This is a genomic window from Arthrobacter sp. MMS18-M83 (assembly GCF_026683955.1).
Taxonomy (GTDB): Bacteria; Actinomycetota; Actinomycetes; order Actinomycetales; family Micrococcaceae; genus Arthrobacter.
Genome location: NZ_CP113343.1, coordinates 2986913 through 3099626 on the forward strand (window position 1 = coordinate 2986913; position 112714 = coordinate 3099626).

A 112714-nucleotide genomic window follows, 5' to 3' on the forward strand; every position below is an offset into this window, starting at 1 on the left:
GCAAAGCGGTGCAGCGTTTCGATCATTTCGGCGGGCGTGAAGCTGTGGACCCCGTTCAGGGACTGGATCGCGAGTCCATCGATCGTGGCCAGAAGCAGGGTGGCCACTTCGTCAATATCGATGGCTGGCTGGATCAATTTCTCGTCCACGGCCTCCTCGAGCGCCCGGACGAACAGGCCGCGCCATGAGGTCCAGACTGCTGCGACGCTGTCCCGGATCTCGGAGTTCTTGTGGGCTGCAGCGTAGATCTGCAACCAGAAACCCCAGGCTTCTTCGAAGGGGGTGTCGCTTTGGATGGAGAAGGTCAGGAGATCGTGCAGGCGTTCCACTGCGTTGGTGCCCTGATCGTAGATGCGCTGCCATTCGGCGAGGGATTCGTCGATGCGGTACTCCACCGCCGCGCCGATCAACCTCTCCCGGTGCCGGAAGTAGTGCTGGATCATGCCGATGCTGAAGCCCGAGGCCTCGGAGAGTTCGGCGAAGGAGCAACCCTCCACGCCTTGGCGGGCGATCACCTGCGAGGCATGGTGCAGGATGTTCTGCCGGCGTTCGGCCATGGCTTCGGCCGTGACGCTTCGTGTGCGGCGGCCCGGGTTTGTCTCGCTCATGCCGTTGCTCCTTCGTTTGACTGGTCGCGCTGATCCGGCGGGCGCCTTGTGGGTGCCCTTAGTCATCTCTCCATGATGTTGCCATGGTCCCTTGACACGCGTTGTTACTCATCTCACAATAAGTTGAACATATTGTTATTTCAACCCGACCCGAACCGGAGATCCACAAATGATGCGCAAAGGCGTGAAAAGCCCGCTCGTGGCAGCGGCAGCCATCAGTTTTTTGGCGTTGACGACGGCTTGCTCCAATACCGAAGGTGCGGCCGCTACCGCATCCGGCAATGCGTCGGCCAGCGGCCAAAGCAGCCAGAGCGGCCAGGAACTCGCGCAGGCCGTGAAGCCCGATTCCAAGGTTCAGGCGCTGCTTCCGGCCGCCATCAAGAGCAAGGGGTCGCTGACCCTCGTGACGGACCCCACCTACGCCCCCATCGACTTCACCGACGACCAGGGCAAGATCGTCGGACTTGAGCCGGACATGGCGCTGGCCGTCGCGAAGAAGATGGGCATCACCATCAACATCGAAAAGGCCGACTTCAATGGCATCCTGGCCGGCATCGAGGCCCGGCGGTACGACGCTTCCTGGGCAGCTTTCTCCATCACGGAGGAGCGCAAGGACAAGGTCAACATGGTCAGCTACATGCGCGGAGGAACGTCCGTCATGGTCAAAAAGGGCAATCCGCTGGGCATCAAATCGGAGCTGGACCTCTGCGGCAAGACCGTGGCTGCCCAGACCGGGACCACCCAGGCGCTGAGCTTGCTGCCGTCATTCGACAAGAAATGTGCGGACGCAGGTAAGGACAAGCCTGTTTCCTTGCTGCTGCCCCAGCAGGACAACGTCAACCAGGCTTTAGCCTCGGGCCGTGCCCAGGCACTAGTGGCGGACAACGCCCTCACCGGTTACTACGCCCAGCTGCAGCCGGACGCGTTTACCTCCGTGGACTCCATCCTCGTGGAACCGTCCCTGTCCGGCGTGGTGAGCCCCAAGGACGACGGCGGCCTGTCCAAAGCATTCCAGGCCGCGGTCCAGTCCCTCATGGACGATGGAACGTACGCCAAGATCATGGAGGCTTGGAACCTCAAGTCCGGCATTGTCACCAAGTCTGAGATCAACCCGCCGGCGGGGTCATGACCGTGTCTGACCGGCCCATCACCGCCGAGGCACGGCATGATTTCGCGGAGCTGGCCTCGCGGCCTGTCCTCAAGCGCAAGCGGCCAGGGCAACTGGTCGCGATGGTGTTGGTGGGACTGTTCGCGCTCATGGGCGCCTACGTCATCGTCACCAACCCCGGCTTCGGCTGGCCCACCGTGGCCAAGTACTTGTTCGATATCCGCATCCTCAACGGCCTTCTGACCACCATCGAACTCACGGTGATCGCCATGGTCCTCGGACTCGTGATCGGTCTGGTGATCGCGGTCATGAGGATGTCGGACAACGCGCTCCTCCGTGGCGTGGCGGGTGCCTATATCTGGTTCTTCCGTGGCACTCCGCTCTTGGTGCAGATGCTTTTCTGGGGCTTCGCTGCCGTACTGTTTCCCACCATCGGCGTCGGCATCCCCGGCGGTCCTATGTTGGTGGAATGGAACACGAACGACGTCCTGCCGCTGTTCGTGGCCGGCATCCTTGGCCTGGGCTTGAACGAGGGCGCCTATATGGCAGAAATCGTGCGGGCCGGCCTGATGGGTGTTCCCGCGGGACAGTCCGAGGCTTCCCACGCCATGGGCTTCAGCCGGATGGAAACCCTGCGCCACGTGGTCATCCCGCAAGCCATGAAAATCATCCTTCCGCCCGTGGGCAACGAGACCATCTCCATGCTCAAGACCACGTCGTTGGTGATCGTGATCGGCGTCGGGGACCTGCTCTACAACACCCAGCAGATCTACGCGCGCAACCTCCAGCAGATCCCGCTGCTGATCGTGGCGAGCCTCTGGTACATCCTGCTCACCACCATCCTCTCGCTCGTCCAGGCGCGCATTGAGAAGCGGTACTCCCGCGGCAACAACATCCAGGCACGAAAGGCTTAACAGCAATGTCTGAAGTCCAGTTCCTCAACGTGCACAAGGATTTCTCCGGCATGGAGGTCCTCAAAGGCATCAACTTCACGGTCGAATCGGGACAAGTGGCATGCTTGATCGGCCCCTCAGGCTCGGGCAAGTCCACCCTGCTCCGCTGCGTCAACCACCTCGAAACCACCAGTTCCGGAACCATCCTGGTGGGTGGCCGCATGATCGGCTACGAGGTCCACGGCGACAGGCTGATCGAGGCACACCAGAGGGACATCAACAAGCGCCGCTCCCGGATTGGCATGGTGTTCCAGTCCTTCAACCTCTTCGGCCACATGACGGCCCTCGAAAACGTGATGATGGGCCCGGTGAAGCTCCTCAAGATTCCCAAGGCCCAAGCCGAGGCCGAAGCCCGCGGGCTCCTGGCCAAAGTGGGCCTCGCCGACCGCACGGGGCACTACCCGGCCCAGCTCTCCGGCGGCCAACAACAGCGTGTGGCCATTGCCCGGGCCCTGTCCATGAAGCCCGACCTCATGCTTTTCGACGAGCCAACCTCAGCGCTTGATCCCGAACTTGTGGGCGAAGTCCTGGACGTCATGAAAGCGCTGGCTCGCGACGGCATGACCATGATCGTCGTGACGCACGAGATGGGCTTTGCCCGCGAAGTGGCCGACGTCGTGGCGTTCATGGACGGCGGCGTCATCGTCGAAGCCGGCGATCCCAACGAGATCATCACCCGCCCCCAGCACGAGCGAACAAAGGCGTTCCTCTCCAAAGTCCTCTAGGCCACAATCAAAGGATCCAACCTTGACCAGTTCCATCCCCACCAACAACGTCGGCCTCGCCGTCATGACCACGCTGCGGAACTATGGGATCGACGCCATCTTCGGGATTCCCGGCACCCACAACCTCGAGTTCTACCGGCACCTGGAGCCGCTCGGCATCCATCCCGTAACCACCCGCCACGAGCAAGGAGCCGGGTACGGCTCCGACGGATGGAGCCAGCTCAAGGGGCTTCCCGGCGTCGTGATCACCACTTCCGGACCCGGCCTGCTCAACGCGATGTCCGCTGCGGCCACTTCCTATTGCGAGTCCCGGCCGATGATCATCCTGTCCCCGGGCGCGCCACGAGGCAGTGAATTCTCGGACATCGGGCTGCTGCACGAAACCAAGGACCCCACCGGTGCGGTCCGCGCCCTGATCGGGCGCAGCACGCGTGTATCCAGCGGCAGCGAAGCCGTTGAGCTGATTCACGAAGCCTTCGCCTTCTTCACACACGGGCGGCCGCGTCCCGTCCACATCGAGATCCCGCTGGACGTGCTGGAGGGCGCGTCCGACGTCGACCCTTCCGCCCTGGAAGCCCGCCCCTTGGGTGCGCCGAAAGCGGCAGCCGACGACGCCGTTGCCGCCGCGGCGGACATCCTCCGCCGGGCGTCGAATCCGGTGATCCTGGCCGGGGGCGGTTCGCTCGGAACCGGCGGCGCGCTCCTCGAACTTGCAGAACTCCTGCAAGCACCCGTGGTGACCACAATCAATGGCAAGGGTGCTGTTCCGGAAGCCCATCCGTTGTCCCTTGGTTCGGAAATCCGGCTCGCAGCGGCACAGGATCTTTGCAATTCCTCGGACGCGCTGCTGGTGATCGGCTCGAAGGTGGGCGAGTCGGAGCTATGGGGCGGCAAGATTGTGCCGCAGGGGAGTTGCATCCGCATTGACATCGATCCGTCCCAATTGCAATGCAATCTTGCGCCGGACGTCGAGCTCCTGGGCAACGCGTCCGCCGTCGTACGCCAACTGCTCGCGGCGCTCGCAGGGCATGGGCCGGCCTCCGCTCCGGAACTGGACCCTTTGCGCCGCGAGCTGCAGGAAGAAGCCCGCTCCATGGCGCCCGTGCTCGCACAAATCAACCAGATCCTCGCGGCCGCGCTGCCGGCGGACACCGTCATTGCGGGTGATTCCTCGCAGATCACATACTTCGGGACCACGTCCTTCTTCCCCATGCAGCAGCCGCACCAGCTCCTGTACACGCCCGCATACGCAACGCTGGGTTATGGACTGCCGGCCGCGATCGGGGCCAAAATAGCGGCTCCGGACCGTCCGGTGGTGGGGCTGATCGGCGACGGGGCGCTCATGTTTGCCGTTCAGGAATTCATCACCGCCGTGGAACAGGGCGTGGACCTGCCCATCATCTGCATCAACAACGGAGGCTACGGCGAAATCCGGCAGAACATGGAGGACCGCGACCTGGCTCCGGTCGGCGTGAACCTCACGCAACCGGACTGGGTGCGCCTGGCCGAAGGCTTCGGGCTGACTGCGTTCAACGTTGAGTCCCTCGACGAGCTTGCCGGCGTTGTCACCAAGGCGCTTGCCGTCAAGGGACCGAGCCTCATCCACGTGAGCATCCAGTAACTGCCCCGCCCCCGATCCCTCCCCCGACTCTCGCTCACTTATGGCTGGTTTTTGGCCGTGCGGCTCGCTTGTGGCGGCCCTTCGGCCGACGCTCGCTCACTTGTGGCGGCCCTTCGGCTGTGCGGCTCACTTTCTAGGAGCAAGTGATGGAGCGTCCGACGAAAAGCCCCTATACGTGAGCGAGGGTCAGCCGGGCGAGGGCGGTGTGTCTGGGAACGGTTTTGGACTGTACGACTTTAGGAAGGAACACGATGAGCGGGACGATCAAAAACTTCGAATTGAAGGCCACGGCATGGGGGTGGGTGGACCAGCAGAAGGAGCAGCTTTCCGCCTGGCACACGAATATTTGGGAATTGGCCGAACCGGCCTGGCGCGAATACGAGTCCTGCGCTTGGTATGTGAGAACGCTTCGCGAATATGGCTTCACGGTCGAGGAGGGCAGTGGGGGCATGCCCACCGCGTTCGCCGCCGAGTGGACAAGTCCCGCCGGACCCGGCGCGAGGATCCTTGGCTACGCTGAATACGATGCAATCCCGGGAAATTGCCAAGCCGCATCAACTAAACGGGAGCCCCGTGCCGGTATGTCACGCTTCGCGCCGGGCCACACGGATCCGCATTCGGCTCTGGGCATCTCGACACTCGCGGGATTCCTCGCCGCTAAAGACACCATCGAACGCCACAACCTACCGGGCACCTTGGTCTATACGGGTGAGCCAGCCGAAAAAGTCCAGGGATCCAAGGTGGTCCACGGCCTGCGCGGCTACTACGACAACCTGGACGCGATCATCTCGTACCACCCGTTCTACATGATGCCCCTCTGCAACACCGCGCGTTGGGACACTCACTGCGGCTCGTACTACAGCAAGATCTACACCTTCACATGCGACAACCCCGAGGGCTGGAACAATACGTACGGCGATAGTCCCATCCCTTCGTCGCACTCCGCAGCCCGGGCACCGGGAGCTGACGCTGCGCTGTTCACGATGTTTTCGCTGACCAAAACCACGCAGGATTCCATGCTCCCGCAGGCGGGCGGATGGTCGCTGTCAGAAGCGATCCTCACCGCTGGGCAGGCGACGGCGGACAATCAGCCTGCGGGACTGGCCCAGATCCAGTACTCCTGGCGTTGTCCGAGCCTCGCCGAATCCGATTCAGTACTCGCCGTCCTCGATCGCAATGCGGAACTTGCGGCGGCCGCTTCGCATTGCAGCGTTAGTTCCCGCTGGGTGGCTCGCAACCGGCCGGGCATCGCCAACCACACAGTCGCGCAACTGGCGTGGGAGAACATCGCCGCTGTCGGCGCACCGGTTTTGGATGAGAAGGCCCGGGGGATCGGACGTGAAATCCAAGCCTCCTGCGGGGTGGAACCCATGGACAATCCGTTCCACCCGGCAACGGCGGAGCTTATCAGTCCGCAGGAAGCCGAGGCGGAGCTGCGCAGGCACATCCCGGCGACCCAGCAGAACTGGACCAGCGACGACTACGTAGAGATGACCTGGTACGCGCCCACTATCCGCTTCTACACGGCACGGCCTACGTTGGCGCCCGACGCGAAAGGCACCGCATACCCGGGCTGGGCCATGACCGCGATGGGTGGAATCCCGGAGACGATCGACCCCACCATCACAGCGACGGGCAAGATGATTGCCGGGATGGTGCTGGACCTGCTCACCTCGCCGGAGGTGCTGGCGGAGGCGAAGACAGAGTTCGAAGCCGAGAAGCGCCGCCGTGGCGCCGTGGCACCTCTGCTTCCTGCCGATTTCACTGCGCCGACGGATTTCCGCTGGCCCGAATATATCGGGGAAGGCAAAACACGCGAGTGGTGGATCCCCGTGTCCGAAGAGGCATGGAACACCGCTGGCGGTAACTAGCCCGGACGCTCGCTCACCTATGGGCAGAAAGTTCGGAATCCTCCTGCAGATCATCTGCAGGAGGATTCCGTCGTTTGGGCTTATATGTGAGGGGGCGTCGCGCGGGCGGGCCTTATATGTGAGGGAGCGTCGCGGCCCGGCGCTTACAGACCTGGGAAGCCTACAGCCCCAGTTCCGCCTTCAGCGCGGCTACGTGGCCCTGGGCCTTGACCTGGTATTGGGTCAGCTTGACCTTGCCTTCGCCGTCGAGCACTACGGTGGAGCGGACCAGGCCGTCCACCACTTCGCCGTTCACGAGCTTCTCGCCCCAGGCACCGTAAGCCAGCGCCACAGCGTGGTCTTCGTCGGAGAGGAGCGGGAAAGTCAGCGAGAAGTCGCCGACGAAGCGTGCGATCTTTTCCGGAGCGTCGGGGGAGATGCCCAGGACTTCGTAGCCCGAGGACTGCAGGCTGGACAGGCTGTCGCGGAAGTCGCAGGCCTCGGTGGTGCAGCCAGGGGTGGCGGCTTCGGGGTAGAAGTACACGATGACGTTGCGTCCGCGGTAATCGGACAGGGAGACCTTCTGGCCTTCGGAGTTAAGCAGCGCAAAATCGGGGGCCTGGGTTCCGGCGAGGAGTTTCTGGGTCATGTTTCGATCCTTGACTTGTCGGGCAACCGCCGTGGCCGGCGATCAATCTAAAGATGTAACGGGCTACCTAGATGCAGTATTCCGCGGGTCCGCGGACTGTGGAGCCTGGTCCGGGCACGAACTGGTAGCCGCCTCCACGCACTGTGGCGATGACATGGCGGGCTGAGCCCAGCTTGCGCCGGACGCGTCCAACATACACGTCGATCGACCGGAATGCCGCGCCGGGGCAGTCAAGTGACTCCAAAAAACGTTGCAATTCTTCACGTGGGATGGCTCGGGACAGGTTTTCCACGAGGTAGCGAAGAAGGCTGTGTTCCATCGCCGTGAAGCTGACCGGGACACCGTCCAGGAGAACGGTGTGCGCGGCCAGGTCCACTGCCACGCTGCTGCGCCGGCCAGCCAGGGAGACAGGCGACGGCGCGGCGGGGCGGGTTCCGGCGTCGGACGCTTCCGGCGGAGTGCCGCCGTCGGAAGCGCCGGAATCACCGGACGTTGCGGCTCCGGCGGCGGGCCAAAGGAGGACTTCCGCTCCCGGAGCAAGTTTGCGGGCTCGGGCCAGGACCGCTTCAGCGGCCCGGGCCCAAACCTCGGGATCGATCTCGCGGCCTTCGCCGGGCTGTACCCACAGGGCCAGGCCACGCGGGTGCAGGCCGGGCCGAAGCGCGGAAGGCCGGGCGGCCTGGTGCCGCGAGGCGTTGAGCCGTGCGGGCAGTTGCCCGTACGGGGCATGGACGTTGACGGCCATGGCCGTGGCCTTACACGCCGCCGCGGCGAATCAGCTTGCCGCTGGGCGTCCGGCCGTCGATCTCGTTCCCGCGCAGGTACGTTTTGCGTACGACGCCGGAGAGCGCCTTGCCGTCGTACGGCGTGATCGGGTTCTTGTGCTTGAGTTTCTTGACGTCGACGACGAACGCGTCGTCCGGCGCGAAGATGGAGAAATCGGCGTCGTAGCCGAGCGCCAGCTGGCCTTTGTTGTGCAGGCGGGCCAAGGCTGCAGGCTTCTCGGACATCCAGGACACCACCTGCTCCAGGGAGATTCCGCGGTGCCGTGCTTCAGTCCAGATCAACGAGAGCCCCAGCTGCAACGAGGAGACGCCGCCCCAGGCCACGGCGAAGTCGCCGTTTTCCAGGTCCTTCAGGTCAAGGGTAGAGGGGGAATGGTCCGAGACGATGCAGTCGATGGTGCCGTCCTGCAGGCCCTGCCAGAGCAGCTCGCGGTTGGAGGCCTCGCGGATGGGTGGGCAGCACTTGTACGCGGTGGCGCCGTCGGGGATCTCCTCGGCCATGAGCGTCAGGTAGTGCGGGCAGGTCTCCACGGTGAGGTGCACGCCGTCGCGCTTTGCCGTGGCGATCATGGGCAGCGCGTCCGACGACGAGAGGTGCAGGATGTGCGCACGCGCACCGGTCCAGCGGGCGCGTTCGATCACCTCGGCGATGGCTTTGTTCTCGGCGCCGCGTGGGCGGGAGGCAAGGAAAGTGGAGTAGTGTGCGCCGCCGGGGTGGGGTGCGTGGTCGATAGAGTGGGAGTCCTCGGCGTGGACGATCATGAGGGAGTCGAAGGACTTGAGCTCGGCCATGTCCTCTTCCATCTCGTCCGCGTCCAGGTGCGGGAACTCGTCCACGCCGGAGTGGAGGAGGAAGCACTTGAAGCCGAAGACGCCCTCGTCGTGCAGTGGACGGAGGTCCTTCTTGTTGCCCGGAATGGCACCGCCCCAAAATCCGACGTCCACGAACGCCTGGTCCTCGGCCACTTCGCGCTTGAGCTTGAGGCCGTCCACGTTGGTGGTGGGCGGAATGGAGTTCAACGGCATGTCGATGATGGTGGTGACGCCGCCGGCTGCTGCGGCGCGGGTGGCGGAGGCGAAGCCCTCCCATTCGGTGCGGCCGGGCTCGTTGACGTGCACGTGGGTGTCCACCAGGCCGGGAATGAGGGTTTCGTCGTCGGCGAGTTCAATGATCTCGGTGCCCTGCAGGCCGTTGCCCAAAGGTTCGATCGCGACGATCACGCCGTTGCGGACACCAACTTCGCGGGCGGTGATGCCTGCGGTGGTAAGGATGCGCTGGCCGCGGATGACCAGGTCAAACGGGCCGTGTGCTGTGGTGGTTTCTTCAGACATGGAGTTGCTCCTTGGTCTCGGTTCGCGCTGCATCTTGGGTGAGTGCCGATTTTTCGGATAGGCGCACGCCGATGTGCTTACCCAATTCTTCAAGCAGCGGCCCTGCTTCAGCTATACATTTCTCTACATTGGATTCGAGCCCGGTCAACGCATGGACCGACTCGAAACCGGACTCCGAAACTTGTTCCGGGCTCAGCGTACTGCGGCCGCAGACGGCAATCACAGGGATCCCGGAACGCGCCGCGGCCCGCGCCACGCCCATGGGCGTTTTGCCGAGCAGGCTCTGTTCGTCGAGGCTGCCTTCGCCGGTGATCACCAGGTCCGCGCCCGTCAGTCGCTGCTCGAGTTCGGTGAATTCGAGGACGACGTCGATGCCCGGCCTGCGTGCCGCGCCCAGCGCGGCGATGGCAATGTAGCCGACGCCGCCTGCCGCACCTGCGCCCGGAGCCTGTGCGGCGTCCTGGGCTTCGAGACCGATCTCGCTGGCGAGAACTTGCACGAAATGGGCCAAGGCCGCATCGAGCGAGGCGACATCGTCCGGCGTCGCGCCCTTCTGCGGTCCGAAGATCGCGGCGGCGCCGGTGCGGCCCAAAAGGGGATTGTCGACGTCGGACGCGAGGACGAACTCGGTGACCTCCAAGCGGACGTCCAGGTTCGAGAAGTCGATCCGGTCGAGCCGGGCGAGTGCTGCGCCGCCGCCGGGGAGTTCGTTGCCGTCGGCGTCGAGGAGGACCGCACCGAGGCCCTGCAGGACGCCGGCGCCGCCGTCGGTATTGGCGCTGCCGCCGACGCCGAGGATGATGTGCCGGCAGCCGAGGTCCAGGGCGGCGCGGATGAGTTCGCCCGTGCCCAGGCTCGTTGAGCTTTTGGCAGTTTCGGAGTTCGGGGCGCTGCCGTCGCCGAAGCCTGGCAGCATCGCGAGCCCGGAGGCCGCCGCCATTTCAATGACCGCTTCCTCGCCGCGGACCGCGAACTCTGCCCTGATCGGCTGGCCCATGGGGCCGGTGACCGTGGCGCAGCGGCGGGTGAAGCCGGAGCCGACGGCGGCGTCGAGAGTCCCTTCGCCGCCGTCGGCCACTGGAATCAGCGTGGTCTCAAAGTCCTCGCCCGGGCGGCTGGCCGCAAATCCAGCCCGCAGTCCGGTGCTCAAGCGGCTGGCGACCTCGGGGGCGGACAGCGATCCCTTGAACTTGTCCGGGGCTATGACCACACGCATTCCGTACCTCCTTCAGTACTTACTAGTCCAGCAGGGCGATGATCGACGTGGGGGCGTCCGCGCCGCGCTCGGCCAGCTCTTCGAACTCGTTCACGCCGTTGATTTCAACACCCATGGAGATGTTGGTGACCTTTTCCAGGATCACTTCAACCACCACGGGAACCTTGAACTCGCCCATGAGTGCCTTGGCCTTGTCGAAGGCGGCGGGCAGGTCGGACGGGTTTTCCACGCGGATGGCCTTGCAGCCCAGGCCTTCGGCCACCTTGACGTGGTCCACGCCGTAACCGTTGGTCTCCGGGGAGTTGATGTTCTCGAACGCCAGGGACACGTTCTGTTCCATGTTGAAACCGCGCTGGGACTGGCGGATCAAGCCCAGGTACGAGTTGTTCACCACCACGTGGATGTACGGCAGGTTGAACTGTGCGCCCACGGCCAGTTCTTCGATCATGAACTGGAAGTCGTAGTCACCGGACAGGGCAACAACGGTCTCGTCCGGCTTGCCGCGGACAACGCCCAGGGCGGCCGGTGCGGTCCAGCCCAAGGGGCCTGCCTGGCCGGCGTTGATCCACTTGCGCGGGCCGAAGACATGCAGCAGCTGTGCGCCGGCGATCTGCGACAGGCCGATGGTGGACACGTAAGTGGTGTCCTTGCCGAAGGCCTTGTTCATCTCCTCGTATACGCGCTGCGGCTTGATCGGCACGTTCTCGAAGTGGGTCTTGCGCTGCAGGGAACCCTTGCGGGCGATGCACTCGGCAACCCAAGCGGAGTAGTCCGGCAGGGACTTGGCTGCCTGGCGCTCGCGGGCCAGCTCGATCAGCCCGTCCAGCGCCGCACCGGCGTCGGACGCGATGCCGAAGTCCGGCGAGAACACACGGCCGATCTGCGTCGGCTCGATGTCGATGTGCACGAACTTACGGCCGGCCGTGTAGGTGTCCAGGCCGCCGGTGTGGCGGTTGGCCCAGCGGTTGCCGATGCCGATCACGAAGTCAGAGGCCAGCATGGTCTCGTTGCCGTAGCGGTGCGAGGTCTGCAGTCCCACCATGCCGGCCATCAGGGGGTGGTCGTCAGGGATGGTGCCCCAGCCCATCAGGGTGGGGATGACCGGAACGTTCAGCAGTTCGGCCAGCTCAACCAGCTGCGCGGAAGCGCCGGCGTTTATGATGCCGCCGCCTGCAACGATCAGCGGCCGCTCGGCCGCGGTGAGCATGTCCAGTGCCTTTTCCAGCTGCTTGCGGCTGGCCTTCGGCTTCTCGACGGCGATTGGCTCGTAAGCGTCGATGTCGAACTCGATCTCGGCCATCTGCACGTCGAACGGCAGGTCCAGCAGGACCGGGCCCGGACGGCCGGAGCGCATGAGCTGGAAGGCCTTCTGGAAGGCACCCGGAACCTGGCCCGGTTCCATGATGGTCATGGCCATCTTGGTGACCGGCTTGGCGATGGACTCGATGTCCACGGCCTGGAAGTCTTCCTTGTGCAGCTTGGCAACGGGAGCCTGGCCGGTGATGCAGAGCATGGGGATGGAATCTGCCCAAGCCGCGTACAGGCCGGTGATCATGTCCGTTCCTGCGGGGCCCGAGGTGCCGATGCAGATACCGATGTTTCCGTCCGCCGCTCGGGAGTAGCCGTCAGCCATGTGGCTGGCGCCTTCAACGTGGCGGGCCAGGGTGTGGCGGATTCCGCCATGGGCCCGCATCGCGGAATAGAAGGGGTTGATTGCCGCGCCTGGCAGGCCGAACGCCTCGATGGCGCCTTCCTTTGCCAAGATGGCGACGGCTGCGTCTACAGTGCGCATCTTCGTCATGGTGTGCTCCTTGAAAAGTCTGTTTTGCCCGCTGCGGGCGGTTTTTGGGTGTGTCTGGGGGAGCAGGCGCGTCGGAAGTGCCCGACGCCGGCTGCTGGTTTTGCTTGTTTCCGCCTTTTGGGGCGGGCGGCTTACTTGCGGCCGCTGAGCTGGAGGACCTGCTTGAAGAGGCCGGAGTGGTCGAGTCCGCCGTCGCCCTGGTTGACAGTGGCGGCGACGAGCTGTGCGACGACGGCGCCGAGCGGGATTGCGACGTTGGCTTCGCGGGCTGCGGAGGTGACGATACCGAGGTCCTTGTTGTGGAGGGCCAGGCGGAAGCCAGGGTCGAAGTTGCGGTCGAGCATCTTCTGGCCCTTCTGGTCGAGGACCTTGGAGCCGGCCAAGCCGCCGCCGAGGACCTTGAGGGCTGCGTCGGTGTCCACGCCGTAGGCCTCAAGGAAGGCGATGGCCTCGCCGAGGACTTCGATGTTGACGGCCACGATCAGCTGGTTGGCTGCCTTGACGGTCTGGCCGGAGCCGGAGGGGCCGACGTGGACGATCGTTTTGCCGACGGCGGTGAGGACCGGCTGGGCTGCCTCGAAGTCGGCTGCGTCGCCGCCAACCATGATCGAAAGGACGGCGTCGATGGCGCCCTGTTCGCCACCGGAAACCGGGGCGTCGAGCGGACGGATGCCGGCTGCGACGGCGTCTGCCGACAGGCGGGCTGCGACGTCCGGGCGGATGCTGCTCGCGTCGATCCAGAGGGTGCCCTTCTTCGCGTTGGCGAAGACACCGTCCGGACCGCTGACCACACCTTCGACGTCGGGGGAGTCCGGCACCATGGTGATGACGACGTCGGCGTCCTTGACGGCGTCGGCGATGTTCGTGGCACCCTTGCCGCCTTCGGAGACGAGCTTGTCGATCTTGTCCTGGCTGCGGTTGAAACCGGTGACAGTGTGGCCGGCCTTGACCAGGTTGATGGCCATGGGGAGGCCCATGATTCCGAGTCCGATAACTGCAACGTTGCTCATGATTTTCCTTACTGAAGTCTTTTTAGCTCAGGTGTGCTGATTGCTGGTTCGCTGGCCGCTCTGGTGAGTGCCGCCGTCGTGCGCTTGCCAACTGGGGGTTTGCTAGTGGGAGGTGACGCGCTGGCGGATGGCCCAGCTGAAGGCCGTTTCCCGCGGTTCCTTGTATTCGAGGCCGATGTAGCCGGCGTAGCCGAGTTCGCGGCTGCGGGCGATCCATTCGCCGAGGGGAAGCTCGCCGGTTCCGGGAGCCCCGCGGCCGGGGTTGTCGGCGATCTGGATGTGGCCGAAGTCCTTGGCGTGTTTCTCGATGACGGCTGCGACGTCGTCCCCGTTGACTGCCAGGTGGTAGAAGTCTGCGAGGAGCTTTACGTTTTCTGCGCCGGATTCTTCCTTGACGCGGGCGATCACCTTGAGGGCGTCGGCGGCCTTGAGGAGCGGGTACTTGGGGGCGCCGCTGACCGGTTCGAGGAGGACGGTGCCGCCGATGCGTGCGACGCCTTCTGCGGCGCTGGCCAGGTTTTCGGCGCCGATGGCGTCCTGCTTCTCAGCGGATTCGCCGTCCACGCGGTTGCCGTAGAGGGCGTTGAAGGCCTTGCAGCCGAGCCGCTCGCCGATGCCTGCGACAACGTCGATGTTGTCCAGGAATTCGGAGGAGCGGGCGGGCCAGGAAACCAGCCCCCGGTCGCCGCCGGGCATGTTGCCGGCGTTGAAGTTCAGGCCGGTGAGCTGAACGCCAGCGTCCTTGATGGCGTCCTCGAACTCGGTTATCTGGGCGTCCGACGGGACGGAGGTTTCAAAGGGCCACCAGAATTCGACGGCGTCAAAGCCGGCAGCCTTCGCGGCCGCGGGGCGCTCGAGCAGGGGCAGCTCCGTCAGGAGGATGGAGCAGTTCACTGTGTACGTCATCGTAGGTGTCCTTCCGGGGGAGGGCTTGGGATCTATGTTCCGCTTGGCTCTTGGTTGCTTACCTCGATCGCCTTGGCAAGTTTCCGCTTTGTGGAATTTAGATTCTGCTTTATGAAAAGTTTAGGGAAGGAGGGGGTGGGAGTCAAGGGGGTGTGGGGCGGAATGGGGTTTGGGATACCAAACACGTCCTGGAGGTCAAGCTGAGGAAGGCGCTCAATCCAAACGTGTGCACCGGGCTTGGGTAAGGCCCCTGCACCTAGACGCAACTCAGTGACCACCTATTTCGCCTCTGCTGACACCTAGATGAGGTGCGACGACCACCTATTTTGCCTGGACTCACCACCTAGACGAGCATGACAGGCCTTTGGATTGCTCACGGATCGGGTACATCCAGTCCCAGTCAACCCAGCTCCAAGGAGGAATGATGCGCCCCTCGAAGAAGGCGATGACTCTCGCAACCGCAGCCTTTTCTCTGGCTCTCTGAAACCTAGAAGAGGTCTGATATTGATTTACTCATCAACGGTCCGAACTATCGCAGCTGTCTCTGTGCTCGCGTGCATCGCGGGCAGCATCGTCGTCGGGCTCCATAGCGAACCGAAGACTCCTGTGCTTGCGTGGACATCCTTGGCCGCCGGTGCGGTCGCCCTGCTGGTAGTGCTCGCTACAAAACGAAGTCCGAAGCGCGATGCTGTCCTATTCATGATTTGCGGGATGTGTATCGGAACCGTGGCGATCGTCGTGGATGCCGAGTCGGCTCAAAGCAAATCCGTCAATCGTCTCTAGGCGTCGGCAATGGGAAGTTTGAGAGCGGCTTACAAATTCACGGGGGTGCGCCACTTGCTCCCAGGGAAACGCGGCCAGCACGATCGGATGAAAAACCCATCTAGGTGTAAACCGTCGATTTACACCTAGGCCCGCCTCCAGCCACACCTAGATTGGGCGATCCCACCCCTAATTCCGGTCTCCGGGCACCTAGTTTCACCCATCTCACCACCTAGGCCCGTTTTGGCGTCATAGTCTCCTCAACGAGGACGGACCCCGTCAGACCGAATGTCTGCGGGCCGCCCAGACGAACGCACGCAGCGGACAACTATTGGGGGTTGGGAATTGAAGCTGAGTCAGCAACAGACCATTGCAGCAGCTGTGGACCAGTGGATTACGGGCATTCCCGGGCGAATACCAGATCATGCCATCTTCGTTGAGAACCCCGGACATGAGTCGTTTGCAAAGGAACTTGCCGGCGAGCAGTCGATCGTCCTTGTGCTTGACGGCGGCGGGGAAGATGACGCGGTCATCCCAGTCTCCGGGTTCTTCAATGTCGCAGGTGAAGAACTCTTGGTTGGTGGAACCCTCAGTCTGGAGATCCAGGACTATGTGGCCATTCCGTTCGTCAATCTCATCGGCGTCACGGTAGTCAGGATTATCACGGCCGAAGACTGGCAGGCCTTCTTCGATGACGCAGAAGAATCCCGACGGTCGGGTTACTTCGTGCGACAGCTCACCGAAGTGAACGCCGTTCTTGCCGAGCGGGGCCTTTTGGACGGCAGCCCAGCTATCGGTTCCTCGCTGGCAAGGCTCCACATCACACGAGACGGAAGGGTACTCAGCGGACCCTACGGAACCCAGATCGGTTGGGCCGGAGACTCCTTGGCCGACATTCACAAGAGGTGCCTCGTGCTCCAACCGGAGTCTTCGCTCGCTTCTGTCTGTGACGTTGAGGTGATTCGTAAGTCCCTTGACGCCAGGCCTTGGATTCCCCGCTATTTGGCTGCATTGGATGCCTGGAAGTTCATTCCCCAGGGCAATCGCGCAGACACCACGCTGGTCGGTTTCGGTGCCAGTCTTTACGGCGCATCGCCCACTGATGATCTCCCGTCACCACGCGCACCCTTCATCATCCACAGGGCAGGAGAGCACACGCTCCTAGACACTGCGTCCGGACGCACTTTCAGACTCGGACCTGATGCCGCCGCGATCATCGAGGCACTCTCGAATCTGCGGGATGTCAAGGCCGCTGCGTCCGCCGTGGCAGCCCCGCTGGGCATTTCCGCAGCGGTTGCCGAGGAATCCGCACGAGTGATTCTCACACAGTTCGAACAGGCAGGCGTGGACGTTTTCGGCGCCAGCTGAATTCCGAACCTTCATTTTGCCGGCCACCCGTCGAACTCAAAGGACTAACAACCGATGACTGCAGCACCCGACCGTGCCACACCCAGCACCCAACTCCCGCTCTGGATTCCCCTGATTGCGCAGCACGATTTCCCTGTCGCGACCTACACCGCTGTCAGCGCCCGCGGCGTCCACGTAGCTTTTGAAGACGGTCGACGCCGCCTTTGCGCAAAGAGTGGACTGTGGAACGCCAACCTCGGTTACGGCAACCCACGTATCGCCGAGGCAATCGCTACGGAACTTGAAGCTGCATCCTACCTTCCGTTGTTCAGGACGGCGCATCGCAAAGCAATCGAGGCGGCCAACGCACTGCTCTCACTCCCTGCCCACCGCTTTCAACGGGTGGTCTTCTCCACCTCCGGGGGAGCTGCCAACGACGCCGGCATGAAGCTCGCGCGCCAATACTTCGTCCTGGACGGACAACCCGAGCGAAAAATCATCGTGGGCCTGACCGGCAGCTATCACGGGCTCACCTACGGGAGCCAGGCCCTCAGCGGTGACGACCTCGGTCAGGCTGTCTATGGTGTCGACCGGCGCAATATCCGACACATCAGATTCGATGACGGGGGCGCGGAACTGGCGCAATTGATGCTCAGGGAAGGGCGCAGGGTCGCCGCGGTCATCGTCGAACCGGTCCTCGGGTCCGGTGCTGACGTTGTGCCGGAAAGCTTCCTGGACTCATTGTTGAAACTCCGGGAGGAGCACGGCTTTCTGGTTGTCGCGGACGAGGTGGCCACCGGATTCGGGCGGGTGAACTCCTGGTTCGTTTCTGATGAGTGGCCGTCGGCTCCGGACGTCATCGTGACGTCGAAGGCGATGACGAACGGCACCAGCGCGTGCGCCGCACCTCTGGTCGGAGCGCGGGTAACGGAGAAGTTCGATTCCACGGAATCTGTCTTTGTCCATGGAGAGACGCAAGCAGGAACTCCGGCCACGTGCGCCGCCATTCTTTCGACCATCGACGAAATGAAAAGGCTGGATCATGGCAGCCTCACAGCGGCAGTCTCGGCCGGACTCGATGATCTCATCGGCCGACTCCAATGCATTCCCGGCGTCGGTACGGCCACCGGTCGGGGCTGCATGCGGGCCATCAAGCTGGAGATAGCGGACGGATTGCCATTGTCACCGAGCGGTGTCTTGGCCGTCGTCAGACGTATTCACGAGGCCGGAGCGATCGTGCAGCCCGGCCCAAGCAGGATCCAGCTCCTGCCGGCCTTGGTATTCACGAAGGAAAACTTTGAGGAACTCCACGCGGCCATCGCAGGGGGGCTCAGCGCAGCCCGCCGGGACGGGGTCTTCACGTGATCGCAGACCGGACCTGGAAGACCCGCTGCGTCGTTGTCGATGGGGAGCTGCCTGCCAATTACCTCGGCACACTGATTCGTGGACGGGCCGGACTCGTGGTGGACAGTGCGCTCACCGAGCACCGAGATCGGCTCTTGGACGGCGGCCTCAACGGAGCGCCCGTCTTGGAACTCGACGCCCGACCCGTGTCATTCGCGACCCTGGCGGTTGTTGCCGACTTCACTCGAGCACACGGTCTCGAGACCGTTGTGGCACTCGGCGGCGGCTCCGTCCTTGACGCGGTGAAACTCTCTGCCCTGTTCTTCGCCGATCCGTGCTTCGCTGAATTTGCGGCGCGCCATGCCAAGCGATCGGGCCTCGTCGTCATACCTTTCGGGACCGAACCAAACGAGCGCCCTAGAACCATCCTGATGCCGTCCACTGTGGGGACCGGCGCCGAAGTCAGCGCTGTAGCATGCCTGGACACCGACGTCGGACGCCACCTGATCGCCTCACCGCACCTGTCGGGTGACATAGCGGTGCTCGACGCCGCACATTTCGCGAGCCTCCCCGGGACCCTTGTGTTCGAAGGGCTGCTCGAAGCGTTTCTCCGGGTGGCCGGAACGATGATCGGCAGCAGCCGGAGCACTTTCGACGACGACGCGCTCTCACTTCTGGCGCGGATCGTGCGGCTGGGGCATCGCCTGCAGCACGAAGATTCCGCTGAGCTGCGGCTTGCTGCAGCCCGGCTCAGCATGGAAACCCACACCGGATGGTCGCTCATGGCTCGAAACCCTTACGGGGCGAAGCACTGGTATGTCGCGAACGAATTGGCATACCTGACAGGCGAGAGAAAGATGACCGCAACTGCCACCGTCATCGGGCCCATATGGGATGAGATCGAAAACGGCGCCCCGGCCTGGGGCAACCCTCATCGTTTGTCCGAACTATGGTCCGTGGTGGCAGAAATTGACCCTTCGCTCGGCCGCTCTGCCGCTTCCGGCATCAGGGAGTTGCTGCACCAATGGGGCGTCCAAGGGCTCGATGACCTGAGCGAACAAACTGCCGTGAAAACAGCCAAATCGGCGGTCGGCCGCTGGGGTGGAGTGCTGCCCATGCTGCGTGGCATTGACCACGCGCAAATCCAGCACATTCTCCTGAAATCAGTCAAGAAACAGCCAGTCTTGCCAGGCCCATTGGGCGACCAACGAGCGGCAAGGGAGAGGGGGTGAGCATATGAACAACACCGTCGCGCCAAGGCTTCTGGATCTCGAAATCCAGGAGCTGGAAAGCATCGAAGTTCCGGACGACTGGAGCGAACGTATCCACGGAATCACCGTAGGGCTTGCTTTGGTCGGAATCGCCGTCACCATCACGTGACGAGAAGCCGACCGAAAGACCAGTCGATCGACACAGGGGGAGGTGAAAGCGATGCAGGAACAGCTCAATATCTCAATCCAGGAAATTGAGTCCATGGATACACCGGACTTCAACAATTGGTTCATTGGCGTGTCCCAAGGGGTGGCTATCGGCATCATTGCCGTCAGCATCACCTAGGCGGAAGCCCGGCCGACTGTCCAAGAACAAGACGATCGAGAGGAGGGGCAATGATCGCAACATCAAACCTTCAGCTGACCATTGAAGAACTGGAGAACCTCGATACACCTGACGACACACCGTGGTACATCCGCGTTGGTGACGTCATCATTATCGCCGGCATCGTCGTCGGCATCGCTGCGACCTAGCAAGTGCGCGCGGGTGGGGAAGCGCTAGCGTTCGCCACCCGCGTGTACTCCCCTCCCCACGTCTGACTCCCGAGAGTACGAGTTGATGAGAACCGCAACTGACAAGACTGCTGCCGACATCCTGCGCGCCATTGGCCACGGGAGTCCTCCTGGGGATCTGTACGGCATTGAAGGGTCCCGCCTTTACGACAGGCTGACTTCTGACGATCTGTCCGAGCTTCCCGAGATTCTTGGCGCTGTTCGGAAAACAGCAGGACCCATCCTCGAATTAGCGGCGGGGTCCGGCAGGATTACCCGGGCGCTTCTGGCTCTGGGGCGTCCCCTGACAGCCGTTGACTCTTCGCCGGAAATGCTGGAAATGCTCAGGCAAAGGGCTGCGACCCGGTCCTTTAATCCTCGGGGAGTCGCAGTGGAACTCGTCGAGGCGGACATGTCCCAACTGCCTGTTGGCGGCAAGTACGGCTGCGTCGTACTGGGTGCCAGCTCAGTGACTCTTCTGACTCATGACCAGCGACGAGCGCTCTTCGGCCGGGTCCGCGATTCCCTGGCCCCTGAATCCCGCTTGGTGCTCACAGTCCTCGATGCCGACTTATCTGACCAGTCGCCGGACCATGACGAGGGCTCGATTACTGGATTCTCGGTGCTCGACGCCAACTCCATCCTCTTCAATATTGAGCGCCGGGATCCGGATGGCGGAGCGAGGCACGTGACCATGATCAAGATCGATTTCGATGAGGGAAAGTCATACCGGACGGCCGCCTATGTCAGCGATGTGGCTTACGTCCGGAACGAGGTTATTGAAGCCGAGCTCTCCGCTGAGGGCTTGCATGTTCTCGAAAGAGGAGCTGTCCGGATCGCCTCGCCGGTCCCTTCCCTTAACAAGGTTGAGATGTGGGTATGCGGCAAATAATGATCGACCCCGCACGGACCTTGGATCCCTCCCTCGGCCTGGTTTCTGATGCGCAGGTCTACGTCCCGAATGAGGTTGGTCTATGGCGCACGGTGGCGTATTTGGCCAACGCCCCGTGGGACGGGGAACATCCCAGGCTTTCTTCCGCTGTCGGAGCATTCGACGTCAACAGGCGATCCTCGGTGACCAGGGGATCCGGCGAGGCGGTAGAGCGCTTCGCGCTCGTTCCAGTGCCGGCCGATTCGGAACACCTCCTTGTGACCAACCCTTCCCACGAAAGGAGGATCGATTTCGTGGAAGCAGGACTAGGGCACCCCTCGGCCCTTGGCCTTGAGTTCCCGTGGTATCGGGCGACGGACCTGGTTTCCGGGACTGAGTCACATGTTCCAGCCGGTGTTGTGGACTACAACCCCGGCGAATTCCCGGAAGAAGGTCTTGCTGGTCAGTTCTTCGATCCATCTCCCAACGGAGCCGCCGCCGGACCCTCGGAACACTTCGCCATGACTTCCGCCGTGGCTGAAGTCATTTAGCGTGATGCCTTCTTGTGGGCTTGGCACAACAGGACACAGCTCAAGAAAATCATCATCGAAGACTTGCCAGCAGAACTGTCTGGTAATCCGGACACTCGTAGTCTCACGCGGCTCTTCAGAACCGCCCTCGACTCCGGTATCCACGCCAATCTTGCTTTTGTCCCCAACGACGACGGGCCATTGGAAATCGCGGTCAGCGTCATCATCGGTGACACGAAGCATGGACAGTTCGGTGCGGTCGGAATCAAGGCTTCCGCAGACCCCATTTCGGCATTGAAGGGCGCCCTCCAGGAAGGGCTTCAAATCCGTGAACTCCTCCTGTCCAGATCGCCGTCCCCGGTTACAAGCCACGAAGCGGTGACAAACGACGAGTCGAGAGCGGACTTCTGGATGACGCGCCCAGCAATCGATGAACTTAGCGCATGGGTGCAGTCGTTCTCGAAGGCGCCACTGCCTCGTGCCCACCCCCAACCCGACGTGGACGACTTGGTGCAGCATCTGGCTCGGAAAGGAATCACTTCGCACTGGGTAAGCCTCACCCACAGGCTTCCTGCGGCGATACAAGAGATCGGCTGGGAAGCGGGCAAGGCAATCTGTCCGGGTGCGTTCCCACTCACCATGGACGAATCCAAGCGACTGTCCTTGGTGCCGAACAGCTTTGACGGCCCGCCACGTCGGAACGCTTTCGCTTCAACACCACATCCGTTGATATGAGCCCCTACAGGAACGGCGAAACGGTGACAGGACCTTCCCACGCTCGAACTCCGATTCAATGGCCCGCACAGCTGGCTCCAACTGCGTCGATTGACGAGCCCCTACAGGCCGGCGGGCCATGGATCGTGGCTCTGAACGGTGTGCCAAAAGCCAGGGTCTCTGCGGACGTGGCCAATGTGCTCAAAGTTTTGGACGGCAAAAAGGAACCTGCCCAAGTGGCTCACCACCTTGGCAGTCCATGGACTGCGGAGGACGTCATGGGGGTCGCTCGCCAGTTAGTCCACACGGGTGTCTTCGATGTGACGGCAAACCAGGCGGAAACTCGGCGAGTCCAGTTCCGCGCGCCCCTCACCCTGCAGGTTACGTTGTTCAAGCCCGCGCCGCTCCTCAACTTCTTCCGCCCGGCGGTTGCCGCCATGGCCCGTCCCGGGTTCATCGCTGCGGCGGGTGTTCTCGTCGTCGGCGGCATCATCGGCGCTTTCATGGCGGGCCCAAACGTTTGGCGGGTATTGGCAACGCCACTTCCCTTGGAGGCCTATATTCACGTCGCCATCGCGATGTTCGCCTCCACTTTGCTGCACGAGCTCGGTCATGGAATGGCGCTCGCCTATTTCGGTGGCATGCCCAGACGTATCGGAATCATGATCTTTTATCTGGCCCCAGCGTTCTTTTGCGACGTGACGGACGGCTGGCGACTCAGTTCGCCCAAACAAAGGGTGCTGGTCGCGCTGGCCGGACCCTTCGTTCACCTCGGCCTTGGGAGCATTGCGCTTGTGGTTCAGGGCATTCTTCCGGCGACGTCCCTGAAAGACGCCGCCATCCTCTACGGAATCATTTGCTACGCAATAGCCGTCTTGAACCTCTTTCCGTTCATCAAGCTGGATGGCTACGTCGCGTTGATGTCAGCTGTGGATATTCCGCACCTACGTCGAAAATCCATCGCCGCATTGTCAGACGCGGTCAGCTCTAGGTTTCTTGGTTCACGTATCAACACGGGCAGCCAAGGTCTCCTAGCCTGGTTCGGCTTTGCAAGCTTCGTGTCAGGCATCGCTTTCATGGTCATTGGTTTCCAAAGATTTGCGCCCATCGTCCTGCAACTCGGCTTCGCGGGACACATAGTGGTCCTCGTTGTCCTTGGCCTTTTGCTTGTGTTGGCCCTCAAGGGAATCATCCAGTTTTTCCATTCGGCCTCAAAGAGCGGCAGCCCGACGTGGCGGCGGATTGGTTTCTTGCTACTCGGAACGGCTGTCGCGGCGGGACTCCTCATCGTGATTCCGATCAGGTCTGTCGTCGTGGCCGGTTACACCTACATCAACGGAGAACTAAAGATCGTGACCCCCATCGAATCGACCGCTCAAGCGATCGTCCCGGGAGACAGGGTGACTTTGAAGTCCCAAGGAATGGTGGTTCATGAAGAACTGGCACAAGCCACCATCGGCACAGAACCGCCGTCGAATTCGATTGCACCTGTGGAAACCATCGTCCCGGTGACGTTTCCGGGCACGAATGTCCCTGTGCGGGCGTACCCGGGACGCCTTGAAGGTTCGGTCTACCTCCCGGTCTCGGGACGAGCCGAGGTGACGAGCCACAGGGAGATGCGGCTGTGGGAGTGGCTCTGGGATGCCGCCTCGAATTCTCCGCTATGGCCAGGGAACTTCGGACAACCCACCAAAGTCTCGACGGAAGGGCAACAGTGAAAATCCATGCCAGCTTTGACGGGTTCAGCAAGAAACGAGGCACAAGTTTCGCCGTCGAAGACTTGACGTTCGATGTACCCGCCGGGCGAATCGTCGGACTGATAGGACCCAATGGCGCCGGAAAGAGCACGGCCCTGGCTGGCTTGACCGGCCTGTTGGAGGCGACGTCCGGGCGTGCCACGGTCTTTGGAACTGACTACCGGACCCTGCACAGGCCCGTCACCAAAGTAGGGGTAAACCTGGACGGAATGGACGTCGAGCCTGGGCTCACCGGCCGGCGTCACCTGCAGATCTGTCGGTTTGCTGCCGGGACCCCGCCCGAGAGCGTCGATCGTGTCCTGGAACTGGTCGATTTGACCGCCCAAGCGAACAAGAAGGTCCGGGACTACTCCCTCGGGATGAGGCAGCGTCTGGGCATCGCCTCGGCAATCATCGGTGGCCCCAAGCTCCTGGTCCTCGACGAACCGGCCAACGGGCTCGACCCGGATGGCATTCAATGGCTGCGATCGTTCCTCAGGGACTTCGCCAAGTCCGGGGGAAGCGTGCTGATCTCCAGCCATCAGCTGACGGAGCTGGAACAGATAGCCGACGACGTTGTCATCCTGAAGCGGCGGATGTTGTTCCGTGGGTCCGTTGAGGACGCCACTGCCGTTGGTGGCGGGAACCTGGAAGCTGCATATTTCAGGATTCTGGAGGGAGCCCGATGAACTACGAAGTCAATGCGGCTTTCGCCGGCGGGCTCCGGTCCGAGCTGCTGAGATACTTCAGCGGCTACTCCGTCCTCGGCATCCTGGCCTTCAGTGGACTGGTGCCTTGGTTCGTGGCGAATTTCCTGGGCTGGCCCGATCATGCGGACAAGCTCTCATCGGCCCAAAACGTCGAGACGTTTTGGGCCCTCGCCACGACGATCGCAATCGTTGCCACTTTCGCAGGAAGCTACCTCGTAACCCGGGAAGCCTACTTCGGGACTCTTCGACGAAGCGTTGCCATCTCCGGGATGAGTCAACTTGTGAAGACCAAATACGCAGCCTCGCTGGTTGTCGGTCTTTTCACGGCAACTTCAGGCCTGGCTCTCTGGAGCGGCAGTACCGCGCTCGCAGTGTCCCCGGAAGTGCGCACTGAACTTGTGGAAGGCGCCTCCTGGCAAGCTTTGCTCGGCGTCGTCGTCGCCTCAGTTGCCGGGTGCTTGTGGGGTTGTTCGCTCGGCTGGATCATCAGGCACTACTACGCAACCACGATCGCCACCATGCTGATTCCCCTCGCTTTGGAACTCCCCCTTATGGCGAACTTTCCTGAAATTGCCCGATGGCTGCCGTCGGGAGCCTTGGCAGGGATCGCAAACCTGCCGATTGAGGGCCTGTTCGGACCGCTCCACGCATGCCCGGTCTCTCTGGGATGGCTGATTGCCGGAGGAGCAGGCGCGATGTGGGTGCTGCGGAGAAGGGGGGTCTAGTTGGACAACTATGCACCTGCCTTCCTTTCGGACATGCAGCGCCCGTGGCTGTGGAAAGGATCAGCCGTCTGCGCCTTGCTTGTGGCTGGTCTGATCGGTGCACTTGTGGTGGCCGCGGCAATCAGTTCAAAAGAAGACGGCGGGCAGGCGATGACAGGCGTGGATCGAACTCTCTTGGAAGCCGGCTTGTCGCTGATGCTCACGGCAGCGGCCGTGGTGGGTTCCTTCTCATTCACGTCGGACTTTGACACGAGATCGTTTCATCGACGCATCTTGATGTTCCAGCGTGGAGCGGCATTCACCGGACGGGCGGCCTCCATCACAGTCGCTGCACTCGTGACGGGCGCAATCGTAGGGGTGCTTTTCGGGCTATCAGGGGAACTGGTGGCAAACCTGTGGCATGTCAGCGCCCCCGCCGTGCTGGCTTTCGCCGCGATGGCCGGAATCGGTTCGCTCTGGGGTTTCGCGATCGGTTCCCTCATCCGCAACCATTTTCTGAGCCTCTTTGTTGTACCGCTGAGCCTTGTTCTGCCGGCAGCTCTCGCCAGCCGGCTCGGACAAATTGCCGATCTTCTCTTCCCGAACATGGTCACGGATTGGGTGAACCAATGGGCGTTGGGAAGCGTGAAGCTCGATTCCTTTGCAGGGGCAGTTATCTGGCTTGCCTGCTCGCTCGGCGGGGCATATTGGGTGTTTTTAAAGCGCGACCTGACTTAACCATTTACCGTTCATTAGGGAATTTACTGTGAAGCGTAACCAGACCATTTGGCTTCTATTGACTCTTATTTTTGGTTTCTACTCCATCTACATCTTTTCCTCCGCAAGCGGGGACTCATTGTGGGCCATCGTTTCCGGAATGGTTCTCGTAGCCGCTTCACTGGCTTCGCTTTGGAAATTCCTGCGCGGTGTCAAGGCATCAAAGAACCACAGAAGCGGCGAGTGACGCCTGTGGTAGTCCGCCAGGGCGTACACACGCGAGAGCGACATCTCGGACCACCGTTCCTGCGGCAGCGGCGAGCGGCCCGGGACGGCGATGATTGGCCGGGTGCCCGATCGGTGTGCGACGGCGGCAGGCAGCTTTCCGGCGAGGGTGTGTTCATCGTCCGCGACGCTCGTGATCCGGCGCCCGCCGTCGGAACCTTCCACCGTGACCGGCCTCCGCCGTCGGGGGCTTCAGAACACCGGCCCTCCCGTTTCGCCCAATGGGTACTCGCGCTGGAGCTGGGCGACCTTGGGATCGTCCTCGTCAGCTCCGTAGTCCGAGTTTCGGGTGATGTCCTTTCCATCGGGGAGCTTCATCGCGCGGAAGACCAGGGACAGGACTGCAGCAACGATGAGGTTGATTGCGAACGCCACCACGGCGATGTAGACCTGCACATTGGTGCCCGGGATGGCCGCGATGGAGCCGCCGAAGTTGGCCTTCGTGACCGGGTTGACCACGTTGTATGCCGCGATGGTGCCGTAGATGATTCCGGCGGCCCAGCCTGCGAAGAGCGCCCAGCGGTGGAACCACCTGGTGTAGAGCCCGGCCACGATCGCCGGGAAGGTCTGCAGGATCCAGATACCACCGAGGAGCTGCATGTTGATGGCGGCCGACTGGTCCATCGCAATGACGAAGATCAGTGCCCCGAACTTCACCACGAGCGAGGCGATTTTGGAGACCTTCGCTTCCTGCCGCGGGTCGGCGTCGGGCCGGATCAGGTCCCGGTAGATGTTGCGGGTGAACAGGTTGGCGGCAGCGATTGACATGATGGCGGCCGGGACCAAGGCGCCGATGGCGATAGCCGCCAAAGCGATCCCTGCAAACCACGCGGGGAAGTTGTCAAGGAACAACTGCGGAACCACCAGTTGCGGGTTGACGGCACCGTTCAGGTCGATCGGCTTGGTTCCCGCGGAGATGGCCGCGTAGCCGAGGAGGGCAAGGAATCCAAGCATCAGCGAGTACAGCGGGAGCACCGCGGCATTCTTGCGGATCGTGTTCCTGCTCTTGGTCGCCAGGACCCCGGTGATCGAGTGCGGGTACATGAACAGGGCCAGCGCAGAGCCAAGAGCCAGTGTCCAGTAAGCCGAGTAGCTGGCCGCGCCCGGGATGAAGACGCCGGTTGGCTTGCCTGTGGCCGGGCTGATGGCGTCGAGTTTCGTCTGGGCTGCACCAAAGATGTTGTCCCAGCCTCCGAACTTGATAGGCAGGTAGATCACCGCAACGATGACCGCCAGATAGATCAGGAGATCCTTCACGACGGCGATCAGCGCCGGAGCGCGAAGGCCCGAAGTGTAGGTGTAGGCGGCCAGGACCACGAACGCGATGATCAGCGGCAAGTCAGTCAGCAACACATTCTCTGCGCTGCCGAGGCCCAGCACCGTGAGCACGGCTTTGATGCCAACCAATTGCAGCGCGATGTACGGCATGGTTGCCACGATGCCGGTGAGGGCCACGGCAACCGTCAGCGCCCTGCTGCCATAGCGCCCGCCAACGAAGTCCGCAGGAGTGACGAACCCATGCCTGTGCGAGACCGACCACAACCGGCTCATCAGCAGGAACACAATCGGGTACAGCACAATCGTGTACGGCACTGCGAAGAAGCCACTCACGGCTCCGGTGGCCCACATTGCCGCCGGGACGGCCACGAACGTGTAGGCCGTGTAGAGGTCCCCACCGAGAAGGAACCACGTCACCCAGGTTCCAAACCCGCGGCCACCGAGGCCCCACTCATCGAGGCTGTGCAAGCCGGTCTCTTTGCCCGCGCGCCAGCGTGCAGCGAAGAAGCCCAACACCGCCACCAGGATAAAGAGGACGACGACGACGGTGAGCGCGACGCCGTTGACGGGCCTGTCCGGTGTGGTCGCCAGCGGGACCGCGAGCCCGCTCATTGTTCCTGCTCCCCAGCGCGTGCGCCCCGAGCGTCCTCGCGGCGGCGGCGGTCCTCTTTGGCTACTATCCGGTAGGCGATGCCAATCATGCCTGCGGTGATCGGAACCCAGAGCATTTGGTACCAGTAGAAGAACGGCATACCGGCAAACCGCGGCTTGTCGATCGAGTACAGGGGGACGAAAAGCGGGACCAGTATGGAGATGGTTAGCAAGATTCCGGCAACAACATATGGACCGGGCCTTGCCGGCCCCCTGGTTGGCACATCGGGAGTTGACATGGACGCCTCCTCATCGAGACGGCCCCCGGAGCGGGAAGGGCTTCCCTGGACGTGCCGGTGGCCTGGGGGCCGCGAATATGACGGTCCACCAACAGAATAGATTCTGGATTAATTCTCCGACAGGGGAAGTGTGCCCCGTTTTTGCGGCGGGGCCAGCGCTAGAACAGCAGAGGGCGGCCACCGATGCCGGTGACCGCCCCTGCCAAACTGGATTTGGTTAGCCGTCAGTGTCCTTCGCAGTCGGCTGGCCGTTGGAGCCTGAGCCTGAACCGATCATGCTGTGCTGGGGTTCGGGCATGTTCGAGTCAGCACCGTTCACGGACTCCCAGATGGCCTTGTTGTAGAGCTGCTCATCGATCTTGTCTTCGGTAGCGGTGTCCTGGCTGGCTACCTGTGGGGCCATCGGAGCATTTGCCCCGTTGACGGTGGTCATGTCGTAGCTGGGCTTGACCGCGGTGTACGGCGTATTGTCCGGCTTGGCCGTGAACGACGCGTTCATGGAGGTGGCGAACGCATCGAACTGGGTCAGCGGGGCGATGCCGGCGATCAGTCCGATGGTGCGGACCATTGAAGCCGTGCTGTAGAAGGTTGAATCGACTTTCCCGGTCTGGGTGTAGGGGCTGATGGCCAGCGCCAAGGTGCGGTGCGCATCCACGTGATCCGGGCCATTCTGGGCGTCATCCTCGGTGATGAAGATGGCAGTGTCCTTCCAGGCGGAAGAGTGGGACACGGTGTCCACCAGCTTGCCGAGCGCGTAGTCGTTATCCGCGACGTATGCCTTCGGCGTGGGGGCGCCAACACGGGTGGCCTGGGTGTGGTCATTGGGCAGCCGGACGAACTGGACGGTCGGAACAGTTCCGGACGCCACGTGGGACTGGAAGTCCTTGGCCCATTCCTCAACACGCGGAGTACCGCAGGTAGGCTTCAGCGGTGCGAACGACCCCGCGGAATCAGGGCAGTTCAGGTCGTAGCCGTGGTAGTTGTGGTCGGTCTGCGCATCCAGGACGGGGTCTGCGGCGTTGAACGTGCCGGCGTTGTTGGAAACGTAGAAGCCGTAGTTGCGGAAGCTGACGCCTGCCTTGGCCAGCCGCTGCCAGACATACGTGTTGTCAGGCTGCTGGGCCGCGATTTCAGGGGCGTTTCCTTCGCTGGGATACGGTGCCTTGCGGCCCGAGTAGTTGGCCGGCCACATCTGCTCGGCGTAGGGGTTCGAGTTGGCCGAGGCCACCCAGTTCCAACCGTTGGCACTAACTTCAGCATCGGCGTAAAAGTTGTCAATCGTGGTGAACTTCTTGGACAGGGCCCTCATGTTCGGGGCAGACTCGTCGCCGAAGAGATTCAGCGAGGGATCGCCGTTGCCCTTGCCGAGGCTGCCGAGCACCTGGTCATAGGTGCGGTTTTCCTTGACCACATAGATCACGTGTTTGATGGGGCTCTCTTGACCGGGTTGGCGCGGGATGATGTTGCCCCCAGCGGTGTCCGGGCGGTTGTTGTTTTTGACCTGCTCGGTGGCCTTCTGCAGTTGCCCGCCTTCTGGAACGCTGAAGCTGCTCAAGGTGCCGGCGATCATGGATCCGCTGTACTGGTTTTCGGCAGTGGGGGCACTTGACTCAGGGTTCGGGTGGCCGGCGCCGTTGTTCGGCCCGGCGCCAAGGCCCTTCGCATTCGTGACGTGCAGGGTCCCACCGCTGAAAGCCAATGAACTTGGGTACCAGCCGACAGGCACCACGCCGGCAACCGCGTTGTGGGCAAGGTCGACGACGGCGACGTCGTTGTTACCGGAGTTGCTCACGAAGAGGCGGTGCCCGGCTTCGTCCAAGGCCAGCCCTGTGGGGTTGGTTCCCACCGGCGCGCCCTTCTCAGGCGCGACGCTGATACTCGAGCTTGTGCCGGCTGCGGTATCGACCACCGAGACGGTGTCGTCATCGCCATTGGTGACGTAAAGGGTACGTCCGTCCTTCGAGAGGACGGACTTGTTGGGGTGGAGACCCACGGTGACGGTGCGGGAAACCTTCGGTTCTGCGCCTGAGATGTCCACCGCGGAGAGGTCGGACGCGCCTTGGTTGGTGACATACGCCGTCGTGCCGTCTGGGGAAACGGCAACTGAAAGTGGCCGGTGACCGGCCGGCGTCGTCGAAACGGTGCCGGTGGCGAGGTCGACGACGGACACGGCGTCGGCCAGCTGGTCTGCAACTACCAGCCGCTTACCGTCGGGCGTGATCGCCAATCCGGCCGGGAAGAGGTTCAGTGCCTTGCCCGCGGGGGTCGTGGTGGGCAGCTGGATGGGTGCGCCTTCCGCCAGCTTGCCGCCGGAGTAGCTGTAGGTGCGGATTTTGGAGTTCGCAGCCGCGCTGGCGTAAAGCTTGGTGCCGTCCGGACTCCAGGCCAAGCCCATGTAGAGCGATTCGGGCGACTTGTAGGAGATGGTCTGGTCTACCTCGTGATCTGCGAGATCGACGAGTTGCAGGGACTGGGTACCTTGACCGTTGTTGGTGACGGCGAGCCTCTTGCCGTCGGGGGAGATGGCGGAGTTCAGCGGGAGGTCTCCGAGTGAGGTCTGCTGTCCAGTTGGCGTGACGCGCATGCCCACTGGCGTGACCGCTGTTCCGTCCTCGTGAGGGCCGGCGAACGTGGAAACCGCCGCAAAGGCAGCTCCGCCGACGAGCACACAAGACAATGTTCCGATGATGACCGGGATTGTTTTGAATTTCATGATCCCAAAGCTAGGAGCCTTGAAACACGGTGGCCCGACTCACAGGGAACCGTCAGCTAAATCGTCAGTGAACTGATGAAGTGGGCGGGACGGTACTGCTTGCTCCATGAACCACCCGGTTTGGTAGTTTCAACCCCAGCCGGGGTCTAGGCTCGGCCTCATGACAGCCGACAAATCGACGCCGCGGGATCCGATGCAGGACCCGGCGCCGAGGGGCCCGACGGCGCACGCCGAGCCCGGTGCCGGGCGGAGCTTCCGGACCGAGTTGAAACGCGGAGAGAACGTCATCGATCCGATGACTTTCGCCGGTTCGCTTCCGCAGGATCGCGGCATCGCCCCGCGTATCCGGGTCGGCAGCAGCAAGTGGTTCAATCTGCTCTGGTTGCTACCGATCGGCTTCGTGATCCTCATCGTTGCGGTCGCCGTTGCGAAGGGGATCCGGGGATTGCCTCCAGTCGAGTCGTTCCTGAAGACCTATCCGGGAACCTCAAAGCTGCCGGTGGGCGCGCCTGTGGGCTTTCCGGCCTGGCTGGGGTGGCAACACTTCCTCAACATGTTCCTCTTGATCTTCATCATCCGTTCGGGAGCACAGATACTCACGGATCACCCGCGACTGTATTGGACGCGGCATTCGACGCCGGGACGGGATTGGTTCCGGGTACAGAAGCCAGTGCCCGAAGATCCGATGTGGACGGCTAAGAAGGATTCGATCAGCCTGCCGCAGCAGGTAGGCCTGCCTGGCCTGCGGCATTCCATCGGGCTAGCACGCTGGTGGCACCTCGGGATCGACACGCTGTGGCTGGTCAACGGAATCGTCTTTTTTGTGCTTTTGTTCGCGACGGGCCAATGGATGCGCGTGGTCCCGTTGAGCTGGGACGTCATCCCGAACTCGATCTCGGTGGTCATCCAATACCTCTCTTTGGACTGGCCGATCGAGAGCGGATGGACTAACTACAACAGCCTGCAACTGATCGCTTACTCCGTCACGATCTTCATCGCAGCACCTTTGGCCCTGATTACCGGGCTGGGCATGTCCCCGGCGCTCTCCACGCGTTTTCGTCGCATTAGCTCGGTCTTCAACGTTCAGATGGCCCGGTCCTTGCACTTTCTGGTGCTGTGCTGGTTCTTGTTGTTCATCGTCCTTCACATGGCGTTGGTGCTGACCACGGGGGCGCTGGAGAACCTCAACCACATGTACGCGGGGCGCAACGACCAATCGTGGATCGGGTTCTGGATCTTTGCTGCGTCGATGGTAGTCATCATCGTGGGGTGGGTTGCCGCCACTCCGTTCACCCTCCGGCATCCGCGCCTCATCCAGAGGGCCGGTTCTGCGCTGATCGGCCCGACAGAGCGGTTATTCGAGCACATCGACTCACGCCCGGGGCAGTACACCGACAAGGACATTTCGCCGTACCTGTGGCTCAACGGCCAGTACCCTGTATCCGACGAGTATAAGAACCTGTTCAACAACGATTTCCGGGACTACCGGTTGCGCGTCAATGGGCTCGTGGGCAATCCGGTCGAGTTGAGCCTGGCCGAGCTGCGGTCGATGGATTACCACGAGCAGATCACACAGCACTTCTGCATCCAGGGCTGGTCTGGAGTGGCAAAGTGGGGCGGGGTGTCGATGCAGGCCATCCTCGACTTGGCCAAGCCGACCCCGGAGGCAAAGTGGGTGGTGTTCTATTCGTTGGGCGATGGACCGGATAAGGGCGACGACTACGACGCGCATCCAATCGAGCAGATGGGCTATCAGCTCACGATGCTCGCTTACGACATGAACGGTACTCCGCTGTCGTATGGCCACGGTGCGCCGCTCCGGCTGCGCAACGAGGTGCAGCTCGGCTTCAAGATGGTCAAGTGGATCAAGGGCATCGAATTTGTAGCCGACTTCTCCGAGGTGGGTGGCGGCTTCGGCGGTTACAACGAAGACCACGAGTTCTTCGGATACCGGCAGTCGATCTAAAGGTCCTCAAGCGTGGGCGCGGCAGTCAGCCCTCCAGCTCTCCGCGCCGGAATCTCAGCTCTCGTAGGGCGCCTCGGAGCGGCGACCCCGTAAACGGTAGGTCCTCTAAGCTGACGCTCCCAGAAGCTGACAGTGCCAGTGCATTGGCCGTGGCAGCCGCGCGCTGCGGCAAGCCAATGGACGCCGCGAAATCGGCCCAGTGCCTTGCTTTGAGGTTCTTTGTTTTTCCGGACACCGGCAACGCGAGCGAGTCATTTCCATACAACAGCGTGCACGGAATGTCGTAGATCGGAGCCATGACAAATTCGCCGTGCTGGCCCCCGAGGACCGAGAGGTTCTTCGCGTGCAGGTCGCCGTTCCCGGTCAGCCATGCAAAAACAAACTGCAGGTACAGATTGCGGCTGGCCACGAGTGGGGCTTTGCACATCCCGGCCAGTGCAGAGGCCACATCCTCGGATGTCACAGAATACTTGGAAGCCGGTGGCAGGCCCATGACTTGGGCTCCGTCCTCCATGGGCAAGCGCACCCAAGTGCGGTCCTCGTCCCGCACGCGGTCGAAGCGTTCCACCAACAACCCCGGCAGCCCGTGCATGTCCGTGATGATACGGCTCTTGGATACCGGGATCTTGAGATCCTTGGCCGCAGAGAGGTGTGCCGCTTCGTTCTCCAGCAAATTGGCTTGGTTGGGCGGGTCAAGTTTGAGTAGATACCGCTGCCCCTTGAGTGACAATGGCGTGGTCAGCATGGAGGCGCTTGCCTTGTCTTGGACGCCAGGGATTGCATGACGGTCCACCGCGTTGGCCAGGGCCGTGAAGTCCAGTTCCTCGGGTCTGGAGGTGTCGGCCAGCGGCGCCGGCTCCACGGGGGTTTCCCCGGCGGGAACCACTTGGACGTCTCCGGGGGCATCGGCTCCAACTGCGAGCAGGAGAGTGAGTTCGTCGTCGAGACTGGTTTTGGTGGCGTCCCGGAGCACGCTCAGCCGGTGCCCCTCCGGCAGCAGGCCGGCGAAGAACGGGGGAAGAGCACCAGCGGGAGTCTCCACGGCAAGGTCTGCCAGGGGCAAAGAACTGGCAACCGCGGGCAATCCGGAGGTCAGATACTCGGCTGTATAGGAGAAATTCACCCCACCATGGACCGTGCGGACGAGGTGGCCTGCGAGGGCACCGCCCTTATGAACATCTGCCGCGCGGACGAACTTCAGGTCTTGGAGATCGTCGGCCATCAGCTGGCCGCCAAGTGAAGGCCGACGGCGTTCGCCACCGTCACGACTGCCGCCAGCGAAGGATTGCCCGTGGCCGTTTCAATCGCCCGAACGGTCCTTTCGGAGGTTCCAGCAAGGTCGGCAAGGTCTGCTTGGGTGATGCCGGCCTCTTTGCGGGCTTTCCGAATGCTCGCCGCGATGGCCGCAAGATCTTCCACGAGCCTCCTAGAATTCGGCATGATGTTGCCGATTTGGCAATTTCCTAGGTCCATTCTGAACCATTTTGCCTAAATCGGCAAGATACTGCCGAAATCGATCTTTTTGGCTGCTGCGAGGTCGCCAAAACCTAATTTCGGCAAAATCATGCCGATTTCCGTTGAGAAACCCGGCTCGTGGAAAGGAGCGCTGCACCCCGCCCGCTACGTCCCCGCCAGCCATTCCGGATCGAAATCCGGATGGTCCGAGTAGGGCAGTGCAAGGGCATTTAACGATTTTGTGGTCCATTCGATCGACTCTGGAATCCACCGCGGGTCATCCCCAAGCGCGTGGTGGACCATGGTTGCCAAGGCCGTCTGCCGTGCAGATTCAACAATGCTGAGCAGTCTTCGCTTTGACGCGCATTCCAGAAGAAGGCGGCGCTCGTACCATTTGCCAGCTTCGGAGACGGAACGGTCGCCGAGGAGTTTCCGCGCGGCGGCCTCGTCCTCGTCCAGGCGCTCGGACAGGAAATCGACGATATCCACAAAACGAGCGTACGCGCCCGCTGCGGCCGCGGAAATGCCTGTTTCCGCTATGCCGGGTCGGCTTGCTTTTCGCGCTGGAGTTCGACGGCGGCAGCTGCGTGGGGGAGGGCGTTGAAGTGGCTCCGGGACAGTCCGCCGAACTCGTAGGCGGTCTCGGCGTGCTCGGACAGGTCCACGCCGGCGAGCTCGGCCTCCTGGCTGACCCGGAATCCCACGGTCTTGTGGATGACCAGGCCAATGATCGCCGTCATGACTCCAGACACCGCAAGGGTGACAAGAATGGCGACGATCTGCGCCACGAGCTGCTGGAGGCCGCCGCCGTAGAACAGTCCTCCACCTTTGCCGTTCACCGGCAGCGCAATGAATCCGAGCGCGAGGGTGCCTACAAGCCCGCCACCAAGGTGGACGCCCACGACGTCGAGCGAGTCATCGAAGCCGAACTTGTGCTTCAGGTCCACGAACACGGCACAGGCGGCACCGGCCACAAGGCCCAGGCCAAGGGCTGCGGCGGGAGCGACGTTGGCGCAGGCCGGGGTGATGGCCACGAGGCCGGCAACGACGCCGGATGCGGCACCCAAGGATGTAGGGTGGCCGTGCCGGATCTTCTCCGTCACCAGCCAGCTGAGCATGGCGCCGGCGGGGGCAACGAGGGTGTTGACCCAGATCAATCCGGCCTGCTCCGCGGTGGTGGCGGCGCCGGCGTTGAAGCCGAACCAGCCGAACCACAGGAGGCCAGCGCCAAGCATGATGAAGGGGAGGTTGTGCGGGCGGTGGTTCGGGTCCTTTCCGAAGCCGTGGCGCTTGCCCAGGATCAAAGCCAGGACAAAGGCGGCAGCGCCGGAGCTGATTTCCACCACCGTGCCTCCGGCGAAGTCAATCACCTGGCCGAAGACGGAACTGATGGCTCCGCCGGGGCTCAGGAGGCCGGCACCCCAGACCATGAATGCCAAGGGGCAGTACACCAGCGTGATCCAGATGGGGACGAAGATAACCCAGGAAGTGAACTTGGCGCGGTCGGCAATGGCCCCACTGATGAGGGCAACGGTGACCATGGCGAAGGTGGCGCTGAAGCCAAGCTTGATGAGATCGGTGGAGCCAACCAGGTCCGCCGAACCGAAGCTGCTGAACGGGTTGCCGAAAAGCCCCAGAACGCTCTTGCCGCTGATCATCGAGTATCCCCACAGAATCCACACGGCACCTACGATGCCTGCGGAGATGAAGCTCATCATGATCATGTTGAGGGAGGCCTTGGCCCGGGTCATGCCACCGTAGAAGAGGCCGAGCGCTGGAGTCATAAGCAGTGCAAGTGCCGCCGACACCATCACCCAAACGTTTTCCGCAGTGATATTCACGTGCGTTTCCCTTCTTATCGGAGTGCCGTAGGAGGGCCGCCGTTGCTGGCCCCGTTCTTCCCCTGCTCAATATTTCCGGTTCCGTGTTTCAGGCAATGCGAGGAAAAATTGCGGGGACGTTACATAAGTGGGGCTGGCGTGAAGAACGCATGACGGGCATGTTTCGGGAATGTTAACTCCGCTGCCGTGCGGGCGCCGGGTCGCCTGGACCGGGGGTGCGGGATCGTTGTGTTTCCGCGGATTCTGGACCGGTTGGAGGTGAAATCATGCCATCACAGCCGAAATCCGGACATTTCTTCCACGTGAACGGCGGCTCACCGCCCCCAATGGGGATGTTTGAGGCGAACGCTGGCGCGTCACTGCCGCCAAGCGCACACTTACCCTGTGAAGCCGTTTCTCCTGCTCGCATCTCGTGCCGAAGACGCCGCCGCCGAGGAAGAGTACCAGGCGTATCTTCGCTTCGGAGGGCTGGCTCCCGAGCAGCTCATACGCATCCGGTTGGAAGCGGCGCCCCTGCCGGCGCTTGAGCTCTCCGACTATTCCGGCGTGATTGTGGGTGGCAGTCCTTTTACCTCGAGCGATCCGCCTGAGCACAAGGGTCCTGTCCAGAACCGGGTGGAGAAGGAGCTTTCGCAGCTGCTGGACAGAATTGTCGCTGTCGACTTTCCATTTCTAGGAGCTTGCTACGGGGTCGGAACCCTGGGTCTCCACCAAGGAGCGGTGATTGACCGTACCTATGGTGAAGGACTGGGCGGTGTGACTATCAAACTCACAGCAGAGGGGCTCCTGGATCCACTCCTCGAAAACATGTCCGAACGCTTTATTGCCTTCACCGGTCACAAGGAGGCGTGCACCGTTCTGCCCGGACACGCCGTATTGCTGGCCAGCTCGGCTGCCTGCCCGGTGCAGATGTTCCGTATCAAGAGGAACCTCTACGCCACACAGTTCCATCCCGAGCTCGATGCCGAGGGTCTGGTCACCCGGATCGACACCTACCGCTACGCCGGATACTTCCCGCCCGATGCCGCGGAACAGCTGATGGCGGACGCCCGAAAGTTCACGGCGACCGAACCGATGAAGATCCTCAAGAACTTTGTCCTGCGGTACGCAGGTCCTCACTAGCGTCGGAGGGATGAAGCACAATGGGGCCATGACCTTTGCAAACGTGGGAAGTCTCGGCACGAAACCTGGCCAACGCGACGCCGTCGTCTCCATCCTGCTCAGACCGAAGCCGGAGCTGCGGGATGCGGGCTGCTTGCTCTACGAGGTGGGCGTCAACGACGAAGCGCCGGACACGGTCTTTGTCTGCGAACTGTGGGAGTCGGCAGAGGCGCACCAAGGATCGCTGCAGCTGGACAGCGTGAGGGCCGCCATAGGTGAGGCAATGCCGCTACTTTCCGGTGAGATGGGCGGCAGTCGGTTCACCGTGCTGGGCTCACCGCTCCGCGACGCCTGAAATTCACCCAGGCGACACGTGGCTGACGGACAGGATTTTCATAGCCCTTACATAGCTGCCGTAGCTACTGTTGGTTCATTATGGAAAAGCAAGAGCCCCATGATTCCGGTCTTGGGACCGGACGGAAGCGAAATCGGCGGAACTTTTGGAGTTCCCTCCGATATCGATCGGCCTTGCTGACAGTTTGCACCGCTATTTTGGCGCTGGCCATTACGGCAACGATCTACTCCGCCGCGCATGCGCGTTCGTCCGCCCCCCGTGCCGTGTCGGCGATCGCCAGTGCTAGACCATCGGCGACCCGGACCCCGACGACGGCGGCCCCCGCGGCGGCACCGGTTGTGCCCGCTGCCCCGGTGGCAGGAGTAACTCCAGCCTTGGACGCGGAGATCAACGGCATTCTCGACGACAACAGCCAATACGACATCGGTGTCACGCTGATCGATTTGTCCGACGGTTCGAGCCACCAGTACGGGGTCCAGGCACCATTCGAGGCAGCGAGCACTGCCAAGGTCCTGGCTGCCAGCGCCTACTACCACCTTGCCGAGGTAGGCGAAGTGTCGCTTGACGATCCCTTGGGGGATTACACATCCGGACTCCAGATCAAGGAGATGATCCAAGAAAGCGATAACGAGTCGTGGTCCTTGATCATGGACGCTGTGGGCTACTCGGAACTGCAGGAATATGCCGCCTCCATCGGCGTCAGCTATGACCCTCTGAACAACACCTTGACTCCAAGCGAGATGGCCAGCATCCTGGCCGACCTCTACACCGGAAAGCTCTTGAACCAGCAGGACACCGCGCAACTGCTTTCCTACATGCAGAACACGAACTATGAATCCCTCATCCCCGCCGCGGTACCGGCCGGCATCACGGTCTTTCACAAGTACGGGCTGCTCGACGACGAACTCCATGACGCCAGCGTTCTCACCGGCGGCACCAGCTCCTACGTGTTCGTGGTCTACACCAAAGGCCAGAACGAGAGCGACATACCGGCCCGCACCGACGTTTTCCACCAGCTCACCCAGGCGGTGGTTACTGACTTGTTCTAGCGATCCTTCGGCTTCAACGGCTCCAGCACAACGACGCCGGCCGTGCGGTCAGTCTGACTGCACGGCCGGCGTCGTTGTTTCCTTATGCGCGCTGAGCGCCTGTCGCATTGCTGGTTACTTGCCTCCTTTCCGCATAGGGTCGGGCCAATTTCCGATAAATCTCATGTGGTCCTGCATGGTCTTCTCCTGACTGAGGCTTGTCACTGCGCGGTGTGGCGCAGGTGGGTCGTGCCTGCCATGGGGCAGGGGCGGCTGGTCAGTCGGGGGATGACCCTGGATCGAATGCGGGTTCCGCAGTGGGGTTTTGACGGCCCTCAGGTATGCGGCTGTCGTGGAAGGGCGGTGCCAACGCGCGCTGTTCCGGGAGATCTGCCGCCCCATGGGCCGATCCTCCCTGTGGTCCCGACGTCGATCCCGACTCGCGTGGTGACGCCGCGGCAGGATCCGGTGTGTCCTCCGGAGGATCCACAGCAACGACCAATGAGTTAGTCATCGCCAATTCGGCAGGGAACCCCGGGGCAGGCCTGTCCGGAAGGAAGCGAAGGATACTTTTGTTGGCTGACGGTCCGGTCTCGACGGCTGGTGAAAGAGCGCCGGTACGGAGAATCGTGGTGGGGTCGGGTGGGGTCGGCGCGCTGGCCGGAGGCCCCGCGGGCACCGGGACGGTGACGATGGTTGGAACGCTTGTTCCCGAAGGAGGCACGATCCTCGGCACTGGAGGCGCAGGCGGCAATGAAGACGGCACTGGCAGTAGCGGGAGTTCCCCGATCGTGCTGTCAACGGGAGGCGCGACGGCGTCGATGATTCCAACAAGGGCGGGTGGCACGGCGTCGTTCGGCAACTGATTGACCAAGGTCTTGGGAATCTCTGCCAATTGGCTCGGACCTGGAATGGCCGAAGGGACGTCACCGACCAGCGACCGCAGGGGATCGGGAAGCGGAACGGGGACTATGGAAACCGCCGGAACCGACGGCACCGCCGGAACCGACGGAACTGCCGGAACCGACGGAACTGCCGGAACCGACGGAACTGCCGGCAGGAGGTCAGTAGCTTGCGACGGGCCGGCGAGCCACACCAGCCACGCGAATACGCCAAAAGTCGCGAGAAGAACAGGGCGCAATAAGGAAACGCCACGGGGTCCCAGATGCCCGTCCAAACACTCCACCTCCCCAGTGCGGTGTTTGCACGCTAGGTTACGCTCGTCCTCGGCGGTAGTCCATAGCTAAGCAGGCTTAGTGTCCGAATTCGGTAAGCATCGTGAGTTAGATCGCCGCGAGATTCCGGGATTTGAGACTGCTTTTGGGAACAAGCGGTTTCGGCGGAGTTTTCGTTCTGTCTATTGTGAGGTTCTTACGCTCAGGGTCTTGTCGTGGGTGCCAGCTGGTTTTACTTGGTGGCAGTCTTCAGTAATCGGAGGAACACGTGGAAACCGTCAATCAGCTCCTTGACTCAATCAAGGACGTGGGCCGCGATGCGGTGCGCGGAGGATACTCCAGGGCCGTCTACTCGACCCCCGAGCTCGACCTCAGGCAGTGGTTCATCGAACAAGCCCAGCAGCGCGGTCTCGACGTCGAGACCGACCGCAACGGCATCATCTGGGCTTGGTGGGGAAAGCCGCAGGATGGTGCGCTTGTCACCGGCAGCCACCTCGACTCCGTCCCCGGAGGAGGGGCCTTTGACGGGCCGCTCGGCGTCGCTTCCGCACTGGCCGCCGTCGACATCCTCAAGTCCCGCAGCCTTAATCGGGGGCGCTCCCTGGCCATCACGGTCTTTCCGGAAGAGGAAGGATCCCGCTTTGGCGTGGCGTGCCTGGGGTCGAGGATACTGACCGGCGCGATCCACGTCGACAAGGCGCTGAACCTGCGCGACGTCGACGGCGACACTTTCGCTGACGTCGCGCGGAGCCGCGGACTGGATCCCCGGTACGTCGGGCACGATCCGGAGGCGCTTGCGCGAATCGGCGACTTCGTGGAACTCCATGTGGAACAAGGCAAGGGGCTGGGCCAGAGTGGGCCGGCCATCGCCGTCGGGAGTTCCATCTTGGGCCACGGCCGCTGGAAGTTGAGCGTCAGCGGCCAGGGCAACCACGCCGGAACAACACTCATGGCCGACCGTGCCGATCCGATGGTCGCGGCCGCGCAGATCGTCGTTGCCGTCCGCGACACCGCGGCCAGGCAGCCGGATGCGAGGGCTACCGTCGGGCGCTTGACGCCTGTTCCGGGTGGCACCAACGTGATTGCCTCCCGCGTGGACCTGTGGCTTGACGCCCGCCATCCCGACGACGCCGTCACAGCGCAACTGATCGAATCGATCTACGCGGCAGCCCGGGAAATCGCGGCGAGCGAAGGATGCACGGTAACCCTCACGGAGGAGTCCTACAGCGACACCGTGCACTTCGATCCCGGCCTGAGCCGACGCATCGCCGAGCTTCTACCCGGGGCGCCGGTTCTGGCGACCGGCGCAGGGCACGACGCCGGTGTGCTGGCTGGACATGTCCCCTCGGCGATGCTCTTCGTCCGCAACCCCAGCGGAATCTCGCATTCCCCGGAAGAATACGTGGCTGACGAGGACGCCTCGGCCGGCGCCGTTGCGCTCGCCGACGTTTTGGAGGGACTCCTGTGAGCGGGTTCTGGTGCGAGGCGGCGCTGGTAAGCGCCGATGCCCACGCCGGCGCTGGCGTGGGCGGTTCAGCTGTGGCCACGGGCGTCAGGTTGGAGGTACGCGACGGCCGAATCTCCGGAATCACCACCGGGGCCCAGCCCGAAGCCTCTGACCAGATCCTGATCGGAGTCGTCTTCCCGGCGGCGGCCAACGCCCACTCGCATGCGTTCCACCGGATCCTGCGCGGACGGACCCATGATGGGCGCGGCGACTTTTGGGTGTGGCGGGAGCAGATGTACCGGAGCGCCGCGGAACTCACACCCGAGAAATACGAAAAGCTCGCCACGGCAGTCTTCACTGAAATGGTGGTGTCCGGCTTCAGCAGCGTGGCGGAGTTCCACTATGTCCACCACCAGCCCGAAGGAACACCGTACCCGGATCCGCACGCCATGGAACTGGCGTTGGCACGGGCAGCCGTTGCGGCCGGGATCCGGCTCACTTTGCTGGACACCCTTTATCTCGCGGGAGGCATCGGAACGCCGCTCAGCCCGGAACAGGCACGGTTCGGCGACGCCGACGCCCAGGCTTGGCTGGATCGGCTCGCCTCGCTGCGGGCCGAAATCGCGCGGACCTTTCCGCCGGACTTGGTCAGCGTGGGGGCCGCCCTGCATTCCGTCCGTGGCGTGCCCGAGGAAGCTCTCAAGACTGTCGCCCGGCAGTTGCCCGCCGACATTCCGCTCCACATCCACTTGAGCGAACAACCGGCTGAGAACGAGGCGTGCCTGCAGGCCTATGGCGTCACCCCAGCTGGACTCCTTGCCCGGCATGGCCTGGTGTCGACACGGCTCTCCGCCGTCCACGCCACGCACTTGACCCCGGAGGACATCAAGCTCCTCGGGGACGCTGGGGCCACAGTGGTGATGTGTCCAAGCACCGAGGCCGATCTGGCCGATGGGATCGGTCCGGCGCGCGCATTGTCCGACGCCGGTGCGACCATCGCGCTCGGCACAGACCAGCACGCCGTGATCGATCCCTGGGTTGAAATGCGCACCTTGGAGAACGGAGAACGCCTTGGTTCCGGTCAGCGGGGCAGGTTTTCACCGCAGGAACTGCTCCGCGCCGCAACGGTCGGTGCGGCGGCATCCATGGGCACGCCCATAGCGTCGGCGCTGGAAGTCGGCGCAGTCTGCGACCTCATGGCTGTGGCCCCGGACTCGGTGCGGACGGCAGGTTCCATGCCGCAGCAGTTCGCGTTCAGCGCGACGGCGAGTGACGTCACCGCCGTCGTCATTGCCGGGGAACCGGTGGCTTCACACGGAGTCCACGTACGGCTCGGCGCCCCGGGCAGATTGCTCACGGAGGCGTTGAAGGAGTTCTCCTAAAGGACGGCGGCCACGAAGAATCAGCGGACGTGGGCCGGTGAGGCAAGGGTACGGCCCGGGACGAAGACTCCCGGGAAGCGTTCGTGCCGTACGGTTGCGGAGCTGCGATTCTTGAGCAGCTCCGCCATGACTGCAGTGCCCCGTACCGCCACTTCATGGACCGGAATTCTGAGTGTGGCGATCCCGATCTGATCGGCGCCCATCAGGATGCCGTCGCACCCCGTGATGGACAGATCCTCGGGAATGCGCAGCCCTGCCGCTTTTGCGAACGGCATGAAGGAGATGGCGCGGGTATCCGAAGGGAACATGGCTGCGGTGATCCGTCCTTCGGCCGTTAGCCGGACGATGTCCTCACAACGGTCCACAGGGTCCCCAAAGAGATCCGTGTCCAACTGGTGGACCTCGATGCCGCGCCCGCGCAGGTGTGCCGCCATGGCGAGACCTCGCCGGTTTTCGGCTGTGGAGACGGAGAACGCCGGAACTACGACGGCCACCGCGCGGTGACCCGCGCTAGCCACACGGTCGGCCAGGATGGCACCGTTGGTGTCCTCGTCGTAGGAGACTCCGAAAATGCCCGGATGCTCCTCCACCCTGCCGACGGACACTACCGGTACCGAGTCGAGGAACGGTTCCAGATCGTGAGCCTTGATGACCCCTGTGGATACCATGAGGCCGCCGACCCGCAAGCCCAGGAGCCTCCGCAACCCGGCCAGCTCTTCCTCAGCACCCCGCGTCATAGTGGGGACCACGGTGATCAGCTGAAGCCCCGAGCGGCTGGCCTCGTTCTGGATCTCGCTGTGGAGCAGGCCGTATGCGGGATTCCTGGGATCCCGCAGAAGCAGGCCCACCAGGTCCGAACTCCGCGCCGCCAGCCCGCTGGCAATCATGTTGGGCACGTAGCCCAATTCCCTCAAGGCCCTGTTGACCTTTTCCTGGGTCTTGGGGGAAACAGAGACATGCCCCATTAGCACCCGGGACACTGTGGCCCGGGATACTTGGGCCAGCTGGGCGACGTCGTCCATCCGCACACCCAGCGGTGATCCTCCGTTACGTCCCTTCGGGGGCCCCAGCTCAGTCACAGCCACCACTCTACTGGCTGGCCAACATGCCCGCGGACGCCCCCTGAACCACCGCATTTCGGTAGGGGACCAGCAATCCCGGCCAGTCGGTCTGGATGATGTCGGCACCAAGTCCTACCAGCCGTCCCCACCCTGAATCGGGGTCGCCGAGCACGGACATCTCGTCGTCCCAGCCGCAGAACAGGGGCACCCCGTTGCTCAGGTTGATGGCGTTCAATAGGACGAAAAGTCCACGCGAATGGAGCCATTCCACATAGTCGGGAGAGGCAAAATCGTGGTCCGGACCTTCCGCCAGAAGTTCCATCCCAACCGTGTTGATCTCCGTGTACTCCAGCACGCGGAGAACGTCCTCATGGGACCGGACCATGGGCGCGAAGGGGTATTTCACCGGGTGCGCAGCCAGCAGCTCCAGCGGTTCCCGGTCCACGGGGGATTTCAGCACGGCCCTGCCGAGTACGTCGTAACGGTCCAGGTATGGCAGCAGCCTCTCCCAGTACCACCAGGAGCGGTCCACGTTGAACAGGGCACAAGGGTTTTGACCCAGTACCTCACCGAGCGTTGTCACCCTGCAGGGCTCGTTGCTCGCCGTGGAGCACCAGCGGTACTCCAAGGCACGGATCGATGCGGCATCCAGTGTCCTGATGTTCTCCTGGATCCCGAAGTGCATCGGCTCGTAGCCGTCGTGGAAGAGAAAGAACTCGCCATCGGTCGATTCAACGATGTCGATCTCCACCATCTCGGCACCTTGGCGAAGAGCCGCCTCCACGGCTGCCTGGGTGTTTTCCGCGATGGTGCCGAGGCCGGTGCCGCGGTGGACGGCCACCAGTGGCCTAGCGCGCTCAAAAGCGGCATTGAGTTGGGCATTCTGCTCCACGAATCGTGGCTGTCCGAACATTTTCTATCCCTCTTGCTTGTTGGCGGCGCCAGCTGTGGCCAGCTCACGGTATTCGCGGACGGTTTCTGGTGTAGTCGACCGCGGAGCAGGGACTACTTTTGTTGGCGACTTAGGTCGGCGCCGCGAACCGACGGGCCTGGTCGCGCGTCCGTAGACGAGCCACATGGTGACGCCCGTGATGACCATGAGGATGACGGTGTAAACGAAGGTCAGGGCTGTGGTGTCCGTCAAGGTGTCGTTGCTGGTGGCGTTCTTGATGACGATGCCCAAAGGCTGGTACAGGGGGTGAGCCAGGAAGACGGCAGTGTCGTAGTCGTCGAGCAGGTGGTTGAAGTTCAGGGCCGCTACCGCCGCCGCCGTGGGGGCGACGATCGGCAACAGGATCCGGCGAAAGGTGGTGAAGGATCCGGCACCAAGAATCGCGGCGGCCTCTTCCAGCTGGTCCGGTACCGCGGCGAAGGCTGCCTTGAGCATCCGCAGGGTGAATGGGATCTTGCCGATCACGTAGGCAATCGCGAGGATCGCCAGCGTGCCTGCCAGGACAATGTTGCCCACCAGCCATTCCGAGTGGTCGAAAGTGATGATCAATCCAAGCGCCACCATGGTGGAGGGCAGAATCCAAGGGATATGCAGGATGAATTCGATGGCAGCGGTGACGGGGTTGCGGAATTTCTGTACCAGGCGGGCAACGAACAGCAGGCCGAAGACCGCAACAATCGTTGCGACGGCACTGTAGCCGATGCTCACGAGGAACGGCCACAGTGCCGAGTAGTCGGTGAAGACTCGGAGGTAGTTATCCAGAGTGAAGGTGCCGGGGTTCAGGGTGGCGCTCTGGATCGAGGCAGCGTCGGTGAAGGAGAAGACCACGATTAGGACCGGCGGGAGCGCATAGACGGCGAAAAGTGCGTATGCCACGGCGTACACCACAACATTTGCCACCGGGTTTTCGATCTTTTGCTTCTGCATGGACGCAGGAACTTTGGACACGCTGAAGTAGGTCCCGCCTTTCTCAAGACGGTTCATCACGGCCAGCAACACGATAGTGGATAGGCCCAGGATGATGGCGAGCGTCGCGGCAAGATCCCGCGACGACGGAGCATTGGCGAACGTCAAAATCATCGGCGTGACGGTCTGGAAGTCTTGGCCGCCGAGTACTTGTGGGGCGGCCAGCGCCCCCAGCCCGCCGAGGAAGGTCAGGATGGTGATGGCATACACCGTCGGCATCAGAGTGGGCAGGACGATGCTGCGCAGCACTTTCCAGCTTGAAGCGCCCATCATCCGTGCGGCTTCGATGGTCTGGAAGTCCACCTTCGCCAGCGCATTGCCGAGGAACAGCAGATGGTTTCCGGTGCAGGCGAACGTCATGACGAACACCACGGCGAACATGCCCGTGAACCAACCCGCATTCATGCCCGGGAACACGTTCAGCAGCAGGCGCGTGATGAAGCCACTATCTCCGTAGATGAACTTGTAGCCGGCCACCAGCACGATTCCGCCGTAAACCAGCGTGCTGGCGTAGCCCAGCCACAAAACCCGGGCGCCTTTGATGTCGAAGTACCGTGTTGCCAGGACAATGAAGATCCCGACGGCGTTGACGGTCACCGAGAGCACGACTGCAAGTAGGAAGCTGTTGCGCAATGATTCCATGGCGCGTTGGGAAGACATCAGCCGCCGGACGGCATCGAAGGAAAACTGCCCCTCCGGCAGGAAGACCGTTCCAAGCAATCTAACGTTCGGGTAGATCAGGAACGTGACGGAAAACCACAACAGAACCGCCCCCACCACCAGGAACAGCGGGGACCGAAGCAGTTGTTTCAACGAGCCGTTCACGAGGCGACCCCGTACTGGGAGACGCCGTACTGAAGGAGGTCGTCCGGGTTGACTAGGATCTGGACCGAATCTCCGGGCTGGAAGCCTCCCCTGCCATCCTCCTGCAGGATCCCGCGGAACGTTCCGTGATCCGTCTCGACGCGGTAGCTGCTGTAGACGCCGTGATAGTGCCGTGAGCTCACCCGGCCCGCGAGGGCGGGCACCGCTGCCGAGACGACCGTATCCGCCGCCTCGATCCTGACCTTTTCGATCCGCACGTAAGCTGGCCTCGCGGGATCAAGGTGGGTCCCGCCGTCGCGCATTACTGCTTTGACTGTGGAGGGGGACAGCCTGTTGGCATCGCCCACAAAGTTGCACACAAACTCGGTCGCGGACCGCGTGTACACCTCCTGGGGCGTTCCTACCTGCTCGATCCGGCCGTTGTTCATCACGGCAATGCGGTCGCTCATGGTCAGCGCCTCGTCCTGGTCGTGGGTGACGTAGACAGTAGTGATGCCGAACTGCTGCTGTAGATCCTTGAGCTGGGCCCGCAATTGGTGGCGTAGCTTCGCGTCGAGGTTGGACAAGGGTTCATCCAGCAACAGGATCTTGGGCCGCAGCACCAAGGCGCGGGCGATCGCAACGCGCTGTTGCTGGCCGCCGGAAAGGTCCGTGACGCTCTTGCCCAGTTGTTCGTCGCTGAGATTGACCTCGCGGGCGATTTTGCGGACGCGCTCTGCGGTCTCGGCCTTGGAAACCTTCGCAACCTTGAGGCCGAAGGCGATGTTTTCCCACACGGACAGGGTGGGAAACAGGGCGTAGCTCTGGAAGACCATCCCGATTTCGCGGCGGTGGCTGGGCAAGTGTGTGACACGCTTGCCGCCGATACGGATGTCCCCGCGGCTGGGCTCGATGAAGCCGGCCAGCGCCCGGAGGGCAGTGGACTTGCCACAGCCCGAGGGGCCCAGGAGGGTGAAAAACTCGCCTTCTTCCACCGTGAGCTGGTACTCGGGCAGTGCGACAAAATCTCCGAAGCGGATCTCGACATTCTCAAACGTGATCATCGACTAGCCCTTCAGGTACTCAAGCTGGATCTTCTCGACCCACTTGTCGATGTATTTCCCGACCAAAGTCCAGTCGATAGCCTGGTTCTTGAACGCGGCAGTCTGTTGGATCGCCTGAGCATCTGCGGTGGCGGCGGCCTTGTTGTTGGCGGGGGCCGTGAAGAACTGCTTGGACCACTTGGCCTGGACGTCGGCGGAACCGAACCAGTCGATGAACTTCTTAGCGGTTTCGTCCTTCTTGGTGCCCTTGATCAGGCCGACCTGCTGAACGGCGAAAGGAACTCCGACGGCGGGCTTCACGGCTTCCGTCGCGATCCCGTATTGCTTTTCGCGGCTCGCTTTACCGGAGAGCCACATCTGGCCGGCGTCCACCTGGGACTTCTTCATGCGCGAGTACAGGTCCTCGCCCGTGACGGCACGGCTCCCGTTGGCGAAGTAAGCCTTTACTTGTGCCCACCCCTCGGCGCTGATCCCGAGCTCACCGCTGGCGTCGGCGTAGCGGGCCAGGATGCCGGCAAGCACCATCTGGGTTGTGGCACCTCCCAGCGCGGTGGGCACCTCGTACTTGCCTTTGAACTGGCCCTTGGTCCAGAGATCGGTCCAATCCTGTGGGGCGGCGGCAGGAGTGGCGTAGGCGGCCTTGTTGTAGACGAGCATGATCGGCTCGCGCACAATCGGCCAGAATTGCTTGCCTGACTGGTCACCCAGGGAGGCATCGACGTCTCCTGCCCAGGACGGTGTGTAGGGATCGAGCACGTTCTGGGCCTTGAGCTTCTCGAAGTACACGTTGTTCAAGCCGAACGTTACGTCAGCCACAGGGTTGTTCTTCTCCGCCGTCAGGCGGTTCATCACGTCGCCACCTCCCAGATCAACGAAGTCGATCTTGAAACCGGCCGCCGCGGCTTCCTTCTTCAACCAATCACCGCGCCCATCGGAGACTGAGTTGCTGTAGATGATGAGGGATTCGTTGGATGAGGCCGATGCTTGGCCGGGCGGTGTGCAGGCGGTGGAAAGCAGGGATCCGGCGGCGAGTACGGCACCAAGCAGGACGATTCGACGTTTCAAAGTGTCTCCAGGAGTGAACGGGTCGGACGCAATCGCGATCAAATGAACGCGCTTTCATTCTGATGCTCATCATGGAACTTGTGGATTCAAATGGGTAAATCGAATGCGAACAGATAGCTACGGGGAAAAGTTGAAAGCGCGTTCATTGGTTGTCAATCGCGTTCCACGAGGAAACTGCGTTAGGGCTTTGTTGTTGAGGGTCGAAGGGCGGAATGCCTAGTTTCCGGGCCCAGAAGGGGCGGCCTGCCCAAGGCACCTGTTGCACTCCTGCCGTAGATTTGCCTTGGTCACGTCTGACCTTGAAACCTGCTGCCCAACTTGACCAGGAGAAACCATGACTCCGGCCCCCATGCCCAGCCAACTGACGAACCGCTTTGGCGCTTGGCTCACTTTTCTGGATGCGCACGGCATAGAAGTCCTGTCCGGCAGCGGATTCGACTGGATCGGCATCGACCTGCAACACGGCACCGCCACCCTGGACGGACTCCCCGGGTTGCTCCGCGCTTGCGAAATCAACCGAACGCCTGCTTTGGTGCGCACGTCCGGGCACAGCGCGGCGGAGATCGGCCGTGCCCTCGACGCCGGAGCGGCCGGCGTCGTGGTCCCGATGGTCGAGTCCGCGGTCCAAGCCGCCGCGATCGCCGCCGCCTGTGCCTTTCCACCAGAGGGTGTCCGCAGTTCCGGGGCTTCACGGTCTGCCATCGCGGCGCCTTCGCTGCTGCAGCCCGAAGGGAAAGTACTGTGCTTGGCCATGATTGAAAGCGCAGCGGGGCTGGCCAACGCTGAGGAGATCGCCGAAACCGAGGGCATCGACGGGATCTTCCTTGGTCCCTACGATTTGGCACTGTCCTTACGCGCCAGCGGCGTCACGGATCCGATCACCCTCGATGCGATCAGCCACGTTCTGGCGGTAGCCCGGCGTCTTGGAAAGCTGACGGGTGCGTTCAGCGGCTCAGCCCAGTTGAGCGGTGCGTTGCGCGACGCCGATCTGCTGGCTGTCGACTCGGACCTCGCCTTCCTGAGGTCCGGAGCCGAAGCCAAGCTGACGGACACCCGCGCGGCACTTTCGGCCGCACGGGTCTAGACCGATCACGGATCTAGGCTCACCATGGGACTCAGCCACCGAATCAGACGCTGCGGGCCTTCACAGGCGGACGCATGTACGTGGTGCGGCTTGGTCGCACGCCCAAACGGACGCTGCTTTCGAGCCAGGTGACAGCGGCGCCGGTGGGATCCACAACCGGTACGTACGTGCCGTTCTCTTCCAGTCGCCGCTGCAGTGCAGCAGCCACCCCGAGCATTCCTGTGCACCCGAGCACGATGACATCGGCCTCGCCGCGCCCAACAGCCTCCGACGCTTGGACGTAGAGGCGGTCCAGGAGCAGTTCGTGGTCTTCCAAGCCGAGCACAGGCAAGTCCACAACGCGGATGCAGGCGATCCGCTCGCTCAAGCCGTACCGCCGGGTGAGGCTGCGGAGCATCGGCAAGACGTTAGGGAGCACAGTAATGATGCCAATCTTTTCGCCCAGGCTCAGGGCGTGCAGGACCGCCGGTTCGAAGCCGCCAACCACTGGATAGTCCGCGATCTCCCGCGCCGCGTGCACCCCGGGATCGCCGAAGCAAGTGACGAACACGGCATCAACGCCGTCGCTGCTTGCCTCGTCGATCCGGTCAAGGATGCCCGGTGCCGCGAGGGCTTCGTCGTACTCGGACTCGATGCTTGCCGTTCCGCGGGCCAGGGAAACGATGTCGAACGTGGTTCCTGGGGAAACCCAGGCGGCGATCTCAGCCGCGACCGACTCGGCAAAGCTGTCGCCGATCACAGGAACTATGACTCGAAGATGCATGACAGATCCTTCCGTAGGGGTACATGTGCTGGCAACACTAGGTGCATCATCCAAAGCCCAGAACGGGCGGCGCGCACTGCGAACCCGGGAGGACAGTGCGGACTGCCCGGAGTGACGGGATCTCCACGGGCAGCGCTCTAGCTGTGCTCGGTCTCGATGCTTCTGCAGGCTAATTGCAGCGCCAGCCGCTGGTTGGGATCATCGAGGTCCACGCCCAAGCGCTCGCGTAGTCGGTGCAGGCGTGCCGTGACGGTGTTGCGGTGCAAGCCCAGGACAATTCCAGTAGTGGAGACCGAGCCGCCAGCCTCAAGGTATACCTGCAGGGTGCGGAGAAGCTGCCCGCCATCGACGCCTTTGAGAGGTGCCAGTGCGGTCTCGGCGAAAGCCCGCAGGATCTCGGAATCCTGCCATGCAGCCAAGAGTCTCGCGACGCCCAGCTCATCGATGTGTTCGGCCGCAGGACGGTAGTCGTGCGTCCTTGCCAACGTTGCCGCGTCGCGCGCTTCCAAGAGCGTGCTGGCCAACCCGCCGGGGCCGTGGTGGACACGTCCCACTCCGGCCACCACCTCCCAGTGTGCGGGCAGCTGGGCCAGCATGAGGCGCACTGAGCGCAGAACCCGGCGGCCATCCGACGACGGGGGTTCCGTGGCGCTGCTGATCCAGACGGTCCAGCCATCACCACGGTCCACTACGGGTCCAACAAGCTTTTGGGCTTCCAAGGCGCTCCGCAGTTTCCGCATGGAGGTCACGGGATCATCCTGCAAGGGATCCCCAAGCCGAGCGGTCCGGATCAGGTGGATTCCGACGTGCCAGTCCTGGAGGCGCCAGCCCGCGGACAGCGCGCGTTCCACGACATCTTGGCTCGCCACACCCTGCCCCGCGATGAGGTCCGCGAGAAGACGTCCATGGAACACGGAATCCCTTTCGGCTGCCGCGCGCTGACTGGTGAGCCACGCCCGGACGAAGGGTTCGGCAACTGCCAAGGCACTGGCCGTTGCGATGCGCTGGTGTTCCCCGCTGCCGGCCGTATGGGAAGCGAGCCACGCGGCGGCTTGCGTGGAGCCCGGCTCGGTCACGGGATGGATCAGGATCTGCCCGCCGGGTGAGGGGTCGCTGTGCTGTGGAACGGTCAGGTCCAGTCTGAGCGTCGAAGGCAGGCCGAGGGGTTCACCGTGGATCGCGCTCCCGTCCGAGGACAGCAGCCAAACCGCTTGGGACAATGCCAAGCTCAGCGCGGCCAGAATGTCTTCCGCCGTGGTCTTGGTACTGAGCCGGCGGACCACGTCCTCGATGAGCCTTGCCCGCTGTACTTCCGGTGCACGGACCCGGATGGTGAGGCGATGGAGCAGGTCCACGAGGTCGGCCCCCACAATGGACAGCACGGGGATGGCAAGACGGTCGGCCAACCGCAGGGTGGAGAGCAAGGGTGGCTGCTCTTCGGCGGTTATCAGCAGAGCTGCAACGCCGGCCGATTCGGCCCGCCGGACGAGGGCTTCCAAGCGGTAGGACGGTGTCACCGCCGCCGCGGCGCACACCACAAGGTGACCGTTCGCCGTCGTCGGGAGCTCACCGCTGTACCAGCTCAAGTCGCGGACTGCGCGGTCGAGTCCGTGCTTGCCGGCGACGACGGCGGAACCTGCGAGTACCGTTTCGGTGAGGAGTTCCCGGACGGTGACCGGCGCGTAATTGGCGGTCATCGGGTGGTCTCCGGCTGTCCGGCGTCGATCCCGAAAGCGGTGAGTCCGATCAACTCCTCTGCGCCGTCAGGCCAGCCTGGCATCGGCGGGAGACGCAGCAACGCGATCGATTGTCCCGAGCGGAGCCTGTCCGGCGGGATGGGAACAAAGGTCACGGGGTCCAACACTGCCAAGACATCCGGCGCGGACGCACGGGAGACGCCGTCTATAGCCACGTTCAAGTATTCGTCCAGCATGTCCAGTCTCAGGATGTGCCCCGCTGAACGGTCTGTGACCGTGAGGCTGCCGGGGACGTCTCCGCGCCGGGGCCGGATCTCGTCTACCCTGCCTTCGCACAACAACTCGCCGCCCAGCCTGGCGGCGAGGTCCGAAACGCTGCGCCCCGCGGAGTCAGCCAGGGCCTGTCCGAGCGCAAGGCAGCCGCTGACCGAACCGGGCAAACCAAGTGCTGCCAAGGTGTCGGCGCGGCACGGATAGAGGGCCACCGCTGCGGCGCCCCCCAGGGCGGCGACGTTGGCGCGCATGATCCGGTCGGCCGCATCGATGGAAGCGGATTCGATAATGACGGAATCTCCCGCGGGCCCAACCACCGCCATGGGCGTCGCCGGATGGCCCGAGGCGGCGAGGGTCGTCTGGCTGATCCGGGGAAAGCTCGGCCCATGAGGTCTCCGTCCACCACGGGAAGCCGGAGCACTTGCGCGGCAACAATGGGGACCAAGGCATTCAAGCCCCCGATTTCGATCACCCCGATAGCGCCGACGCGCTGGCGCAGTGCGCCTGCCAACGCGGTAACAGCGTCGGCAAAGTCTTCCCCGCCCGGTGGCCGCTCCGCGACGACGTCAGGCGCCCCAGCGAGCCCGACGTGGACCACGACGGTGTTCGGTGGCAGACCGCCGGCAGGTACCAAGCGGACGCGACCTCCCCCTTGGAGCATATGACGCAAAAGCCGGGCCCCGACGGCGACGTCCCCGCCGCCGCCGGAACCCAGCAGCCCCGCTCCCGCGGCCAGGGCGGACACATCGTCCACGCCGAGATAGCGCTCCACCGGTGATCGTGGTGTCACGGCTGTGGCGGCACGGGAGAGGTCCTCATGTTGATCATTGTGGCACGGCGATTCAGCCGATTGGCACGTACTGGTGGTCGTAGCCGAAGTAGCCCGGTCCCACCAGTTCGAGCGCCGCATCGGTGCGCCAGCGCGGATCGCACGGGGCAGCGAGGACCGTGACCCGGACGCCGTAGCGGAGCATCTCCGTGGTGACTGGCTCGCCGGAATCCGTGTCCAGGACGCAGATGAGATCCGGGACGCTGGCTACGACCTCGCCGTCGCGCCGCGCCACGAGGTGTTCGTTCTGGAAAGCGAGTTCGAAGCGTGAGCCCAGGTCTTCGCCAACGCCATCCAAGCGTGCCTCGCCGCGTGCGAAGCCGGCCTCGGTCTTGCGCTGGATATCCACGATCTTGCCGGTGAACAGCTTCCGGCCGCGTAGCAGTTCCGTCGCTACTGCTACCGGATCCCGGTGTTGTTCGCGGGCTTCGCGGATGCCGGTCCCCAGCCGTTCGCACAAAGTGATGGTTCCGGGAACCATGAGCTCCTTGACTTGCTTACCGGTCAAGACGTAAAGGCTGACGGCGGCCGTGCAGCCCATCTCGACGGTCACGGCGCGGGCCAAGCGTTCTGCCCAAGCATTGTCGACGGTCTGCAAGGTAATCGCATTTCCGCGTTCATCCGCCATGGTCATGGGGCTCGCGTGGACTCCGCTGAGCGTGGGCAGGACCATTTGCAACTCCGGGAAGGCGCGCCCCATGGCGTCGGCGTCAACCAGCGGCAAGCCAAGTTCTGCAGCGGCGATAAAGGGCGTCACGGAGTTCAGGCCGCCGGCCTCGATGGACACGGTGTGTGTGACGCGTTTGCCGATCAGCTGCTCGACGGCGCGGAGGGCATTGGTGGCTTCATCGCCTGCTGGCATTTTCTCCAGCATCACGGTCGGGGCGCCCATAAGCGCGACGGGGACGACGACGGCGTCGTCCGGCAACTCGCCGACGTCGAGCAGGGTCACCGGACCGTGCTGGCGCAGTGCCTGTTCGGCCAGGAGGCGGCCCACATAAGGATCGCCACCGCCTCCCGTGCCCAGTACCGCGGCACCGCGGGCGATGTCCGACATGTGGGTTTCATCAATTTCACGCATTGTTGCCTCCAAGAGCCAGGTTGCCTACTGCCTTGACCCGGATGCGCGTGGCGTTGCCGGGCAAATACGCCAAGGGAACTTCTTCGATGTCCACGATCGAGACCGAATCGGGGCGCGCACCGGCGGCAATTGCACGGTCGGTGGCTTCCTGCCGCGCGGCGTCGAGCACTGAATCGCGTCTGCCGGGATCCACGGAGAAGACCCGGTCCACTTCGCCTCCCACCTGCGCGATGGCGGCACCAATCGCATTGGCAACGGAACCATGTTCGGGCCGCAGGACTGCCGAGGCGCCGGTCAGGTTGTCCGGAACCAGGAATCCACCGCCGCCGACGACCACCACGGGCACAGGTTCGGCCGAGGTCCTCATTCGGTCCACGGTTTCCGCCGTCCGCGTAGCGATGCTTTCCAGGGCGGCCCGCACGATTGCTGGGTCAAGCCCTGCCACGCGGTCCTTGTCGCCGAGCTCGATCAGGCCAGCGGCCGCTGCGACGTCGGTGGCCGTCAGGGTGTCTCCGCCGAACAGCAAGGCACGCTCGGTCAACGCGTAGCCGACGCTGCCCGGGCCCACCTCGACCCTTCCGTCGAGCGAGAGGACCAAACTGCCGCCGCCGATTCCAATGGACAACACATCAGGCATGCGGAAGTTCGTCTGGACCCCGGCGACCGCGACGTCGGTGGACGCCTCGCGCGGGAAGCCAGACTGGAGGATTCCGACGTCGGTAGTGGTGCCCCCGACGTCGACCACCGCGCAGTCTTGCTCCCCGGAAAGGAATGCGGCTCCGCGCATCGAGTTGGTGGGGCCGGACGCGAACGTGGCCACCGGATACCTCCGGGCGTAGTCGATGTCCATCAGCGTGCCGTCGTTCTGGCTGAGGTACACCGGGGCGTTGATGCCTGCTTCGGCGACGGTGCGGCTCAGGCCCGACGTGACGTGGTCCGCGAGGTCGCGGAGTGCCGCGTTGATGATGGTGGCATTCTCGCGGCCGAGCAGGCCCATCCGTCCGATCTCGTGGGAGAGGCTGACGGACAGTTCCGGGTATTCGCTGTCCACGATCTGTGCTGCCCGCAGCTCGAACTCGGCATTGATGGGGGAAAACACTGAGGACAGGGCGATAGAGCGGGCCCCTGCATCCGCGACCTTGTCCAGGACTTCCCGGAACTCGCGCTCGTCGAAGGGGCTGATCTGGCGGCCGTCGTACTCGTGGCCGCCGTGGCAGAGGTAGCTGTGTCCGCCGAGGACATCCACCAAGCGGCTCGGCCAGTCCACCAGGGGCGGCAGAGCCCTGGTGGCCGGAAGGCCAAAGCGGATGGCTGCCGTCGGGGTCAGGTTCTTGCCCTCCACCAGCGCATTGATGAAGTGCGTCGTGCCGATCATGACGGCGGCTACGTCGCCTGCCTCGAAACTGGCAGCTTCGCGGAGTTGCCGCAGGGCGCTGACGATCCCGCTGGTGACGTCCTCCGTGGTGTGGGTCTTGGTGGCAGCCAGGACGCTGCTGCCATTCATGAGGACGGCGTCGGTATTGGTGCCGCCGACATCTATGCCGATGCGCATCATGGTTGATTCTCCTTTGATATTAGGTTGAGGGGGCCGGCATCAGGAGGCGGCGGGCGCCGGGACGGACACCGGCTCGTGGTCCGGGTAGGTCTTGGTGCTGCCGATGCCCCGGATCAGGCCCATCCGTCCCGCGATGGCGTAGAGGATGAAGGCAATGAAGAGGGAATTGATGGAAGGCAGTCCCCAAGCCACGAAGTATCCGATGACGGAGGCGAGTACCCAGATCACGATCGTGGCGGGTACCCAAGCGGGAGCGTGTTCGGGCAAGCGGCCGAGCTTGCGGCTGGATTCCAGTTCAGGGCGCCATTTTTGGACCACGAAGTACTCCGCCACCATGATGCCCGCGATGGGCGGGAAGACGACGCCGAGCAGGATGAGGAAGTCTGTGAAGTGTCCCAGGATTCCGGCCGCACCCAAGACGGTGCCGATGAGGCCGACGGTGAGGGTGACAGCACCGCGGTGCAGCTTGCGCTTCATGGTGCGATCTGCGAAGTTGACGATGCCCAAGGACGCCGCGTAGAGGTTCCAGTCGTTGATCTTGAGCGTTGCCGTGATGACGATCAGCGTACCGATGAAGCCGGACGTCGATGTCACGATCGCGACGACGTCGTTGGTCTTGAGAGCCAACGCCAGGAGGACGCCGATAAGGCCGATGACGTATTCGCCGAGGGTGATACCGAGAACGGTCTGCTTGACCACATCCTTGGCGGAGCGATTGAAGCGGGACATGTCCGGTGTAATGACGGCGCCGACGATGAAGCCGCCAGCTACGATCGTGGTGCCTTGGATCAGCGTGAGTGCGGGGCCTCCGGGCGGTGCCGTGAGGAGATCGCCAAGGCTGTGCTTGGACAATTCGGCAATGATGGACCAGCCTGCGAGCAGGAGGAACGCAGGTACGGCCACGTACGCGGTCCAAGCCATGGAAGCCATGCCGAACATGACGATCAGGGTGACCAGCACGCCGAATATGAGGGCCCATGCCCACGCGGGAAGAACGCCGACCAAGTTGGCCAGGCCTTGCGCCGAAACGGCGTTCTGGATGCCGAACCAGCCGATGGCACTCAGGCTGATGGCGATGCCGATCAGTGAGGATCCGGCTCCGCCGAAGCCCGTCCAACGGGCGAGTACCGACGTCGATAGCCCTTCGCGCTGTCCGGCGATGCCGGTGAAGATGGTGACGATTTCAAGGATGACCGAGCCGAGTGTGATGGCGAGGACGGCACTCCAGAAGTCCATGCCGAAGCCGAGGGTGGCGCCCAGCAGGAAGCTCGCCAAGGAACTGAGCTGGCCGAAGCGTTGAGTGGCTACTGAAAACCAGTGGAAGCGTGCGGATGCGGGAACCCGTACAAGTGCATAGTCATCGTGGCCGACTGCTGTTGCCATCGGGACCTCCAAGGATTGTTGGTTGGGGAGGTCTTCAAGATATGCCTGAATGTGGGACGCATCACGGGGCATGATGCCCTGTTTATGAAAGGTAGCAGGGCATCTTGCATTCAAGTCGCCAAAGACGCTCGCTCACCTTTGTGGAGTTTTCCGAAAACCCTCCCTCAGATCATGAACTTCCGGGGACCAGTTCATGATGTGAGCGAGGGTTTCCGAATTTGGCCCTATATGTGAGCGAGGGTCGGCCGGAACGGCGGCACAAATGAGCGAGCGTTCGGGGTGGGAGCCACGTATGTGAGCGAGCGTTCGGGCCAGGGCTACTTCAAACCCGAGCGGACAAACGCGTCCACGACGTATCGCTGCAGGAAAATATAGATCAGGAAGATCGGCAAGCATGCGAGCGAGGATGCTGCCATGATGGCGCCCCAGTTGTTGCCTTCCGCGCCGAGGAAGCCGCGGATGCCGACCTGGATGAGGGCATCGGACTTCTGCATGATCAGTGAAGGCCACAAGTACTCGTTCCAAGCACTGATGAACAACATGATGCCAAGCGCCGCCAGTGCTGGACGCAGGTTCGGAACCACCACTTCCCACAGCGTCCTCCACGACGACCGCCCATCCATCTGGCTCGCATCCAGGAGGTCCTTGGGGAAGGCCTCGAGGTGCTGGCGCAGCATCATCACCGCAAAGGCCGAACACAACTGCGGGATGACCACGCCAGTGATGGTGTTGAGAAGGCCCATCTGGGACACCAGCAGGTAGTTGGGAATCATGGTGACCTGGAAAGGCACCAGCCAGGACCCCACAAACAACAGGTACAAGGCCTTCTTCCCAACAAAGTCCCAACGCGCAAAGCCGTAGGAAGCCAGGATGGCCACGAGCAACTGGGACACCGCCAACGTCAGTGCCATGCCGAAGGTATTCGCCAGCATGCCAGCGATCGGGATGGTCTTCAGGACGTACTGGAAATTCTCCAGGCTCAGCGGTCCCGGCAACGGGTTGGTGGACAGGGCGTCCGACGACGGCCGGAAAGCCGTGACGAACATCCAGTAAATGGGGAAGATCGAGACGATCGCCAAGGCGATCAGCAGAACGTGGCTGGGCAAGGTCTTTAAGGGCAATGACCGCAACCACGGGAGCCGCAGCGACGCAGACCGCATGCGTCCGCGCTCGGCGGCAGGCGCCGTCGTCGTCTCTGAAAGCGGAGCATCCAAGGAACCAGGCTGGGCCGGCGGAGCGATGGTGATGAAGGCCATGGTGGTTCTTTCTAGTTGTCGTAGAAGCTGAGTCGCTCCGAGAGTTCCACGAAGATCAGGGCGATCAGCCCGAATCCGAGGAAGAAGAGCGTGCCCGCGGCGGAGGACAGGCCGGCGTCGAAGTTCCTGAAGCCGAACTGGTACAGCAGGTAGTAGATATTGGTGGACGAATTTCCCGGGCCGCCCTGCGTCACGAGGTCAATGATGGGATATGTCCACTGCGCGGACAGCAGGATGGTCATGAGCGAGAGGAACACCAGGCTCGGCGAAAGCAGCGGGATAATAATCCGCCACGTGATCTGCCTGCCGCTGGCGCCGTCGATCGATGCGGCTGCGGCGTAATCCGGGCTGATGCCCGCCAGGCCGGCCGAAACCACCAGCACGCCGAAGCCGAGCATCTGCCAGCCGACAATTACGATCACCGCAATCATCGAACCGTCGGGATCACGGAACACATTGCCCATCGGAGCGCCCAGGGCGGCGGCGATCGCGGGAATCGTTCCGCCCTCAGGAGCGAACAGCCACCGCCAGATCGCGCTGCTGGCAACGGGAGTGATGAGGAACGGGACGAAGATCAGGGCCTGGTAAGCGGTGCGGGCCTTGCCCTGGACCTTGCGGGAAAGCAGCGCGAACACGAGCGGCAGTGCAACGGAAATGCCCAGGAACGCCAGGATGTACAAGCCCGTGTTGATCAGGGCTTGGTGCAGCTCAGGCAGGCTCAGGACCTTCGCGTACTTCTGCACGTCAACGTACTGCTTGGGCTTGGTGGGGATCAGGTTCCAGTCGTTGAAGGACAGGTTGACGGTCTGTCCCAGTGGCCAGTACGTCCAGACGAGCAGCAGGACAACGGCGGGCAGGATGTAGAGGTAGGGGCTCAGGGCGCGGCGCTTGGGGCGCCGGTTAGCCGGGAGCCCCGCCGGGCCGGCAGGGGCAATGCCCGTTGCCGGCCCGGCGGTCTCGATGAACATTCTTTCGGCTTCCTTCCGGTGCTGTGGCTGGTTAGCGAACGCTTTCGGCGAGCTCGCCGTCGGCCGCTTCGGCAGCGATGGAGGGCTCGACGTCGGACGCCTCGCCGGGAGCGGTCATCGCGGCGGTCGCCTCTTCGAGCGTCATCCTCTCGAAGGCGGCCATCTGCTCGGCCGTGACGGAGTACACCGTGGAGAACTCGCCGATCGGCACCACGGTGCTGAGCATCTTGTCCTGGTAGAGGTGGATCAGGTTGAACGCCTGCGCGCCGTTCTGTCCGCGCATCGACTTCGGCGCGACGTTCAGGTCCTGCGTGTAGCACGTGGCCGAAGCAACCGTCACGGGAGCGCCGCCGAAGGTGCTGAACGTGGAGTAGTGCAGGTGGCCGGCCAGGATGCCGCGCACGTCGGTGCCTTCGATGACCTTCTCGAAGCGGCTCTGCTCACGGAGTTCGAACATGGCCATCATCTCCAGCGGGCTGGGAACCGGCGGGTGGTGCAGGGCGATGAGGGTGCCGTGCGGGGCCGGGGTGGCGAGGACATCGGACAGCCAAGCGAGTTGCTCGTCCGAGATTTCGCCGTGGTGCTTGCCCGGAACCGTGGAGTCCAGGGCGATGATGCGCAAGCCGTTGACGTCGTGGACCATGTCCACGGATTCCTCGCCGGCGTCGGAGTCAAGGAGGCCCGAGCGGAAGGCGGTGCGCGCGTCGTGGTTGCCCATGACCCAGATGATCTTGGCGCCGAGTTCCTCGGCGACGGGCTCCACGATGTTGCGCAGGCGGACGTAGGCGTCCGGGCGGCCGGTGTCGGCGAGGTCGCCGGTGAATACCAGTGCTTCGGGCTTGACCTGGGCCTTGACGAAGTCGCGGAACAGCTGGCGGAGATTCTCGTCGCTGTCCACGCTGCCGTGCAGGAGGTCGTTGTCGGCTACGAAGTGGGTGTCGCTGATGTGCAGGATGAAGTGCTCGGGGGCGGGGTGCTGGAGTTCGGTGTTCACGGTCTTGTCTCCTTGTAGGTAGCTGTTCTTAGCGGGTGGAGCTGATGGTCAGGACGTCCCTGAGCCGTTCGAGGTCGGCGTCGCTGAAATCGTGGGCCTGGAGCAGGCCGGTGGCGCTGCCGTACATTTCGTCGACGAGGTCCAGCGTGGTTTCCAGGACGGTGGCGGGGCTCGCGGAGATGATTTCCTGGAGTTCCTCTCCGATGCCCGCAAGGCCCGGGTGGCTGGAGGCGGCGGCCATCATGGCCTCGCTCCATTCGCCGCGCAGGTTCTCCTCGCTGGCGGTGTAGTCGAGGATCACCTGCTCGCGGTCCACACCCGCGGCCAGGAGGGCCAGGGCAATCACGACACCGGTGCGGTCCTTGCCCGCGGTGCAGTGCACCAGTACGGGGTCCGTTCCGGAGTCTGCAATGAGGCGAACAGCGTCGGCAAGGCGCTGGGCGTGGCTGCGGATCATGAGCCGATAGATGTCCACCAGCGTGGTGATCTCTGCGGTGCCGGGCACATTGCCCTCTTCGAAAATCGGGTTATGCCTCGTGTCGACCGCGAGTCCGTCGAGCTTGCTGGGCGACTTCGCCAACTCGGTGCGGTCGCGCAAATCGATCACCAAGCGGATGCCGAGCTCCGAGAATTGGCGGCGTCCGGCGTCGGTCAGTCCGTGCAGTGCGTCCGAGCGGTACAGCTTTCCTTCGCGGATGGTCCGCACGGCGGCCTCGTGGCTGCGCGCGGCGGCGTAGCCTGCCGTGCTCCGGAAGTTGTAGGTGCCCTCCACGGGGTAGGGGCGGTTGCGGGTTCCGAAGACTGCGTCCTCGGCAGTGGTTGTCACAGCTGGTGTCCTTCCGGATGGCCGGGGAAATTTGGGGATGAAAGTTAGCGGGGGATCAAATCCTGGGCGCGCTTCTGGGCGTCGGCCATGGTGGTTTTTGCGTCCTTGCCGTAGTAGACGACGTTCTCAACGGCCTTGCCGAGGATGTCGTCCACCTGCACGTAGCTGTTGCCAGGGTAGGAAACCCACGGCTGGAGCCGGTCAAGCTGGGCGAGGTTCGGGGCCAGGAGGGGGTTCTTCTGGGCCCAGTCGTAGAGGGAGCCACCTGCAGCCGTCAGCGAGGTGCGCAACGGGAGGTAGCCGATCTTGGTGGAAATCTGCTCGTAGGCGTGGTCGCTGGTCATGAACTTGATCAGCTCCCACCCTGCGCGCTGCTTTGCAGGGTCCTGGGAAAGGACGAACAGGGCCGAGCCGGAGTTGGTCGGGACAGCCGGCTTGGATCCGAAGGACGGCATCCCGGCTGCTTTGAGTTGCCAGCCGCCCTTGGTGGCAGCCTGCATGAACGAGCCCTGGAGTGCCGAGGTGGTGAGGATGAACGCGGTGTCGCCCTTCGGGAGGCCTTCGTATTGTGCGTTGCTGTCTGCGTTGCGTAGCACGCCGTCCTTCGTCAGCTGTGCGAGCTTCGTGACGGTGTCCACGGCCGCGTCCGAGCCGAAGCCGATGGTCTTGCGGTCATCGGAGAGGACCTGGGCCCCGCTGGATTTGAAGAGGCCCTGCATGCACCAGTTGCCGCCGATGCTGGTGCACGAAATGTCCAGCGACGGCTTTCCGGTCTTCGAGGAAACCGCCTTCGCGGCCTCCTCGACCTTGTCCCACGTGGAGAGATCCGGGTTGGTGATTCCGGCGTCGGCGAGCTTGGTGGCGTTGTAGAAGAGGACGGGAGTGGAGAAGACGTAGGGAATGCCGTAGGTCTTGCCGTTCCAGTCGGCCAGGTGCTTTGCGTTGGGGTGGAAGGGGTGGGCGCCCCCGAGTGCCTGGTCAACGGCGTCTTTGCCGACGAGATCGCTGATCGGCTGGGCGCCCAGTTGGGTGGCGGCGAAGTCCAGCGAATCGAACGTCAGCTGCGCGACGTCGGGTGCGTGGCCGGCAAGGAGCTGGGTCTGGACGCTGCTGACCGTGTTGGACCCGACGGCGCCGCCACCCTGCGGTGCCTGCGCAGTGACGTGGATGTTCGGGTTGGCCTTTTCGAAGTCGGCTACGAGGCCTTTGACGGTATCGGTCCAGACGCCCGCCTGGGCCAGGTTGTAGCTTTCGAAGGTGATGTTTACTTGCTGATCGGACTTCAGCTCCGGGATCTGGTTGGTCACGGTGCTGGCCTGGGAGGTGCCGGAGCAGGCGGCGAGTGCCAGGGCAGCCGTGCCTGCGGCGATGGTCAATGCAATTGAACGGAGAGGGCGCACAATACTTCCTTGATAGCTGGGTTGGGTGGTGGTGCTGATTCCGGGTTGGGGTCCCGAAGAGGGAGGCTAGACCGATGCCGTGGGCTGGGCCGAGCTAGTAGCGGATGCGTGTTTCGCGTCTGCCTGCCATTCGAGACGGCGGCCGCTTATCCGGTCAAAGAGGTGGAGGTTCTTGGCGTCGGCGCTGAGAACGACGGCGTTGCCCGGCTCCCAGTGGAGGCCCCGCGGCGCGCGGACGGCAACGCGGTTCCCGCCTACTCGGCAGTAAATGACTTGCTCGCTGCCGAGGTTTTCGGTCAGGTCAACGATGCCCCGAAGGGCTGCTCCGGAGCTGGGTGCGGCTGCGGAAGAGCCGGGTGCGTGGATGCTCAAGTGCTCAGGGCGGATGCCCAGCACCACGTCCCGCTGGGGTGTTTCTCCATCCCACAGCACGGCTTCCACCGACGGTGCCATGACGGTGATGGAGCCGTTGCTGGTGGAAAGTTCGGCGTCGATCAGGTTGGTGGCAGGGGAACCTAGGAAGCCTGCGGCGAACACGGAGGCCGGCTTGTCGTAGAGTTCTTCCGGTGTGCCGAGCTGCTCGAGTTCGCCTCCGTTGAGGAGCGCGATCTTGGTCGCCATGGTCATGGCTTCCACTTGGTCGTGCGTGACGTAGATGAACGTGGCCCCGAGGCGCTTGTGCAGTCCGGCCAGCTCCTGGCGGGTTGCGGTGCGGAGCTTGGCGTCCAGGTTGGACAGGGGTTCGTCCATGAGGAAGGCCTTGGGCTCGCGCACCAGGGCACGTGCCACGGCAACGCGTTGACGCTGGCCGCCGGACAATTCCTTGGGCTTGCGGTCCAGTAAGTGACCGATTTCCACCATTTCGGCCACGGCTTCCACGCGCTTCTTGACTTCCTGCTTGTCGGTGCGCCGCACGTGGAGCGGGAAGGCCAGGTTCTTGGCGACGCTAAGGTGCGGGTACAGGGCGTAGCTCTGGAACACCATCGCCAGGTCGCGCTTCTTGGACGGAGCCGTGGTGATGTCCGTTCCGTCCAGCTCAAGAGACCCCGACGTCGGTTCCAACAGGCCCGCGATCATGCGGAGCAGGGTGGTCTTGCCGCAGCCGCTGGGGCCGAGCAGGACCAGGAAATCACCGTCTTCAACGGTGAGCGAAACGTTCTTTACCGCCGACACGTTCTTGAATGAACGTGACAGCTGGTTGAGCACAAGTCGGCCCACGAGCACCTCCGGGGAAACGATGTTTCCTAAATCGAATTATTTAGGAAACGTCTTACCCTTGAAGGGTGAGGCTCGATTATTAACGGTCGGTGCGGAGTTGGTGAACTCGCCGTGCGCGGACAGGAAACAGTTGAAACCGCCCGCGTTTCGTGCCGAACGCTATTCCGGGTCCTCCACCATGTGCAGGACTTCTTCGAACACGGCGGAACGGGCGCGCTCGACCTCGGGGGAGTCCGCGGTCACCGCAGCATGCAAAGCGGACAGCACCAGCATCTGGACGATATTGCCGATGGGCAGTTGGTCGTTCCACGAATGGAACTCCGCGCCGGCGACGAGCGTATGGGTCGACAGGTCGGCGAGCTCGGATTTCGCGTAGCTGGTCACCCCGATCACCGTTGCCTTGCGTTCAGCCGCGATCCGGGCAGAACCAATGGTGAAGGAGTTCATTCCGCTGTCGCTGACGGCGATGCAGACGTCACCCGCGGAGAGGAGTTTGGCGGAGATGTGCTGCGAAACAATGTCGGATGGCGCCTCGCATTGCACGCCAGCGGAAAGGAAGCGCAGGGCGAGCGATTGTGCGGGGGCGAGGGACGCGCCGTTGGCCACCACCAGTAGGCGACCACCCTGGCGAATCGCCTTCACAGCGGCGTCGAAGGCGTCGAAGTCCAAAGACCCTAGAGCCCCGCGGATGTCCTGGGACGCCCGGGAAAAGATCCCCGAGACCAGGTATTCGGAGGATCCGGGTTCACCCGTTGCCCCGGAATCCTCCTGTTGGATGCTGTCCCGTGCCGCGGCGCCAAGGTCTCGCAGCAGGACCTGGCGCAAGTGCTGGAATCCGTCAAAGCCCATGCTCTTGCAGGCCCGCACGATCGTGGCCGGCGACGTCCCGGTCTGGGTGACGAGGTCCGCCACTGACATCCTGGCCACGGTTTCCGGGGAATCGAGGCACAGCTGGGCTACGCGCTGTTCGCTGCGGGCGAGCGACGGGAAAATCGACTTGATGTGAGCGCGGGAACCGCCCAGGGGCGGCTCGGACTTGTACGGGGTCATTGGCCTTTCATACCAGATTCACTTGAATAGCGAACCAGCAGCGCCGGCACCGATGACGACGGCGGGTGCTGCCCGCCGCCGTCGGGCACTGGACCTAACGTCAGTCGAGCGGCAGTGTGACCGTAACGCAAGTACCGTTGCCTGGCTTGGAGGCGATGGAGACCTCGCCGCCCACTTCATTGACGGCGATGGACATGAGGCGGAGTCCGAATCCGTGGTTCCCGCTGGCGGCCGCGGCCTGGCTGTCGAAGCCGGCGCCGTTGTCCGTGACGGTCAGCCGGATCCCGTGATAGACGGCGGCAAGCCGGACGGTGACGTCGTGGGCGTGCGCGTACTTGAACGCGTTGCTGAGGACTTCTTTGGCTGCGTGGTAGAGCAAGGAAGCGGAGCCGGACGAGATTTCGACGCCATGGTGTGGCGTCTCCCAATGGATTTCGGTCCCCTGGCGGCGGAGCGGTGCGGCCAAGCGGTCGATGCAACCCGCGAGCCCCAAAGCGTGGAAGTCAACGGGTTGCTGATCGGTGATCACGCCATTAATGGCGGTGACTTCGTCCAGGGCTGTTGTTGTCTTCATGGCCGGTCCTGCTCCCCTTGCAGCTTTGGTGCTTTCGCCGGCAGGTGGGTTCCGCCTGTGCTTGCATTAAGACTGGACCAGAGGAGTTAAGGTTCCCGCGATATTCAGTTAGTTTCGTCCTAATTTTTTGTCAGGAATCCCTACTTCGCGAGGAAACCGAGCAAGGCCTGGTTGATCTCCGCGCCATGCGTCCACAGCAAGCCGTGCGGCGCGCCGTCGATCTCCAGGTACTCGGCGCTGGGGAGCGCTTCCGCGAACCTCCGGCCGGTGGCGTCGATGGGGAGGATGTTGTCCGCGGTGCCGTGCACGATCAAGGCGGGCACATCGATCTTGGGGATGTCGGCCCTGAAATCGGTAAGCCACGTAGGTTGCGCAGCCACCGAGGCATGGGCGCCTGAATGGGCTGCCAGGTTCCAGCTGGCGGTGACTGCTTCGTGGCTCAGACGGTGCGTTCCGAGGAAAGTGGGAGCGTTGTAGAAGTTGTTGAAGAATTCGGTGAAGAAAGCGTAGCGGTCGGCAATAACTGCTTCGGAAAGTCCGTCGAACACGGACTGCGGGACGCCTCCAGGGTTGTCCTCGGTCTGCAGGAGGAACGGTTCCAGGGATGCAAGGAAAACGGCCTTCGCCACCCGGGCCGAGCCGTAGGTGCTGATGTAGCGGGCCACTTCGCCGGTGCCCATCGAGAAACCCACCAGGACGGCGTCGTCCACGTCGATGGTGCTCAGCAGCGTGTTGAGGTCAGCGGCGAAGGTATCGCAGTCGTAGCCGACGGTCGGCTTGCTGGACTTGCCGAAGCCGCGGCGGTCGTAGGTGATGACGCGGTATCCGGCGTTGAGCAGGGCGGCGGTCTGCTTCTCCCAGGACGAACCATCCAAGGGATAGCCGTGGATCAGGACCACTGCCTGGCCGGTCCCGTGGTCCTCGTAGTAAATCTCGATCTCGGTGCTGTTTTCATTTCCGACGGTGATGTAGGCCATGACTACGGTCCTTTCGTAGCGGATCTTGCCGAGCGTTTCCAGCCTACTGTCCGGGTACGACGGCGGCACGTCTCCTGCCACGCTTCGCCCTGAGGAAAAGCCCTAGTTGCCCCCAGCAACCAGTCGTAGACTGGCTTCGAATCACTACGTGAGTTGGAGACCGGATGCTCTGGAAACTTCTTGTTCAGTACCTGCGGCCACATCGGCGGCTGCTGATCGCCGTCGTCGTTTTCCAGTTGGCGCAATCAATAGCGTCGCTGTACCTGCCCACGCTGAATGCGGACATTATTGACGAAGGCGTGGCCAAGGGGGATACCGGGTACATCCTGGGCACCGGAAGCCTCATGCTGCTCATCACCCTCCTGCAGATCGCCTGTTCGGTGACGGCTGTGTACTTCGGCGCGAAAGCGGCCATGGGATTGGGGCGGGACCTGCGCGGCGCCATTTTCACCAGGGTGGGGGAATTCTCCGAGCAGGAGGTCACCCGCTTCGGCGCGCCGTCCCTCATCACCCGCTCCACCAACGACGTGCAGCAGGTCCAGCAGCTCGTCCTGATGACCTGCACGCTCATGGTCGCGGCGCCCATACTCAGCATCGGTGGCGTGATCATGGCCGTCCGGCAGGATGCCCAGTTGTCTTGGTTGATCGCGGTGAGTGTCCCTGTGCTGCTTGTTGCCGTCGGCCTCATTGTGACGCGGATGGTTCCGCTGTTCCGCAAGATGCAGGTCCGGATCGACACCGTGAACAGGGTGCTCCGCGAACAACTGGCCGGCATCCGCGTGGTGCGTGCGTTCGTGCGTGAGGACATGGAGACAGAACGCTTCGCCTCAGCCAACCAGGACGTCACCGAGATGGCATTGCGGGCCGGGCGGCTGATGGCCCTCATGTTCCCGGTAGTGATGCTGGTGCTCAACGTCTCCAGCGTGGCCGTGATCTGGTTCGGTTCCTTCCGGATCGACGACGGTTCCATGCAGGTAGGCACCCTGATCGCTTTCCTGAGCTACCTCATGCAAATCCTGATGTCCGTCATGATGGCCACATTCATGGCCGTGATGATCCCGCGCGCGGCCGTTTCGGCGGACCGCATCGGACAGGTGCTGGAGACCGAATCGAGCGTGCGGCCTCCCAAGAACCCGGTCACGGAGACCGCCGGGCGCGGCGAGCTGGAATTGCTCGACGTCGGATTCGCCTACCCGGGCGCCGAGCAGCCGGTCCTCAACGGGATTAGTTTCCAGGCCCGTGCGGGCCAGACGACGGCGATCATCGGCAGCACCGGCGCCGGCAAGACCACCCTGGTTAACTTGTTGCCCAGGCTCTTCGACGCGAGCAGCGGCTCGGTGAGGATCGACGGCGTCGACGTCCGCGAGCTGCACCCGGACCTTCTGTGGGGGCACATCGGGCTGGTTCCGCAAAAGCCCTACCTCTTCTCAGGCACAGTGAGGAGCAACCTGCTTTACGGCAAGCCCGACGCCACCGAGGAAGAACTCTGGCGGGCCCTCTCCATTGCCCAGGCGCAGGATTTCGTCGAGGAAATGGAAGGCGGGCTGGATGCTCCGATCTCGCAAGGCGGCACCAACGTTTCCGGTGGCCAGCGCCAGCGCCTCGCCATCGCCCGGGCACTTGTGAAACAGCCCGAGCTCTACATCTTCGACGACTCCTTCTCCTCCCTGGACACCGCCACCGATGCTAGGCTGCGCCAGGCCCTCAAACGCCACACGTCCGGCGCCACCATGGTCATCATTGCGCAGAGGGTGTCCAGCATCGCGGACGCCGAGCAGATTCTAGTGCTCGACGACGGGCGGCTGGTAGGGCGCGGAACCCACGAAGAGTTGCTGGAGAGGTCCGAAACGTACCGCGAGATAGTTTCCTCGCAACTGGCAGCGGAGGAGGCGGCATGAGCAGCGCACCCAGCACGGCCAACCGCCCGCCCCGCCCTCCGATGGGCCCCGGCCGTGGCGGACCCTTCGCCGGCATGAACGTCCCGGCCGAAAAGGCCATGAACTTCCTGCCTTCTGCCAAGCGGCTCCTCGGCACCCTTCGGCCAGAGCGCATGTGGCTGACCCTGGTTCTTGTCCTGGCTGTCGCGAGCGTGACCCTGTCCGTGATCGGCCCTCGACTGCTCGGCGAGGGCACCAACCTGATCTTCGCCGGCGTCGTATCCAAGCAACTTCCCGCAGGGGTCAGCAAGCAACAGCTCATTGACGGCTTGCGCGCTTCCGGCCAGGGCTCCAAAGCTGACATGTTGAAGGGCATGGACCTGACTCCCGGCGTCGGGATCGACTTTGGGGCGTTGTCCTCGATCCTGATGTGGGTGCTGGTCCTCTATGTCCTGGCCTCAGCGTTCGGCTGGATCCAGGCGTACGTGCTCAACGGCGTCGTGCAGCGGACCGTGTACCGGCTGCGCGAGCAGATCGAAGCGAAAATCAACCGCCTTCCGTTGCGTTATTTCGACTCCGTGCAGCGCGGTGAACTCCTCAGCCGTGTGACCAACGACGTCGACAACATCTCGCAAAGCCTCCAGCAGTCCATCAGCCAGGCGGTGACATCCCTGCTCACGGTGGTGGGCGTCATCTTCATGATGTTCCTGCTGTCGCCGATTCTGGCGTTCATCACCCTGGTCACCGTGCCCCTGACGCTCGTGACCACCATGCTGATCGCCAAGCGCTCGCAGAAGCTGTTCGTTGCCCAGTGGAAGAACACCGGCGAGCTGAACGGGCAGATCGAAGAGACCTACACCGGCCATGCGCTCGTGAAGGTGTTCGGCCGGCAGCGGGAGGTGGAACAGCGCTTCCGCGAGAAGAACGCGGAGTTGTTCTCGGCCAGTTTCGGAGCCCAGTTCATCAGCGGCCTGATCATGCCGGCGCTGACCTTCATCGGCAACCTGGTCTATGTGGGGATCGCCGTGGTGGGTGGCTTGCAGGTGGCCTCCGGTGCCATGCAGCTTGGCGATGTCCAGGCCTTCATCCAGTACTCACGGCAGTTCACCCAGCCGCTGGCGCAGCTTGGTTCAATGGCCAATCTGCTCCAGTCCGGCGTGGCATCCGCCGAACGAGTCTTCGCGCTGCTCGACACCGAAGAGCAGAGCCCCGACCCTGAGCCTTCGGCCGTTCCGGAAGTGACGCGAGGGCGCTTGGTGTTCGAGAACATCTCCTTCTCCTACTCGCCGGACAAGCCGCTGATCCAGGATTTGAGCCTGGTGGCCGAGCCCGGGCAGTCCGTGGCGATCGTCGGGCCTACCGGGGCGGGCAAGACCACCCTCGTGAACCTGATGATGCGCTTCTACGAGCTCGACGCGGGGCGGATAACGCTCGACGGCGTGGACGTCGCGTCGATGTCGCGGTACGAGCTGCGCTCGCGGATGGGTATGGTCCTGCAGGACACGTGGCTGTTCGGCGGCACCATCCGGGACAACATCGCCTACGGCCGGCCGGACGCCACCGAAGCGGACATTCTGGAGGCCGCGCAGGCGACCTACGTGGACCGCTTCGTGCACTCGCTCCCGGAAGGGTACGACACAGTGCTCGACGACGAAGGAAGCAACGTTTCTGCAGGTGAGAAGCAGCTGCTCACCATTGCCCGGGCGTTCTTGGCGCGTCCTTCAGTCTTGATTCTGGACGAGGCCACGAGCTCTGTGGATACCCGGACTGAGGTCCTGGTGCAGAAGGCCATGAACGCCCTGCGTTCGGACCGGACGAGCTTTGTCATCGCGCACCGCCTCTCCACGATCCGCGACGCCGACCTCATCCTGGTGATGGAGGCCGGGCAGATCGTGGAGCAAGGAACACATGCGGAGCTGCTGGCTGCTGGTGGCGCCTACTCGAGGCTGTACGAGGCCCAGTTCGCGGCGCCGGTGGCGGAGGTCTAGGGGATCTGTCACGCTGAGCAACTTTTTGGCGTCTTGGGTCAGGGAGAAGCCCGGGAATCCGGGGTCTTGGTGCTAGTCGGCCGCTAAAAATGTGCCAGGCGTGACATTTGGTTGTCCACATAGGGCATGCCGGGGGTGAAACAGACAAGCCGCGGCTCGGCACGATGGCTATATGGATGTTGAAAAGGCGCTCAACCTCTGCGGGGGTGTGGCGCGAAGGCCGGTGCTGGCGCGTCTTGGCATCACCGACGGCCAGCTGAGGAGGGCGGTTCGCAGCGGTGTGGAACAACCGGCGCGGGGCGTCTACGCGCTGGCTTCGGCATCCGTCGCCGATGTGGCCCTGGTCCGGAACCACCAAATACGGACCTGCGCCAGTGCGGCCCAGTTCTACGGGTTGTGGGTCATTGACCAGTCCGGCCCGCTGCACGTGCACCAAAGGCGCAACCGAGGGGCCTGCGACGTCCTACATCACGGTGGTTTGCTGCTCCCCTCGCATCCGCACAGACAAGTGGCTTCCCTGGCAGATGTCCTGATCCACGCATTGCGCTGCCTGCCCTGGCAGGAATCCTTGGTCATGGTGGAGTGTGCAGTGGCCCGGGGTGACATGACAGTGGGTTTCCTGCGGGAGCGGCTGCCGGGAAAGCGCAACGGCAAGGCACGCCAGGTTCTTCGTTGGGTGGATCGCGGGGCTGAATCGATGTTGGAGACGCTGGCCCGGACCTACTTCCGGAGGACCGGAATACACGTCCAGCCACAGTTCTATCTCGACGGCGTGGGCTACATGGACCTGTTGCTGGACGGTTGGCTGTTGGTGGAACTCGACGGCCGCCACCATGCGGATTGGCGGCAGGTAAAGAAAGACCATCGCCGTAACAACTCGTCCGTGGTTCAGGGCTATACGGTGCTCCGTTACTACTACTCGGACGTGGTCTATGGCGCAGAAACCATGGTTGCGGAGGTTCTTGCGGTGCTTGGGCGCGGGAAATTTGCGCGTCCGGCGGCGTAGCTGCGTCACGCCGGGCAACTTTTTGGCGCCTTGGGGCAGGGAGAGGCCCAGAAATCCAGGAGATTGGATGCCAGCCGCGACCAAAAACCTGCCTCGTGTGACACTTCATGGCTCGACATGGTTTTAGGCTTAATCCCCATGGACATCAACCCGCCAGAGCTCCTCAGCCTTCCGGGTGGCCGGATTGAACTCCGCGACGCTCGCAGCGGTTGCACCAACTCGGTGGCCCTCGTGGCCTTCGAAATCGGAAGGACGGCGGTCACGTGGGCAGAATTTGCCGCAACCGCCGGACGTGAGCTGACGGAACATCCACGGACGCCAGCACACGGCGTCACCTGGTTCGATGCCGTCCATTGGTGCAATGCCGCGTCCGAAGCGGAAGGCCTCAGTCCGGCATATGCCCCCACCGGACGAAACGTCGAATGGAACGTCGCGTCCAACGGCTACCGGTTGCCCACCGAGGCGGAATGGGAATACGCCTGCCGCGCAGGTTCAGATGGTCCGCACTACGGTCCGCTCGACGAGGTGGCGTGGACGGCGAAGGACGGGTTGTCCGCGCCCAGCGACATGGCGTTAAAGGCCCCCAACGAGTTCGGCGCCTACGACATGCTGGGCAATGTCTGGGAGTGGTGCTGGGATTACGCCGATCCGGCGAGATACGGAGACTACAGGACATTCCGCGGTGGCGGCTGGGCTGATGAAGCCTGGAACGTGCGTGCGTCAGTGCGGCGCAGCAGTGCGCCCAACGCCGTCCTTGAAGACGTGGGTTTCCGGGTGGCGCGCGGCGCCAGTGGGACACCATTTGCAAAAGCCGCGCAGGGTTGGTCGGACGAGGCCGACCGACACCGGGCCAAAGTACGCGGCCCGATTCCGTTCGGCTGGACTCCGCTGAAGTTCGACTAGTGCGAAGTATCCATGCCTATTGACCCCTCTCCACCGTCGGAATATCCTACAACCAAATGGTTGTAGATCTGCTCCATGAAACCGAACTTGACCGCCTGTTCCAGGCACTTGCCGATGCCACGCGTCGGGACATCGTGCGGCGGGCGACTGTCGGGGAGTATTCAGTGTCCGGCTTGGCGGCTCTCTACGCCATGAGCTTCGCCGCCGTCCAGAAACACGTGGCGGTGCTGGAGCGCGCGTCCCTTGTAACGAAGGAGAAGCGTGGAAGGGAGCAGATCGTGCGGGGCAACCATGATGGCTTGCAGAAAGCCCGCCAGCTGCTCGATGAGTACGAGGCGATCTGGCGGCAGCGCGTCGAGCGGATCGCAGACATCCTCGCCGAAAAATAGGAAGGGTTCCGCAATGACGGTTATCAGTTCCACCAAGAATCCCGAAGCGTTGACCTTAACCCTCGTCGCTGAGTTCGATGCCAGTCCCGAACAGGTCTGGCAAATCTGGGAAGACCCGCGCCAGCTTGAGCGCTGGTGGGGTCCACCCACCTGGCCAGCCACGTTCGAGCAGTTCGAGTTTGAGCCGGGCGGGAAGGCCAGCTATTACATGACCGGTCCCGACGGCGAGAAGGCCGGCGGCTGGTGGCGCATCACGTCCGTCCAAGCTCCGAACAGGCTGGAGTTCGACGACGGTTTTGCCGACGAAAATGGCGCTCCCGTCGAGGACATCGGTGCCGGCCACGCGACCGTGACCCTCGAGGAGATCGGCGACCGCACCCGCATGACCATCCTGTCCACCTTCGAATCAGAAGAACAGATGAAGAAGATGATCGACATGGGAATGGAAGAGGGAATGCAGGAGGCCGCCGGCCAGATCGACGCGCTCCTTTCCGAGCACTCCCGCGCCTGACCCGTCCCTCCGGACCGGGTCGGAACAGCGAACGACGGCGGGAGGTGCCTCCCGCCGTCGTCGTCGCGTTGCGTCCGAAAAGGCGTTGTTACAGGGAGTGTGCGTCGAAGGCCGTGGCCTTGGCTGCGCCGCCGTTCAGGCTGACAGTGAAGGTGTTCGGCCCGCTGCAGGTAACTGCGATGCTTGCCTTGGACGTGTTGTGGCGCACCGAGAAATCGTGAACCAGGGCGTCCAGCGTGTGGTGGGTGGTCGAACGGTCCCAAATTTTGAGGGTTACGGAGTCGGCAGTTTCAAACGTCATTGTTCAGTGCTTCCATTCATGAATCCGGATATTCGGCTATCGCGCCAGTGCGAAGCCGCGGTACGACCTATCCATGAACGCCTGAGACTCTAGGCGGGCTCGGCAAGCTCACCGGTTTGGCCTCATTGCGTCCACCAGGATGGGCAAAAACTTGGCCGGGACATTGCGTCCTGACCCTGCCTTTCCATAGTGCACAATGACGCGTAGACGGCTCAAGCCAAGAAGGCGTTTGTTGCTAGTGAGTCTCATCACAGCTGGGTGCGGCTAGTTCGATGCCAGCCACAAAGTGCCGATGTCCAAACCCGCGACTGCGTCGATAGTGCCTGGGAGCGTCACTTGCTCTGGTCTGCGCGGTAGAAGTACATTTCGCGGGATCCGGAGGGGGCATCCCAGCCTTGCGCGAACATCTAGGTTCCGCCGAATCTAAGCAGGCCTCCCCATGCCAGCGACCCTCCTCTGTGCACGGCCTTCTGGGTGAAGGGTTGGTTCACGTCATACAGCGCCTGCGCCGCGGAGAACTGGCCGTCTGCGTCCCCGTAGAAGAAGTCCAGTCGACGGGTGGCGGCCGCCCCGTCCTCGGGAAGGCCGTACTGGCTTGGATCTGCCGAGTCCACCTCCTCCCAAAGTAGCTAGCAGTTGTTGTCGTTTTGAGCCGCCAGAACGACAACAACTGCTAGCCAGTTGGGACTGGAGACGGCGGCAGAACCCACGGCGGCAGGACTCAGCAGCCCTCGAAATCGGTGAGCACCTTGACCTTGTCGGCTGACGCCGATGCCGGGTCGAAGGCATAGCCGAGCCATTCCCGTGCCAGCCTGCTGGCCAGCTCCACCCCAACCACGCGCTGGCCCATGGTGAGCACCTGGCAGTCGTTGGACAGGATGGAACGCTCCACGGAGAAGGAATCGTGGGCCGTGGTGGCGCGGATCCCGTCTACCTTGTTCGCTGCGATGGCCACGCCGATTCCGGTGCCACAGAACAGGATGGCCCTGTCTGCAAGGCCGTTCCGGATGAGTTCGCCCGCCTTGATCCCGACGTACGGGTAGGGTCTGGTGAAGTCTTCCAAGGAGTCGTTGCGGTTGACGCCGATATCGATGATTTCGCTGATCCGCGGATCGTCCCGCAGATCGGCCATGATTCGGTCTTTATAGTCCACGCCTGCTTCATCGGCGCCCAGGATGAGTCGGAAACCCCTGGTTTGTCCTTCCGCGGTCATGCGACGGCTCCGGCGTGCTTGCCGGCGGCCGCGCCCGCATTGGCCGCGCCTGCAGGCCACACAAGATGCGGGCCCATAACGGTGAAGATCATTGCCAGCGAGGTAGCTCCGGGGTCGGCTGTGCCCACGCTCTTCTCCGCGAGCGGGCGTGCCCGTCCCTTGAGAGGCCTGAGCGAGGCCGTGGCTTGGGCTGCCGAGGTGGCCGCTGCAGCCGCGTCCGCCCAGGCAGCATCCGGAAGGATGCCCTCGGCCACGAGCCTGCAGAACGTTTCCGTGAAGGGGAGCAATGCATCCACCATGGTTTTGTCGCCGATCTCGGCCTTGCCCAGGGTGGTGATCCGCGCAGCGAACGCGGTCACGCCAGCGGCGAGTTCAGCCGGTCCTGGCGTTTTGTCATTGCCGAGCGATTCGCCGAGAGCCCGGAGGCCTGCGCCCCACAGGACGCCCGAGGTTCCGCCGGCTTTATCCGCCCAGGCGTCGCCTGCGGCTCCCAACATGTCGCCGGCCCCGGCCCCACCAGCAAGAGCCGTTGCGGCGGCCGCAGTGGCAGCGTCAATTCCGCGGACCATCCCGCGGCCGTGGTCGCCGTCGCCCGCTACGGCATCCATGTCGCCAAGCTGCGATTCGGCGTCGTGCAGTGCTTCCCGCGCTGCTTCCAGGGCGGCTGCGCAATTCGCGGCATAGTCGCGGGAGTCCTGGGTGGCGGCGAACGCGATAGCTTCCGGGCCGCCGTCGAACGCGTCTTCGGTGAGGGCAAGACCGGTCAGCAGGGCGGTAGTGCCCCGACGGTAGGCCGGCGTTTCCGCGGGAGCCGTCCAGAGCGGCTCAAGTTCCTCGTCCAGCCACGTGATGGTGAGGGAGACGCCGGACATGTCCAGGCTAGTGACCAGTTCGCCGACCTCCGGCATGACCAAGGTGTAGCCGGCCGCGCGCAGCAGCGGAGCGACGGTAAGCCACAGGACGAATAATTCCTCGTGCTTGGTGGAGCCGAGTCCGTTGAGGATCACTGCGATGCGGTTTCCCGCTCCGTGCGGCGTCTCTGCCAGCAGCCGGGCGACGAGTTCCTGCCCGAGTTCCCTGGCGGGCGGGAGTTCGGTGTCGAACAATCCAGGCTCGCCGTGGATGCCCAGGCCGAGTCCCATCTGCTTGTCCTTGAGCGTGAAAAGCGGCGCTTCGGCGCCGGGGAAGGTGCAGCCGTGGAAGGCGCTGCCGATGGTGCGGGTCAGGCTGTTTGCCTTCCGGCCCAAGCGCACGACGTCGGCCAGCCCGGCCCCCGCTTCGGCGGCGGCGCCCATGATCTTGAAGACCGTGAAGTCGCCCGCGATGCCGCGGCGTTTGGCTGACTCCGACGGCGGGGCGCTGGCAATGTCGTCCGTCACCAGCACGTTTTCCACGGCGATGCCTTCCGCAGCCAGGCGCTCGCTCGCCATGCCGAAGTTCAGGACGTCCCCGGCATAGTTGCCGTAGGTGAACACCACTCCGGCGCCGGAATCCGCGGCCCTGGCCACGGAATATGCCTGTTGAGCGGAAGGCGAAGTGAAGATGTTGCCCACGACCGCGCCGTCGGCCAGTCCTGCGCCGATGAGCCCGGCAAACGCCGGGTAGTGCCCGGATCCACCACCGGCCAGCACGGCCACCTTGGGCTGCTGGGGACGGTGGCGGCGCACTGCGCCGCCGGGCACCTGGCGCACCAGGCCGGAGTGGAGGTCGCAGAAACCGGCAAGTGCTTCCTCTGCGAAATCGGCGGGATCGTTGAAGATTCTGGTCATCGTGGGCTCTTTCGGCTACGGATGTGGGGGCTGCTAGTGGATGTGGCTTCCACCGTTGATGTCGATGGTGGTGCCGGTGAGGTACGCGGACTCCTCGGAGGAGAGGAATGTGATGACGGCGGCGACTTCCTCGGTGCTGGCGTTGCGGCCCAAGGGGATGCCGGCGTTGATGGCGGCTTCCTGCTCATCGGTGCTGCCTACGCGGATGTTGGTGTCCACGGCGCCCGGGGTAATGGCGTTCACGGTGACGCCTGTGGCGCCGATTTCGCGTGCCAACGCCTTGGTGAAGCCGAGGACAGCTGCCTTCGCCGCGGAGTAAGGAACCTTGCCGAAGACGCCACCGCCGCGCTGGGCAGAAACGGAAGACATGTTGACGATCCGGCCCCAGCCATTGGCGATCATGTCCGGCAGGAAGGCCTTGGTCACCAAGTAGGTGCCCGTAGCGTTGACATCCATGACCTTGTGCCAGAGTTCCAACGTGGTTTCCAGGAACGGCACCGGCGACGTGATGCCTGCGATGTTGGCCAAGGCTCCGACGGCGGGGAGGGTGCCCGCGCTGATTTCGGCGGCGACTGCCTTGTACGCGGCATTGACGGAGGCCTCGTTGGCGACGTCGATCTCATAGCCGAATGCGGGGACGTTGAACTGGTTGCCGATTTCGGCTGCGACCTTGGCGGACTTCTCGCCGTCGAGGTCCAGGATCACCACGGCCCAGCCGTCATTGGCGTAGCGGCGTGCGGTAGTGATGCCGATGCCCCGGTCCGAGGTGGCTCCGGTGAGGACGGCGGTGCGCTGGATGGTGGTGGTCATGATGCTCCTTGTTTGCTTGAGGGGTGGTTCATTGTGAGAGTCAGATGAGGTCTGTGATGAAGCTGGCGGCCTTGGCGGTGGCCGCAGGGCGTTCGTCGTGCGTGACGTCGCGGGTTTCGAGCTCCAGAGAGAAGTGGCCGCTGTAGCCGGTGGCTGCGAGGGAGCTGAGGCCGGCGGCAAAGTCCGCGTGGCCGCTTCCGATGCTGAGGTTGATGTTGCCCGGAACCGCATCCCTGAGGTGGACATGTCCTATCCGGCCCTGATGGCGTTCGATGTACTCCAGCGGGTCTTCGCCCGCTGCGACGATGTGGCTGAAGTCCATGACAATCCCGACGCCGGAGCCTGCTAGCCGCGCGGCCAACTGTTCGGCGCGCTCAAGGTTCCAGCAGAACCGGAGGAAGTGAAGTGATTCGGTCCAGAGCTCGACGCCGAACTCCGCCGCACGCTGTCCTGCGCCAATGAGCTGGGCTGCGATGGTGTCCAGGTCCTCCTCGAGGCCGCGGACCGGATCATGTCCCAGGGCTCCGCAGGGGAGGACCAGCGCCTTCGCGCCGGTGTTCGCAGTAAGAGTGAGCAGCGCATCTAGGTGCCTTTGGCGGGCGCCGAGCTGACCGGCGTCGAGCACTGCGTTCAGGTCGCCTATATCGCCGTTGACGGAGCGAACCCTCAACCCTGAGGCGGCGACCTCCGCGGTCACGGCGGCAACGGCGTCGGAATCAAGCTCATAGGGAACGTGATCGCAGACGCCCGGCAGCGCGCCGAGGTCGATTTCTTCGAAGCCCAGGCCATTGATAGTGCGCAATGCCGTGGGTAGATCCTGGTGCCGGAAGCTGATGGATGAGCAACCGAGTCGGGAGTTGAACATCTTCGTTTCCTCCAGTTCGTGCCCGAAGGCAGTAGTGATGGGAACCAAAGTACAAGGGTTAACTGTCAACAGTCAACCCTTGAAGTTGACTGTTGACAGAATTAGATGGCGCAGGTCACACTGGCATATCATGTGTTAACAGTCGACAGTGCTGAGCACCTAGCCTCAGTCGCTCTTCGAAAGGGATTCACCAATGAGCAAAGAAGCTCTGACCATGCGCGGGCCGGTCCACGGCACCAAGGACGCCAGGCGCGTCGCCATCGGCTCCGGTGTTGGCGCAGTCATCGAAACCTATGACTTCATCGGCTTCGGCACCGCGGCTGCCCTGTACTTCGGAACGGCATTCTTCCCCACGGGCGATCCCGTGACAGGCACCCTCGCCGCCTTCGCCACCCTCGGCGTCGGCTTTGCTGCCCGTCCCATCGGCGGCATCATCGGCGGACACCTGGGCGACAAGCTGGGGCGCAAGCCCGTCCTCGTAGCCTCCTTGATCCTGATGGGCGTGGCCACGTTCCTGATCGGCCTTCTTCCCACCTACAGCCAGGTAGGACTCTTGGCGCCGGCCTTGCTGGTATTCGTACGCATCGTCCAAGGCCTGGCCTTCGGCGCTGAGTGGGGCGGCGCGATCCTGATGAGCTATGAACACGCACCGTGGAAATCCAAGGGCAAGTTCACGGGCATCGTCCAGGCCGGGTTCCCTGTGGGACTCCTGCTGGCCAACCTGACGTTCCTTGTCAGCGTCCAACTCGGGGGCGAACTCGCGTGGCGCGTTCCCTTCCTCGCCAGCATGGTGTTGGTTGTTGTGGGCTTGATCATCCGCTCCAAGGTGCCGGAATCCCCGGTCTTCGACGAGGTCAAGGACAGCGGCGCAATCGTGAAGTCTCCCATCGTGGAGGTCTTGAAGACCGACTGGCGCAACATCGTCAAGGGCATCGGCCTCCGCATTGCCGAGACCGCGGGCTACGCCGTCTCCATCACGTACATGATTTCTTACCTGAACAGCCAGCATTTGGCAGATAAGACCCAGACCCTGGTCGCCTTGTGCATCGCCTCGGCCATCGGTATCTTCGCAACCCAGGCCTGGGCGCGGCTGACGGACAGGATCGGCCGACGTCCCGTTTACATCTGGTCCTGCGCCTTCGCCGTGCTGTTCGCCATCCCGATGTTCCTGCTGGTCAACACGGGTATGTTCATCTTCATCATTGCCACCATCGCTGTCTCTTACGGTGTCTGCCAGAACTCCCTCGCTGGCGCCCAGGGCCCGTGGTTCCCGGAGCTTTTCCAGGCGAAGACCCGCGCCTCGGGCGCCTCCCTGGCCTACCAGATCTCGGCCATGGTCTCCGGTTTCACGCCCTTCATTACCACGTTGCTTTTCGTCACCATGGGCTGGATGGGTCCGGCTGTGCTCTTCGGCCTGTACGCAGCCATCGGTCTCTGGGCGGCCTTGGCCACCCGCGAAACCTGGGGCAAGCGGGAGCGCCAGTTGGCCGATGAGGCCACCAAAAGCACTCCCCAGTCGGTGAATGTCTAATGACGGTGGCACAGGACCAACGCACGGCAGGACGAATCGGAGAATCCCTCACGGGACGCATCGAACGGGTGGGTGCAGCCGCCAACCGGATCCGGCACCACGCCCTCAACATGGGCGAAGTCCAAGGCCAGGGCTACGTCGGCCAGGCACTCGGAGCAGCGGACATGCTCGCCGCGGTCTATGCGGACCAGCTCCGCTACCGCGCCGATGACCCGGAGTGGGAGGGGCGGGACCGCTTCCTCCTCTCCACCGGCCACTACGCAATCGGCCACTACGCAGCGCTGGCGGAGGCTGGAATCATTCCCGTCGAGGAGCTCGAAAGCTACGGTTCGGACGATTCCAGGCTTCCCATGTCAGGGATGTCGACGTACACGCCGGGCATGGAAATCTCCGGTGGATCCCTCGGCCACGGACTTTCCATAGCGGTGGGAATCGCCCTCGGCCTCCGGCACCGCGGATCGAGCGCGAGGGTGTACAACTTCCTCTCCGACGGCGAGCTGGACGAAGGATCCACGTGGGAGGCCGCCATGGGCGCTCACCACCACCAGCTGGGGAACCTCACTGCCATGGTGGACATCAACGCCTTGCAGGCCGACGGCAAGACGGACACGGTGCTCCGCACCGAACCGGTAACGGAAAAGTGGGAGGCTTTCGGCTGGTACACCCAGCGCGTGGACGGGAACGACGTCGGTGCGTTGCTGGCCGCGTTCGACAACGCCGCCGCCCAGGCCGCCGTCGTCGGACGTCCTTCCGTCATCTTGTGCGACACGAAGGTGGGGCGCGGCGTGCCCCTGCTCGAAGAACGCGAAAAGGCGCATTTCATGCGCATCGAAGAACACGAATGGCAGCTTTGCCGCAAGCAACTGACCGCAGGGTCCAACGGGAAGGCCGGCCGATGAGCACCGTCACCGCTTTGAAAGGCGCAGCCCCCAAGCTGAAGACGTCGGCCATGATCGCGTCCTTCGCGGACCCGGGCCAGAAGACCTCTTCAGCGCCTTTCGGCCACGCGTTGGCGAAAGCCGCCGAGGCTGACCCGCGAATCGTCGGACTTACCGCCGACCTGGGCAAATACACGGACATGCATATCTTCGCGAAGGCGTTCCCGGAGCGTTTCTTCCAGATGGGAATGGCTGAGCAGTTGCTCTTCGGTGCGGCGGCGGGGTTGGCCGAGACCGGCTTGGTGCCATTCGCCTCGACCTATTCCGTGTTCGCCGCGCGCCGGGCCTACGACTTCCTGTGCCTCGACATCGCCGAGCCGAACCTCAACGTGAATATCGTGGGCGGACTCCCGGGGCTGACTACGGGGTACGGCCCCAGCCATCAGGCCACGGAGGACATGGCGATATTCCGCGGCATGCCCAATCTGACCATCGTTGATCCATGCGATTCCGTGGACATCGAGCAGGCAGTGCCGCAGCTGGCAGCCAGCGACGGCCCTACGTACCTGCGCCTCCTTCGCGGGAACGTCCCCACGGTGTTGGACGAGTACGACTACACGTTCGAACTCGGTAACGCGAAGGTGCTGCGCGGCGGCAACGACGTCGTGTTCGTCTCCAGCGGATTGATGACCATGCGCGCGCTGCAGGCAGCGGAGGCGCTGGCCGCGCATAAGGTGGATGTCGCCGTCGTGCACGCTCCCACCATCAAGCCGTTCGACGCCGCCACCGTCTTGGCAGAACTGAACACCGACCGCCTGGCACTCACGCTGGAGAACCACAGCGTGGTGGGCGGTTTGTTTGAAACCGTGGCATCGGCCGTGGTCACAGCTGGATTGGGCAAACGCGTGGTTCCAGTGGCCCTGCCGGATGCGTTCCTCGACGCCGGTGCCCTGCCCACCTTGCATGAGCGGTACGGATTGTCTGTGCAGCGGATCGTGGCGAAGGTCCTGGCAGAACTGGGCTGAGCCCGGCTATTCGTTTGGCAGGAGCGCGGAGCAGGCAGGAGCCGGTTCCGCGCTCCTGCCGTAAGATCAACAGTTAACACACCGACTGTAAACAGTCGACCACTGACATTGAGGACGGACATGATGGCCGGAGCAACAGCACCCCTTCTGGGACTGGAAAAGAAGAGCCTCCGTGAGCAGGCGCTCTCCGCGCTGCGCACCGCCATCACCAGCGGCGAACTGGAACCAGGCCGGCATTTGGTGGAGACCGAGTTGTCGGACATGCTCCAGATCAGCCGCGGGACGCTCCGGGAGGCCCTGCGGCAACTCGAGCAGGAGGGCCTGCTGTCTGCAGGGCCGCGCGGCCGGCTCTCCGTCCGCCACCTCGATGCCAAGGAAATCCGCGATATCTACTCGGTGCGTGCAGCCCTGGAATCCCTCGCCGCGCGCACCCTGTGCGAACTGCCGGACCGCAAACAGGTGATCACTTCGCTGCGCGCCGCGATCGACGCTATGGCCGCCGCAACCAAGGGAAGCCTCGAGGAACGGATCGAGTCCGATCTTGAGTTCCACCGCACCATGTGCCGCCTCACCGGCAACGAGACCCTGCTCCATTCCTGGGAATCGCTGGAGGGATCCATCCGGATGTCCATCATGTTTGCCGGGCTGGAGAAGGGCGTCAAGAACATGAGCGTCGAGCGCCACCACGACATCGTGGCCGCCATAGAGACCGGGGACGCATCCTTGGCCCGCAAGACTATCCTCGAGCACATGGACAGCGCCGCCGCGGTGCTGGTCGCTTAAGGCTCGACGGCGAAAGGCAGCCTCGCGCTCGCAGCGCTTCCGTTGGGGGTCACTGCCAGTACCCCTCAAGACAGAGACTCCCTCGTTTTCTCCCTGGGCTGTTTCCTTAATCCATGACACACCCCGAAACCACTTTGCCGGCTCCGGTTCCTCTGCCGGCCATGGCTGATGCGCCACGGGCACCGCTCACGCTCGTGATTGCGTCGCTTGGGTTTTTCCTGATCACCCTCGACATCCTGATCGTCAATGTCGCGCTTACCAGCATCGGGAGGGAACTCGGGGGCGGAACAGCCGGGCTGCAGTGGGTGATTGACGGCTACACGCTGATGTTCGCCGCGTTGTTGCTGTTCGCAGGGAACCTGTCGGATCGGATCGGCGCGAAAAGGGCGCTGGGCTGGGGTATCGCACTATTCCTGGTGGCATCCGTGGCGTGCGCACTCGCGCCGACGTCTGGGGTTCTCATTGCCGCCCGCTTCCTCCAAGGAGGTGCAGCCTCGATCATGCTGCCGGCGTCGATGGCGCTGATTCGGCAAGCCTTTCCCGATCCCCGCCGTCGCGCATATGCCCTGGGGATCTGGGCAGTGGGAGGGGCAGTCGCGGGAGCCGTTGGTCCGCTTGTCGGCGGCCTCCTCACCACGCTGGACTGGCGGCTCGTGTTCGGCATCAACCTTCCCGTCTGCATCGCGATGCTTGTACTCCTGGCTTCCGTCGCCACGTCACCGCGACGGCCGACTCCGTTCGACTGGGCAGGCCAGGCCGCGGCGATCGTTGCCCTGACCGCGTTGATGTACGGCCTCATCACGGGAGGAACCGAGGGCTTCGGCACTGTGCCCGTCATCGGCAGTCTGGTCCTCGCAGCCATCAGCCTCGCTGCGTTCCTTTTGATCCAGGCGCGCGGCCAGTACCCGATGATGCCTCTCGAGCTGTTTCGCTCCACAGGAATGCGAATCTCCCTCTCGGTGGGATTCGCATTCATGGTTGGCCACTTCGGCACGGTCTTTGTCGTCAGCCTTTTCCTCCAACAACACCTCGGACTGACGCCACTTCAGGCCGGTTTCACCTTCCTTCCTTCCGCGGCATTCAGCATCGTCGGCAACATCGTCAGCGGAACCCTCTCGAATCGGTTCGGGACGCGGGTCCCGGTGGTTGTCGGATTGACGTCCATGGTGGTGGGACTCACCGCGATGCTCCTCACAGCACCGCTGGGATCGCCGCTACTCGTCGGTACCTTCCTGATTTTCACGGGTTCCGGTGGATCGATCGCGATGCCGCAGGTCACCGCCGTCGTCCTCGCGAGCGTACCGAGCGAAAAGGCGGGCACCGCAAGCGCTGTCTTCAACACGTTCCGTCAGGTGGGCGGGGCAGTCGCGATCGCCGTTTTCGGTGCTCTGATTGCCGAACGCACCAACTTCGTCCATGGAATGCAGACCAGCTTCATCATCGCGGCATCCCTACTTCTCCTTACCGCCCTTGCCAGCCTCTTCATCCACTCGCCGGGCGCGGTCAAAGACTAGGCAGCCGTCGCACTTGGGTTCGCCCGTCGGTTAGGCGAGGGTATCCACCGGAGGGCAGAAGCGCGATGGTGTGAGGGCAATAGCTAGAACTGCCAGAAGGCCGCCACGATGAACGCGATTCTCAGCGGGCCGAGGACGCCGGCCACCGTCGATTTGAACGGGTAGCCTTGCCAATTCCAACTAAAAGGGCAACCCCCGCCGCTGCCGTTGCCGCACCAATCGACGCGTATCTGTCGTTGAAGACCACCAGAACGACTACGAGAGCGAGCCCGGCGAGGGTGCCAGTCCACTTAGGAAAGCTTCCCGCTTCAGCCCGCTTGATAGACGCAATGATGGCAATGCCGGCAAGGACGTAAGCCACAGGAACCACGACTCGAGGCATGAAGCCGCTGACAAGAAAAAACACGAAGGCAAAGAAGAAGGCAAAGAAAACGTAGACGAGGGACTCCAAAGCATCCCCAAGCAGACGCCAGCCGCGATTATTAGGAGCGAGCATGAGGGTATTCACGAACACGATGAACAAAGCTAAGGCCAAGGGGAAGAAGTTGATGACCAGTGAGATGATGCCCAGCATCAGTAGCGGAGTTGGAATCGAAAGAATGGTGTGGGACTTGTCTGTCGTCTGCGTGGCTGCAACTGCAAGCCACGCAGCACCCATCCCAACATAAAGAACCCAGAAGAGTGGGAGCGACCTGAAGCTCTCTATCGAGTAAGCCAGCAGGAATGCTGCCAGCGATGATATGACACCGGTTATCCATGGACTACTTAGGTTCATGCCTACCTTCATCCCAGCTTCAGGTCGCTTCCGTTAATTTCACAGTCCCCACCGGGGGGCAAAACCCTTAGTATCAGTTGGGTGACGTGTCTGAGCAACCCCGCCAATCCATACGCGAACGGGCTCACCTGGCAGGTGACCTCCGTGGCCAGTGGAGCGAAAGTCGCCGGGGACTACTGCGCTTCGGGGAACAAGACCGCGGCTCTCCCGGCTGGTGCCTACCGGCTTGAGATGGCCAGCGACATAACCCGCAACTCCTACGGCACGTACAGCTTCCGAGGGGCACTCAATGGGTGAACATGCTGGCATCACTGTCGACGAGGTCAAGATCCGCAGGGTCAACACGGCCGCGTTATTCACCCAGGGATTCCTCTACACTCCAAATGAAGGAAGGAACCACCCTCAGCTGACGACATCGACAACGCCATTGCCGGCATCAGAATGCCCGGGCACCCCGACCAGCGGTTTCACGCGGTCGAGGTGATCAAGGGAACGGCAATCTTCGTCCACCCGATCCTGGCTCCCCGGCATGCCTTGGAGATTGCGCAGATGATCGCCGACGCGATCGCGCCCCTCGGCTTCACCGGAACCATCACCGCATGCGCCGACCGCCCCGGCCCCAGACCCCGCACGAATCGGTACGCCTACTGTGCCGCGATCTGCTCGGTCGACGCGGCCATGGACAACAACGAGACCCCCCTCGCTTTCCGGTCCGTGAAGAAGAACCTGGACCGGTGGGCCGTGGACAGCCCAGCATTCAAGAAAATCGTGGACCGGATCACAGGTTGGGCCGCGGCCAACGCGACCGGCCCGATCCTCGCCGGCATCCACTTCACAATGACCCAATGCGAACCGCACCAGATCGCAGGCCTGCTGACGCGCCTGTGCGAAGACATCGGATGGGCCCACCTGCTGTTCCCCACAGCCAACGGAGACTAGTACGTGAGGTTCACCGGCGAGGGATGGATGCTCGCCGGCACCGAGATCAAGAAGGGCAACGACGACGAAGGGGAGGCCGTCATGAGGCTCCTCGCGGACTTGGCACCGCTCTACGACTATGCCCAGATGACCCGGATTACCTTCGGGCTCGTCTCCACCGGGAGCGTGATGACCCAAGTTGCGCGCCCCGGGCATTCAGACATCTCCAACCCCCACGACCTCGATTTGGGCGCCGACCACGGATTCGTGAGGAGTTCCCTTCCCGGAATCTTCGCCGTGCAGGTCCTCGGACCCGGCCACCCGGACCTGCAGCCGGCGGACCGCTGGCGCGTCACTCCCCTCGACGCAGGCCGAAAAATGGTCGCCGTCGACAACCTCAGCGATTGGTGGGCAGACCCGCGTCAAACTCCTCCAGAAGATCTATACCTTCGACGGGAAGCCAACAAGGCTCTCCTGTCCAAATGGACTCCCCGAATGGCCTAGTGGAGCTACTGCCAGCCTGAGCTCCTCGTACCGCGGAAGAGGCAGCGCGCGTTGGCATGGATGCCTTCGATATCGTCCCTGGTGCAGTTGCTTCGCCCGGCTCGGGAGACCTAACTGGACTCTTGAGCAAGTCCATAAAGAAATATGAGTCAATATAAAAGACTCTTTGTATTGACTCATATTCTTCAATAGATCGCCGAGATCGGAAGAACACACAGACGTCGTGGTCGGTCGCGATCGTACGACTATGTGGCGGAGGTGTCGCCTTCCCCAGGTGGTGTCCGCATCCGGCCGTCGGCGGCGTGGTAGCCCAGCGCGTAGCTGGGGCACCGGTCGATCACCTCGACCAGTTCGTCAACGCTGGCACGGCTGGTATCGATCCACGGCCGTACGTCACGGTTGAACACTTGTGGAAGCCCTCGGATGCATTCGGCCGCGTGTCGGCAACGAGCAGGTTCCCAGGTCACGACGATGCCGGGGGCGCGATACTGGCGGATCGCAATAGACTCGCGTTGAGGCGGTTGATCGCCCTGATTCATCTCGTTCATGTTCACTCCCTTGTTCCGACCTCGGAATCGAGGCCAAGATGTCGGCGCAGGACGATTGCGATGTCCTCGACCTGTTTGATCTGCTCAGGGGAAAGTGCGTCGATGAACATCTCCTTCACGGCGCGCAGGTGCGGGACCGATCCGGCACGGAATAGCTCCAGCCCCGGATCGGTGGCCATCACATCGACCCCGTGCACGGCGTCTGCGCAGGGGATCCGACGGATGAGCTGCCGCTTCTCCATGCGGCCGAGGTGATGCGACAGGCGGCTGCGTTCCCAGCCGATCATGGCAGCGAGCTCCGATGACCGTATCGTGTGCTGGTCCGCCTCGCTGAGGGCGAGCAGCACCTGGTAGTCACCTGACGACAAAGACGACTCGTTCTGGAGGCGACCCGTGAGGCGGGTGCGTAGCGCCTCGGCCGTCTCGATGTAGTCCCGCCAGATCCGCAACTGCACGCGAGTCGGCATCGTGCGGTGCTTCGTGTAGACCATCTCGCCTCCGGGAATTGATACGTCAACTATAGCGTTCTTCTGGGTATTGACATGTCAATCCGGAAGATCCGGGGCGACGAGAAAGGTCGGGGACATGATGGTTGGTCAGATCGATGATCTTGAGTTTGGGCTGAACTCGTTCGGCGACATCTCAACCGATGCAGGCCGCGTGATGTCGGATGCCGAGACGCTGCGTCTACTCATCGAGGAGGCGCAGCTGGCAGAGGCTGTCGGTCTGGACGTTTTCAGCGTCGGCGAGCACTATCGGGAGGGCATGGTCGACTCGGCCACCCCGGTCTTGCTGGCGGCCGCCGCCCAGGCTACCTCCAGCATCCACCTCGGCACCTCGGTCACCGTGCTCTCGACGCAGGATCCGGTGCGGCTGTATCAGGAGTTCGCGACCGTCGACGGGATCTCCGGCGGCCGCACGCAGCTCGTCCTCGGCCGGGCATCCGCGATCGAGTCGTTCCAGCTGTTCGGTTACGACATCGCCGACTACGAGGAGATCTTCGAGGAGAAGCTCGATTTGTTCCTCCGTCTTATGCGGGAGGATCGCGTGACCTGGTCCGGGAAGTATCGCAGCTCGCTCGAGGACGTGCGTCTGCATCCGCGGATGCCGGATGGCGGGATCCCGGCGTGGATCGGAATAGGTGGCAGCCCCGACTCCGTGATCCGCGCGGCGCGGCACGGACTTCCGCTGATGATGGCCATCATTGGCGGACGCGCCGAGCGTTTCGCCGGGCACGCCGAGCTCTACCTGCGGGCGCTCTCATCATTCGGGCACCCCGAGCTGCCGATCGCGCAGCATTCCCTCGGCTTCATCGCCAACACCGACGAAGAAGCGAAGAACGTGCACTGGAAGCATTGGCAGCCTGTCGTGACACAGGTCAGCAAGGAACGCGGCTTCTACCCGCCGACCGCTGAACGATACGCCGAAGAGGTCGACACTGGCGCGCTCTACGTCGGATCTCCCGAGACGGTGGCGCAGAAGATCGCCGGGATCGTGCGCGCGAACCATCTGTCCCGCTTCGACCTCAAGTACGACGTGCTGCACCTTCCCCGGCAGGCTCGCGAACACAGCATCCGCCTGTTCGGCGAAAGGGTCGCTCCGCGTGTCCGCGAGCTGCTCGCCGAGAATCCGGGCGACTGGCACCTCACCGGCCGAACACCGGCGCAGATTGTCAAGGGCGGCAAGGCCGTCCACACCTGAACTGACCACCTCGGCATTTGAAAAGGGAGAAACTCATGAACGACTTCACCGACCTCGAGTTCGGCATTGACACCTTCGGGGACCTGCCTCGCGACGATCACGGTGACATCGTCACCCACGGCGAGGCGATTCGCGCCACGTTGGCCGAAGCGATCCTCGCCGACGATATCGGCATCGACGCGATCGCCATAGGCGAGCACCATCGCCCGGAGTTCGCCATCTCAACTCCGGAAACGGTCTTGGCCGGGATCGCCACGGTAACCGACCGGATTCGCCTCGGGTCCGGTGTAACGGTGCTCTCGTCCGATGACCCGGTGCGGGTGTTCCAGCGGTTCGCGACCGTAGACGCGCTCTCGAATGGCCGTGCCGAAGTGATCCTCGGACGCGGCTCGTTTACCGAGTCGTTCCCGTTGTTCGGCTACGATCTCGGCGACTACGATCTCCTCTTCGACGAGAAGATCGACTTGTTTCACAAACTCCTTGACGAGAAGCCCGTCACGTGGACGGGCACCACACGTGCGCCACTGCACGAAGCAGACGTGTTCCCTAAGACGGACTCGGGTCGGCTGCGGACCTGGGTCGGCGTCGGAGGCACCCCGCAGTCCGTGATTCGCACTGCGAACTACGGGTTCCGGCTCATGCTGGCCATCATCGGCGGCGCCCCTGCCCGCTTCGCCCCGTATGTCGACCTGTACCGCCGTGCCACCGAGCAGCTAGGCACCACTGCGTTCCCGGTGGGCATGCATTCTCCGGGACTGATCGCTGATACCGACGAGACGGCAAAAGAACTGTTCTATCCGGGCTACAAAGTGATTCGTGATCGCATTGGCGCGCTGCGCGGCTGGCCTCCCCTTCAGCGCGATGAGTTCGAGGCCGATGTGGAACACGGATCCCTTTATGTCGGCTCGCCCGAGACCGTCGCCGCCAAGATGGCCGATGCGATCCGCGCGCTCGACGTCGGCCGGTTCGACCTCATCTACACTGCCGGCGGACACATGGCCGCGACGGCCCGCCTGCGGGCCGTGGAGCTCTACGGTACTCGAGTTATCCCCTTGGTCCGCGACATGCTCGCTGTCACATCTTCGACTTCGGCCGGGTCCCGAACGGGGGCGCGGCCGTGAACGACACGAAGAGTCCGGTCCGCACTATCGGCATCCTCGGCGCAGGCAAAGTCGGCACGGTGTTGGCACGGCTCGCTCTCGCCGCAGGCTACCGGGTGCTGATCTCCGGCTCTGGAGACCCGGAGAAGATTGCCCTCACCATCGAAGTGCTCGTTCCCAGAGCTGTGGCAGTTCGACCCGAGAACGCCGCTCACAAGGCCGATATCGTGATACTTGCCCTGCCCCTCGGCAAGTATCGGAACCTTCCGTTTGCGCAGCTGAGCGGAAAGCTTGTGATTGACGCGATGAACTACTGGTGGGAAACCGACGGCATCCGTGACGACCTCGACGACCCACGTATCTCCACCAGCGAGATCGTGCAGGACTTCCTTTCCAATTCACGTGTCGTGAAAGCTCTGAACCACATGGGATATCACGATCTCGAAGAGGAGAGTCGGCCAACCGGGATGCAGGACCGCAAGGCGATCGCATTGGCCGGCGACGGAGACGACGACGTCGTCTCCGTCGCCGCACTGATCGATGCGCTAGGTTTCGACCCAGTCCTCGTGGGTCGCCTGCCCTCTGGGGTGGCCTTGCAGCCGGGGAACCCAGCATTCGGCGCGAACGTATCGGCGGGCGAGCTTCGCGAGTTGATCCGGACTACTGCAGGCGAAAGGGATCCCATTCATTCGAGTGACGGCGGCGGGCGGGTGTGATGCCGTCTGCCACGGCCCGAATTTTGCCGGCAAGTCACTTCCCTGGATCTACGCCTTGCTGGTCCTAGGACCAGGCCACGCGTTGTCCAAATGGGCTCCCCGAAAGGCCTAGTGAGGCTGCTTTGCCCCATGACAGCCGTCCCGTCAGCTCACCCGCCGACGTAGGCCGCCAAATGCTCGCCGGTGAGGGTGGCACGCGCGGCGACGAGATCGGCGGGCGTGCCCTCGAAAACGATCTTTCCGCCGTCGTGCCCGGCGCCCGGGCCTAGGTCGATGATCCAGTCGGCATGCGCCATGACCGCCTGGTGGTGCTCGATGACGATCACGGACTTGCCGGACTCGACGAGCCGGTCGAGCAAGCCGAGCAACTGTTCGACGTCGGCGAGGTGAAGGCCGCTGGTCGGCTCGTCGAGGATGTAGACGCCGCCTTTCTCGCCCATGTGCGTGGCCAATTTGATGCGCTGCCGCTCGCCGCCGGAAAGGGTGGTGAGCGGCTGGCCGAGGCTGAGGTATCCGAGTCCGACGTCGGTGAGCCGCTGGAGGATTGCGTGTGCTGCCGGGATCCGGGCATCGCCCGCCGAGAAGAACTCCTCGGCCTCTTTCACCGGCATCTCCAGCACCTCGGCGATGTTGCGGCCGCCGAGGCGATATTCGAGCACGGAAGCCTGGAACCTCTTGCCTTCGCACTCCTCGCAGGGGGTGGAGACGGTGTCCATGAATCCGAGGTCGGTGTAGATGACGCCCGCGCCGTTGCAGGCGGGGCACGCGCCCTCGGAATTTGCGCTGAACAGCGCCGGCTTCACGCCGTTGGCCTTCGCGAACGCCTTGCGGATCGGGTCCAGCAGCCCGGTGTACGTCGCGGGGTTGCTCCGCCGCGAGCCCTTGATCGCCGCCTGATCGATCGAGACGATCCCGTCCCGCTTGGACAACGAGCCGTGGATCAAGGAGCTCTTGCCGGAGCCAGCGACACCGGTGACCACCACCAGGACTCCAAGGGGAATGTCGACGTCGACGTCGCGAAGATTGTTCTCGGTGGCGCCACGGATCTCCAGGGCGCCCGCAGGTTTCCGCGCGGTCTTCTTGAGGGCAGCGCGATCCTCGAGGTGACGGCCGGTCAAGGTGCCGCTGGACCGCAACCCTTCAAGCGTGCCCTCAAAGACCACTTCGCCACCGGCGGTGCCCGCGCCGGGGCCGAGGTCGACCACGTGGTCGGCTATCGCGATCGCCTCCGGCTTGTGCTCGACGACCAGCACCGTGTTGCCCTTGTCCCGCAGTTGCAGCAGCAGCTTGTTCATCCGTTCGATGTCGTGCGGGTGCAGACCGATGGTGGGCTCGTCGAAGACGTAAGTGACATCGGTGAGCGAGGAGCCCAGGTGCCGGATCATTTTGGTCCGCTGCGCCTCACCGCCGGACAGCGTGCCCGCCGGCCGATCGAGCGAGAGATAGCCAAGGCCGATCTCCGCGAACGAGTCGAGGAGGTGCCGTAGCCCCTTGAGCAGCGGCGCCACCGACGGTTCGTCGATGCCCCTCACCCATTCGGCAAGGTCGCTGATCTGCATCGAACACGCGTCGGCAATGCTGATTCCCTTGATTTTCGAGGAGCGCGCCGCCTCCGTGAGCCGGGTGCCATCGCACTCGGGACAGGTGGTGAAGGTGATCGCGCGCTCCACGAACGCGCGGATGTGCGGCTGCATCCCCTCCGGGTCCTTCGAGAGCATGGACTTCTGGATCTTCGGGATCAGGCCTTCGTAGGTCAGGTTGATGCCCTCGACCTTGATCTTGGTCGGTTCCTTGTGGAGCAGGTCGTGGAGTTCCTTTTTGGTGTACTTGCTGATCGGCTTGTCCATGTCGAAGAAGCCGGAGCCGCTGAAGATGCGGCCGAACCAGCCGTCCATGCTGTAGCCGGGGATGGTGAGCGCACCCTCAGCGAGCGACTTGCTGCCGTCGTACAGGGCGGTCAAGTCGAAGTCAGTGACCGAGCCCCGCCCTTCACAGCGTGGGCACATACCGCCTGTGATGCTGAAACTCCGCCGCTCCTTCGTGGTACTGCCACCGCGCTCGATGGTGACCGCTCCAGCGCCCGAGATCGAGGCGACGTTGAACGAGAACGCCTGGGGAGATCCAATGTGGGGCTGGCCAAGCCGGCTGAAGAGCATTCGCAGCATCGCGTTCGCGTCGGTGGCGGTACCCACCGTGGAGCGCGGGTTCGCGCCCATCCGCTCCTGGTCGACGATGATCGCCGTCGTGAGTCCTTCAAGCAGGTCCACATCCGGCCGCGCCATGGTTGGCATGAACCCCTGGACGAAGGTGCTGTACGTCTCGTTGATCATGCGTTGCGACTCTGCGGCGATCGTGGCGAACACGAGGGAACTCTTGCCCGATCCGGAGACGCCCGTGAACACCGTCAACCGCCGCTTCGGAAGCTCGATGCTGATGTCCTTGAGGTTGTTCTCCCGCGCGCCCTGCACCCGGATCAGATCGTGGGTGTCGGCAGTGTGCAGCTCAGGCGACTGCGTGTCCGTGCTCGTGGCCGTGCTCATCATGTCTCCATCTGGTACGCGGGCGGCCTTCGCAGCCTCCGTTGGCGTCATCTGGCTCTATCTAAGCAGCCTTAGGTAGTAAGTCTTGTGGGCCGCGCGCACGGGCGGAAGCCCGTGCGCGCGGGTGGCTATTGAGGGTCCTGAAGCAGCCCGAGGACGTTGCCGTCCGGGTCGGTGACGGTGGCTACGAGGCGGCCGCCACCGACGTCGTGGGCTGCTTCCTTCAGGGTGGCACCCGCGGCGGTGACCTCCGCGAGCTTCGCCTCGATGTCCGAAACGTGCCAGTAGGCCACGGGCGAGGTCATGGCCTGCGGGCCGCCTCCCGGAACGAGTCCGATGTGCTGGCCAGCGGCGTCGAAGCCGACGTAATACGGCCCGTCGGCCTGCGGCTGAACGCCAAGCAAGGCGGCGTACACGGCTTTCGCCGCGGCGAGGTCGGAAACGGGATGCAGCACGGTCTTGATTCCCTCGGTGGAAGAGTCGCTCATGATCACTCCTGAAGTCGTTAGGGGACGAAGCTGGCTTGGACTTGTGGTGTCCATGACCGCCATTCTAGGCGTGGGCCGTGAGCGGCGCTTCTCCATTCCTGACCGGTCTGGGAGCCGGACTCGATATGCGTAGACACCATTCGTGAACGGTGCCACTATGGCCGAATACGAGCCCTGGCACGCAGCGCCAGCGCAAAAGCGAGGCTGGAGGAACCAATGCCGGAATCCGATCTCGATCTCATGGTGGAGAAGTACCATCGAGCGCTCGATGCGTTCATCACTGGAGACCCGGAGCAGCAAAAGAACCTGTTCTCAAGGCGCGACGACGTCACGCTCGCTAATCCGCTCGGGCCGCCTGCGCGGGGCTCGAGTGCGGTCGAGACGACCATGGATCGGGCATCTTCCCAGTTGCGGGAGGGCGAGCCCATCAGTTTCGAGCGAATCTCCGGTTACACGGGGACGGAGCTTGCGTACATTGTGGAAATTGAACGGGCCCGGGCCAAGGTTGGCGGGTCTGATGAAGTGTCTCCGATACCCCTTCGGGTGACGACGATTTTCCGGTGGGAAGACGGGGAGTGGAAGGTCCTCCACCGTCACGCCGATCCGATACTTTCCCCGCGGCCTATCGAGTCGATCGTCCAGGCCTAGGTCGGGCAAGTGAGGCTACGACATGTCAGAACTATACCAAAAATGGTATAGTTCTGACATTTCCATTCTTAAAGCAAGAGAAGGGAATCGTGACCATTCAGCAGGCTCTCTGGGAGACCGCGGTTGACCAATACGGCTATGTGACTACCCGGGACGCGCAAGCTCTCGGGATTCCCGTTGTGGAACTGGCAAAACTCTCCCACCGAGGCCAGTTGACTCGCGTTGCACATGGTACTTACCGCTTTGATCGCCTTCCTCCGACGGATCGTGACGAATATGCGTTGGCAGTGTTGTGGCCGGGCGTCGAGGGGGCGGCGCTTGCGCACGACACTGCGCTAGCTGTTTACGAGCTCTGTGACATTAACCCGAGCAAGATCCACGTCGTGGTGCCAAAGGGGAAGCGGATACGGCGTTCTGGAGGCTCCAAATATGTGATTCATCATGAGGATCTCACAGAAGGCCAGCTGGGCTGGTGGGAAGGTATACGTACGGTCACGCCACTAATTGCGATCGCGCAGGGGATACGTAGCGGGGTGCCAGCTGAGCTCATTGAACAGGCCATCAAGGCTGCCGAGGCTCGCGGGTTCATCCGAACAGGTGACCGAATCCGGTTTGCTAATGAGTTGAAGGATCGTAGATGAGTTCATTGCACCTACAAGGACTCCCGGAAAAAGACCGGAAGCCAGCTACGGTCAAGGTGCTCAGTCAGTGGATACGCCACGCGGCTGACCTGGCAGGCGAAACCCATTCTCGGGTCGAATGGATCGTTATCTCTACGATCGTGATTGCGGCTCTCCAGCGTGCATCGGGTCCGGACGGGGCACCCTTATTCCTACTCAAGGGCGGGGTGTACCTCGAACACAGGCTGGGACTTGGGAGCCGAGCCACAAAAGATGTAGATACCTTGTTTCGGGGCTCGCTGGACGATTTTCTTGTCAAGCTCGACGAGGCCCTCGCTGAGCCGTGGGACGGCTTGGATCTGCGGCGTACCGAAATCGAAAAAATCGAGAACACCGCGCGAATCGTGGCTCCGAGGCGCTTCAACGTCATCGTCTCGATGAAGGGTCGGACGTTCCGAAAAATCCAGGTTGAGGTGGCCTTTCCCGAGGGGGACATCGACAAACATGTAGACATGATCCCAGCTCCGCAGTTCAACTTCTTCGGTCTGCAGTCAGTCGCAGAAATCGCTGGAATCGCTCTCGCGTACCAGGTTGCTCAAAAGATTCACGCTTGCTCGGACTCGCATAGCGACGAGCGCCCCAACCTGCGCGTACGTGACATTGTGGACTTGGTGCTCCTGCGTCGTTACTTTTACTCAGAGCCAGTGCCTGCCGAGCTTTCGGAACTTCGGCGCGCCGCCGAGGACATCTTCTTGGCTCGGGCGGAGGAAGCTGCAGAGCTTGGGATGGCTGAGCGGCCTTGGCCTCCCCGTATAGAGACAAATGAACTCTGGGAAGTTGAATTTCCCCGTCCAGCATCAGAAGTCGGTCTTCAGATCAGTTTGGCTCAGGCGCTCGCGGAGGTGACCGAGTGGGTGACGGCCATCGCAGAGTCTGATCTGCGCGATGACGCAGTCTGAGGTGAGCGGGCTCGGGTGTCCGATTTCGGGTCTACCTGAGGCCAAACCTCTCGCCGGTTCAGGCCCCGCTCTCGAGGCGCTGTATCAGCGCATCCAAGATCGGCACTTGGCCGCCTACCAATTTGGTCCGCGCTACGGTTTCCGTGGCCCAGACCGCGTCGTCGATCTCCGGGTAGCTCCGGACCACCCCGGATCCTTTCGGCCATTCCAAGTCAAAGGTGTTGCTCTCAATTCTCTCGGGAGCAAAGTCCGATTCCGCCGCGAAGGCTGTGATGAGCTTGCCCGACGGTTGCCGGAAAGTGCCCAGCAGGAGGTAGTCGACGGCGGGTGGGGGAGTGCCTATTTCCTCCGCGAACTCACGCTTGGCCGCTACCAGAGGGTCCTCGTCTTCGAGGTATTCTCCCTTTGGAATGGACCAGGCGCGTAAATCCTTATGGGCCCAGAACGGACCGCCCATATGGGCTATCCACACTTCCATTTCCGCCCCCGAGGTTCGACGGTACAGCAGAATTCCTGCGCTTCGAACTGTCATTTGCCCTCCCAGGCGTAGGTTATCGGTTGGCGCCGGCAGCCGGAACCTGCAGCACTCCCACGGCCTCCACCAAGTACGGCACCGGATCCGCGTCGGTCCCCGCGGCCCACTGCATCCATGCCTCGAATGTCGCGCCCAGATAGGCGGCGCAGAGGTACCGAGCTGCACTTTCGCGGACGCCCAGGGCAACGAGGTAAAGCCGCGCCCGCTCCCGTTGGGGAGCCAGGGCGTCGAAACTTCGGCTTGCCAGCTCGGGATGTTCGGCAATCAGGCGCAGACGCCCGCGCGTGACGGAAAGATCCGGTATGACGGAGACCCCGGCGACGGCAGCCGCCCTCAGTCCCGCCAGGATGCCGCCGTCGTCAGCGTCGCCGTCGTCCACTACGCGAGTTCCCTCCAGTACCCGACCCGAAGCCTGGACCACCGGTTCCATGCCGCCCCAGACGAGGTCAGCTTTGCCGGGAAAGTAGCGGTACAGGCTCTTCCGTCCGATTCCGGCCGCGCGCGCGATGTCCTCCATCGACGTCTGTTCGTAGCCGTGTTCGGCAAAAAGCCGGAGCGCGACGGCGGCCACGGCGTCCGGGTCAATCGTCACCGGGCGCCCGGTGGAGCGCCCAACGGCGGGCTTCGCATCGTCTGAGGGCATCTCACCAGTATCCACTCTTACATAATGACACAGGGTGTCATAATGTGGGTATCACGCCACCAACACGTTCGGGAGGACACTATGGGCAACGAAGCTTCATGGCAAGAAGCCACCGTCAACGGCCGCTTTGCCGGCAAGACCGTCATCGTGACGGGCGCGGGCTCGGGCATCGGCAAGGCCACGGCGCTGCGCGTCGCGAAGGAAGGTGGCCGGGTCATTGCCGCCGACATCAGCAAGGAGAGGCTGGACGCGTTGGTGGAGGAGAACGAGGGCCTGGATCTGGTGCCCGTGGCCGGCGATATCTCCACCGAGGAGACCGTTGCCGCCGTCGTGGTTGCCGCTCGGGGTCGGGTTGACGCCCTGGCCAACATCGCCGGCATTATGGACAATTTCGCCCCGATCCACGAGGTGGACGACGCAATGTGGGAGCGCGTTTTCCGCATCAACGTCACCGCCCTCATGCGTCTGACCCGCGCCGTGGTGCCGCTGATGCTCGACGCCGGCACGGGCTCCGTGGTCAACGTCGCCTCCGAGGCCGGGCTGCGAGGTTCCGCCGCCGGCGCCACCTACACGGCGTCGAAGCACGCCGTGGTCGGCCTGACCAAGAACTCGGCGGTGATGTACGGGCCGAAGGGGCTCCGCTTCAATGCGGTTGCCCCCGGAGCCACAATCACCAACATCGAGGCAACGTGGGGATCCCAGTTGGCTGCCGAACGCCTCGGTCCCCTGATGCAGGCCACGGTTCCCACACCCGCGACGGCTGCGCAGTTGGCAGCGTCCATCACCTTCCTGCTCAGCGACGACGGAACCAATGTCAACGGCGCCATCCTCGCCTCCGACGGCGGCTGGTCGGCGCTGTAGGGCGCGTCTTAAAGCAAGACGACGACGGCGGGAGCCTCCCGCCGTCGTCGTCCTGCGTTCCTTGCGGCTTCAGCCGGTGTAGCCCTCCACCTGTTTGGGGGGCCGTGGCTTGGCCTCGTTCGGGTTCTCCCCGTACTGCCTCTTTGCGCGCCGTTGCCTTAAGAGGTCCCAGCACTGATCCAAGTCCAGCTCAATGCGCTCCAGCCTTGCGCGGTCAGGAGCATGTGCGGGACCAGGCGGGGCCGCCTCTGCCTTTTCGCGGAGCTCCCGTTCTTCTTCGACGAGCGATTGGATGCGGTGGAGAATGCCCTGTTCGTCCATGGTGCCCCTCTTCCTGAAGTAGCCGTTACCAGTCAGCGTAATGACGTGCACTGGGCGTGGCCAGAGGCGGCCTTTTCCAGGGGCCATCCCAGCAGTCTCCCGTCTGCGGAATACTTGGACGCAGATCCAGGATTTCCGCGAGTGAGGGCGGTGGGGAACTGTGAACGGCGAAAACAGTGCGTTCAAGCGCCGGCTGGAGCGAGCCATGGAGCTGCGGAATGTCCGCGCCACTGGCATGACGGCCGAGGAAGAGGCCCAGCTTGTGGCCGCCGGGGAAGAAGAGCGGCAGAAGCGTAAGAAAGTGGACGATGCGGCGCGGGTGGAATACCTGATCCGCGACGCCATGGCGCAAGGGAAGTTCGACAACCTGAAGTACTCAGGCAAGCCGATCCCCGGGCTGGGGGAGAGCTACGACCCTGATTGGTGGGTCAAGGGCCTCATTCAACGCGAGCACCTCAGCGGCCTTGGCCCGAAGGCCATTCTGCTCCGCACCGAGGACGCCGAGTTGGATGCGAGGCTCGATGCCCTGTACTCGGAGGAGCAAGTGCGCGAGCTGGTGGAGGATTTCAACGTCCGGGTCATTGACGCGAGGCGCCAGCTTCAGGGTGGACCCCCGGTGATCACGAAGCCTCGCGACGTCGACGTCGAGTTGGAACGCTGGCGCGAGCGCCGGGCAGCGGCCGCTGGGGCAGCTGCTGCCGCGGCACAGGATGCGGCGAACCAGGAATCCGTCGCCAAGCGCCCTTGGTGGCGAATAGTCTGGAACCGATCCAGATAAGGCCAGGACTCAGCGGTTACGCGCGGTGTTGAACGCGGGCGTCCCAGCCAGCCGGCCGCCGTCGACGGCGAGAACGGTTCCGGTGACGAACGAAGACTGTTCGGAGCAGAGCCAGAGGGCCGCTGCAGCCACGTCGGCGGTGGAGCCGATCCGCCCCAGCGGCACAGCCGCCGCGACGCGGTCTTGGGCGGCTTGGCCCGCCCCGGCAAGTCGTTCTGTGAGGATGGGACCGGGAGCGATCGCGTTGACCCGGATACCTTGCGAGGCATAGTCGAGCGCAGCCACCCGGGTCAGGCCGCCGACGCCGAATTTGCTCGCCACGTAGCCGCTCATGCCAGCGACGCCTTGTTCGCCGGCGGTGGAGGACATGTTAACGATCGCCCCGCCGTTTCCAGCTGCCAGCATGAGTTCGATTTCGTACTTCAGGCAGAGGAACACTCCGCGCAGGTTCACCGAGATTGCGCTGTCGAACTCCTCACTGGCCCACTCGGCCAAGGGCGCCGGGATCCGCCCTCCGCCTGCGGCATTGTTGACCGCGGCATCGAGCCGGCCGAAGCGGTCCCGGATCTGGGCCAGCAAGGCTTTCACCGAGTCTTCATTGCCAACATCCACGGGCGTGGCCACGGCATTCCCGCCGGCAGAAGTAATAGCGGCGATCTGGCGGGACAAGCCCGCGTTGTCCCGCGAGGCAAGAACGACGTGCGCGCCGGCGGCAGCCAGCGCAGTCGCGATCTCCGCGCCGATTCCGCGGCTGGCTCCGGTGACGAGCGCGACCTTACCGGACAGCGGCAGGGTGGGATCCGCCGTCGTCATGGCCTAGCCCCGCTGGGATGAGGCGCGTGTGCGCGGGGCTCTTGGTTCGCGGCCGCCCGGGTGTGCGGCAGCAGGAAACCGGCAGCTACAAGCCACAGGAGGCCACCGAACCGCCCGATCGGTAGCAGGAACTGCAGGGGTTCGACCGCCATCGAAAGGAAGCTCAACTCGGACAAAGCAGCAATGACGAGGCCGGTCCAGGCCAGCCAGCGGGGCATGAAGCGCAAGATCAGGGCGGGGACGGCGATACCCGCCACCAAAAGTCCGATCCCGACGACGAAGCCCACCCCTCCGGTGATGAACGCAAGAAAGGCGAGTGCATGGGTGAGCGTGGCATCCGTGGTGATTTCGGGCCGGCTCAGCAGCCAGGTCACAGAACCCGAGAGCATGAGGAAGATAGCTGCGCTGACGCCGCCGAAGAATCCAATGGCCGGTCCGGGAACGCGCACGCCGAGCCGAAGCTGCCGGGCGTAGACGGTGGCCGCGTAGATCCCCAACGGGACCGCTGAGCCGAACTGCAGCGTGCCGCCGAGGCGCGCCGCCGCAACGTTTTGCTGGAAGAATGCGGCCACTTGCCCCTCCGCGGCGAACGGCGAAACGAACGTTTGCCCGCCTGTGAGGATTGCGGACGTGATGAGGCCGGCGAGGAAAATGCCCAGGCTGACGAGGGCAAGAACGCCCGGATGCGGACCACCCGACCGGGCTGGACGGCCTTCCCCAGGAATCGAATGACTGGTCATGGCTGAACCTTTCGTAATTACGTCACTACTGAAATAGTTCACCTACAGAATTGTTCTGTCAAGCATGTATTCTGGGTTCATGGATTCAGCCACGCCCAGCCAGCCGAAACGGACGGCATTTCTCTTGTCGCAGCTTGGCGCCGTGGCGTCGTCCCGCTTCGCTGATCGCACGCGGGAGATCGGCCTCACCCCGAGCGACGCCGGCGTCATACGCCTGCTCGGGCGCTCGCCGGGGTTGAGCCAGCGTTCCCTCGCGGACAGGCTGGGTGCCGTCCCTAGCCGAGTGGTTTCACTCATCGATTCCCTGGAGGAGCGCGGGCTCGTGGAGAGAGTGCGGAGCAGTACGGACCGGCGGAACTATGAACTCCACCTCACCGAAGCGGGCAATCGGGTATTGCGTGAACTGCGCGGGATTGCCGAACAGCATGAAGTGGAACTCCTGGCCCCGCTGACGGGTGAGCAGATCGCGCAACTTGGCGGGCTGCTCGCGAAGCTCGCCACGGGCCACGGGCTCGACAGGGACCTGCACCGTGACGTCGGACGCGACGTCCCTCGTCACGGAGGCAACGCCTGACCGGCTAAAGTGGCAGCGATGCGAACGCGCTGATTTCGTCCCATTGTGGGGAATAGCAGCCACATGGTGTATGTTGCACATTCGCCAGTCAATACACAAGAGAAGAGAAAAACCCCTAGTGGCAACCGATTACGACGAACTCCGCTCCGACGTCGCGGAATCCCAAAGCACGTCCCTTCAGGCCCTGCAGTCTGCCAACGCCCCGGACGCCCGCAGCGTAGTACGGGAGCTGGACGAGGCCGATGCTTTCGAAGGCAACGAAGTGCCCGGCGGCGAATTCGTGGCCGAAGAACTGGTCATTGCGGTGATCCCGCAGAAGGAAGACGAGTTCACATGCTACTCGTGTTTCCTTGTCCGTCACCGCTCCCAGATTGCCCTCGAGAAGAACGGCCACTCCTACTGCGTAGAGTGCGAAGGCTAAGCCTCCGCCCCTCTACGCTTCTACCACCCGGTCCCGCTCGTCACAGGGGCTTCAAGCGATTCTTCTTGGCGACCTTTTCATAGCGGGCCTCGGCGTCTGTTGCTCGCTGCTCTTCGGCAGCGAGCAGGCGGCCGAGGGCCGAATTGTCCTCCAGCGGTCCACTGGCGTCACCTGCAAGGCGAAGCAGCACCGAGCGGGCCACAACACTGTCCTGGTGCTCCCCGAGGATTTTCTGGAGCTCCTGGGCGTCACGGGCCAGCTTCACGGCGGGTTTCCGGTGGACGTCCTGTAGCGCTTCGGCTGCGTGGCGCAGTCGTTTGGCGTCTTTGCGGACCTGGTGCAACGCGGTGTCGTGTTCGACGCCGGTCTGCCGGGCCGCTGCTTTCTGGGACCGCCGCAGCCGCTTGATCGCTTTGCTGGCCAGCTTGGCCGTGACACGACGGGCCTTCTTTCCGGCACGCGGTCTTGTCGGCGGCTCGTCGCGGAACTTCTCCAGCTCCTCCAGGAGCCGGAAGTAGCGCTCCGTTCCCAGGGAGCGGAGTGTTTCGCGATATCCCGAGTTGAAGGCGGCCTCAAGCTCGTCCGTGATCTTGATGGCAGCCGGATTGGACAAGAGGACATCGGGTTGGTCATTCAGCAGTTCCCCGATCCGGTCCCGCAGCACTTCGGCATCACGGGCCTTGCCCAGGACCGTGCTCAGCCATTTCAGTTCCGTCTTGAGCTGAGCCGTCGCGTCGGCGTCGAACAACCTGCCGTAGGCGGACAACACGGAGCGGAGCCGGCGGCAGGACGAGCGCATTTGGTGAATGGCGTCGTCGGCGCCTTGCCGGACTCCGGGATCCCGCGCCGTGATTTCGGCGATCTGTGCGGCGATGTAGGCAACCACTGCATCCCCCGCGGAACCTTTCGGGCGGGCTTTTGGCGGTGCAGGCACTGCGGGAGGCCAAGCAGTCCCGAACGCACGGGCCAGTTTGGAAGGATGCCCTGAACGGGTGGCACCAGCCTTCGATAGGACGTGCTCGGCGCTCTCAAGGAGGGCTTCGTCGCCGTGGACAAGTTCGATTTCCCACTCCCGCCATTGCCTCTCCAGTTGCGCCGGTTGCAAGGTCTCGGCCGTCACATGGTCATCCACGAAGTCGGCCAAGGTCTCTTCCTCGCTTCCGTGCAGCCGGAGCAATGTGCGGCGGGTATGGATCCGCGCCACCGGCCTAAGCTCATGGCCGCGCGTGAATACCAGGAGCTTCTCGGCCAGTTCCTCGGGAACGGTCTCGGGCTGTCCAAGCGGCGCATGGATCTCCACACGGCTATCCTTGTCAGCCGGCAGCTTCAAATGCCAGCCGGAATCTGCGCCGCCAGTGCGGCGCCGCAAGGTGATGCGATACCGGGCGAGGATGAGGCCTTCCGTGTCGAAGTAAACGGCCTCAAGTTGATGATCGGCGGGGTCAGCGACCTGTTCGACGCCGGTAATGTCCCCGAAAGCGGGAAGGGGCGTCTCGATGTCCGCGTCATACTTGCGTTCGGTTTCCACGAATTCCTGGGTCGACATTTCGCTTCCGCCCTTCTCGTCGCCGTATAGGCATCGTCCCACTCCGCCGCTTCCCGGAAAAGACTTGCGCTGGCGCCCTTGGTAGGCCTTGCGGGTGGGGCGATCCGGGAGAGATTGTGGGCATCTCCTGGGATTGTCGAATCCGGCCGGGGTTGCCGACTACCTCTTGCGTCGGTGAACTTTTCGGCCCCGCTGAATCTGTCTCTAGACCGGAACCGGCTCAGGCCCTAAGATCGCTCTGACGGCACCAGCCCTGCGCTGAGCGATGTCCGTCACGGTCTCACCCTTAAGTGTGAGCGCCGGGCCCGTTCCGCGACTCGAAAAGGTCTTGGGCGGGCCCGGTGGACCTCCGCTGGTCCGGCTAAGCGCGCCACGATTTGGGCGCGGCGCCGTTGACTACTGGGCGCGTAGGGCAATTGAAGCGATAGTTACCGAGTAATTACTCGTAGATGGTGACGCCAACCCAACAACGGAGGATGCTTGATTGTTGGGAGGAAAAAAATCATGACACGAGATGTGACTCATTTCGATCGCCTTTCGGCGTGGACCGAAAACGACATGAAGCCGGCCGCAGGCAAACTTTTGCGTGGCGATGACATGCTTTCCGATGCACGGGAAGGCAGCCGTCCCTCGCCCCTGGACTTCCAGATCCCTGATGAACTGGACCGCGCCTTGGAGTCGGCTTCCCAAACACTCAGCCTTACGCCCAGCGAGATCTTGCGCGAGGCCCTGTCCGAATGGCTGGGCAGCCACGGACAGCCGGCCACCGGCCATCACCCGTTCGGGAAACACACCGCGCTGTGACTTGTGCCGGACTGCACGTCATGGAGCTGCAGTCCCTAGTGGAGGCCGCCCTGAGGTGCGTCTCCGTGGCGTGCCGATCGAAATGGCGACACCGCTAGGAAAAGCGCAGCCGCCGCGAATCCCCCGATAGCGATCCACATCGTCGGTTGGTACCCGATTAATACCGCGAGCAGACCCCCGGCGGGCGCGCCGACCACGATCATCGCCCGGTTCGCGGACCGTATGGTGGTGTTCATGCGTCCTTGGAGGTGGTCCGGAGTAACCGCCTGCCGGTAACCCATCTCGTTCGCATTGCTCAGCCCGAGGGCGAGCCCGTAGAGGGCTTGGCCCGCGGCCAACACCAGGATCACGAACCATTTCTGGCCGCTGCCGGTGGGCACGACGGCGATGATCGCCCAAGCGATCGACATGAGGCTATTGCAGATGATCACCGCCCGTCCCGCTCCCCATCTCATGCCGAACCTGGTGGAGAACGTACTTCCGAGCAGCCCGGCGACGCCGGCCGCGGCCAGGGTGATACCCAACTCGAACGCGGACAACTTCAGTTCCAGCAGGACGAATGCAACGAACACCGTTCCGAGGATGCTGTTGGAGAAGAACCACACGTGGGATCCGATCGCCATCGGTGCAAGAACCCGGTGCTTGTAGACCCACCGGAGTCCTTCGGCGATCTCGGCGCGAAGATTTCGCAGGGACGCGTCAGATCTCTCCACGGGCTCCTCAACGCGAATTCGGGAGATCGCCAGCGCAGAAAAGAGATACGACACGGCGTCGGCGAGGACCGCCACGGGAGCTCCGAGAAGCGTGACCAGTCCGCCGGCTACGAGGGGACCGGAGGTTTGGGCGACAGCATCGCTTTGGTCGGCCCTGGCGTGGGCTGCCAGCAGATCCCGCTTAGCCACGATCCTTGGAAGGAACGACTGGGACGCGGCCTCACCGAAGAGGGAAAACACGCCGAAGAAGGCAACGAAGACGATCAGGAGAACGAGGTTCAGCCATCCGAGTACGTAGAGAAGCGGAACGGCCAACAGGAGGATGCCCCGTGCGAGGTCGGTTCCCACGAGTATGGGCTTCCGTTGCCGCCGGTCGACGAGCGCGCCGGCGACTAGCCCGAAAAAGAGATAGGGAAGCCACCGGGCGGCGTTCAGGAGGCCGACGTCGGTTGCAGTGCCGTGAAGCGATTCCACCACCAGGACCTGCAGGGCCAACGTGGTGATGTACGTTCCGAAACCCGACACCGTGTACGCCGACCAGAAAGCCATGTAGCCCGGAATCCGGAAAACGTCCCGAGGGCCGGGCATCCACGGCCAGCCCTCGGGTACGGAGCGCAAACTGCCCTTAGCTGCCGCAGTACTTGCCGTAGTTGGTGCCCGCGTTTTGGTAGTCGGCCTTCAACGTGTTGAGCTTCGCGGAATCCGGGTTGTCTTTTACGGACTCGTCCAGATAGTCCACGATTGCCTTCAGCGTGGGCTTCAGCTCATCCGAGGAAACGGCCACAATGGGGCGGATCTGGTTGGCGAACCGGATCATTCCGGTCTTGTCGGTGCTGTTCGTGGGGTTCGAGATGACGGTCTTGACCCGGCTGCACGTGTCCGCGGTGCTCAGCTGCTGCGGTGCGGAGCAGGCTGAAGCGGAGAGGAGGAGCCCGGCCGCGAGCAGGGTTGTGGTGATTTTCTTCATGGTTCCCTCAGTAGTTGCTGACGTTTGATTGTAAGCAGACCTCGCGTGGCGCCCAATGCGGATTCAGCGGCCGGACCCCTCCAGTGCTTGTTTTGCGCCGGATCAGCGCTGGGGGAGGACCTTGGTCCCTTCGATCTGAACTGCCTGCAGCTTGTTCGGATCCAGTCCAAGAGTCTTCAGGATGGTCGGCGCAATCTGCGTCGTCTCCACGGCGCTGGTCACTGTCCGGGCGTGTTCGTCATTGGCGCCGGAGACCACCAGCGGCACATCGCGGTCTTCCGCGCTGGCTCCGCCGTGTTCGGCGATCTTGGACTTGCCGCCGGTGTAGACCACGCCGGTCTGGGCGATACCCAGGATGTCCGGGTAACGGGAATCGCTGGTTTGGGTGCCGAAGTAGCCAGCAACCTCGCTGCCCGCGTAGATTCCGCTCAGCCCTGATCCGGTCACCGTCTTGGCGGCGCCGTTGATGTCATTGCCAGCGGCCGAGTGCGCTGCCAGGTAGTCCTTGGCGAACTGCGCTGCTGCCTGCGAGTGGTCCGAAAGCCACAGCTGCATGATGTCGTCGTCGGTGGAGAACGCCACCAGGTCGGCGGAGCCAGGGTGCACCGACTTCCATGCTGCGTTCAGGCCGTCGATGATTGCGCCGTCAGGCACCCTAGTCAGGGCTGCCGGGTCCATCGGGGACTGTCCGTGCTTGGCTGAGAGGATCACGGTGGTGTCCTTTGCGTGGCCCGAAGCGGCCAGCGCGGATTCGAGCTTGCCCACCGAAGCGTTGACGAAGTCAAGCGCCTTGCTCAGGAGCGGACCCGGAGCGACGCCGCCCTGGAGGTAACCCCCGGTGAGGCCGTCCGACGTCGGGAGCTTCTGTGCCGTTGAGACGGACTGGAAGTTCATCCCGAAGATTGCCGGTACGGCGGCCGCCTTGGTGCCCGAATGGTCCTTGCCGCCGATTTCGTTGAGGACTGCCTGGACCTTGTAGCCGTCGTACTGCTGGGTCGCGGCGTTGTCCTTGGTCCAGTCGCCGCTAAAAGGAGCGGGGGCAATGCTGTTGATTTCGGGGGTGAACAGGTCGTCCACGCCTTTTCCGGAGGGGCCGTTCAGGATTTCGTAGGCCGGGTGCTTGTCCGACCACGCTGTGGTCAGGCCAGCGGTTTTTGCCACTTCGAAAACGGTGTTGACCTTCAAATACTGGTGCGGGTAGACCGGCTTGCAACTCGCCGGGTCAACCGGGAGGGCTGCTGGGTCAAGGAGTGCGCCGGGCTGTCCCGTCATGTTCAGGATGCTGGCCGGAAGCCCGGGCAGGCCCTGGCCGGCGTCGAGGGCGTTCGGGTTCTTGTCCGCGGCTTCGGTGAATGCCACTTCGGCGCCGGGCGCGGTGTTCTTGCAGTCGGTTGTGCCCGCGGGCAGCAGCGTCCTGTTGAAAGTGTCGTCGTAGTAGACGCCGGTGGTTCCGGGATTGCCGCCAGTCAGCTGGCCGACCATGCCGGGAAAGGAGTCCGAGGGCACCGGGGTCTGGGCATGGGTGTAGCTGGTGCCGTGATTGACGAGCGACGCAAGGGCCGACGTCGGGTGGTTCTTCACGTACAAATCCAGGTCTTTCTGGTGGAGGCCGTCCACCGAAAGCACCAGGACATGCTTTGAGGTTTCGCCCTGCCCGTCCTGCTGGCCTTGGTTGCCATCGGATCCCTGCTGGCCCTGGGCGTCCTGGCCGCGGGATGCATCGTCGGCCACCGCTGGCACCATTGCGGATCCGGCCATCAGCACGGCCCCTAGAACCGCTGCCGCGGCAAGCCCGTTTTTCTTGGTTGTCTTCATCAGAATAAGACCCTTCGCTATGCGTTGCTCGTCGACTGAAATTGAGTCCCCGGACGATTCTTGCCGCGCGGAAGGGTGCCCGTCCCGCGGTTTTCGCGTCACCGCTGAAACGTTCACGACGGGTTCAATCAGACGTAGCCGAACTCTTCCGGAACTCACAGGAAAAACCGCGTACCCCCGGGGTGACCGGGGGTACGCGCGTTTTAGTTGAAGCTCACGGGGAAGGACGGGGCGTCGGCGTCGGCGTGCCCGCCATCGATGCGGGCGGCGCCGGGAAGGCGGCCGTCGGGTAGAGCCCGGCCACTTGTGTCATGTAGTTGGCCCATTGCGGCCCGGCCAGCATGTAGCCGTCGACGGCGGTGTAGAACTTGCCGTTGATTGTCACGTTCTGGCCCGCCCGGCTCTGTCCCGCCATGGTGTCGCCGAAGAAGGACGCCGTGGCGAGCCCCGTGGTGAACCCGACTACCCAGGTGGACCCGTTGCTATTGTTCGTTCCCGTTTTCGCGGCGGTGGGGAACAGGTCCTGGACTTTGGGTTGGATGTAAATGCCGGAGCCGCGTTTGAGGACGTCTTGGAGCACCGAGTTGACCCCGCGGGCAACCTCGGGTTTGACGGCGCCCCGGCAGGAACTGGCCTGGGAGGGCAGCTTTGCACCGGCTGGGTCCACCACACTCACAATGGCGATCGGCGAGCAGTACTTGCCGTCGTTGGCGAAGGTGGCAAAGGCGTTGGCCAGCACAAGGGGAGCTACTTCGGTGCCGCCGAGGAGGTTGCCCAACTGGTGCATGTTCACTGGGGCGTTGTCCACGCCGCTGTGGAGACCCACCGCATCCACCACTCTTTGGATACCACAAAAGTCCAGTTGCGATGCCTCGGCAAAAGTGGCGGTGTTGATGGAGTTGTAGAGCCCGTAGTTGACGGGCATCGGCCGGTAGTATCCCTCATCGTTGTTGCGGAGGTCGTCCGCGGTACCGAGCCCGGCGATTTTCTGGGCCGTACTGTAGCCCCCCAGCACCTTTCCGCAGCTGGATCTCCAAGGGAATCCGAGTGGATAGACCCTGCGTGAGGCATCCACGACGGTCGTGATGGATTTGCCTTCGTTGAGCCACTCCGTGAAAGTGAACGGCTTCATGGTGGAACCCGGCTGGAACCCTCCTGCGCCGTTCAGGTCATTGCCGTTAGCGTCCACCGAATCAACGTTGAAGTTCAGCTGGGTATCGAACTTCCCGGGTTCGGGAAGGAACACCGTGTTCTGTGCCATGGCCAGGATCTTTCCCGTGCCGGGCTGCACCGACACCAAGGAGGCGCCCCATTTGTCCGGGTTTGCCCCAGCCGTGGCGTTGACCTGCTCCTGCGCCACTGCCTGCAATCGGCTGTCCAGGGTGGTGGTGATGGTCAAGCCGCCGCGGTAGAGCAGCTGTTCCCGGTCCGCGGGGCTGGCACCGTATGCCGGGTTGTTGAGGATCAGGTGGGAGATGTAGTCGCAGAAGTAGGGCGCCATGTCCGCGGCGGCACAGCCCTGCTTGGCAGGGGTGATGGTGAGCTTGATGGGGGTAGCGACGGCCGCCGCGTACGCTGCCTGCTGGATCTTGTGTTGCGCCAGCATGTCGGCCAGCACGAGGTTGCGGCGTTGGATGGAGTTGTCCGGATGGACGGAGGGATCGAAGTAGCTGGGACTGTTGACCAGGCCGGCGAGCAGGGCCGCCTGTGGAAGGCTGAGGTCCTTGGCGGAGACGCTGAAGAAATGCCGCGCTGCGGCTTCGATGCCGTACGCGTCCCGGTTGAAGAACACGATGTTCAGGTAGCCCTCAAGGATCTGGTTCTTCGTGAATTTCTTCTCCAGTTCAACGGCGACCTTCATCTCGCGCAGCTTGTCACCGAGGGTTTTCTGCCCGCTGAGCACAACCTCCTGGGTCTTGCCTGCCGCCAAGCGGGACTCGTTGAGGACGTTCGTCACGTACTGCTGGGTCAAGGTGGACGCGCCCTCCTTGGTGCCCTTGGTCAGGTTGGACGCTAATGCCCGGAGAATCCCTTGGGGGTCAACACCGCCGTGCTCGTAGAAGCGGCTGTCCTCGACGGCGACGATCGCGTCCTTGATGTAAGGGGACATCTGGTCGAGACCGACCTTCACCCGGTTCTCGGCATAGAAAGTGGCGATCGTCTTTCCGTCAGAGCTGAGAACTTTGGTGGACTGCGACGGCGCATTGACCACCAGATCGCCCGGAAGGTTGTCAAAGTATTGAATCGAACCGCTGACGGCCATGCCGGCAGAGGCCACACCGGGAACCACCAGGCCGGCAGCCAATACTCCACATACGGCGCTCACGACAAAGAATCCGATGACCCTCCAGAGGACCGCGGCCAAACCCTTTTTTGGGTTGTTCTTCGACGCCATATTTCCAGCTATCAACTGTGCGTGAATCAAGATTACGCCGCCGTTCCACGCATCAACTAGGCCCCGGAATCCGTGGCGGCATGGGCAACACGGTTATGTTCGTCACTTCGCCCGCGTGCTGGCGGGAATCGGCGTTTTGCCGGATGCATACTGATGATGTTCGGGTGCGCGATGGAAGGCGGTGGGCAGCCAGTGGAGACTTTGATGGCTGTTGTGAGGAGCGAGTATTTTCCGGCGGGCGCGGTGCTCGTAGGCGTGGTTTTGTTCTGGACGATCGGCGTGCTTGGCGGATTGTCCTGGTTGAGCGGAGGGCAGCCTCCCGTGGCCATCCTGACGTGGATGATATTCATATACGGTGTGGTAGTGCTTTCTCCCCTCGCCGGAATCTGGGCAGCAGTGGACCTTGCCCGCCGCTGGTGGCGGAACCGCCAGGCGCGCCAGCAGCAGCCCGGAACGGCCGACGTCGAGTCTTTCTGAATCCGGTGCGCGATAGCCTGAGGCTAGGCCCTGCCTGAAACCTGCCCAGGATCTGCCCGAACGGAACGAGGACTCCCCATGATCACACGCGTCGACGTCGATGAAGCGGCTGCCCGGATTGCCGGGAGGATCCGCCGCACTCCCGTTTTCGAGGCTGACCCGGGGACCGTACCCGGGCGGCTGTGGTTCAAATGCGAGTTCACGCAGCACACGGGTACCTTCAAGGCGAGGGGCGCCTTCAACCGCGTCCTGGCCAGCCGGGAGCGGGGCGAGCTGAAGGACGAGGTGGGAATCGTCGTCGCTTCAGGGGGCAATGCCGGGCTGGCGAATGCCTATGCCGCAGCCCAGCTTGGTGTGCCCGCAACGGTTTTTGTCCCCGAGACCGCACCAGTCGTGAAGGTCAAGAAGCTCAAGGCCAGCGGCGCCACGGTGGTCCAGCGCGGGACCGAGTACGCCGAAGCGTTTGAAGCCGCACTGGCCTACGCCGAGGAAACCGGCGCCGTCTACTGCCACGCGTACGACCAAGCTGAAATCGCCGCTGGGGCAGGCACCGTGGGTTCGGAGCTCCTGGAACAGCTGGGCGAAATAGACACCGTCGTGGTGGCCGTCGGGGGCGGCGGGCTCATGGCGGGAATCGCGGCCGCCGTCGAAGGACACGCCCGGGTTGTTGGCGTCGAGCCGGACAACGCGCCCACCCTCCATTCGGCCCTGGCCGCGGGGACGCCGGTTGACGTCGCCGTTTCCGGGATCGCCGCGGATTCACTCGGCGCCCGGCAGATCGGCCGGATCGGCTTCGAAGTGGCCCTCCGCACGGGCGTCCGGACGGTTCTGGTGTCCGACGACGACATCGCCGCCGCGCGCTCGCTCCTGTGGGAGCAGTACAGGATCGTCGTGGAACACGGCGCGGCCGCCGCTTTCGCTGCCCTGAACTCGGGAGCCTACGCCCCGGCAGAAGGGGAACGCGTGGCTGTGATCCTTTGTGGTGCCAACACCGACCCCGCCACGGTCTGAAGCGGCCTGCCCCGGCCCTGCCGCGGGCGCTCCGAAGTTGCTAAGCTCTAGCCCAAATGCCGGGGCACGCAAACCGCTTCACGAACGGACAGTGACATGACGCGATTGATCATCATGGGCCCTCCTGGCTCGGGCAAGGGTACCCAGGCTGAATACATCGCCAGGCATTTCGGCATCCCTGCGATTTCCACCGGAGATATTTTCCGCGCCCATGTGGGAGGCAAGACCGAACTTGGGGCGGAAGCCAGCAAGTACATGGACAGCGGCGAATTCGTTCCGGATCACGTCACCAATGCCATGGTCCAGCAGCGGCTTGGCAATACCGATGCCCAGTCAGGGTTCCTCCTGGACGGCTACCCCCGCACCACCGCGCAAATAGAGGCACTCGATGGCATTCTGGCCGGTAACCAGCAGCAGCTTGATGCGGTCGTCGAGCTGACAGTCGACGACGACGAACTGGTGGAGCGAATGCTTCGCAGGGCGCAAGAGCAGGGCCGCAGCGATGACACGGCGCCGGTGATCCGCCGTCGTCTGGAGCTCTACCGAGACGAGACACAGGCCGTGGTTGCGCGGTACTCCGAGCGAGGAATCGTGCTCGCCGTGGATGGTTCCGGCCAGCGGGAAGAGATCACGGCCAAAGCCATTGCCGCCATTCAATCAGTGCTAGGGAAGGACCTGTGAACGGTCAACCGAATACCGGCCAAAGGATCGAAGACTATGCAATGATCGGGGACCTGCATACGGCAGCCCTGGTCAGCAGGGCAGGCTCGATCGACTGGTTGTGCCTTCCACGTTTCGATTCGCCTGCGTGTTTCGCCGCGCTCTTGGATTCTCCCAAGGCAGGGCGCTGGCTCCTGGCTCCTGAATCCGGGGGCACGTGCACGCGGCGCCAGTACAGGGACGGCACGCTCATCCTGGAGACGGACTGGGAAACCGAGGAAGGGCACGTGCGGGTCATCGATTTCATGCCCCCACGCGACTCCGTTGCGGACATCGTCCGGATAGTTGAAGGTATTCGCGGCTCGGTCAAGATGCGCGGCGAGCTGATCCTGCGGTTCGACTACGGACACGTGGTGCCCTGGGTGCGCCGCGATAGGCACGGCCTCCGCGCGGTTGCCGGTCCGGACTCCGTCTACCTCAAGACCCCGGCGCCTTTGAAGGGAAAGGACTTCACCACGGTCAGCGAGTTCACGGTGAACGCGGGTGACCACGTCCCCTTCGTCCTGACCTGGGCGCCTAGCCACGAACGGCGGCCACGCACTGTCGAGGCAGATATCGCCCTCGACGACACGGCAGCATTCTGGACGGATTGGTCCAGGCGTTGTACGGTCCGCGGGCCATACCGGAAAGCCATTCAGCGTTCCCTGATTACCCTGAAGGCCCTCACGTATGCGCCTACCGGGGGCATTGTTGCCGCCGCAACCACCTCGCTTCCCGAACAGATTGGCGGGCCGCGGAACTGGGACTACCGCTATTGCTGGCTGCGTGATGCCACTTTGACCCTTCAAGCGTTCCTGGCCGCGGGCTATACCGAGGAGGCCGCCGCGTGGCGGGATTGGCTCCTGCGCGCTGTGGCAGGAGACCCGGCCGACCTTCAGATCATGTACAGCTTGCACGGTCGCCGAAGATTGCCTGAGTCGGAGCTGACGTGGCTTACGGGGTATCAGGGCTCCACGCCGGTGCGAATCGGGAACGCGGCGGCAGAGCAGCTCCAGCTGGACGTTTGGGGGGAGGTGCTGGACTGCCTGTCCCTGACCCGCGCATCGCTGATGGCCATCGGCGATGAGTCCTGGGACGTCCAGTCTGCCTTGATGCGCCATCTTGAGACCATCTGGGACCAGCCGGACAACGGACTCTGGGAAGTTCGCGGCCCGCGGCGCCACTTCGTGCACTCCAAAGTGA

111 protein-coding genes and 2 pseudogenes (2 of these 113 cut by a window edge) are annotated in these 112714 nt (G+C 63.2%); 55 read left to right on the forward strand and 58 right to left on the reverse strand.

The genetic code is table 11. The annotated features are described in order from the left end of the window. A protein-coding gene (locus OW521_RS14165) for a TetR/AcrR family transcriptional regulator (protein WP_268020269.1) crosses the window boundary here: on the reverse strand, window positions 1-608 show its 5' portion. 73 nt of this gene lie to the left of the window's left edge; only the first 608 of its 681 coding nucleotides appear in the window; the start codon lies at window positions 606-608; the stop codon falls past the left edge of the window. 184 nt (window positions 609-792) lie between these two features. On the opposite strand from OW521_RS14165, the gene OW521_RS14170 reads away from it, so the two are divergent. From OW521_RS14170 to OW521_RS14190, 5 genes are all read left to right on the forward strand, one after another. Beyond that, window positions 793-1737 carry an ABC transporter substrate-binding protein gene (locus OW521_RS14170; RefSeq protein ID WP_268020270.1) on the forward strand — a complete coding sequence of 315 codons (945 nt, stop codon included), beginning with the start codon at window positions 793-795 and terminating at the stop codon, window positions 1735-1737. Next, a complete protein-coding gene (locus OW521_RS14175; protein ID WP_268020271.1) occupies window positions 1734-2630 on the forward strand; it encodes an amino acid ABC transporter permease in 897 nt (298 codons plus the stop codon). Before OW521_RS14170 ends, OW521_RS14175 begins: the two co-directional genes overlap by 4 nt. Before the next feature lie 5 nt (window positions 2631-2635). Then, window positions 2636-3394, forward strand: a complete 759-nt coding sequence (locus OW521_RS14180; RefSeq protein ID WP_268020272.1) for an amino acid ABC transporter ATP-binding protein — start codon at window positions 2636-2638, stop codon at window positions 3392-3394. 22 nt (window positions 3395-3416) lie between these two features. Next, the gene (locus OW521_RS14185; protein ID WP_268020273.1) at window positions 3417-5015 is read left to right on the forward strand and encodes a thiamine pyrophosphate-binding protein; all 1599 of its coding nucleotides are present in this window, start codon (window positions 3417-3419) and stop codon (window positions 5013-5015) included. A 251-nt stretch (window positions 5016-5266) separates the two neighbouring features. Continuing rightward, a complete protein-coding gene (locus OW521_RS14190; protein ID WP_268020274.1) occupies window positions 5267-6886 on the forward strand; it encodes an amidohydrolase in 1620 nt (539 codons plus the stop codon). 160 nt (window positions 6887-7046) lie between these two features. Here the strand turns inward: OW521_RS14190 and bcp are convergent, their stop codons facing one another. From bcp to OW521_RS14225, 7 genes are all read right to left on the reverse strand, one after another. Then, window positions 7047-7514, reverse strand: a complete 468-nt coding sequence (gene bcp / locus OW521_RS14195) for a thioredoxin-dependent thiol peroxidase (protein WP_268020275.1) — start codon at window positions 7512-7514, stop codon at window positions 7047-7049. Window positions 7515-7581: 67 nt separating this feature from the next. After that, window positions 7582-8259, reverse strand: coding sequence for a winged helix-turn-helix domain-containing protein (locus tag OW521_RS14200; protein WP_268020276.1), 678 nt, complete (start codon window positions 8257-8259; stop codon window positions 7582-7584). Between the two features lie 10 nt (window positions 8260-8269). Then, on the reverse strand, window positions 8270-9631 hold the full coding sequence (gene allB, locus OW521_RS14205) for an allantoinase AllB (RefSeq protein ID WP_268020277.1): 1362 nt from the start codon (window positions 9629-9631) through the stop codon (window positions 8270-8272). Then, complete coding sequence (locus OW521_RS14210) at window positions 9624-10847, reverse strand: glycerate kinase (RefSeq protein WP_268020278.1); 1224 nt, start codon at window positions 10845-10847, stop codon at window positions 9624-9626. Before OW521_RS14210 ends, allB begins: the two co-directional genes overlap by 8 nt. Before the next feature lie 22 nt (window positions 10848-10869). Next, the gene (gene gcl / locus OW521_RS14215) at window positions 10870-12648 is read right to left on the reverse strand and encodes a glyoxylate carboligase (protein WP_268020279.1); all 1779 of its coding nucleotides are present in this window, start codon (window positions 12646-12648) and stop codon (window positions 10870-10872) included. A gap of 131 nt (window positions 12649-12779) precedes the next feature. Further along, window positions 12780-13658 (reverse strand): 2-hydroxy-3-oxopropionate reductase, encoded by an 879-nt coding sequence (locus OW521_RS14220; protein WP_268020280.1) that lies wholly within the window; start codon window positions 13656-13658, stop codon window positions 12780-12782. Between the two features lie 102 nt (window positions 13659-13760). Continuing rightward, a complete protein-coding gene (locus tag OW521_RS14225) occupies window positions 13761-14564 on the reverse strand; it encodes a hydroxypyruvate isomerase family protein (RefSeq protein ID WP_268020281.1) in 804 nt (267 codons plus the stop codon). Between the two features lie 504 nt (window positions 14565-15068). Between OW521_RS14225 and OW521_RS14230 the strand changes: the two genes are divergently transcribed. From OW521_RS14230 to OW521_RS14290, 13 genes and pseudogenes are all read left to right on the forward strand, one after another. Next, window positions 15069-15347 (forward strand): hypothetical protein, encoded by a 279-nt coding sequence (locus OW521_RS14230; RefSeq protein ID WP_268020282.1) that lies wholly within the window; start codon window positions 15069-15071, stop codon window positions 15345-15347. Window positions 15348-15671: 324 nt separating this feature from the next. Further along, the gene (gene mpaB, locus OW521_RS14235) at window positions 15672-16694 is read left to right on the forward strand and encodes a daptide biosynthesis RiPP recognition protein (protein ID WP_268020283.1); all 1023 of its coding nucleotides are present in this window, start codon (window positions 15672-15674) and stop codon (window positions 16692-16694) included. 54 nt (window positions 16695-16748) lie between these two features. Continuing rightward, window positions 16749-18038, forward strand: a complete 1290-nt coding sequence (mpaD, locus tag OW521_RS14240) for a daptide-type RiPP biosynthesis aminotransferase (RefSeq protein WP_268020284.1) — start codon at window positions 16749-16751, stop codon at window positions 18036-18038. Next, on the forward strand, window positions 18035-19249 hold the full coding sequence (gene mpaC, locus OW521_RS14245) for a daptide-type RiPP biosynthesis dehydogenase (RefSeq protein WP_268020285.1): 1215 nt from the start codon (window positions 18035-18037) through the stop codon (window positions 19247-19249). Before mpaD ends, mpaC begins: the two co-directional genes overlap by 4 nt. 4 nt (window positions 19250-19253) lie before the next feature. Then, the gene (locus OW521_RS14250) at window positions 19254-19397 is read left to right on the forward strand and encodes a daptide-type RiPP (RefSeq protein WP_268020286.1); all 144 of its coding nucleotides are present in this window, start codon (window positions 19254-19256) and stop codon (window positions 19395-19397) included. 51 nt (window positions 19398-19448) lie between these two features. Then, window positions 19449-19574: a daptide-type RiPP gene (locus OW521_RS14255; RefSeq protein WP_265978757.1), complete on the forward strand. Its 126-nt coding sequence runs from the start codon at window positions 19449-19451 to the stop codon at window positions 19572-19574. A 50-nt stretch (window positions 19575-19624) separates the two neighbouring features. Further along, complete coding sequence (locus tag OW521_RS14260) at window positions 19625-19762, forward strand: daptide-type RiPP (RefSeq protein ID WP_265978759.1); 138 nt, start codon at window positions 19625-19627, stop codon at window positions 19760-19762. A gap of 85 nt (window positions 19763-19847) precedes the next feature. Then, window positions 19848-20672, forward strand: coding sequence for a daptide-type RiPP biosynthesis methyltransferase (gene mpaM, locus OW521_RS14265; RefSeq protein WP_268020287.1), 825 nt, complete (start codon window positions 19848-19850; stop codon window positions 20670-20672). Beyond that, a pseudogene (locus OW521_RS14270) lies at window positions 20672-21916 on the forward strand (YcaO-like family protein). Before mpaM ends, OW521_RS14270 begins: the two are co-directional and overlap by 1 nt. Continuing rightward, the gene (mpaP, locus tag OW521_RS14275; protein ID WP_326493959.1) at window positions 21913-23613 is read left to right on the forward strand and encodes a daptide biosynthesis intramembrane metalloprotease; all 1701 of its coding nucleotides are present in this window, start codon (window positions 21913-21915) and stop codon (window positions 23611-23613) included. The pseudogene OW521_RS14270 and the gene mpaP overlap by 4 nt, the downstream one beginning before the upstream one ends. Next, on the forward strand, window positions 23610-24320 hold the full coding sequence (locus tag OW521_RS14280) for an ABC transporter ATP-binding protein (RefSeq protein WP_268020289.1): 711 nt from the start codon (window positions 23610-23612) through the stop codon (window positions 24318-24320). Before mpaP ends, OW521_RS14280 begins: the two co-directional genes overlap by 4 nt. Then, a complete protein-coding gene (locus OW521_RS14285; protein WP_268020290.1) occupies window positions 24317-25066 on the forward strand; it encodes a hypothetical protein in 750 nt (249 codons plus the stop codon). The genes OW521_RS14280 and OW521_RS14285 overlap by 4 nt, the downstream gene beginning before the upstream one ends. Window positions 25067-25174: 108 nt before the next feature. Then, entirely contained in the window at window positions 25175-25783 is a 609-nt protein-coding gene (locus OW521_RS14290; protein ID WP_268020291.1) for a hypothetical protein, read from the forward strand. Between the two features lie 87 nt (window positions 25784-25870). Here the strand turns inward: OW521_RS14290 and OW521_RS14295 are convergent, their stop codons facing one another. From OW521_RS14295 to OW521_RS14310, 4 genes are all read right to left on the reverse strand, one after another. After that, the gene (locus tag OW521_RS14295; protein ID WP_268020292.1) at window positions 25871-26212 is read right to left on the reverse strand and encodes a hypothetical protein; all 342 of its coding nucleotides are present in this window, start codon (window positions 26210-26212) and stop codon (window positions 25871-25873) included. Between the two features lie 27 nt (window positions 26213-26239). Next, a complete protein-coding gene (mctP, locus tag OW521_RS14300; RefSeq protein ID WP_268020293.1) occupies window positions 26240-27937 on the reverse strand; it encodes a monocarboxylate uptake permease MctP in 1698 nt (565 codons plus the stop codon). After that, window positions 27934-28215: a DUF3311 domain-containing protein gene (locus OW521_RS14305; RefSeq protein WP_268020294.1), complete on the reverse strand. Its 282-nt coding sequence runs from the start codon at window positions 28213-28215 to the stop codon at window positions 27934-27936. The genes mctP and OW521_RS14305 overlap by 4 nt, the downstream gene beginning before the upstream one ends. A gap of 217 nt (window positions 28216-28432) precedes the next feature. Beyond that, window positions 28433-30928: a bifunctional YncE family protein/alkaline phosphatase family protein gene (locus tag OW521_RS14310; RefSeq protein WP_268020295.1), complete on the reverse strand. Its 2496-nt coding sequence runs from the start codon at window positions 30926-30928 to the stop codon at window positions 28433-28435. Between the two features lie 160 nt (window positions 30929-31088). Here OW521_RS14310 and OW521_RS14315 point away from each other — a divergent pair, with 160 nt between their 5' ends. Continuing rightward, complete coding sequence (locus OW521_RS14315; protein ID WP_268020296.1) at window positions 31089-32894, forward strand: molybdopterin-dependent oxidoreductase; 1806 nt, start codon at window positions 31089-31091, stop codon at window positions 32892-32894. 25 nt (window positions 32895-32919) lie between these two features. Here OW521_RS14315 and OW521_RS14320 read toward each other — a convergent pair whose 3' ends face one another. The 4 genes from OW521_RS14320 to OW521_RS14335 all read right to left on the reverse strand — a co-directional run bounded on the left by OW521_RS14320 (window position 32920) and on the right by OW521_RS14335 (window position 36190). Then, entirely contained in the window at window positions 32920-34116 is a 1197-nt protein-coding gene (locus OW521_RS14320) for a type II toxin-antitoxin system HipA family toxin (protein ID WP_268020297.1), read from the reverse strand. Continuing rightward, entirely contained in the window at window positions 34116-34313 is a 198-nt protein-coding gene (locus tag OW521_RS14325; RefSeq protein WP_268020298.1) for a helix-turn-helix transcriptional regulator, read from the reverse strand. The genes OW521_RS14320 and OW521_RS14325 overlap by 1 nt, the downstream gene beginning before the upstream one ends. Window positions 34314-34514: 201 nt before the next feature. Next, window positions 34515-34838, reverse strand: a complete 324-nt coding sequence (locus OW521_RS14330; RefSeq protein ID WP_268020299.1) for a DUF6221 family protein — start codon at window positions 34836-34838, stop codon at window positions 34515-34517. Window positions 34839-34885: 47 nt separating this feature from the next. Next, window positions 34886-36190, reverse strand: coding sequence for an ammonium transporter (locus OW521_RS14335; RefSeq protein WP_268020300.1), 1305 nt, complete (start codon window positions 36188-36190; stop codon window positions 34886-34888). 384 nt (window positions 36191-36574) lie between these two features. Here OW521_RS14335 and OW521_RS14340 point away from each other — a divergent pair, with 384 nt between their 5' ends. The 6 genes from OW521_RS14340 (at window position 36575) to OW521_RS14365 (ending at window position 42678) form a co-directional block, all read left to right on the forward strand. Further along, complete coding sequence (locus OW521_RS14340; RefSeq protein WP_268020301.1) at window positions 36575-37312, forward strand: glutamine amidotransferase; 738 nt, start codon at window positions 36575-36577, stop codon at window positions 37310-37312. A 28-nt stretch (window positions 37313-37340) separates the two neighbouring features. Continuing rightward, window positions 37341-37646 carry a putative quinol monooxygenase gene (locus OW521_RS14345; protein WP_268020302.1) on the forward strand — a complete coding sequence of 102 codons (306 nt, stop codon included), beginning with the start codon at window positions 37341-37343 and terminating at the stop codon, window positions 37644-37646. 173 nt (window positions 37647-37819) lie between these two features. Continuing rightward, entirely contained in the window at window positions 37820-38695 is an 876-nt protein-coding gene (locus tag OW521_RS14350; RefSeq protein ID WP_268020303.1) for a serine hydrolase, read from the forward strand. Window positions 38696-39249: 554 nt separating this feature from the next. Then, window positions 39250-39540: a hypothetical protein gene (locus OW521_RS14355; RefSeq protein ID WP_268020304.1), complete on the forward strand. Its 291-nt coding sequence runs from the start codon at window positions 39250-39252 to the stop codon at window positions 39538-39540. 577 nt (window positions 39541-40117) lie between these two features. After that, complete coding sequence (locus tag OW521_RS14360) at window positions 40118-41317, forward strand: allantoate amidohydrolase (RefSeq protein WP_268020305.1); 1200 nt, start codon at window positions 40118-40120, stop codon at window positions 41315-41317. Further along, window positions 41314-42678, forward strand: coding sequence for a formimidoylglutamate deiminase (locus tag OW521_RS14365; protein WP_268020306.1), 1365 nt, complete (start codon window positions 41314-41316; stop codon window positions 42676-42678). The genes OW521_RS14360 and OW521_RS14365 overlap by 4 nt, the downstream gene beginning before the upstream one ends. A 20-nt stretch (window positions 42679-42698) precedes the next feature. Here the strand turns inward: OW521_RS14365 and OW521_RS14370 are convergent, their stop codons facing one another. From OW521_RS14370 to OW521_RS14390, 5 genes are read right to left on the reverse strand one after another with little or no spacing between them, the layout of a single operon-like run. Continuing rightward, window positions 42699-43757 carry a LacI family DNA-binding transcriptional regulator gene (locus OW521_RS14370; protein ID WP_268020307.1) on the reverse strand — a complete coding sequence of 353 codons (1059 nt, stop codon included), beginning with the start codon at window positions 43755-43757 and terminating at the stop codon, window positions 42699-42701. Window positions 43758-43767: 10 nt separating this feature from the next. After that, window positions 43768-44652, reverse strand: coding sequence for a glycerophosphodiester phosphodiesterase family protein (locus tag OW521_RS14375; protein ID WP_268020308.1), 885 nt, complete (start codon window positions 44650-44652; stop codon window positions 43768-43770). Between the two features lie 3 nt (window positions 44653-44655). Then, window positions 44656-46482, reverse strand: a complete 1827-nt coding sequence (locus tag OW521_RS14380; RefSeq protein WP_268020309.1) for an ABC transporter permease — start codon at window positions 46480-46482, stop codon at window positions 44656-44658. Beyond that, a complete protein-coding gene (locus tag OW521_RS14385; RefSeq protein WP_268020310.1) occupies window positions 46479-47525 on the reverse strand; it encodes an ABC transporter ATP-binding protein in 1047 nt (348 codons plus the stop codon). Before OW521_RS14385 ends, OW521_RS14380 begins: the two co-directional genes overlap by 4 nt. 3 nt (window positions 47526-47528) lie before the next feature. After that, the gene (locus tag OW521_RS14390; protein ID WP_268020311.1) at window positions 47529-48590 is read right to left on the reverse strand and encodes an extracellular solute-binding protein; all 1062 of its coding nucleotides are present in this window, start codon (window positions 48588-48590) and stop codon (window positions 47529-47531) included. Between the two features lie 334 nt (window positions 48591-48924). On the opposite strand from OW521_RS14390, the gene OW521_RS14395 reads away from it, so the two are divergent. Beyond that, on the forward strand, window positions 48925-49674 hold the full coding sequence (locus tag OW521_RS14395) for an HpcH/HpaI aldolase family protein (RefSeq protein WP_268020312.1): 750 nt from the start codon (window positions 48925-48927) through the stop codon (window positions 49672-49674). Window positions 49675-49717: 43 nt separating this feature from the next. Here the strand turns inward: OW521_RS14395 and OW521_RS14400 are convergent, their stop codons facing one another. From OW521_RS14400 to OW521_RS14475, 16 genes and pseudogenes are all read right to left on the reverse strand, one after another. Beyond that, window positions 49718-50437, reverse strand: a complete 720-nt coding sequence (locus tag OW521_RS14400; protein WP_268020313.1) for an aspartate/glutamate racemase family protein — start codon at window positions 50435-50437, stop codon at window positions 49718-49720. A 137-nt stretch (window positions 50438-50574) separates the two neighbouring features. Next, on the reverse strand, window positions 50575-52134 hold the full coding sequence (locus OW521_RS14405; protein ID WP_268020314.1) for a helix-turn-helix domain-containing protein: 1560 nt from the start codon (window positions 52132-52134) through the stop codon (window positions 50575-50577). Further along, window positions 52131-52730: an S-methyl thiohydantoin desulfurase domain-containing protein gene (locus OW521_RS14410; protein ID WP_268020315.1), complete on the reverse strand. Its 600-nt coding sequence runs from the start codon at window positions 52728-52730 to the stop codon at window positions 52131-52133. The genes OW521_RS14405 and OW521_RS14410 overlap by 4 nt, the downstream gene beginning before the upstream one ends. Before the next feature lie 104 nt (window positions 52731-52834). After that, window positions 52835-53317, reverse strand: a pseudogene (locus OW521_RS24405) (S-methyl thiohydantoin desulfurase domain-containing protein); the annotation flags it as partial. Continuing rightward, window positions 53250-54317: a DUF917 domain-containing protein gene (locus tag OW521_RS14420; RefSeq protein ID WP_268020317.1), complete on the reverse strand. Its 1068-nt coding sequence runs from the start codon at window positions 54315-54317 to the stop codon at window positions 53250-53252. The gene OW521_RS14420 and the pseudogene OW521_RS24405, both read right to left, overlap by 68 nt. Beyond that, window positions 54310-55869 (reverse strand): hydantoinase/oxoprolinase family protein, encoded by a 1560-nt coding sequence (locus OW521_RS14425; protein WP_268025884.1) that lies wholly within the window; start codon window positions 55867-55869, stop codon window positions 54310-54312. The genes OW521_RS14420 and OW521_RS14425 overlap by 8 nt, the downstream gene beginning before the upstream one ends. Before the next feature lie 42 nt (window positions 55870-55911). Continuing rightward, window positions 55912-57255 carry a purine-cytosine permease family protein gene (locus tag OW521_RS14430; protein ID WP_268020318.1) on the reverse strand — a complete coding sequence of 448 codons (1344 nt, stop codon included), beginning with the start codon at window positions 57253-57255 and terminating at the stop codon, window positions 55912-55914. 317 nt (window positions 57256-57572) lie between these two features. Further along, the gene (locus OW521_RS14435; RefSeq protein ID WP_268020319.1) at window positions 57573-58511 is read right to left on the reverse strand and encodes a carbohydrate ABC transporter permease; all 939 of its coding nucleotides are present in this window, start codon (window positions 58509-58511) and stop codon (window positions 57573-57575) included. Window positions 58512-58522: 11 nt separating this feature from the next. Continuing rightward, a complete protein-coding gene (locus OW521_RS14440; protein WP_268020320.1) occupies window positions 58523-59479 on the reverse strand; it encodes a carbohydrate ABC transporter permease in 957 nt (318 codons plus the stop codon). A gap of 31 nt (window positions 59480-59510) precedes the next feature. Then, entirely contained in the window at window positions 59511-60473 is a 963-nt protein-coding gene (locus OW521_RS14445) for a phosphodiesterase (protein ID WP_268020321.1), read from the reverse strand. A gap of 28 nt (window positions 60474-60501) precedes the next feature. Continuing rightward, window positions 60502-61299: a tyrosine-protein phosphatase gene (locus OW521_RS14450; protein WP_268020322.1), complete on the reverse strand. Its 798-nt coding sequence runs from the start codon at window positions 61297-61299 to the stop codon at window positions 60502-60504. Window positions 61300-61343: 44 nt separating this feature from the next. After that, a complete protein-coding gene (locus OW521_RS14455; RefSeq protein WP_268020323.1) occupies window positions 61344-62699 on the reverse strand; it encodes an ABC transporter substrate-binding protein in 1356 nt (451 codons plus the stop codon). Window positions 62700-62765: 66 nt separating this feature from the next. Next, window positions 62766-63917, reverse strand: a complete 1152-nt coding sequence (locus OW521_RS14460) for an ABC transporter ATP-binding protein (RefSeq protein ID WP_268020324.1) — start codon at window positions 63915-63917, stop codon at window positions 62766-62768. Window positions 63918-64076: 159 nt separating this feature from the next. Continuing rightward, window positions 64077-64967 (reverse strand): MurR/RpiR family transcriptional regulator, encoded by an 891-nt coding sequence (locus tag OW521_RS14465; RefSeq protein ID WP_268020325.1) that lies wholly within the window; start codon window positions 64965-64967, stop codon window positions 64077-64079. A gap of 100 nt (window positions 64968-65067) precedes the next feature. Then, a complete protein-coding gene (locus OW521_RS14470) occupies window positions 65068-65541 on the reverse strand; it encodes a sensor histidine kinase (RefSeq protein ID WP_268020326.1) in 474 nt (157 codons plus the stop codon). 140 nt (window positions 65542-65681) lie between these two features. Beyond that, window positions 65682-66518, reverse strand: a complete 837-nt coding sequence (locus tag OW521_RS14475; RefSeq protein WP_268025886.1) for an alpha/beta fold hydrolase — start codon at window positions 66516-66518, stop codon at window positions 65682-65684. Window positions 66519-66682: 164 nt separating this feature from the next. Here OW521_RS14475 and OW521_RS14480 point away from each other — a divergent pair, with 164 nt between their 5' ends. From OW521_RS14480 to OW521_RS14505, 6 genes are all read left to right on the forward strand, one after another. Further along, a complete protein-coding gene (locus OW521_RS14480; protein WP_268020327.1) occupies window positions 66683-68416 on the forward strand; it encodes an ABC transporter ATP-binding protein in 1734 nt (577 codons plus the stop codon). Further along, window positions 68413-70383: an ABC transporter ATP-binding protein gene (locus OW521_RS14485; protein WP_326493960.1), complete on the forward strand. Its 1971-nt coding sequence runs from the start codon at window positions 68413-68415 to the stop codon at window positions 70381-70383. Before OW521_RS14480 ends, OW521_RS14485 begins: the two co-directional genes overlap by 4 nt. Before the next feature lie 172 nt (window positions 70384-70555). Continuing rightward, window positions 70556-71389, forward strand: coding sequence for a DUF559 domain-containing protein (locus OW521_RS14490; RefSeq protein ID WP_268020328.1), 834 nt, complete (start codon window positions 70556-70558; stop codon window positions 71387-71389). Between the two features lie 117 nt (window positions 71390-71506). Next, window positions 71507-72292, forward strand: coding sequence for a formylglycine-generating enzyme family protein (locus OW521_RS14495; RefSeq protein WP_268020330.1), 786 nt, complete (start codon window positions 71507-71509; stop codon window positions 72290-72292). A 56-nt stretch (window positions 72293-72348) separates the two neighbouring features. Continuing rightward, on the forward strand, window positions 72349-72681 hold the full coding sequence (locus OW521_RS14500) for an ArsR/SmtB family transcription factor (RefSeq protein ID WP_268020331.1): 333 nt from the start codon (window positions 72349-72351) through the stop codon (window positions 72679-72681). Window positions 72682-72694: 13 nt separating this feature from the next. Next, window positions 72695-73192 (forward strand): SRPBCC family protein, encoded by a 498-nt coding sequence (locus OW521_RS14505; RefSeq protein ID WP_268020332.1) that lies wholly within the window; start codon window positions 72695-72697, stop codon window positions 73190-73192. 88 nt (window positions 73193-73280) lie between these two features. On the opposite strand, the gene OW521_RS14510 is transcribed toward OW521_RS14505, so the two are convergent. The 6 genes from OW521_RS14510 to OW521_RS14535 all read right to left on the reverse strand — a co-directional run bounded on the left by OW521_RS14510 (window position 73281) and on the right by OW521_RS14535 (window position 78150). Further along, window positions 73281-73493, reverse strand: a complete 213-nt coding sequence (locus OW521_RS14510) for a hypothetical protein (protein WP_268020333.1) — start codon at window positions 73491-73493, stop codon at window positions 73281-73283. Between the two features lie 407 nt (window positions 73494-73900). Next, entirely contained in the window at window positions 73901-74107 is a 207-nt protein-coding gene (locus tag OW521_RS14515; RefSeq protein WP_268020334.1) for a hypothetical protein, read from the reverse strand. 107 nt (window positions 74108-74214) lie between these two features. Continuing rightward, window positions 74215-74706, reverse strand: a complete 492-nt coding sequence (locus OW521_RS14520; protein ID WP_268020335.1) for an RpiB/LacA/LacB family sugar-phosphate isomerase — start codon at window positions 74704-74706, stop codon at window positions 74215-74217. After that, window positions 74703-76475, reverse strand: coding sequence for a dihydroxyacetone kinase family protein (locus OW521_RS14525; RefSeq protein ID WP_268020336.1), 1773 nt, complete (start codon window positions 76473-76475; stop codon window positions 74703-74705). Before OW521_RS14525 ends, OW521_RS14520 begins: the two co-directional genes overlap by 4 nt. Window positions 76476-76508: 33 nt before the next feature. Continuing rightward, complete coding sequence (locus OW521_RS14530; protein WP_268020337.1) at window positions 76509-77285, reverse strand: SDR family NAD(P)-dependent oxidoreductase; 777 nt, start codon at window positions 77283-77285, stop codon at window positions 76509-76511. A 40-nt stretch (window positions 77286-77325) separates the two neighbouring features. After that, complete coding sequence (locus tag OW521_RS14535; protein WP_268020338.1) at window positions 77326-78150, reverse strand: sugar phosphate isomerase/epimerase family protein; 825 nt, start codon at window positions 78148-78150, stop codon at window positions 77326-77328. Between the two features lie 193 nt (window positions 78151-78343). Between OW521_RS14535 and OW521_RS14540 the strand changes: the two genes are divergently transcribed. The 5 genes from OW521_RS14540 (at window position 78344) to OW521_RS14560 (ending at window position 83881) form a co-directional block, all read left to right on the forward strand. Further along, a complete protein-coding gene (locus tag OW521_RS14540; RefSeq protein ID WP_268020339.1) occupies window positions 78344-79681 on the forward strand; it encodes an MFS transporter in 1338 nt (445 codons plus the stop codon). Beyond that, on the forward strand, window positions 79681-80580 hold the full coding sequence (locus tag OW521_RS14545; protein WP_268020340.1) for a transketolase: 900 nt from the start codon (window positions 79681-79683) through the stop codon (window positions 80578-80580). Before OW521_RS14540 ends, OW521_RS14545 begins: the two co-directional genes overlap by 1 nt. Next, entirely contained in the window at window positions 80577-81584 is a 1008-nt protein-coding gene (locus OW521_RS14550; protein WP_268020341.1) for a transketolase family protein, read from the forward strand. Before OW521_RS14545 ends, OW521_RS14550 begins: the two co-directional genes overlap by 4 nt. Window positions 81585-81707: 123 nt before the next feature. Further along, window positions 81708-82367: a GntR family transcriptional regulator gene (locus tag OW521_RS14555; protein WP_268025890.1), complete on the forward strand. Its 660-nt coding sequence runs from the start codon at window positions 81708-81710 to the stop codon at window positions 82365-82367. 113 nt (window positions 82368-82480) lie between these two features. Then, window positions 82481-83881 carry an MFS transporter gene (locus OW521_RS14560; protein WP_268020342.1) on the forward strand — a complete coding sequence of 467 codons (1401 nt, stop codon included), beginning with the start codon at window positions 82481-82483 and terminating at the stop codon, window positions 83879-83881. Between the two features lie 121 nt (window positions 83882-84002). Here the strand turns inward: OW521_RS14560 and OW521_RS14565 are convergent, their stop codons facing one another. Then, window positions 84003-84668 (reverse strand): hypothetical protein, encoded by a 666-nt coding sequence (locus OW521_RS14565; RefSeq protein WP_268020343.1) that lies wholly within the window; start codon window positions 84666-84668, stop codon window positions 84003-84005. A 69-nt stretch (window positions 84669-84737) separates the two neighbouring features. Here OW521_RS14565 and OW521_RS14570 point away from each other — a divergent pair, with 69 nt between their 5' ends. From OW521_RS14570 to OW521_RS14580, 3 genes are all read left to right on the forward strand, one after another. Continuing rightward, window positions 84738-84953, forward strand: coding sequence for a hypothetical protein (locus OW521_RS14570; RefSeq protein ID WP_268020344.1), 216 nt, complete (start codon window positions 84738-84740; stop codon window positions 84951-84953). A 144-nt stretch (window positions 84954-85097) separates the two neighbouring features. Then, the gene (locus OW521_RS14575; RefSeq protein WP_268020345.1) at window positions 85098-85595 is read left to right on the forward strand and encodes a hypothetical protein; all 498 of its coding nucleotides are present in this window, start codon (window positions 85098-85100) and stop codon (window positions 85593-85595) included. Between the two features lie 3 nt (window positions 85596-85598). Beyond that, a complete protein-coding gene (locus OW521_RS14580; protein ID WP_268020346.1) occupies window positions 85599-86078 on the forward strand; it encodes a hypothetical protein in 480 nt (159 codons plus the stop codon). Between the two features lie 245 nt (window positions 86079-86323). Here the strand turns inward: OW521_RS14580 and OW521_RS14585 are convergent, their stop codons facing one another. Together OW521_RS14585 and OW521_RS14590 are read right to left on the reverse strand one after the other, a co-directional pair. Beyond that, window positions 86324-86626, reverse strand: a complete 303-nt coding sequence (locus tag OW521_RS14585; RefSeq protein ID WP_268020347.1) for a (4Fe-4S)-binding protein — start codon at window positions 86624-86626, stop codon at window positions 86324-86326. A gap of 2 nt (window positions 86627-86628) precedes the next feature. Then, window positions 86629-87093: a MarR family winged helix-turn-helix transcriptional regulator gene (locus OW521_RS14590; RefSeq protein WP_268020348.1), complete on the reverse strand. Its 465-nt coding sequence runs from the start codon at window positions 87091-87093 to the stop codon at window positions 86629-86631. A 118-nt stretch (window positions 87094-87211) separates the two neighbouring features. Between OW521_RS14590 and OW521_RS14595 the strand changes: the two genes are divergently transcribed. From OW521_RS14595 to OW521_RS14605, 3 genes are read left to right on the forward strand one after another with little or no spacing between them, the layout of a single operon-like run. Next, entirely contained in the window at window positions 87212-88327 is a 1116-nt protein-coding gene (locus tag OW521_RS14595) for an LLM class flavin-dependent oxidoreductase (RefSeq protein ID WP_268020349.1), read from the forward strand. 35 nt (window positions 88328-88362) lie between these two features. Further along, window positions 88363-89448, forward strand: a complete 1086-nt coding sequence (locus OW521_RS14600) for an LLM class flavin-dependent oxidoreductase (protein WP_268020350.1) — start codon at window positions 88363-88365, stop codon at window positions 89446-89448. Further along, window positions 89445-90143: an NADPH-dependent F420 reductase gene (locus OW521_RS14605; protein WP_268020351.1), complete on the forward strand. Its 699-nt coding sequence runs from the start codon at window positions 89445-89447 to the stop codon at window positions 90141-90143. Before OW521_RS14600 ends, OW521_RS14605 begins: the two co-directional genes overlap by 4 nt. 149 nt (window positions 90144-90292) lie before the next feature. Here OW521_RS14605 and OW521_RS14610 read toward each other — a convergent pair whose 3' ends face one another. Both OW521_RS14610 and OW521_RS14615 read right to left on the reverse strand, forming a co-directional pair. After that, complete coding sequence (locus tag OW521_RS14610; protein ID WP_268025892.1) at window positions 90293-92683, reverse strand: excinuclease ABC subunit UvrA; 2391 nt, start codon at window positions 92681-92683, stop codon at window positions 90293-90295. A gap of 128 nt (window positions 92684-92811) precedes the next feature. Further along, entirely contained in the window at window positions 92812-93171 is a 360-nt protein-coding gene (locus OW521_RS14615; protein WP_268020352.1) for a VOC family protein, read from the reverse strand. 216 nt (window positions 93172-93387) lie between these two features. Here OW521_RS14615 and OW521_RS14620 point away from each other — a divergent pair, with 216 nt between their 5' ends. The 3 genes from OW521_RS14620 (at window position 93388) to OW521_RS14630 (ending at window position 95398) form a co-directional block, all read left to right on the forward strand. Further along, the gene (locus OW521_RS14620) at window positions 93388-93819 is read left to right on the forward strand and encodes a YybH family protein (protein ID WP_268020353.1); all 432 of its coding nucleotides are present in this window, start codon (window positions 93388-93390) and stop codon (window positions 93817-93819) included. Window positions 93820-93908: 89 nt separating this feature from the next. Beyond that, the gene (locus tag OW521_RS14625) at window positions 93909-94460 is read left to right on the forward strand and encodes a type IV toxin-antitoxin system AbiEi family antitoxin domain-containing protein (protein ID WP_268020354.1); all 552 of its coding nucleotides are present in this window, start codon (window positions 93909-93911) and stop codon (window positions 94458-94460) included. Continuing rightward, window positions 94457-95398 carry a nucleotidyl transferase AbiEii/AbiGii toxin family protein gene (locus OW521_RS14630; protein ID WP_268020355.1) on the forward strand — a complete coding sequence of 314 codons (942 nt, stop codon included), beginning with the start codon at window positions 94457-94459 and terminating at the stop codon, window positions 95396-95398. The genes OW521_RS14625 and OW521_RS14630 overlap by 4 nt, the downstream gene beginning before the upstream one ends. Before the next feature lie 58 nt (window positions 95399-95456). On the opposite strand, the gene OW521_RS14635 is transcribed toward OW521_RS14630, so the two are convergent. Together OW521_RS14635 and OW521_RS14640 are read right to left on the reverse strand one after the other, a co-directional pair. Next, entirely contained in the window at window positions 95457-95930 is a 474-nt protein-coding gene (locus OW521_RS14635) for an NUDIX domain-containing protein (RefSeq protein WP_268020356.1), read from the reverse strand. 19 nt (window positions 95931-95949) lie between these two features. Further along, window positions 95950-96576 carry a TetR family transcriptional regulator gene (locus OW521_RS14640; protein WP_268020357.1) on the reverse strand — a complete coding sequence of 209 codons (627 nt, stop codon included), beginning with the start codon at window positions 96574-96576 and terminating at the stop codon, window positions 95950-95952. Window positions 96577-96657: 81 nt separating this feature from the next. On the opposite strand from OW521_RS14640, the gene OW521_RS14645 reads away from it, so the two are divergent. After that, window positions 96658-97437, forward strand: a complete 780-nt coding sequence (locus tag OW521_RS14645; RefSeq protein ID WP_268020358.1) for an SDR family NAD(P)-dependent oxidoreductase — start codon at window positions 96658-96660, stop codon at window positions 97435-97437. A 69-nt stretch (window positions 97438-97506) separates the two neighbouring features. On the opposite strand, the gene OW521_RS14650 is transcribed toward OW521_RS14645, so the two are convergent. Continuing rightward, on the reverse strand, window positions 97507-97758 hold the full coding sequence (locus tag OW521_RS14650; protein WP_268020359.1) for a DUF2630 family protein: 252 nt from the start codon (window positions 97756-97758) through the stop codon (window positions 97507-97509). A gap of 160 nt (window positions 97759-97918) precedes the next feature. Between OW521_RS14650 and OW521_RS14655 the strand changes: the two genes are divergently transcribed. After that, window positions 97919-98536: a J-domain-containing protein gene (locus tag OW521_RS14655; protein WP_268020360.1), complete on the forward strand. Its 618-nt coding sequence runs from the start codon at window positions 97919-97921 to the stop codon at window positions 98534-98536. A gap of 9 nt (window positions 98537-98545) precedes the next feature. Here OW521_RS14655 and OW521_RS14660 read toward each other — a convergent pair whose 3' ends face one another. After that, window positions 98546-99349: an SDR family NAD(P)-dependent oxidoreductase gene (locus OW521_RS14660; RefSeq protein WP_268020361.1), complete on the reverse strand. Its 804-nt coding sequence runs from the start codon at window positions 99347-99349 to the stop codon at window positions 98546-98548. Continuing rightward, window positions 99346-100089, reverse strand: coding sequence for a hypothetical protein (locus tag OW521_RS14665; RefSeq protein ID WP_268020362.1), 744 nt, complete (start codon window positions 100087-100089; stop codon window positions 99346-99348). Before OW521_RS14665 ends, OW521_RS14660 begins: the two co-directional genes overlap by 4 nt. A gap of 79 nt (window positions 100090-100168) precedes the next feature. On the opposite strand from OW521_RS14665, the gene OW521_RS14670 reads away from it, so the two are divergent. Together OW521_RS14670 and OW521_RS14675 are read left to right on the forward strand one after the other, a co-directional pair. Next, window positions 100169-100663 carry a MarR family winged helix-turn-helix transcriptional regulator gene (locus OW521_RS14670; RefSeq protein ID WP_268020363.1) on the forward strand — a complete coding sequence of 165 codons (495 nt, stop codon included), beginning with the start codon at window positions 100169-100171 and terminating at the stop codon, window positions 100661-100663. A gap of 118 nt (window positions 100664-100781) precedes the next feature. Next, window positions 100782-101084, forward strand: coding sequence for a DUF4193 domain-containing protein (locus OW521_RS14675; RefSeq protein ID WP_268020364.1), 303 nt, complete (start codon window positions 100782-100784; stop codon window positions 101082-101084). A 40-nt stretch (window positions 101085-101124) separates the two neighbouring features. Here OW521_RS14675 and OW521_RS14680 read toward each other — a convergent pair whose 3' ends face one another. Then, window positions 101125-102630: a CYTH and CHAD domain-containing protein gene (locus OW521_RS14680; protein WP_268020365.1), complete on the reverse strand. Its 1506-nt coding sequence runs from the start codon at window positions 102628-102630 to the stop codon at window positions 101125-101127. Between the two features lie 504 nt (window positions 102631-103134). On the opposite strand from OW521_RS14680, the gene OW521_RS14685 reads away from it, so the two are divergent. Further along, window positions 103135-103434, forward strand: coding sequence for a hypothetical protein (locus OW521_RS14685; RefSeq protein WP_268020366.1), 300 nt, complete (start codon window positions 103135-103137; stop codon window positions 103432-103434). 35 nt (window positions 103435-103469) lie between these two features. Here OW521_RS14685 and OW521_RS14690 read toward each other — a convergent pair whose 3' ends face one another. From OW521_RS14690 to OW521_RS14705, 4 genes are all read right to left on the reverse strand, one after another. Then, entirely contained in the window at window positions 103470-104735 is a 1266-nt protein-coding gene (locus tag OW521_RS14690) for an MFS transporter (protein WP_268020367.1), read from the reverse strand. Window positions 104736-104772: 37 nt separating this feature from the next. Further along, complete coding sequence (locus OW521_RS14695; protein ID WP_268020368.1) at window positions 104773-105114, reverse strand: hypothetical protein; 342 nt, start codon at window positions 105112-105114, stop codon at window positions 104773-104775. Between the two features lie 102 nt (window positions 105115-105216). After that, on the reverse strand, window positions 105217-106929 hold the full coding sequence (locus OW521_RS14700) for an alkaline phosphatase family protein (protein WP_268020369.1): 1713 nt from the start codon (window positions 106927-106929) through the stop codon (window positions 105217-105219). A gap of 214 nt (window positions 106930-107143) precedes the next feature. Beyond that, the gene (locus OW521_RS14705; RefSeq protein ID WP_268020370.1) at window positions 107144-109324 is read right to left on the reverse strand and encodes a transglycosylase domain-containing protein; all 2181 of its coding nucleotides are present in this window, start codon (window positions 109322-109324) and stop codon (window positions 107144-107146) included. Window positions 109325-109528: 204 nt separating this feature from the next. Here OW521_RS14705 and OW521_RS14710 point away from each other — a divergent pair, with 204 nt between their 5' ends. The 4 genes from OW521_RS14710 to OW521_RS14725 all read left to right on the forward strand — a co-directional run. Next, a complete protein-coding gene (locus OW521_RS14710; RefSeq protein WP_268020371.1) occupies window positions 109529-109801 on the forward strand; it encodes a hypothetical protein in 273 nt (90 codons plus the stop codon). Window positions 109802-109879: 78 nt separating this feature from the next. Then, entirely contained in the window at window positions 109880-110812 is a 933-nt protein-coding gene (locus OW521_RS14715; protein ID WP_268020372.1) for a threonine/serine dehydratase, read from the forward strand. A 96-nt stretch (window positions 110813-110908) separates the two neighbouring features. Then, window positions 110909-111493, forward strand: coding sequence for an adenylate kinase (locus tag OW521_RS14720; protein ID WP_268020373.1), 585 nt, complete (start codon window positions 110909-110911; stop codon window positions 111491-111493). A gap of 41 nt (window positions 111494-111534) precedes the next feature. Further along, window positions 111535-112714, forward strand: the 5' portion of a protein-coding gene (locus OW521_RS14725; protein ID WP_268025894.1) for a glycoside hydrolase family 15 protein. It continues 653 nt past the right edge of the window; 1180 of the gene's 1833 nt are visible here — the first part of the coding sequence; its start codon is at window positions 111535-111537; the stop codon falls past the right edge of the window.

Excerpts from the sequence above, each read along its gene's own strand:
- OW521_RS14175 (WP_268020271.1), top strand. The coding sequence starts at position 1,734 with ATGACCGTGTCTGACCGGCCCATCACCGCCGAGGCACGGCATGATTTC.
- OW521_RS14180 (WP_268020272.1), top strand. The coding sequence starts at position 2,636 with ATGTCTGAAGTCCAGTTCCTCAACGTGCACAAGGATTTCTCCGGCATG.
- OW521_RS14190 (WP_268020274.1), top strand. The coding sequence starts at position 5,267 with ATGAGCGGGACGATCAAAAACTTCGAATTGAAGGCCACGGCATGGGGG.
- bcp (WP_268020275.1), bottom strand. The coding sequence starts at position 7,514 with ATGACCCAGAAACTCCTCGCCGGAACCCAGGCCCCCGATTTTGCGCTG.
- OW521_RS14200 (WP_268020276.1), bottom strand. The coding sequence starts at position 8,259 with ATGGCCGTCAACGTCCATGCCCCGTACGGGCAACTGCCCGCACGGCTC.
- allB (WP_268020277.1), bottom strand. The coding sequence starts at position 9,631 with ATGTCTGAAGAAACCACCACAGCACACGGCCCGTTTGACCTGGTCATC.
- OW521_RS14210 (WP_268020278.1), bottom strand. The coding sequence starts at position 10,847 with ATGCGTGTGGTCATAGCCCCGGACAAGTTCAAGGGATCGCTGTCCGCC.
- gcl (WP_268020279.1), bottom strand. The coding sequence starts at position 12,648 with ATGACGAAGATGCGCACTGTAGACGCAGCCGTCGCCATCTTGGCAAAG.
- OW521_RS14220 (WP_268020280.1), bottom strand. The coding sequence starts at position 13,658 with ATGAGCAACGTTGCAGTTATCGGACTCGGAATCATGGGCCTCCCCATG.
- OW521_RS14225 (WP_268020281.1), bottom strand. The coding sequence starts at position 14,564 with ATGACGTACACAGTGAACTGCTCCATCCTCCTGACGGAGCTGCCCCTG.
- mpaD (WP_268020284.1), top strand. The coding sequence starts at position 16,749 with ATGACTGCAGCACCCGACCGTGCCACACCCAGCACCCAACTCCCGCTC.
- OW521_RS14250 (WP_268020286.1), top strand. The coding sequence starts at position 19,254 with ATGAACAACACCGTCGCGCCAAGGCTTCTGGATCTCGAAATCCAGGAG.
- OW521_RS14255 (WP_265978757.1), top strand. The coding sequence starts at position 19,449 with ATGCAGGAACAGCTCAATATCTCAATCCAGGAAATTGAGTCCATGGAT.
- OW521_RS14260 (WP_265978759.1), top strand. The coding sequence starts at position 19,625 with ATGATCGCAACATCAAACCTTCAGCTGACCATTGAAGAACTGGAGAAC.
- mpaM (WP_268020287.1), top strand. The coding sequence starts at position 19,848 with ATGAGAACCGCAACTGACAAGACTGCTGCCGACATCCTGCGCGCCATT.
- mpaP (WP_326493959.1), top strand. The coding sequence starts at position 21,913 with ATGAGCCCCTACAGGAACGGCGAAACGGTGACAGGACCTTCCCACGCT.
- OW521_RS14285 (WP_268020290.1), top strand. The coding sequence starts at position 24,317 with ATGAACTACGAAGTCAATGCGGCTTTCGCCGGCGGGCTCCGGTCCGAG.
- mctP (WP_268020293.1), bottom strand. The coding sequence starts at position 27,937 with ATGAGCGGGCTCGCGGTCCCGCTGGCGACCACACCGGACAGGCCCGTC.
- OW521_RS14305 (WP_268020294.1), bottom strand. The coding sequence starts at position 28,215 with ATGTCAACTCCCGATGTGCCAACCAGGGGGCCGGCAAGGCCCGGTCCA.
- OW521_RS14310 (WP_268020295.1), bottom strand. The coding sequence starts at position 30,928 with ATGAAATTCAAAACAATCCCGGTCATCATCGGAACATTGTCTTGTGTG.
- OW521_RS14315 (WP_268020296.1), top strand. The coding sequence starts at position 31,089 with ATGACAGCCGACAAATCGACGCCGCGGGATCCGATGCAGGACCCGGCG.
- OW521_RS14320 (WP_268020297.1), bottom strand. The coding sequence starts at position 34,116 with ATGGCCGACGATCTCCAAGACCTGAAGTTCGTCCGCGCGGCAGATGTT.
- OW521_RS14345 (WP_268020302.1), top strand. The coding sequence starts at position 37,341 with ATGACCTTTGCAAACGTGGGAAGTCTCGGCACGAAACCTGGCCAACGC.
- OW521_RS14375 (WP_268020308.1), bottom strand. The coding sequence starts at position 44,652 with ATGTTCGGACAGCCACGATTCGTGGAGCAGAATGCCCAACTCAATGCC.
- OW521_RS14385 (WP_268020310.1), bottom strand. The coding sequence starts at position 47,525 with ATGATCACGTTTGAGAATGTCGAGATCCGCTTCGGAGATTTTGTCGCA.
- OW521_RS14395 (WP_268020312.1), top strand. The coding sequence starts at position 48,925 with ATGACTCCGGCCCCCATGCCCAGCCAACTGACGAACCGCTTTGGCGCT.
- OW521_RS14400 (WP_268020313.1), bottom strand. The coding sequence starts at position 50,437 with ATGCATCTTCGAGTCATAGTTCCTGTGATCGGCGACAGCTTTGCCGAG.
- OW521_RS14405 (WP_268020314.1), bottom strand. The coding sequence starts at position 52,134 with ATGACCGCCAATTACGCGCCGGTCACCGTCCGGGAACTCCTCACCGAA.
- OW521_RS14410 (WP_268020315.1), bottom strand. The coding sequence starts at position 52,730 with ATGGCGGTGGTTGGGCCCGCGGGAGATTCCGTCATTATCGAATCCGCT.
- OW521_RS14420 (WP_268020317.1), bottom strand. The coding sequence starts at position 54,317 with ATGCGTGAAATTGATGAAACCCACATGTCGGACATCGCCCGCGGTGCC.
- OW521_RS14425 (WP_268025884.1), bottom strand. The coding sequence starts at position 55,869 with ATGCGCATCGGCATAGATGTCGGCGGCACCAATACCGACGCCGTCCTC.
- OW521_RS14430 (WP_268020318.1), bottom strand. The coding sequence starts at position 57,255 with ATGGCAACAGCAGTCGGCCACGATGACTATGCACTTGTACGGGTTCCC.
- OW521_RS14435 (WP_268020319.1), bottom strand. The coding sequence starts at position 58,511 with ATGGCCTTCATCACCATCGCTCCGCCGGCCCAGCCTGGTTCCTTGGAT.
- OW521_RS14440 (WP_268020320.1), bottom strand. The coding sequence starts at position 59,479 with ATGTTCATCGAGACCGCCGGGCCGGCAACGGGCATTGCCCCTGCCGGC.
- OW521_RS14465 (WP_268020325.1), bottom strand. The coding sequence starts at position 64,967 with ATGACCCCGTACAAGTCCGAGCCGCCCCTGGGCGGTTCCCGCGCTCAC.
- OW521_RS14470 (WP_268020326.1), bottom strand. The coding sequence starts at position 65,541 with ATGAAGACAACAACAGCCCTGGACGAAGTCACCGCCATTAATGGCGTG.
- OW521_RS14475 (WP_268025886.1), bottom strand. The coding sequence starts at position 66,518 with ATGGCCTACATCACCGTCGGAAATGAAAACAGCACCGAGATCGAGATT.
- OW521_RS14480 (WP_268020327.1), top strand. The coding sequence starts at position 66,683 with ATGCTCTGGAAACTTCTTGTTCAGTACCTGCGGCCACATCGGCGGCTG.
- OW521_RS14485 (WP_326493960.1), top strand. The coding sequence starts at position 68,413 with ATGAGCAGCGCACCCAGCACGGCCAACCGCCCGCCCCGCCCTCCGATG.
- OW521_RS14490 (WP_268020328.1), top strand. The coding sequence starts at position 70,556 with ATGGATGTTGAAAAGGCGCTCAACCTCTGCGGGGGTGTGGCGCGAAGG.
- OW521_RS14495 (WP_268020330.1), top strand. The coding sequence starts at position 71,507 with ATGGTTTTAGGCTTAATCCCCATGGACATCAACCCGCCAGAGCTCCTC.
- OW521_RS14500 (WP_268020331.1), top strand. The coding sequence starts at position 72,349 with ATGGTTGTAGATCTGCTCCATGAAACCGAACTTGACCGCCTGTTCCAG.
- OW521_RS14505 (WP_268020332.1), top strand. The coding sequence starts at position 72,695 with ATGACGGTTATCAGTTCCACCAAGAATCCCGAAGCGTTGACCTTAACC.
- OW521_RS14510 (WP_268020333.1), bottom strand. The coding sequence starts at position 73,493 with ATGACGTTTGAAACTGCCGACTCCGTAACCCTCAAAATTTGGGACCGT.
- OW521_RS14520 (WP_268020335.1), bottom strand. The coding sequence starts at position 74,706 with ATGACCGCGGAAGGACAAACCAGGGGTTTCCGACTCATCCTGGGCGCC.
- OW521_RS14525 (WP_268020336.1), bottom strand. The coding sequence starts at position 76,475 with ATGACCAGAATCTTCAACGATCCCGCCGATTTCGCAGAGGAAGCACTT.
- OW521_RS14530 (WP_268020337.1), bottom strand. The coding sequence starts at position 77,285 with ATGACCACCACCATCCAGCGCACCGCCGTCCTCACCGGAGCCACCTCG.
- OW521_RS14535 (WP_268020338.1), bottom strand. The coding sequence starts at position 78,150 with ATGTTCAACTCCCGACTCGGTTGCTCATCCATCAGCTTCCGGCACCAG.
- OW521_RS14540 (WP_268020339.1), top strand. The coding sequence starts at position 78,344 with ATGAGCAAAGAAGCTCTGACCATGCGCGGGCCGGTCCACGGCACCAAG.
- OW521_RS14545 (WP_268020340.1), top strand. The coding sequence starts at position 79,681 with ATGACGGTGGCACAGGACCAACGCACGGCAGGACGAATCGGAGAATCC.
- OW521_RS14550 (WP_268020341.1), top strand. The coding sequence starts at position 80,577 with ATGAGCACCGTCACCGCTTTGAAAGGCGCAGCCCCCAAGCTGAAGACG.
- OW521_RS14555 (WP_268025890.1), top strand. The coding sequence starts at position 81,708 with ATGGCCGGAGCAACAGCACCCCTTCTGGGACTGGAAAAGAAGAGCCTC.
- OW521_RS14560 (WP_268020342.1), top strand. The coding sequence starts at position 82,481 with ATGACACACCCCGAAACCACTTTGCCGGCTCCGGTTCCTCTGCCGGCC.
- OW521_RS14565 (WP_268020343.1), bottom strand. The coding sequence starts at position 84,668 with ATGAAGGTAGGCATGAACCTAAGTAGTCCATGGATAACCGGTGTCATA.
- OW521_RS14575 (WP_268020345.1), top strand. The coding sequence starts at position 85,098 with ATGCCCGGGCACCCCGACCAGCGGTTTCACGCGGTCGAGGTGATCAAG.
- OW521_RS14585 (WP_268020347.1), bottom strand. The coding sequence starts at position 86,626 with ATGAACGAGATGAATCAGGGCGATCAACCGCCTCAACGCGAGTCTATT.
- OW521_RS14590 (WP_268020348.1), bottom strand. The coding sequence starts at position 87,093 with ATGCCGACTCGCGTGCAGTTGCGGATCTGGCGGGACTACATCGAGACG.
- OW521_RS14595 (WP_268020349.1), top strand. The coding sequence starts at position 87,212 with ATGATGGTTGGTCAGATCGATGATCTTGAGTTTGGGCTGAACTCGTTC.
- OW521_RS14600 (WP_268020350.1), top strand. The coding sequence starts at position 88,363 with ATGAACGACTTCACCGACCTCGAGTTCGGCATTGACACCTTCGGGGAC.
- OW521_RS14610 (WP_268025892.1), bottom strand. The coding sequence starts at position 92,683 with ATGAGCACGGCCACGAGCACGGACACGCAGTCGCCTGAGCTGCACACT.
- OW521_RS14615 (WP_268020352.1), bottom strand. The coding sequence starts at position 93,171 with ATGAGCGACTCTTCCACCGAGGGAATCAAGACCGTGCTGCATCCCGTT.
- OW521_RS14620 (WP_268020353.1), top strand. The coding sequence starts at position 93,388 with ATGCCGGAATCCGATCTCGATCTCATGGTGGAGAAGTACCATCGAGCG.
- OW521_RS14630 (WP_268020355.1), top strand. The coding sequence starts at position 94,457 with ATGAGTTCATTGCACCTACAAGGACTCCCGGAAAAAGACCGGAAGCCA.
- OW521_RS14635 (WP_268020356.1), bottom strand. The coding sequence starts at position 95,930 with ATGACAGTTCGAAGCGCAGGAATTCTGCTGTACCGTCGAACCTCGGGG.
- OW521_RS14640 (WP_268020357.1), bottom strand. The coding sequence starts at position 96,576 with ATGCCCTCAGACGATGCGAAGCCCGCCGTTGGGCGCTCCACCGGGCGC.
- OW521_RS14645 (WP_268020358.1), top strand. The coding sequence starts at position 96,658 with ATGGGCAACGAAGCTTCATGGCAAGAAGCCACCGTCAACGGCCGCTTT.
- OW521_RS14650 (WP_268020359.1), bottom strand. The coding sequence starts at position 97,758 with ATGGACGAACAGGGCATTCTCCACCGCATCCAATCGCTCGTCGAAGAA.
- OW521_RS14660 (WP_268020361.1), bottom strand. The coding sequence starts at position 99,349 with ATGACGACGGCGGATCCCACCCTGCCGCTGTCCGGTAAGGTCGCGCTC.
- OW521_RS14665 (WP_268020362.1), bottom strand. The coding sequence starts at position 100,089 with ATGACCAGTCATTCGATTCCTGGGGAAGGCCGTCCAGCCCGGTCGGGT.
- OW521_RS14670 (WP_268020363.1), top strand. The coding sequence starts at position 100,169 with ATGGATTCAGCCACGCCCAGCCAGCCGAAACGGACGGCATTTCTCTTG.
- OW521_RS14680 (WP_268020365.1), bottom strand. The coding sequence starts at position 102,630 with ATGTCGACCCAGGAATTCGTGGAAACCGAACGCAAGTATGACGCGGAC.
- OW521_RS14685 (WP_268020366.1), top strand. The coding sequence starts at position 103,135 with ATGACACGAGATGTGACTCATTTCGATCGCCTTTCGGCGTGGACCGAA.
- OW521_RS14690 (WP_268020367.1), bottom strand. The coding sequence starts at position 104,735 with ATGCCCGGCCCTCGGGACGTTTTCCGGATTCCGGGCTACATGGCTTTC.
- OW521_RS14695 (WP_268020368.1), bottom strand. The coding sequence starts at position 105,114 with ATGAAGAAAATCACCACAACCCTGCTCGCGGCCGGGCTCCTCCTCTCC.
- OW521_RS14700 (WP_268020369.1), bottom strand. The coding sequence starts at position 106,929 with ATGAAGACAACCAAGAAAAACGGGCTTGCCGCGGCAGCGGTTCTAGGG.
- OW521_RS14705 (WP_268020370.1), bottom strand. The coding sequence starts at position 109,324 with ATGGCGTCGAAGAACAACCCAAAAAAGGGTTTGGCCGCGGTCCTCTGG.
- OW521_RS14710 (WP_268020371.1), top strand. The coding sequence starts at position 109,529 with ATGGCTGTTGTGAGGAGCGAGTATTTTCCGGCGGGCGCGGTGCTCGTA.
- OW521_RS14715 (WP_268020372.1), top strand. The coding sequence starts at position 109,880 with ATGATCACACGCGTCGACGTCGATGAAGCGGCTGCCCGGATTGCCGGG.
- OW521_RS14720 (WP_268020373.1), top strand. The coding sequence starts at position 110,909 with ATGACGCGATTGATCATCATGGGCCCTCCTGGCTCGGGCAAGGGTACC.